At 70.3% G+C, this 82,785-nt stretch carries 58 protein-coding genes and 12 pseudogenes; 39 read left to right on the top strand and 31 right to left on the bottom strand.

All coding sequences use genetic code 11. The features are described from left to right. From ACFWBB_RS20440 to ACFWBB_RS20430, 3 genes are all read right to left on the bottom strand, one after another. Window positions 1-7,225: SDR family NAD(P)-dependent oxidoreductase (locus ACFWBB_RS20440; protein ID WP_385274049.1), on the bottom strand; the 7,225-nt coding region annotated here is incomplete at its 3' end. A gap of 31 nt (window positions 7,226-7,256) precedes the next feature. Then, window positions 7,257-17,207 carry a type I polyketide synthase gene (locus ACFWBB_RS20435; protein ID WP_385274046.1) on the bottom strand — a complete coding sequence of 3,317 codons (9,951 nt, stop codon included), beginning with the start codon at window positions 17,205-17,207 and terminating at the stop codon, window positions 7,257-7,259. Window positions 17,208-17,228: 21 nt separating this feature from the next. After that, on the bottom strand, window positions 17,229-18,059 hold the full coding sequence (locus ACFWBB_RS20430; protein ID WP_385274043.1) for a hypothetical protein: 831 nt from the start codon (window positions 18,057-18,059) through the stop codon (window positions 17,229-17,231). Window positions 18,060-18,614: 555 nt separating this feature from the next. On the opposite strand from ACFWBB_RS20430, the gene ACFWBB_RS20425 reads away from it, so the two are divergent. The 4 genes from ACFWBB_RS20425 to ACFWBB_RS20410 all read left to right on the top strand — a co-directional run bounded on the left by ACFWBB_RS20425 (window position 18,615) and on the right by ACFWBB_RS20410 (window position 28,603). Then, window positions 18,615-21,734, top strand: a complete 3,120-nt coding sequence (locus ACFWBB_RS20425) for an amino acid adenylation domain-containing protein (RefSeq protein WP_385274040.1) — start codon at window positions 18,615-18,617, stop codon at window positions 21,732-21,734. A 506-nt stretch (window positions 21,735-22,240) separates the two neighbouring features. Further along, the gene (locus ACFWBB_RS20420) at window positions 22,241-23,146 is read left to right on the top strand and encodes an FG-GAP repeat domain-containing protein (protein WP_385274037.1); all 906 of its coding nucleotides are present in this window, start codon (window positions 22,241-22,243) and stop codon (window positions 23,144-23,146) included. Window positions 23,147-23,477: 331 nt separating this feature from the next. After that, entirely contained in the window at window positions 23,478-26,363 is a 2,886-nt protein-coding gene (locus ACFWBB_RS20415; RefSeq protein ID WP_385274035.1) for an AAA family ATPase, read from the top strand. Between the two features lie 1,244 nt (window positions 26,364-27,607). Then, window positions 27,608-28,603: a ScbA/BarX family gamma-butyrolactone biosynthesis protein gene (locus ACFWBB_RS20410; RefSeq protein ID WP_385274033.1), complete on the top strand. Its 996-nt coding sequence runs from the start codon at window positions 27,608-27,610 to the stop codon at window positions 28,601-28,603. A gap of 439 nt (window positions 28,604-29,042) precedes the next feature. On the opposite strand, the gene ACFWBB_RS20405 is transcribed toward ACFWBB_RS20410, so the two are convergent. Then, window positions 29,043-29,807 (bottom strand): SDR family oxidoreductase, encoded by a 765-nt coding sequence (locus ACFWBB_RS20405; protein ID WP_385274066.1) that lies wholly within the window; start codon window positions 29,805-29,807, stop codon window positions 29,043-29,045. A gap of 211 nt (window positions 29,808-30,018) precedes the next feature. On the opposite strand from ACFWBB_RS20405, the gene ACFWBB_RS20400 reads away from it, so the two are divergent. Together ACFWBB_RS20400 and ACFWBB_RS20395 are read left to right on the top strand one after the other, a co-directional pair. After that, window positions 30,019-30,738: an HAD family phosphatase gene (locus ACFWBB_RS20400; RefSeq protein WP_385274031.1), complete on the top strand. Its 720-nt coding sequence runs from the start codon at window positions 30,019-30,021 to the stop codon at window positions 30,736-30,738. 672 nt (window positions 30,739-31,410) lie between these two features. Beyond that, on the top strand, window positions 31,411-32,061 hold the full coding sequence (locus tag ACFWBB_RS20395; protein WP_385274028.1) for a ScbR family autoregulator-binding transcription factor: 651 nt from the start codon (window positions 31,411-31,413) through the stop codon (window positions 32,059-32,061). Between the two features lie 181 nt (window positions 32,062-32,242). Here ACFWBB_RS20395 and ACFWBB_RS20390 read toward each other — a convergent pair whose 3' ends face one another. Both ACFWBB_RS20390 and ACFWBB_RS20385 read right to left on the bottom strand, forming a co-directional pair. Then, window positions 32,243-32,563 (bottom strand): hypothetical protein, encoded by a 321-nt coding sequence (locus ACFWBB_RS20390; RefSeq protein ID WP_385274025.1) that lies wholly within the window; start codon window positions 32,561-32,563, stop codon window positions 32,243-32,245. After that, window positions 32,560-32,706, bottom strand: a complete 147-nt coding sequence (locus ACFWBB_RS20385) for a hypothetical protein (protein ID WP_385274022.1) — start codon at window positions 32,704-32,706, stop codon at window positions 32,560-32,562. The genes ACFWBB_RS20390 and ACFWBB_RS20385 overlap by 4 nt, the downstream gene beginning before the upstream one ends. Window positions 32,707-33,038: 332 nt before the next feature. On the opposite strand from ACFWBB_RS20385, the pseudogene ACFWBB_RS20380 reads away from it, so the two are divergent. After that, window positions 33,039-33,185: pseudogene (locus ACFWBB_RS20380) on the top strand (peptidase); the annotation flags it as partial. A 96-nt stretch (window positions 33,186-33,281) separates the two neighbouring features. Further along, a complete protein-coding gene (locus ACFWBB_RS20375) occupies window positions 33,282-33,494 on the top strand; it encodes a hypothetical protein (RefSeq protein ID WP_385274072.1) in 213 nt (70 codons plus the stop codon). Window positions 33,495-33,630: 136 nt separating this feature from the next. Here the strand turns inward: ACFWBB_RS20375 and ACFWBB_RS20370 are convergent, their stop codons facing one another. Then, window positions 33,631-34,665: a hypothetical protein gene (locus ACFWBB_RS20370; RefSeq protein ID WP_385274019.1), complete on the bottom strand. Its 1,035-nt coding sequence runs from the start codon at window positions 34,663-34,665 to the stop codon at window positions 33,631-33,633. A 467-nt stretch (window positions 34,666-35,132) separates the two neighbouring features. Here ACFWBB_RS20370 and ACFWBB_RS20365 point away from each other — a divergent pair. Next, a pseudogene (locus ACFWBB_RS20365) lies at window positions 35,133-35,441 on the top strand (transposase); the annotation flags it as partial. A gap of 611 nt (window positions 35,442-36,052) precedes the next feature. Continuing rightward, window positions 36,053-36,652 (top strand): hypothetical protein, encoded by a 600-nt coding sequence (locus ACFWBB_RS20360; RefSeq protein WP_385274016.1) that lies wholly within the window; start codon window positions 36,053-36,055, stop codon window positions 36,650-36,652. A 163-nt stretch (window positions 36,653-36,815) separates the two neighbouring features. Here ACFWBB_RS20360 and ACFWBB_RS20355 read toward each other — a convergent pair whose 3' ends face one another. Next, window positions 36,816-37,382, bottom strand: coding sequence for a transposase (locus ACFWBB_RS20355; protein WP_385274063.1), 567 nt, complete (start codon window positions 37,380-37,382; stop codon window positions 36,816-36,818). Further along, window positions 37,298-37,885 carry a winged helix-turn-helix domain-containing protein gene (locus ACFWBB_RS20350; protein WP_385274060.1) on the bottom strand — a complete coding sequence of 196 codons (588 nt, stop codon included), beginning with the start codon at window positions 37,883-37,885 and terminating at the stop codon, window positions 37,298-37,300. The genes ACFWBB_RS20355 and ACFWBB_RS20350 overlap by 85 nt, the downstream gene beginning before the upstream one ends. 704 nt (window positions 37,886-38,589) lie before the next feature. Between ACFWBB_RS20350 and ACFWBB_RS20345 the strand changes: the two genes are divergently transcribed. The 4 genes from ACFWBB_RS20345 (at window position 38,590) to ACFWBB_RS20330 (ending at window position 42,099) form a co-directional block, all read left to right on the top strand. After that, window positions 38,590-39,210 carry an ABC transporter ATP-binding protein gene (locus ACFWBB_RS20345; protein ID WP_385274058.1) on the top strand — a complete coding sequence of 207 codons (621 nt, stop codon included), beginning with the start codon at window positions 38,590-38,592 and terminating at the stop codon, window positions 39,208-39,210. Next, complete coding sequence (locus ACFWBB_RS20340) at window positions 39,207-40,013, top strand: ABC transporter permease (RefSeq protein ID WP_385274013.1); 807 nt, start codon at window positions 39,207-39,209, stop codon at window positions 40,011-40,013. The genes ACFWBB_RS20345 and ACFWBB_RS20340 overlap by 4 nt, the downstream gene beginning before the upstream one ends. A 73-nt stretch (window positions 40,014-40,086) precedes the next feature. Then, window positions 40,087-40,752, top strand: coding sequence for a hypothetical protein (locus ACFWBB_RS20335; protein ID WP_385274010.1), 666 nt, complete (start codon window positions 40,087-40,089; stop codon window positions 40,750-40,752). Between the two features lie 6 nt (window positions 40,753-40,758). Beyond that, window positions 40,759-42,099, top strand: a complete 1,341-nt coding sequence (locus ACFWBB_RS20330) for a wax ester/triacylglycerol synthase domain-containing protein (RefSeq protein ID WP_385274007.1) — start codon at window positions 40,759-40,761, stop codon at window positions 42,097-42,099. Here ACFWBB_RS20330 and ACFWBB_RS20325 read toward each other — a convergent pair whose 3' ends face one another. Next, window positions 42,100-43,203, bottom strand: coding sequence for a polyprenyl synthetase family protein (locus ACFWBB_RS20325; RefSeq protein WP_385274004.1), 1,104 nt, complete (start codon window positions 43,201-43,203; stop codon window positions 42,100-42,102). A 101-nt stretch (window positions 43,204-43,304) separates the two neighbouring features. Then, the gene (locus tag ACFWBB_RS20320) at window positions 43,305-44,378 is read right to left on the bottom strand and encodes a polyprenyl synthetase family protein (RefSeq protein WP_385274001.1); all 1,074 of its coding nucleotides are present in this window, start codon (window positions 44,376-44,378) and stop codon (window positions 43,305-43,307) included. A gap of 260 nt (window positions 44,379-44,638) precedes the next feature. On the opposite strand from ACFWBB_RS20320, the pseudogene ACFWBB_RS20315 reads away from it, so the two are divergent. From ACFWBB_RS20315 to ACFWBB_RS20300, 4 genes and pseudogenes are all read left to right on the top strand, one after another. Continuing rightward, window positions 44,639-45,258: pseudogene (locus ACFWBB_RS20315) on the top strand (transposase); the annotation flags it as partial. A gap of 127 nt (window positions 45,259-45,385) precedes the next feature. Then, complete coding sequence (locus tag ACFWBB_RS20310; RefSeq protein WP_385273998.1) at window positions 45,386-45,649, top strand: hypothetical protein; 264 nt, start codon at window positions 45,386-45,388, stop codon at window positions 45,647-45,649. A 185-nt stretch (window positions 45,650-45,834) separates the two neighbouring features. Further along, window positions 45,835-47,181, top strand: coding sequence for a sensor domain-containing protein (locus ACFWBB_RS20305; RefSeq protein WP_385273995.1), 1,347 nt, complete (start codon window positions 45,835-45,837; stop codon window positions 47,179-47,181). A gap of 65 nt (window positions 47,182-47,246) precedes the next feature. Continuing rightward, on the top strand, window positions 47,247-47,891 hold the full coding sequence (locus tag ACFWBB_RS20300; RefSeq protein ID WP_385274055.1) for a response regulator: 645 nt from the start codon (window positions 47,247-47,249) through the stop codon (window positions 47,889-47,891). A gap of 25 nt (window positions 47,892-47,916) precedes the next feature. Here ACFWBB_RS20300 and ACFWBB_RS20295 read toward each other — a convergent pair whose 3' ends face one another. Together ACFWBB_RS20295 and ACFWBB_RS20290 are read right to left on the bottom strand one after the other, a co-directional pair. Then, window positions 47,917-48,777 (bottom strand): hypothetical protein, encoded by an 861-nt coding sequence (locus ACFWBB_RS20295; RefSeq protein WP_385273992.1) that lies wholly within the window; start codon window positions 48,775-48,777, stop codon window positions 47,917-47,919. 593 nt (window positions 48,778-49,370) lie between these two features. Beyond that, a pseudogene (locus ACFWBB_RS20290) lies at window positions 49,371-49,737 on the bottom strand (GNAT family N-acetyltransferase); the annotation flags it as partial. A gap of 231 nt (window positions 49,738-49,968) precedes the next feature. On the opposite strand from ACFWBB_RS20290, the gene ACFWBB_RS20285 reads away from it, so the two are divergent. Next, window positions 49,969-51,747: an NlpC/P60 family protein gene (locus ACFWBB_RS20285; RefSeq protein ID WP_385273989.1), complete on the top strand. Its 1,779-nt coding sequence runs from the start codon at window positions 49,969-49,971 to the stop codon at window positions 51,745-51,747. Between the two features lie 360 nt (window positions 51,748-52,107). On the opposite strand, the gene ACFWBB_RS20280 is transcribed toward ACFWBB_RS20285, so the two are convergent. Further along, on the bottom strand, window positions 52,108-52,401 hold the full coding sequence (locus ACFWBB_RS20280; protein ID WP_385273986.1) for a hypothetical protein: 294 nt from the start codon (window positions 52,399-52,401) through the stop codon (window positions 52,108-52,110). A gap of 222 nt (window positions 52,402-52,623) precedes the next feature. Between ACFWBB_RS20280 and ACFWBB_RS20275 the strand changes: the two genes are divergently transcribed. The 3 genes from ACFWBB_RS20275 (at window position 52,624) to ACFWBB_RS20265 (ending at window position 55,276) form a co-directional block, all read left to right on the top strand. Continuing rightward, window positions 52,624-53,064: a hypothetical protein gene (locus ACFWBB_RS20275; protein WP_385273983.1), complete on the top strand. Its 441-nt coding sequence runs from the start codon at window positions 52,624-52,626 to the stop codon at window positions 53,062-53,064. A gap of 744 nt (window positions 53,065-53,808) precedes the next feature. Next, complete coding sequence (locus ACFWBB_RS20270) at window positions 53,809-54,189, top strand: hypothetical protein (protein ID WP_385273980.1); 381 nt, start codon at window positions 53,809-53,811, stop codon at window positions 54,187-54,189. 658 nt (window positions 54,190-54,847) lie between these two features. Then, window positions 54,848-55,276 (top strand): hypothetical protein, encoded by a 429-nt coding sequence (locus ACFWBB_RS20265; protein WP_385273977.1) that lies wholly within the window; start codon window positions 54,848-54,850, stop codon window positions 55,274-55,276. A 145-nt stretch (window positions 55,277-55,421) separates the two neighbouring features. Here the strand turns inward: ACFWBB_RS20265 and ACFWBB_RS20260 are convergent, their stop codons facing one another. Then, window positions 55,422-55,868, bottom strand: coding sequence for an anthrone oxygenase family protein (locus tag ACFWBB_RS20260; RefSeq protein ID WP_385273974.1), 447 nt, complete (start codon window positions 55,866-55,868; stop codon window positions 55,422-55,424). 91 nt (window positions 55,869-55,959) lie between these two features. On the opposite strand from ACFWBB_RS20260, the gene ACFWBB_RS20255 reads away from it, so the two are divergent. From ACFWBB_RS20255 to ACFWBB_RS20245, 3 genes are all read left to right on the top strand, one after another. Further along, window positions 55,960-56,538, top strand: coding sequence for a TetR/AcrR family transcriptional regulator (locus ACFWBB_RS20255; RefSeq protein WP_385273971.1), 579 nt, complete (start codon window positions 55,960-55,962; stop codon window positions 56,536-56,538). Between the two features lie 388 nt (window positions 56,539-56,926). Beyond that, complete coding sequence (locus ACFWBB_RS20250) at window positions 56,927-57,112, top strand: hypothetical protein (protein WP_385273968.1); 186 nt, start codon at window positions 56,927-56,929, stop codon at window positions 57,110-57,112. Between the two features lie 474 nt (window positions 57,113-57,586). Then, window positions 57,587-57,853: a hypothetical protein gene (locus ACFWBB_RS20245; RefSeq protein WP_385273965.1), complete on the top strand. Its 267-nt coding sequence runs from the start codon at window positions 57,587-57,589 to the stop codon at window positions 57,851-57,853. A 2-nt stretch (window positions 57,854-57,855) separates the two neighbouring features. Here the strand turns inward: ACFWBB_RS20245 and ACFWBB_RS20240 are convergent, their stop codons facing one another. Next, complete coding sequence (locus ACFWBB_RS20240; RefSeq protein WP_385273962.1) at window positions 57,856-58,908, bottom strand: amidohydrolase family protein; 1,053 nt, start codon at window positions 58,906-58,908, stop codon at window positions 57,856-57,858. Between the two features lie 252 nt (window positions 58,909-59,160). On the opposite strand from ACFWBB_RS20240, the gene ACFWBB_RS20235 reads away from it, so the two are divergent. Continuing rightward, window positions 59,161-59,889 (top strand): TetR/AcrR family transcriptional regulator, encoded by a 729-nt coding sequence (locus tag ACFWBB_RS20235; protein ID WP_385273959.1) that lies wholly within the window; start codon window positions 59,161-59,163, stop codon window positions 59,887-59,889. 429 nt (window positions 59,890-60,318) lie between these two features. Here the strand turns inward: ACFWBB_RS20235 and ACFWBB_RS20230 are convergent. Both ACFWBB_RS20230 and ACFWBB_RS20225 read right to left on the bottom strand, forming a co-directional pair. Continuing rightward, window positions 60,319-60,717: pseudogene (locus tag ACFWBB_RS20230) on the bottom strand (transposase); the annotation flags it as partial. Window positions 60,718-60,802: 85 nt separating this feature from the next. Further along, window positions 60,803-61,120, bottom strand: a pseudogene (locus ACFWBB_RS20225) (transposase); the annotation flags it as partial. Window positions 61,121-61,381: 261 nt separating this feature from the next. Between ACFWBB_RS20225 and ACFWBB_RS20220 the strand changes: the two are divergent. After that, a complete protein-coding gene (locus ACFWBB_RS20220) occupies window positions 61,382-61,993 on the top strand; it encodes an RNA polymerase sigma factor (RefSeq protein ID WP_384120808.1) in 612 nt (203 codons plus the stop codon). After that, entirely contained in the window at window positions 61,990-62,646 is a 657-nt protein-coding gene (locus tag ACFWBB_RS20215; protein WP_385273955.1) for a hypothetical protein, read from the top strand. Before ACFWBB_RS20220 ends, ACFWBB_RS20215 begins: the two co-directional genes overlap by 4 nt. A gap of 84 nt (window positions 62,647-62,730) precedes the next feature. Here ACFWBB_RS20215 and ACFWBB_RS20210 read toward each other — a convergent pair. Beyond that, window positions 62,731-62,925: pseudogene (locus tag ACFWBB_RS20210) on the bottom strand (hypothetical protein); the annotation flags it as partial. A gap of 170 nt (window positions 62,926-63,095) precedes the next feature. Between ACFWBB_RS20210 and ACFWBB_RS20205 the strand changes: the two are divergent. From ACFWBB_RS20205 to ACFWBB_RS20195, 3 genes are all read left to right on the top strand, one after another. Continuing rightward, a complete protein-coding gene (locus ACFWBB_RS20205; RefSeq protein WP_385273952.1) occupies window positions 63,096-63,446 on the top strand; it encodes a hypothetical protein in 351 nt (116 codons plus the stop codon). Between the two features lie 361 nt (window positions 63,447-63,807). Beyond that, window positions 63,808-64,752, top strand: coding sequence for an SDR family oxidoreductase (locus tag ACFWBB_RS20200; RefSeq protein WP_385273949.1), 945 nt, complete (start codon window positions 63,808-63,810; stop codon window positions 64,750-64,752). Next, window positions 64,749-65,744 (top strand): 3-oxoacyl-ACP synthase III family protein, encoded by a 996-nt coding sequence (locus tag ACFWBB_RS20195; protein WP_385273946.1) that lies wholly within the window; start codon window positions 64,749-64,751, stop codon window positions 65,742-65,744. The genes ACFWBB_RS20200 and ACFWBB_RS20195 overlap by 4 nt, the downstream gene beginning before the upstream one ends. A gap of 322 nt (window positions 65,745-66,066) precedes the next feature. Here ACFWBB_RS20195 and ACFWBB_RS20190 read toward each other — a convergent pair whose 3' ends face one another. The 4 genes and pseudogenes from ACFWBB_RS20190 to ACFWBB_RS20175 all read right to left on the bottom strand — a co-directional run bounded on the left by ACFWBB_RS20190 (window position 66,067) and on the right by ACFWBB_RS20175 (window position 70,248). Further along, the gene (locus ACFWBB_RS20190; protein ID WP_385273943.1) at window positions 66,067-66,573 is read right to left on the bottom strand and encodes a hypothetical protein; all 507 of its coding nucleotides are present in this window, start codon (window positions 66,571-66,573) and stop codon (window positions 66,067-66,069) included. Between the two features lie 407 nt (window positions 66,574-66,980). Then, window positions 66,981-67,894 (bottom strand): annotated as a pseudogene (locus tag ACFWBB_RS20185) (IS982 family transposase). A gap of 85 nt (window positions 67,895-67,979) precedes the next feature. Continuing rightward, window positions 67,980-68,918, bottom strand: coding sequence for a MerR family transcriptional regulator (locus ACFWBB_RS20180; protein ID WP_385273940.1), 939 nt, complete (start codon window positions 68,916-68,918; stop codon window positions 67,980-67,982). A gap of 454 nt (window positions 68,919-69,372) precedes the next feature. Then, window positions 69,373-70,248, bottom strand: coding sequence for a helix-turn-helix transcriptional regulator (locus ACFWBB_RS20175; protein ID WP_385273937.1), 876 nt, complete (start codon window positions 70,246-70,248; stop codon window positions 69,373-69,375). 105 nt (window positions 70,249-70,353) lie between these two features. Between ACFWBB_RS20175 and ACFWBB_RS20170 the strand changes: the two genes are divergently transcribed. Both ACFWBB_RS20170 and ACFWBB_RS20165 read left to right on the top strand, forming a co-directional pair. Then, window positions 70,354-71,052: an SDR family NAD(P)-dependent oxidoreductase gene (locus tag ACFWBB_RS20170; RefSeq protein WP_385273934.1), complete on the top strand. Its 699-nt coding sequence runs from the start codon at window positions 70,354-70,356 to the stop codon at window positions 71,050-71,052. 149 nt (window positions 71,053-71,201) lie between these two features. After that, a pseudogene (locus tag ACFWBB_RS20165) lies at window positions 71,202-72,154 on the top strand (IS5 family transposase). Between the two features lie 143 nt (window positions 72,155-72,297). Here ACFWBB_RS20165 and ACFWBB_RS20160 read toward each other — a convergent pair. Further along, a complete protein-coding gene (locus tag ACFWBB_RS20160) occupies window positions 72,298-72,678 on the bottom strand; it encodes a 4-oxalocrotonate tautomerase family protein (protein ID WP_385273930.1) in 381 nt (126 codons plus the stop codon). Between the two features lie 63 nt (window positions 72,679-72,741). Here ACFWBB_RS20160 and ACFWBB_RS20155 point away from each other — a divergent pair, with 63 nt between their 5' ends. Further along, window positions 72,742-73,230, top strand: a complete 489-nt coding sequence (locus ACFWBB_RS20155) for a MarR family winged helix-turn-helix transcriptional regulator (RefSeq protein WP_385273927.1) — start codon at window positions 72,742-72,744, stop codon at window positions 73,228-73,230. A 342-nt stretch (window positions 73,231-73,572) separates the two neighbouring features. Here the strand turns inward: ACFWBB_RS20155 and ACFWBB_RS20150 are convergent. Further along, window positions 73,573-73,913 (bottom strand): annotated as a pseudogene (locus ACFWBB_RS20150) (hypothetical protein); the annotation flags it as partial. Window positions 73,914-74,052: 139 nt separating this feature from the next. Further along, window positions 74,053-74,589, bottom strand: coding sequence for a hypothetical protein (locus ACFWBB_RS20145; protein WP_385273924.1), 537 nt, complete (start codon window positions 74,587-74,589; stop codon window positions 74,053-74,055). Window positions 74,590-75,087: 498 nt separating this feature from the next. Here ACFWBB_RS20145 and ACFWBB_RS20140 point away from each other — a divergent pair, with 498 nt between their 5' ends. After that, complete coding sequence (locus tag ACFWBB_RS20140; protein WP_385273921.1) at window positions 75,088-76,338, top strand: IS256 family transposase; 1,251 nt, start codon at window positions 75,088-75,090, stop codon at window positions 76,336-76,338. A gap of 295 nt (window positions 76,339-76,633) precedes the next feature. Here ACFWBB_RS20140 and ACFWBB_RS20135 read toward each other — a convergent pair. Then, window positions 76,634-77,256: pseudogene (locus ACFWBB_RS20135) on the bottom strand (IS3 family transposase); the annotation flags it as partial. On the opposite strand from ACFWBB_RS20135, the gene ACFWBB_RS20130 reads away from it, so the two are divergent. Continuing rightward, a complete protein-coding gene (locus ACFWBB_RS20130; protein WP_385274069.1) occupies window positions 77,197-77,334 on the top strand; it encodes a hypothetical protein in 138 nt (45 codons plus the stop codon). The pseudogene ACFWBB_RS20135 and the gene ACFWBB_RS20130 overlap by 60 nt on opposite strands. Before the next feature lie 126 nt (window positions 77,335-77,460). On the opposite strand, the gene ACFWBB_RS20125 is transcribed toward ACFWBB_RS20130, so the two are convergent. Next, a complete protein-coding gene (locus ACFWBB_RS20125; protein ID WP_385273918.1) occupies window positions 77,461-78,855 on the bottom strand; it encodes a PLP-dependent aminotransferase family protein in 1,395 nt (464 codons plus the stop codon). A 93-nt stretch (window positions 78,856-78,948) separates the two neighbouring features. On the opposite strand from ACFWBB_RS20125, the gene ACFWBB_RS20120 reads away from it, so the two are divergent. Together ACFWBB_RS20120 and ACFWBB_RS20115 are read left to right on the top strand one after the other, a co-directional pair. Further along, the gene (locus ACFWBB_RS20120; RefSeq protein WP_385273915.1) at window positions 78,949-79,275 is read left to right on the top strand and encodes a putative quinol monooxygenase; all 327 of its coding nucleotides are present in this window, start codon (window positions 78,949-78,951) and stop codon (window positions 79,273-79,275) included. A gap of 486 nt (window positions 79,276-79,761) precedes the next feature. Continuing rightward, window positions 79,762-80,460 carry an IS5 family transposase gene (locus ACFWBB_RS20115; protein WP_385273912.1) on the top strand — a complete coding sequence of 233 codons (699 nt, stop codon included), beginning with the start codon at window positions 79,762-79,764 and terminating at the stop codon, window positions 80,458-80,460. A gap of 49 nt (window positions 80,461-80,509) precedes the next feature. Here ACFWBB_RS20115 and ACFWBB_RS20110 read toward each other — a convergent pair whose 3' ends face one another. Then, window positions 80,510-80,950: a hypothetical protein gene (locus ACFWBB_RS20110; RefSeq protein ID WP_385273909.1), complete on the bottom strand. Its 441-nt coding sequence runs from the start codon at window positions 80,948-80,950 to the stop codon at window positions 80,510-80,512. A 178-nt stretch (window positions 80,951-81,128) separates the two neighbouring features. Here ACFWBB_RS20110 and ACFWBB_RS20105 point away from each other — a divergent pair, with 178 nt between their 5' ends. Beyond that, window positions 81,129-81,569 carry a hypothetical protein gene (locus ACFWBB_RS20105; RefSeq protein WP_385273906.1) on the top strand — a complete coding sequence of 147 codons (441 nt, stop codon included), beginning with the start codon at window positions 81,129-81,131 and terminating at the stop codon, window positions 81,567-81,569. Between the two features lie 352 nt (window positions 81,570-81,921). On the opposite strand, the gene ACFWBB_RS20100 is transcribed toward ACFWBB_RS20105, so the two are convergent. Together ACFWBB_RS20100 and ACFWBB_RS20095 are read right to left on the bottom strand one after the other, a co-directional pair. Then, window positions 81,922-82,317, bottom strand: coding sequence for a hypothetical protein (locus tag ACFWBB_RS20100; protein ID WP_385274052.1), 396 nt, complete (start codon window positions 82,315-82,317; stop codon window positions 81,922-81,924). A 180-nt stretch (window positions 82,318-82,497) separates the two neighbouring features. Then, a pseudogene (locus ACFWBB_RS20095) lies at window positions 82,498-82,675 on the bottom strand (kinase); the annotation flags it as partial. Window positions 82,676-82,785: the final 110 nt, after the last annotated feature.

The raw sequence follows: 82,785 nt of genomic DNA, 5'->3' as shown, positions 1-82,785 counted from the left end.
CATCCGCCCGCACCCCCGCCCGCTCCAGCAGCCGGAACAGCGCCACCTCGAACACGAACAGCGCCGCCTGCGTATACACCGTCCGGTCCAGCAGACCACCCTCCGGATCACCGCCCGGATCACCGTGCGGATCACCGTGCGGGCCGCCCTCGCCGAACATCACCTCCCGCACCGGACGCTCCAGCAGGGCGTCCAGCAGCGCACAGGACTCGTCCACCGACCGCGCGAACACCGGGAAACCCTCATACAACTCCCGGCCCATACCAGGACGTTGGGCACCCTGGCCGGAGAACAGCACCGCGGTCTTGGTGGTCTGGCGGGCCTGTGCGTGGACGAGGCTGTGGTGGGTGTGTCCCTGTGCCAGGGCGGTCAGGGGCGTGAGCAGGTCCTGCGCGGTGGTGCCCCAGATGACGGCCCGGTGTTCGAGGTGGGCGCGTCCTGCGGCCAGTGTGGCGGCGACCGCGGCCGGTTCGAGGCCGGGCCGTGCCGCAACATACCCGGCCAGCCGGCCCGCCTGGGCCCGCAGCGCCGCCTCGGTCCGCCCGGACACCACCCACGGCACCGGGCCGGGCCGCTCCTGGGGCCGCTCCTGCCCCGCTTCGGCTTCCGGTACGGGTGCCTGTTCCAGGATGACGTGGGCGTTGGTGCCGCTGATCCCGAACGAGGACACCGCCGCCCGCCGCGGCCGCTCACCCCGCGGCCACGGCCGCGCCTCGGTCAGCAGCTCCACCGCACCCGAGGACCAGTCGACCTTCGACGACGGCGCGTCCACATGCAGCGTCTTCGGCAGCACCTCGTGCCGCAGCGCCTGCACCATCTTGATGATGCCGCCCACCCCCGCCGCCGCCTGCGCGTGGCCGATGTTCGACTTCAGCGACCCCAGCCACAGGGGTGCTTCGGCGCTGTGCTGCCGGCCGTAGGTGTCCAGGAGTGCCTGGGCCTCGATCGGGTCGCCGAGGGCGGTGCCGGTGCCGTGCGCCTCAACCGCGTCCACGTCGGCGCCCGACACACCCGCGTCCGCCCATGCCTGGCGGATCACCCGCTGCTGGGAGGGGCCGTTCGGGGCGGTCAGGCCGTTGCTGGCGCCGTCCTGGTTGACCGCCGTGCCGCGGACCACGGCCAGCACGCGGTGTCCGTCGCGCTGTGCGTCCGAGAGGCGCTGAAGGACGAGGACGCCTGCGCCCTCGGCCCAGCCGGTGCCGTCGGCGGCCTCGGCGAAGGCCTTGCAGCGGCCGTCGGGGGCGAGGCCGCGCTGGCGGCTGAACTCGATCAGTGTCCTGGGTGTGCTCATCACGGTCACGCCGCCGGCGAGTGCCCGGTCGCATTCGCCGCGGCGCAGGGACTGCACGGCCAGGTGCAGGGCGACCAGCGACGAGGAGCAGGCGGTGTCCACCGTCACGGCGGGGCCCTCGAGGCCGAGGGTGTAGGAGACGCGGCCGGAGATGACGCTGGCGCTGGTGCCGACTCCGAGGAAGCCCTCGATGTCGGGGGTGGCGGCGTTCAGGCCGGCCGCGTAGTCGGGGGCCATCGAGCCGACGTAGACGCCGGTGCCCTCGCCGCGCAGGGAGGAGGGGTCCAGGCCGGCCGATTCCAGGGCCTCCCAGGACGTCTCCAGGAGCAGCCGCTGCTGGGGGTCCATGGCGAGCGCCTCGCGCGGGGAGATCCCGAAGAAGGCGGCGTCGAAGTCGGCGGCCGTGTGCAGGAAGCCGCCCGCGGCGGCGTAGAAGCTGCCCGGGCGCCGGCCTTCGGGGTCGTAGCGGTGTTCCAGGTCCCAGCCGCGGTCGGCCGGCATCGGGCCCAGCGCCTCGGCGCCGGCGGCCACCAGGTCCCACAGGGCGTCGGGAGAGTCGGTGCCGCCCGGGAAGCGGCAGCTCATGCCGACGATGGCGATCGGCTCGGACAGCTCGCGCGGCGCGGGCAATACGGCAGGTGCGGGCGGGGCGGGGTCGGGGTCCGCCCGGCCCAGGAGTTCGCTTTCCAGCATGCCCGCCACCGCGTCGACCGTGGGGTGGTCGAAGAGGAGCGTCGCGGGCAGCCGCAGGCCGGTGACGGCGTTGAGGCGGTTGCGCAGATCCACCGACATCAGGGAGTCGAAGCCCATCTCCTTGAACGCGCGGGCCGCCTCGACCCGGTCGGCCGCGCCGTGGCCCAGGGTGACGGCGGTGTGCAGCCGGGTCAGTTCGACGAGTTCCTCGCGCCGCTCGCCGGGCGCGAGTGCGGCCAGCCGTTCGCGCAGTCCTGCGGGCGCCGTGCCGGCGGAGGACTGCGCGGCGCGGCGGACGGGGGTGCGCACCAGGCTGCGCAGTACCGGCGGTACGCCTGCGGTCGCGGCGCCGGCCGTGAGCGCCGGGAGGTCCAGTGCGACGGGCAGGAGCAGGGCGCGGTCGGCCGGGCAGGCGGTGTCGAACAGGTGAAGGCCTTCGTCGGTGGCGAGCGGCACGATGCCGCCGCGGCGCATCCGGCTCAGGTCGGCGTCGCCCAGGTGGGTGCTCATCGCGCTGCCTTCGGCCCACAGGCCCCAGGCCAGTGAGACGGCGGGCAGGCCGGCCGCGCGCCGGTGTTCGGCCAGCGCGTCGAGGAAGGAGTTCGCGGCCGCGTAGTTGCCCTGTCCGGCGTTGCCCAGGGTGGCGGCGGCCGACGAGAAGAGGATGAAGGCGGCCAGGTCGGTGTCGCGGGTCAGTTCGTGCAGGTTCCAGGCGGCGTCGGCCTTGGGCCGCAGCACGGTGTCGAGGCGGTCGGGGGTGAGCGAGGTGAGCAGGGCGTCGTCCACGACGCCCGCGGCGTGCACCACGGCCGTCAGGGGGTGTGCGGCGGGAATCGTCTGCAGGGCCGCGGCGAGCGCGTCGCGGTCGGCGGCGTCGCAGGCGACGGCGCGGACGTCGGCGCCCGCGTGGTGAAGGTCGCCGGCCAGGGCGCGGGCGGTGGCCGAGTCCGGTCCGCTGCGGCTGGTCAGCAGCAGGTGGCGTACGCCGTGTTCGGCGACCAGGTGGCGGGCGAGCAGGGCGCCCAGCGTTCCGGTGCCTCCGGTGATCAGTACGGTGCCCTGGGGGTCGAGTCCCAGATCCCGCTGCCCGGCCGGGGTCCGGGCCCGGGTCAGGCGGGGTACGGTGAGCCGGCCCTGGTGGAGGCGGAAGTCCGTCAGGTCACCGGCCAGGGCGGCGGCCAGGGCGGCGCGGGAGGCGTCGTGGCCGTCGTACTCGGCGAGGGTGAAACGGCCGGGGTGCTCGGACTGCGCGCTGCGCACCAGGCCGCGTACCGCGGCGTGGGACAGATCGTGCGGTGCCGTCAGGACGACGAGGCGGGATGCGGTCAGGCGTTCGTCGGCGAGCCATCCCTGCAGCAGGCCCAGGACATGGGCGGTCGCCGTCCGGGTCGCGGCGAGCGGGTCCGGGCCGGCCGCCGGGACGCCCGCCACGACGAGGCCGGGCACCTCGGTGTCCAGCGCGGCGGTGAACGCGGCGAGGCCGGCGTGGGCGGTGGCGCCGGTGAGGCCGTCCACCGGCTCGCCGAGCACCGCCCACCGGCTCGGATCCGCGGTGGTGGCGGGCAGCGCCGCCGCGTGCTGGTCGAGCTGGAACAGGGCGTGCGGGCGGCGGGCCGGCCGGGCCGCCTCGAGCGGGCGCAGCGTCAGGCGGTCGGCGCTCAGGACGGGCCGGCCCTCGCCGTCCACGGCGAGCACCGAGACGCTGTCGGCGCCCGCCGGTGCCAGGTGGACGCGCAGGGTCCGCGCGCCGGCCGAGTGCAGCGTGAGCCCGCTGAAGGTGAACGGCAGCCGGGTGCGGCTCCCGTCGAGGAGCAGGGCGTGCAGTGCGGCGTCGCTCAGGGCCGGGTGCAGGGCGTACTGCGCTTCGCCCGCGGGGGCGTCGGCGTCCTGCGGCAGGGTGACTTCGGCGAACAGTTCACCGCCGCGCCGCCAGGCGGCGGACAGTCCCCGGAACGCCGGCCCGTAGCCGTGGCCGAGCTGCTCGGCCCGCTCGTAGAAGCCGCTCAGGTCGACCGGGCGGGCGCCGGCGGGCGGCCACTGCCGCACCGCCGCCGTGGCGGGGGCGGGCGCTGTCACGGGGGTGAGGAGCCCGCTGGCGTGCCGGGTCCAGGGTGCTTCGCCGGGCCGGGAGTGCACGCTCAGTTCGCGTCGGCCGTCCTCGCCCGGCGCGCCGACCGCTATCTGCACCTGTACGGCGGCGTCGTCCGGCAGCAGCAGCGGCTCGTGCAGGGTCAGTTCGTCGATGCGGTCGCAGCCCACGGCGCGGCCCGCGCACAGCGCCAGTTCCACGAACGCGGTGCCGGGCAGCAGGGCGGTGTCTGCCACGGCGTGCTGGGCCAGCCAGCCGGTCGCGGCGAGCCGGCCGGTGAGGAGCGTGCCGCCGTCGGCTGCGAGTTCGACCACCGCGCTCAGCAGCGGGTGGCCCGCGGCGGCGATGCCCAGCTGTGCGGGGTCGGCGCCGCTGTCGCGTTCCTCGAGCCAGTAGTGCTCGCGCTGGAAGGGGTAGGTCGGCAGGTCCAGCGGCGTGCCGGTGGAGGGCCACCGCACCTGGGCGCCGTGGGTGAAGGCCTGGGCCAGCGACTGCTGGAAGCGGTCGGGTCCGCCGTGGTCGCGGCGCAGGGAGCCCACGGCCGCGGCGGTGTGCGGGGTGTCGTCGGCGGTGTCCTGGACGGCCGCCGTCAGGACGGGGTGGGGGCTGCACTCGATGAAGACGCGGTGCCCGGCGTCCAGGAGGGCGCGCACGGCCGGCTCGAAGCGGACGGTGCGGCGCAGGTTGCGGTACCAGTAGTCGGCGCCGAACCCTCCGCCGCCGCCGGTGCCGGTGCTGTCAGTGCCGGTGCTGTCAGTGCCGGTGCCGGTGTCGGTGCCGGTGCCGGTGTCGGTGCCGGTGTCGACCGTCGAGTGGAACGGCACCTGGGCCGGGCGGGGGCGGATGGGTGCCAGTACCTGGAGCAGGTCCTCGCGCAGGGTCTCCATCTGCGCGGAGTGGGAGGCGTAGTCCACCGCGACACGGCGGGCGGAGATGTGGTCGGCGGCGCAGGCGTCGAGGAGTTCCTGCAGGGCGCCGGCGGCGCCGGCCACCACCACGGACGCGGGTCCGTTGAGCGCCGCGACGGACAGCGCGCCGTCCCAGCGGGCGATCAGCTCCCGTACGCGGTCGGCGGGCAGGGAGAGGGAGGCCATGCCGCCGTCGCCGGCGATCCGGGCGATCGCCCGGCTGCGCAGCGCGGCCACGCGCGCCGCGTCCTCCAGGGAGAGGATCCCGGCCACGCAGGCGGCGGCGATCTCACCCTGGGAGTGGCCCACCACGGCCGCCGGCCGCACGCCGCAGGACTCCCACAGCCGGGCCAGCGAGACCATGACGGCGAACAGGGCGGGCTGCACCACGTCGACCCGCTCGAGTGAGGCGGCGCCCGGCGCGCCGCGCACCACCGCGTGCAGGTCGAAGTCCACATGGGGCTCCAGGGCCCGCGCGCACTGCGCCATCCGCTCGGCGAACACCGGGGAGGAGTCCAGCAGCGCGGCGGCCATGCCCACCCACTGCGAGCCCTGGCCGGGGAAGACGAACACCGGCCGCGGGTCGTCGGCGGCGACGCCGCGGACCACCTGCGCGTGCTCGCGCCCCTCGGCCAGGGCCCGCAGCGCGTCGAGGTCGCCCGCCGGGACGACGCCGCGGTGGGCGAAGGCCGTGCGTGAGCCGGTCAGGGAGAGCCCGACGTCGACCGGGTCGAGCCCGCTCACGTGCGGGAGCAGCTGTGCGGCCTGCGCCCGCAGCGCCGCCTCGGTCCGCCCGGACACCACCCACGGCACCGGGCCGGGCCGCTCCTGGGGCCGCTCCTGCCCCGCTTCGGCTTCCGGTACGGGTGCCTGTTCCAGGATGACGTGGGCGTTGGTGCCGCTGATCCCGAACGAGGACACCGCCGCCCGCCGCGGCCGCTCACCCCGCGGCCACGGCCGCGCCTCGGTCAGCAGCTCCACCGCACCCGAGGACCAGTCGACCTTCGACGACGGCGCGTCCACGTGCAGTGTCTTCGGCAGCACCTCGTGGCGCAGGGCCTGCACCATCTTGATGATGCCGCCCACCCCGGCGGCCGCCTGGGCGTGGCCGATGTTCGACTTCAGCGACCCCAGCCAGAGCGGGCGCTGGGTGTCGCGGCCCTGTCCGTAGGTGTCCAGGAGTGCCTGGGCCTCGATCGGGTCGCCGAGGGCGGTGCCGGTGCCGTGCGCCTCAACCGCGTCCACGTCGGCGCCGGAGATCCCGGCGTCGGCCCAGGCCTGGCGGATCACCCGCTGCTGGGAGGGGCCGTTCGGGGCGGTCAGGCCGTTGCTGGCGCCGTCCTGGTTGACCGCCGTGCCGCGTACCACGGCGAGGACCCGGTGCCCCGCGCGCTGTGCGTCCGAGAGGCGCTGAAGGACGAGGACGCCTGCGCCCTCGGCCCAGCCGGTGCCGTCGGCGGCCTCCGCGAAGGCCTTGCAGCGGCCGTCCGCGGCGAGGCCCCGCTGGCGGCTGAACTCCAGGAACATGCCGGGGCCGGCCATCACGGTCGCGCCGGCGGCCAGCGCCCGGTCGCATTCGCCGCGGCGCAGCGACTGCACCGCCAGGTGCAGGGCGACCAGCGACGAGGAGCAGGCGGTGTCCACCGACACGGCCGGGCCCTCGAGGCCGAGGGTGTAGGAGATGCGGCCGGAGGCGACGCTGGAGTGCTTGCCGGTGAGCAGGTGTCCTTCGAAGCCGGCGGGGGCGCGGTGCAGCGGGCCGGCGTAGTCCTGGGCGAAGGCGCCCACGAACACGCCGGTCAGGCTGCCGCGCAGGGAGTCGGGCAGGATGCCGGCGCCTTCGAGTGCCTCCCAGGACGTCTCCAGGAGCAGCCGCTGCTGGGGGTCCATGGCGAGCGCCTCGCGCGGGGAGATCCCGAAGAAGGCGGCGTCGAAGTCGGCGGCGGTGTGCAGGAACCCGCCGTGCCTGCTGTAGGTCGTGCCCTGCCGGTCGGGGTCCGGGTCGTAGAGGCCTTCCAGGTCCCAGCCGCGGTCGGCGGGGAACTCTCCGACGGCGTCGCGGCCGTGCGCCACCAGTTCCCACAGGGCGTCGGGGGTGTGCGCCCCGCCGGGGAAGCGGCAGGCCATGCCGACGATCGCGACCGGCTCGGGGTGTTCCAGCGCGTGCAGCCGCTCGCGGGTCTTTTGCAGATCGACGGTGACGCGCCGCAGGTACTCGACCAGTTGCTGCTCGTCGTTTGCCACGTGTGCCAACCCCTCGGGAAAATGTTCGGACTCAGCTGAGTTCCTGGTCGATGTAACTGAGCAGCTCGCCGACCGAGGCGCTCTGCAGGCGCTCGGTGTCGCCGCCCTCGCCGCCCTCGCGGTCCTCGCGGCCGGGTGGCGCCATCCGGGCGGCCAGGGCCTTGAGGCGCGCCTCGATCTGGGCCCGCAGTTCCTCGCCGTCGGGCAGGTCGGCCAGCGCCGTCTCCAGCCGCTCCAGTTCCGCAAGTCCCGCGGCGGGCGGCGCGGCGGGCGCGAGCCGGCCTTGCAGGAGCGCCGCGACGCGGGCGGGGGTCGGGTGGTCGAAGAGCAGCGCGGGTGAAAGCCGCAGGCCCGTCGCCGCGATCAGCCGGTTGCGCAGTTCGACGGAGGTGAGGGAGTCGTAGCCCAGGTCCCGGAAGGGCGCGTTGACGTCGATGCCAGCCGCGCCCGCGCGTCCCAGGACCGCGGCGGTGTGTTCACGCACCAGGTCCAGGACGGTCCGGTCGCGTTCGGCCCCGGACAGTGCGGCGAGTTGCCGTCGCAGGTCCGGTGCGGCGGCGCTCTGGCGCGGTGCGCTCACCGGCACCAGGGAACGCAGGACGGCGGGCGCGCGGTCCCCCTGGGCGCGGATCGCGGCCAGGTCCCAGGGGGTCGCCACCAGGCAGGGCTCGTCCAGGGCGAGGGCCGCGTCCAGGAGCGCGAGCCCGTCCGGGGTGCTCAGCGGTACCAGGCCCGAGCGTTTCATCCGGGCCCGGTCGGCCTGGCCCAGTGCCGAGCCGCCCATGCCGTCCTCGCTCTGCCACCAGCCCCAGGCCAGGGACAGCGCCGCCAGTCCGCGCTCGCGCCGGTGCTGGGCGAGCGCGTCGAGATAGGCGTTCGCGGCGGCGTAGTTGGCCTGGCCCGGGCCGCCGAGGGTGCCCATCACCGAGGAGAACAGCACGAAGGCGCTCAGGTCCTGGTCCTGGGTGAGTTCGTGCAGGTTGCGGGCGGCCACTGCCTTGGAGCGCAGGACCCGCTCCAGGCGCTCCTGGCTCAGGTCGGCGATGATCCCGTCGTCCAGGACGCCTGCCGCGTGCACGACGGCCGTCAGCGCGACGCCGTCGAGGAGGGCGGCCAGGGCGTCGCGGTCGGCGACGTCGCAGGCCACCAGGTCCACGTCGGCGCCCAGTTCGCTCAGTTCCGCGACGAACTCGGCGGCCGCGGGGGCATCGGCGCCCCGCCGGCTGGTCAGCAGCAGCCGGCGCACGCCGTGTTCGGCGACCAGGTGGCGGGCGGTGGCCCGGCCGAGCGCCCCGGTGGCACCCGTGATCAGCACCGTGCCGGCCGCACGGCCGTCCGCACGGCCGGCTGGGTCCGTGCCGGCCGTACGGCTGTCCGCACCTGTGCTGCCGGCTGCGTCCGCGCCGGCCGCGCCTGTGCCGGTCGCACCGCCGGCCGCGTCCGCACTGCCGGCCGGGTCCGTGCCGGCCGTACGGCCGTCCGCGCCTGTGCCGGTCGCGGGGCCGGCCGGGTCTGTGCCGGGGGTGTGGTGCGCGAACGGGGCCGCCGGCATCGTGAGGACCACCTTGCCGATGTGGCGGGCCTGGCTCATGTGCCGGAAGGCGTCCGCGGCGCGCCGTACGTCGAAGACGGTCACCGGCAGGGGGGTGAGCGCGCCCTGTGCGAACAGGGCCATCAGGTCGGTGAGCATCTCGGCGATGCGCTGCGGCGCCACTTCGAGCAGGTCGAACGCCTGGTAGCCGACGCCGGGATGACTCCCGGCGACGGTGTCCGCGTCACGGATGTCGGTCTTGCCCATCTCCACGAAGCGGCCGCCGGGGCCCAGCAGCCGCAGGGAGGCGTCCACGAACTCGCCGGCCAGCGAGTCCAGGACCACGTCCACGCCCGGGGCGAAGCGCTGCTCGAAGTCCAGGGTCCGTGAGGAGGCCAGCTGGTCCCGGCTGAGCCCCAGGGCGTGCAGTGCCTCCCACTTGCCCGGTGAGGCGGTGGCGCGCACCTGGGCGCCCAGGTGCCGGGCGAGCTGGACGGCGGCCATGCCCACCCCGCCCGCGGCGGCGTGGATGAGGATCTTCTCTCCCGCGCGCAGCCCGGCCAGTTCGGTCAGGGCGTGGTAGGCGGTGAGGAAGACCAGGGGGGTCGCGGCGGCCTGCGCGTCGCTCCAGCCGTCGGGGACGGGGGCCAGCATGTGCTGGTCGGCGACCGCGGTGGGGCCGAAGGCGCCGGTGAACATGCCCATCACCCGCTGCCCCGGCCGGATGCCGGTGACCTGCGCGCCGGTGGCGGTGACCACGCCCGCGCCTTCCTGGCCGAGCAGTCCGGCCGGGCCCGGGTACATGCCGAGCGTGCTGAGGACGTCGCGGAAGTTGACGCCCGCGGCGCGCACGGCGATGCGTACCTGGTGGGGGGCGAGCGGGGCGTCGGCCTGCGGACAGGGCAGCAGGGCCAGCGCGTCGAGGGTGCCCTGGCGGAGCGCCGACAGCCGCCAGGCGTGTGTGCCCGCGGGGGGCACCAGGCCGGTGGGGCGGGCCAGGCGCGGTATGCGGGCGGTGCCGTGGCGCAGGGCCAGCTGCGGCTCGCCGGTGGCGGCGGCCGCCGAGAGCACGGCATGGGACTCGGGGGTGGCGTCCGTGTCCACGAGCGTGAAGCGGCCGGGGTGTTCGGACTGCGCGGAGCGCACCAGCCCCCACACGGCGGCCGCGTCGGGGTCGGCCGGCTCGCCGGGCGCCGTGGCGACGGCGCCGCGGGTCACCACCACCAGCCGTGCCTGTTCGCCGGGGGCGGCGGCCAGCCAGTCCTTGACCAGGGCCAGCGCCGCCCGCGCGGATCCCGGGCCGGGGGCGGGCGCGCCCACGGCGATGTCGGCGGGGAAGGCGACCGGTGTGGTCCCGGCGGCTTCCAGTGCGGCCCCCAGCCAGGCGTCGTCGTCGCCGGTGGTGAGCAGGGCCGCCTGTTCCAGCGGGGTGCCGGCAAGGGGCAGCGCGGGCCAGTCGATGCGCGCGAGTGCCTCGTGTGCCGTGCCGCGTACCTGGCCGGCGGTGACGGGGCGCATCACGAGTTCGTCGATCGTGGCGATCGTGCGTCCCTCGCCGAAGAGGGTCACGGCGAGCGAGTGGGGTGCGGTGCGCCGCAGCCGTACGCGGACGGTGTCGGGGCAGGGGGCGTGCTGGGTGACGCCGGTGAAGGAGAACGGCATCAGTGCGCCGCCTGTGCCGGCCGCGAGGTGGGCCACGCCCGCGTGCAGTGCGGCGTCCAGGATCGCGGGGTGCAGGCCCGTCTGCTGGGCCGGTGCCTGCGCGGGCAGCGTCACCTCGGCCCAGACGTCGTCGCCGTGGCTCCAGGCCGCGGTCAGGCCGCGAAAGGCGGGGCCGTAGCCGTAGCCGAGCCGGCCGAGCTGTTCGTACAGGTCGTCTGCCGGTGTGGCCGGCGCGTCGGGCGGCGGCCAGGTGCCGGGCGGTGGGCCGGCAGGGGCGGCGGGGGCGGCGGGGGCGGCCTCCAGCACCGCGTCGGCGTGCCGGGTCCACGGCAGGTCGGCGCGCAGCCGGGAGCACAGGGCCAGCGCCCGGCGGCCGTCCTGCTCGGCGCCCGCCACCAGCTGCACCGTGACCGCCTGGGATGCGGGCAGGGTCAGGGGGGTGTGCACGGTCAGTTCGCCGATGCGGGGGCAGTCCAGGTGCTCGCCGGCGTGCAGGGCGAGGTCGACCATCGCGGCGCCGGGCAGGACCACCGAGCCGTGCACGGCGTGGTCCTTGAGCCAGGGCTGGGTGCGCAGGGAGAGGCTGGCGGTGAAGAGGACCTCCGCGGAGAGCGCGGACTGCACCGCGGCTCCCAGCAGGGGGTGTTCGGCGGGGGTGAGTCCGAGCCCGGTGGCGTCGGCCGCCGGGCGGGCGGGTGCGGAGGTGAGCCAGTAGCGGCTGCGGTGCAGGACGGTGGGCGGGAGGTCCACGCGCCGGGCCCCGGCCAGGTGTGCGGCCCAGTCGACGGCGACGCCGCGGGTGTGGGCGCGTCCCAGTGCCGCGGCCAGGGTCGCGTTCTCGCTGCGCCCGGCGCGCAGGGCGGGGATGAAGCCGGCACCGCCGGTGCCGGTGCCGGTGCCGGTGCCGGTGAGGCAGGCGTCGCCCAGCGCGGACAGCACGCCGTCGGGGCCGACTTCGAGGAAGGTGCGGGCGCCCTGGGCGTGCAGGGTGCGTACCGCGTCGTGGAAGCGGACCGGGGCCCGTACCTGCTCGACCCAGTAGCCGGCGGTGAAGTGTGTCATCGCCCGGCCGGTGACGGTGGAGACGAGCGGGATGCGGGCGGGGGCGTAGTGCAGGGTCTGTGCGAGGGTGCGGAAGTCCTCCAGCATGGCGTCCATGCGCGGTGAGTGGAAGGCGTGGCTGACCCGCAGCCGTTTGGTCCTGCGTCCTTGCCGGCGCAGCTGCCCGGCCAGGGCGTCCACGATGTCGGCGGTGCCGGAGATGACCGTGGCGCGGGGGCCGTTGAGGCCGGCGATGGAGACGTCCTTGTCGTGGCCGGCCAGCAGGGGCAGGACCTCTGCCTCGCTCGCCTCCAGCGCCGCCATCGCGCCGCCGGCGGGCAGGGCCTGCATCAGGGTGCCCCGGGTCGCGGTGAGGGTGCAGGCGTCGGCCAGGGACAGCACGCCCGCGGCGTGCGCGGCGGCGATCTCGCCGACCGAGTGCCCGGTGAGCAGGGCGGGGCGTATCCCCCAGTGGTCGAGGAGGCGGAAGAGGGCCACTTCGGTGGCGAACAGGGCGCTCTGGGTGTAGGCGGTGTCGTCCAGCAGGGGCCGGCCGTCGGGGCCCTGCTCGCCGTCGAAGACGACGTGGTGCAGCGGCCGCTGGAGGTGGGGGTCCAGGTGGGCCCAGGCCTCCTTGAGGGCGTGGGCGAACACGGGGTGGCTGTCGGCCAGTTCGCGTCCCATCGCCACGCGCTGGGCGCCCTGGCCGGTGAAGAGCAGGGCGAGCGGGCCGGCGTTGCGGGCGGTGTCCTGGGCCGGGCCGGGTGCGGGGGTGTCCTGGGCCAGGGTGTGCAGCTGGTCGAGGACGTGCGGGTCGAGGCGGTCGCCGGCGCCGTGCACCAGGACGGCGCGGTGGTCGTGCTGGGTGCGGGTGGTGGCAAGGGAGAGGGCCACGTCGGCGGGGTGCAGCTGCGGCCGGGCGGTGAGGTGTTCGTGCAGGCGCCGGGCCTGGGCGGCCAGTGCCTGGGGGGACTTGCCCGACAGCAGCCAGGGCACGGGCCGCTGCGGCCTGCCCGCGGCGGCGGCGGCGGTGGCGGTGGCGGTGGCGGTGGCAGATGTCTCTTCCGCGGGGGCGGGTGCCTGTTCCACGGGGGCAGATGTCTGTTCCGCGGGGGCGGGTGCCTGTTCCACGATGAGGTGGGCGTTGGTGCCGCTGATGCCGAAGGAGGACACGGCGGCCCGGCGCGGCCTGCCGGTGGCCGGCCAGGCGACCTCTTCGGTGAGCAGTGACATGCGGCCCGAGGACCAGTCGACGTGCGGGGTGGGTTCGTCGATGTGCAGGGTGCGCGGCAGGGTGCCGTGCCGCATGGCCTGCACCATCTTGATGACGCCGCCGACTCCGGCGGCGGCCTGGCTGTGGCCGATGTTCGACTTCAGTGAGCCCAGCAGCAGCGGCTGCTGGGGGGTGTGGCGGCGTCCGTAGGTGGCGAGCAGGGCGTTGGCCTCGATCGGGTCGCCCAGCGAGGTGCCGGTGCCGTGTGCCTCGACGGCGTCGATCTGGTCGGCGCTCAGGCGGGCGGCGGCCAGTGCCTGGCGGATGACGCGTTCCTGGGCGGGGCCGTTGGGTGCGCTCAGGCCGTTGCTGGCGCCGTCCTGGTTGATGGCGCTGCCCCGGATCACGGCGAGCACGGGGTGGCCCAGGCGGGTGGCGTCGGAGAGCCGTTCCAGCAGGAGCATGCCGGCGCCCTCGGCCCATGCGGTGCCGTCGGCGGTGGCGGCGAACGCCTTGCAGCGGCCGTCGGGGGCGAGGCCGCGCTGTCTGCTGAACTCGACGAACATGCCGGGGTTGGCCATCACGGTGACGCCGCCGGCCAGGGCCATCGTGCATTCGCCGTGGCGCAGTGCCTGGGCGGCCAGGTGCAGGGCGACCAGGGAGGAGGAGCAGGCCGTGTCGACGGTCAGGGCGGCGCCGCGCAGGCCGAGGGTGTAGGCCACCCGGCCGGAGGCGACGCTGGGGGTGTTGCCGGTCAGGAGGTAGCCGTCGGCGCCCTCGACCGGTTCGTGCAGACGGGGGCCGTAGTCCTGGGCCATGGCGCCGACGAACACCGCGGTGCGGCTGTCGCGCAGCGAGGCCGGGTCGATGCCGGCGCGTTCGACGGCCTCCCAGGAGGTCTCCAGGAGCAGCCGCTGCTGGGGGTCCATGGCGAGCGCCTCGCGCGGGGAGATGTTGAAGAACTCCGCGTCGAAGCGGTCGGGGTGCTCCAGGAAGCCGCCCTTGGCGAGGTAGGTGCGGGCGGGCCGGTCGGGGTCGGGGTCGTAGAGCTCCTCGAGGTTCCAGCCGCGGTCGGTGGGGAAGTCCCCGATCGCGTCCACGCCCTGGGACACCAGCTGCCACAGGTCCTCGGGGGACTGCACGCCGCCGGGGTAGCGGCAGCTCATCGCCACGATCGCGATCGGGTCGCCGTCGTCGTGCGGGCCGGGTGCGCTCGCCGGGTCCGGGTGGCCGGCGTCCTCCTGCCCGGGGCGGCCCAGGCGGTGGGTGCGGCGCAGGTGGGTGATCAGTGCCTGGGGTGAGGGGTGGTCGTAGACGAGGGAGGCGGGCAGGTCCGTGCCCGTCGCGGCGCGCATCAGGTCGCGGAACTCCACCGCGGTGTGCGAGTCGAATCCCAGGTCCTTGAAGGTGCGGGTGAGATCGACCGAGCCGGGGGCGGCGTGGCCGAGGGCGAGGGCCGCCTGGGTGGCGACCAGGTCGCTCAGGAGCAGGTCCTGTTCGCTGTGGCTCAGGCCGGCGAGCCGGGCGGGCAGCGTGGCGGAGCCGGTGCTCGGGGGCGCGCCGGTGGGCGCGGCGGGGGGCTGCGCAACCGGCGCGCCGGGGGGCCGCCCGGCCGGGGCCGGGGCCGGGGCCGGGGCCGGGGGGCTGGTCCGGGGCAGCGTGTCCAGCCAGTGGCGTTCACGCTGGAAGGCGTAGGTGGGCAGGGCGGTGCGCCGGGGTGTGTGGGCGGTGAGGGCGGGCCGCAGGTCGAGGCGGGCGCCGTGGACGTGGAGGCCGGCCAGCGCGGTGAGGAACGTACGGGCCTCGGGGCGCCCGTGGCGCAGGGCGGGCACGAGGACGGGAGGGTGCCGGGGTGTGGCGCCGGTCAGGTTGTCGCGGACCATCGGCAGCAGGACGGCGTCGGGCCCGAGTTCCAGCCAGCGGGTGACGCCCTGTGCGGTGAGGGTGCGCACTCCGTCGGCGAACCGGACGGCGCCGCGTACGTGGCGTACCCAGTACTGCGGTCGGCTCAGCTGTTCGCCGGCGAGGCCGCCGGTGAGGTTGGACACGAGCGGGATGCGCGGGGTGCGGTAGGTGAGGCTTTCGGCGACGGCGGCGAATTCGCGGAGCATGCCGTCCATGTGCGGTGAGTGGAAGGCGTGGCTGGTGCGCAGTTGTGTGGTGCGCCGGCCGTGTTCACGCCAGTGGCGGGCCACCGCGTGCACGGCGTCGCGGTCGCCGGAGACGACGACGGCGGCGGGGGCGTTGACGGCCGCGACGGCCGCCCGGGCCGCGTGGCCGCTGTCGTCGAGGAAGGCGGCGACCTCGGCCTCGGTGGCCTCGACGGCGGTCATGGCGCCGCCGGCGGGGGCGTCCTGCATGAGGCGGGCGCGGGCCGCGACCAGGGTGCAGGCGTCGGCCAGGTTCCAGACGCCGGCGGCGTACGCGGCGGCGAGTTCGCCGATGGAGTGCCCGATCAGTACGTCGGGGACGGCGCCGAACTCGTCGGCCGCCAGCCGGTACAGGGCGCTCTGCAGGGCGAACAGGGCGGGCTGTGTGTAGCGGGTCTGGTCCAGGGCCGCGGCCTGCGCTGTGCCGGGGTCGGCGAACAGGACGTCGTGCAGGGGCAGTTCGAGGTGGGGGGCGAAGTGGGAGCACACCTCTTCGAGGGTGTCGGCGAACGCCGGGTAGGTGGCGTTGAGTTCGTGTCCCATGCCGGGGCGCTGGCTGCCCTGGCCGCTGAAGAGGAACGCGGTCGTGCCGTCGGGGTGGCTGTGGCCGGTGACGGTGTGGGCGGTGGGGCGGCCCTCGGCGAGGGCGTGCAGTTCCCGGTCGAAGTCGGCGGGGGTGTCGGCCAGGATCACGGCCCGGTGCTCGAAGGCGGTCCTGGCGGTGAGCAGCGAGTACCCCACGTCCGCGGGGCGGGGCGCGGGGCCGGCCGCCACGAAGTCACGCAGCCGTGCCGCCTGCCCGCGCAGCCCCGCCAGGCTGCGCCCGGACACCAGCCACGGCACCGGCACGGCGGAGGCGGGAGCGGAGGCGGCCGGCGTGGAGGCGGACGGGGCGGAGGCGGCCGGCACGGTCGCGGACGGCACGGCGGTGGCCACCGCCGTGGCGCGGGGTGCGGTGGTGGCCGGTGTAGTGGCGCGGGGTGCGGTGGTGGCCGGTGCGGTGGTGGCCGGTGTGGTGGTGGCCGGTGTGGTGGTGTGGTGGGGGCCGGCGAGGACGAGGTGGTGGGGGTCGGCGAGGACGAGGTGGCAGTTGGTGCCGCCCATGCCGAAGGAGCTGACGCCTGCGAGCAGCGGCCGGTCGGGGTGGGGCCAGGGGCTGAGCCGGTCGTTGACGCGCAGGTTCAGTTCACCGAAGGGGATCCGGGGGTTGGGGTGGCGGAAGTTGAGGCTGGGCGGGAGCCTGCGGTGGCGGATGCTCAGCGCGGTCTTGAGGAGTCCGACGATGCCCGCCGCGCCCTCCAGGTGTCCCACGTTGGTCTTCGCCGATCCCACGAGCAGCGGGCCGGCGCCGTCCCGCCGCGCGCCGAGCACCTGGCCCAGCGCGGCCGCTTCGATCGGGTCGCCGATGGTGGTGCCGGTGCCGTGCAGTTCCACGTACTGGACGTCGGCGGGCCGCACGCCGGCGCGTTCGTAGGCGGTGCGCAGTACGAGGGCCTGGGTGTGCCGGCCGGGCATGGTGAGTGTGTCGGTGGCGCCGTCGTTGTTCACCGCGCCGCCCAGGATCACGCAGTACACGGGGTCGCCGTCGGCGAGCGCGTGCGCCAGGGGTTTGAGGACGGCCAGGGCGCCGCCCTCGCCGCGGACGTAGCCGTTGGCGCGGGCGTCGAAGGTGTAGCAGCGGCCGTCGGGTGAGAGCCCTCCGAAGTGGGCCATGCCCAGGGCGCTGTCGGGGACGAGGTTGAGGTTCACCCCGCCGGCGAGCGCGACCTGAGACTCGCCGCTGCGCAGGCTCTCGCAGGCGAGCTGGACGGCGACGAGGGAGGACGACTGGGCGGTGTCGACGCTCATGCTCGGGCCGCGCAGCCCCAGCGCGTAGGAGACCCGGTTGGCGATGATGCCGCGGTGCAGGCCGGTGACGGTGTGCGGGCCGATGCCGGCGGCGTGCTCGCGGCGCTGCAGGGTGGCGTAGTCGTCCCAGATGGCGCCGACGAAGACACCGGTGCGGCTGCCGCTGAGGGTGGCGGGCACGATGGCGCCGTCCTCCAGGGCCTCCCAGGCCAGTTCGAGCACGAGGCGCTGCTGGGGGTCCATCGCGGCGGCCTCGCGCGGTGAGATCCCGAAGAAGGCGGCGTCGAAGGTGTCGACGCTGTCGAGGAACGCGCCGAAGCGCGCGCCGGCCGCGGCGGGTGGCGTCCCGGGCAGCGCCGTGGGGTCCCAGCGGTGGGCGGGTACCTCGCTCACGGCGTCGGCGCCGCTGCGCAGCATCTGCCAGAAGGGGGCGGGCCCGGGTGCCTGGGGCAGCCTGCAGGACAGCCCGACGACCGCGACGGCGTCGCCGGCGGGCAGGGGGCGGGGTGCGGCGTCGGACTGGGGTGTTCGCGGCATGGCGGTCTGCGTCTCCCGTGGCTATGCGTGCAGCAGGTCGGACACGGTGGCCGCGATCGCCCGGTCGGCCAGCATGGTGGCGTGCTCGACGTCGAAGGTGATCTCGCGGCCGACGGACACCTGGTCGGCTCCCACGCCGGCGGCCCGGATCCCGTTGAGGCCGCTGGTGGGGCTGCAGGAGCTCAGTGCGGTCGCGGACCGCCACCGCGGGAAGGGGTCGAGGTCGGCGGCGGCGGCGAGATAGCCCATGAAGGAGGCGAAGGCGGCGAAGAGTTCCTCGCGCCGGGTGCGGTCGAGTCCGGCGCGGGTGAAGGCGGGCTCACCGACCTCGCGCACCAGGCGGGTCAGGTTCTGCTTGAGCGGGCCGACCTGCGGTGTCTGTTCGTAGGCGCGGCGTCCCGCCTCGCGGGCGGCTTCGATGTCCTGGGCGGGGAGCACCGACGACATGAATCCCACGACCTTGGAGAACTGCCACAGCAGGGTCTGGGCGACGGTGATCTCGGGGTCGAAGAGGAGCAGCAGCGGGGCGGTGCCCTGCAGGTCGGCGACGCGTTCGGCGAGGGTGGCGGCGAACACCGAACCGGCGCAGTACCCCATCACCGCGCGGACGTCGGGGCGCTCTGCGGCTATTTTCCGCGCCCAGTGGTCTATGTACTCCTTTCCCGACCATTCGGCGGCCGTCCCGGCATCCGGCGGAATGGATTCCCATACGGTCAGGCCGGTCGTGAGGTTGGCCACCAGATCCGAGAAGCGTGCCTCCGGCCGGCCTGTCGTGTCGAAATCCACGGCGAGGACGACCGCGCCCGGATCGCTGCCGTCCGCCAGTACTTTCCACTCGCCCAGCTCACCCATCGAAAACTCCTCGGTCGGAAAAACGGTCGGGAAAAATCGGTCGCGAAAAAGCACGTCACGAAGAACACGTCGGGAAGAACATGCCGGGAAAACATGTCGGGAAAAACTGGCACCGGCCTGGGAGCGTAGAGGGCGCCGCGCGGCGGGGGCGACCCCCCTGATCCCCTATCCATCCCCTATCGTGCGGGGCCCGGGCGGGAAGGGGCGGGGCCGCACGGTTTTAGGGGTATGGGCCGGCTCACGGGTTCTCTACGCTCGGGCGCAGCCGTCCTTGCGGCCGCACCGACCACGCCCTGACCGGGCCCAGACCACGCGCTGACCGGGCACCGACGGGCACAGACCGCGCACCGACCGCGGCACAGACCGCGCGGTGGTTGCGCGGTGGTTGCGCGGTGATCGCGGGTGGTTGGGCGGTGGTTTGCGCGGTGATTGAGCACCGCGGTGCGCCGGCGGCGCAAGAGGGTCCGGGAAAGAAGCTCGCATCTGGAGGATTTGGTGAACCGTACGGCGAATACCGCGCCGCGTCCGGCCTCGTGGCCGGTGCGGGAGCTCACCGTGGCCGGCCGGAAAGAGGAAGCCCTGTGGCTTTTGGAGCGGCTGGCTCCCGAGAGCGCGCCGAACAACCTGCCGCTCGCCTTCCAGGTGGAGGGCCGGCTCAGCGTTTCGGCGCTGCGTGAGGCATTCACCGCCGTGCTGCGGCGTCACGAGGTCCTGCGTACCGTCTATTTCGCCGCCGGCGCGGATCTGACGAAGACGGTGGTGGGCTGCGAGGAATTCTCCGCGGGTGTCGAGGAGGTCGACGATTTCGCCCCGGCGCCGCAGGCGCCGGCCGATGCCCTGACGCCGTTCGTCGCGCGCCGGTTCACCTTCGACGGCCGCCCGCTGGTGCGGGCCGCGCTCTTTCACCATCCGGGCGGGGACGTGGTGTGTTTCGTCTTCCACCACCTCGTCTACGACACGCTCTCGGCCCCCGTGTTCCTCGAGGAGTTCACCGCCGCTTATGGCAGCGCCGTCGCGGGGCAGGCCCCCGACGCGGCGCTGCCGGCCGCGGCGGGGGTCCTGCACGAGGCGGAACCGGGCCGCGAGAGCATCGAGTTCTGGCGGCAGCAGATGGCCGGTTTCGACCCGCAGACACTGCGGCTGCGGTGCGGGACGCCGCAGGTGAGCGAGCCGGCGCTGGCCGGCGCCCAGGTCGCCCACACCCTGTCGCCGCAGGCGGGCGCGATCGTCAAGGCGCTGCAGAAGGAACTGCGCGCGCCCGAGGCGGTCATCCTGCTGGCCGCCTACTTCCTGCTGCTCGCCGCGCACGGCGCCGGCCCCGACATCACCGTCGGCTCACCGGTGAACGTGCGTCCCCCCGGTTTCGAGCGGGCCATCGGCTACCACGTCAACGTGCTGCCGCTGCGGGTGACGGTCGACCAGGGCGCGTCCTTCAGGGCGCTGGTGCGTACCGTGCGCGACACGTTCTTCGACGCGCTCGTGCACGCCCAGGTGCCGGTGGACAGCATCTCCGGCCTGGTGCCCCGCACGGACTCCTCCTGGCGCAGCACCCTGTTCCGGCATCTGTTCAACTACGTCCCCGACTTCGGCATGCCCGACTTCGACCTCGCCGGCCTGCGCGCCCGGCCGCTGGTGGCCCGCAACGGCTTCAGCAAGTTCGACCTGGAGTTCTTCGTGATGTCGAGCCGGGGCAGCCTGCGCCTGATCGCCGTGCACGACACCGCCGTCCTGGGCCGCGAGGACGCGACGGCGCTGCTGCACCGCTACGAGGCTCTGCTGCTGTCCCTGGCCGGCAGCGGCCCCGGCGCCGAGGTGCCCGCCGCGCAGCTGCGGGTGTGGAGCGAGCACGACCACGAGGTCATCGGCGCCGCCAACGCCACCGCCCGCCCGCTTGAGCCGGCGAGTGTCCTGCAGGCCGTGCACGACCACGCGGTGAGCGCCCCGCGGCGGGTGGCGGTGCAGCACGGGCCCCGCGCCGTGACCTACCGCCAGCTGTGGGAGGCGGCCGAGACCACCTGCGAGGTCCTGACCCGTGCGGGGGTGTCGGCGGGCGACGTCGTCGCCGTCGCCGCCGCCCGCAGCCCCGAACTGGTCGCCGCGGTCCTGGGCATCTGGCTGGCCGGCGGCGCCTACCTGCCGCTGGACCCCGAACATCCCGCCCAGCGCCTGTCCTACCTGCTGTCCGACTCGGGCGCCAGGGTGGCGCTCAGCGACAGCGCGTCCGCCCTGCCGGCCGGAGCGGGCCTGAGCGTCCTGGCGCTGACCGCGGTGGACGGGCCGGAGCCCGAGGCGGCGGTGGGCGCGCTGCGCCGGCGCCCCGCCCCCGACGACGCCGCCTATCTGATCTACACCTCCGGCTCCACCGGCCGTTCCAAAGGCGCGCTGATCACCCACGCCGGACTCGCCAACACCGCCGCCCACTTCACCGGGCAGCTGCAGGCGGGCGCCGACGACGCGACGCTGTGGATGACGACCTTCGCCTTCGACATGGCCGGTGTCGAACTGCACGTCCCGCTGTACTCGGGCGGCCGTATCGTGATCGCCCCGGACCAGGCGCGCACCCGGGGCGACGTGCTGCGTGCCCTCCTCGACCGCTACGAGCCGAACATCGTGGAGGCCACTCCCACCACCTGGCGCCTGGTCCTGGACCAGGTCGCCGACCGCCTCGCCGGACGCCGCGTCATCGTCGGAGGCGAACCCGTCCCGGCGTCCCTGGTGCGCAGCCTGCTGGCCGGCGGCTGCCAGGTCCACCACGCCTACGGGCCCACCGAGACCACCATCTGGTCCACCTCCCGCATCGTGGCCGACGATCCCGGTGAGCGCCTGGACGTGGGCCGGCCCATCGCCAACACCCAGGTGCTGGTCCTGGATCCCACAGGCCGTGAACTGCCCGTCGGTGTGCGCGGCGAGGTCTGCATCGCCGGGCGCGGTGTGGCGCTGGGCTACCACGGCCGGCCCGAGCTGAGCGCCGAGCGGTTCACCGCCCATCCCGTGCACGGCCGCTGCTACCGCACCGGGGACCTGGGCCACTGGCGCAGCGACGGCACTCTGGAGCTGGCGGGCCGGGCCGACCGGCAGGTCAAGCTGCGCGGCAACCGGATCGAACTGGGCGAGGTCGAACAGGCGGTCCTGGGCCACCCGCGGGTACGCGCCGCCGCCGCGCTGGTCAGCGGCGACCTGAGCGCCGACGCCCGGCTGGTGGTGTTCGTGGAGAGCACCGACGGCGGCGCCGGTGACCTCAGCGGGGAGCTGTGGGAGCACGCGCGGTCCCACCTCGCGCACGCGGCGATCCCCCAGGACTTCGTCGTGGTGGACGCGCTGCCCACCAACGCCAACCAGAAGATCGACTACATCGCCCTGGCCCGCCTGGCCGGCCACCGCACACCCCCCGGCACCAACACCGGGGGAAACGGCGGCGGCGGGGGTGCGCCGGAAAACGCCGACGCCGACGTCAGGGAACTCCTCGCCCTGTGGCGCCGGCTCCTGGAACGCGACGACGTGGACGCGACGACGAACTTCTTCACCCACGGCGGCCACTCACTGCTCGGCGCGCAACTGCTGCAGCACATCGAGAAGTCGCTGGATGTCACCGTGAAACTGGCCGACCTCTTCGCCTCCCCGACCCCGGCCGGCCTCGCCGCCCACATCCGCACCCTGCGCACCACCGCCCCCTGACCACACCGGCCCGGCCACCAGAGCGACACCACCACGGAAAACCGGGCCGCCGCCCCCGCCACAAAGAACGCCGCCCCACACCGGCCGGCACGAAACCCGCCACCGGACCCGCCGCACAACGGCAGGCACGAAACCCGCCACCGGACCCGCCGCACAACGGCAGGCACGAAACCCGCCACCGGACCCGCCACACAACGGCAGGCACGAAACCCGGCACCGGACCCGCCACACAACGGCAGGCACGAAACCTGCCGCAAAGAAACGGGGGGGCATGGCGCCCGCCGCGAATGCCGCCACGCGAATGCCGCCACACGAAAAGCCGTCACGAACAGCCGTCATGAACAGCTGTCATGGAAGAAGCCGGGGAAGAGGACATGGAAGATGTCAGGGAAGGGGTCGCGGGACCCGTCGAAGGGGTCGCGGGACCCGTCGATAGGGTCTCGGGACCTGTCGATGGGGTCTCGGGACCTGTCGATGGGGTCTCGGGACCTGTCGTGGAAGAGGGCGTGGGAGGCGCAGTCGTGCCGGAGGCCGCCGCCGGCGCGGTAGAGGTCGTCGCTCCCCCGGTCCACCGCTCGGGTTCGTTCGCCGGCAACGGCCGGCTGGACCTGCTGGCACGTGATGCCGCCACCGCCGAGCTGTTCGTCTTTCCCCATCGGGGCGTGTGGGACGGTGCGAAGACCTTCGGGGAGCCCGTCAAGGTGGGGGAAGGCTTCGACAACGTGCTCTGGCTGGGCGCCGGCGACTTCACCGGCAACGGTTACGCCGACGTCGTCGTCATCTCCACCGACGAGCAGGCGCTGGTCTATCTCAACCAGGGCGGCCTCAACGGCATGGACACCTTCGCCGCCCCGCTGCGCTTCGGCGGGAAGCTGCCCGAGGTCACCTACGACACCATCGCCCTGGGCGACCTCACCGGCGACGGCAGGGCCGACATCATCGGGCGGCTGCAGGGCACCGGTGAGGTCCACCGCATCATCAACCGCAGCGCGGCCGGCGGCCAGGAGATGTTCGCGCCGCCCGCGCCGTTCGCCGTCCTTGACCCGTCGGACATCCCGGTGGGCCTGGCCGACGTCACCGCGAGCGGGTACGAGGACCTCCTGGTGCTGCACGCCGGCGGTGAACTGTCGGCCCTCGAGGTCTACGCCGGCGGCCGGGGCGAGGACGGCGAGCCGGCCGGCGGGGCCGTCTCCCACCGGCTGGGCGGCGGATGGGGCTTTGAGACCAACCGGGTCATCACCCTCACCGACATCGACGGCGACGGCCATCCCGACCTGCTGTGCCTGCTGCACGACGGCACCCTGGTCGTGCACCGCCACAGCGGCGCCTTCGACGCCGGCGCCCCCGCCGCCACCTTCCTTCCCCCCGTGCCGCTCGGTGACGGCTTCGGCCGCTTCGACATCATCAGCTGACCCCACCCCCACCCCACCCCGCCCCGCCCACTCCCCTTCCTCCTTCCTTCCTCCTTCCCCCTACTACTTCCCTTCCTCCTTCCCCTCCGGTGCCCGGCGGCGTCCCCCACGCCGCCGGGCACCCGCATGCCGAAAGCCGCCCGCAAGCCCCCCCGGCCCGCATCAACAAAGCCCGGGAAAAATCTGCTTGCCCATTCTTTTACCTTCGGTCGATTCCGTTCAAAAGGCGGCCTTCAGGGCAGGGGACAGCGCCGCTCGAGGACCGCTCGAGGACGCCACCGGCCAGCCTTGACAGCAATCGGGCGGTGTCGAACAGTTACGCGCATGCTCAATGCACGCCGAGGCGTCGCATCAATCCGGGCACGGCGGCGGTGTGAATTCGCCGCCGGAGCCCGCCGGATCGGTCCGGATTAGTTCACTGTTCACTCACAGGGGGATCCGCGCAGTGAAACTGGTGGAACGGGAGCTGCATCTCAGCTCACTGAAAAGCATGCTGGCGAATTCCATGGACGGGGACAGCAGAGTGGCTGTCCTGACCGGGCCGGTGGCCAGCGGGAAAAGCGCGCTCGCGCAGGCACTCGTCGAGCATGCGCACGATCTCGGCGCCCTGGTTCTGCAGGCCCGCTGTTCGCCCGCCGAGCAGCGGCTGCGGCTCGAGGCGGTACGCCAGCTCGTGGACACGGCGCCGAAGCCGGACCGTGTCATCGAAATCCCGCTCGGCCCCTCCTACCGTTCACGAAACGCGTCACCGGATTCGGCGCCGTCCGGTCCGCTGGATTCCGGGCGGCTCACCGCACGCGATTTCTGCAATGTGCTGCTCGAACTGGCCGGTGAGCTCCCGGTGCTCGTCACCGTGGACGATTTCGAATACGCCGACGAGGACTCGGTCCACTACCTGTCGTATGTGGTGCGCCGTATGCGCAACTCGAGGATCATGGTCGTGATCGGTATCGGGGGCGCGGAGCAGCCCGGCAGTGTGCGTCTCCTGGCCGACCTGCTGCGCCACCCCTACTGCTGCCCCATCCGTCTGCGGACGCTTTCCAGGGCCGCCGCGGGTGAACTGCTCACCGCACGGCTCGGCGAGCGCGCCCCGCGGGCGCTGGCCGACCAGCACTGGGCGGCCAGCGGCGGGAACCCGCTGCTGCTGCACGCCCTGATCGACGACCTCACCGCCTCGCCGCAGCGCCCCGGGGAGTGCCGGCTCGTCGCGGGCGAGCACTACGCGCAGGCCGTCATCACCTGCCTCTACCGCAGCGCACCGCACCTGGCGCGCGCCGCGGCGGTCCTGGCCGTCCTGGGCGGTGCGCGTCCCGGCGAACTCCTGGAGCACCTGCTGCACGGCGAGTCCGTGCTGCCCGCGCAGGCCCTGCGGGCCCTCACCGCGTCCGGCCTGACCACCTCCGGGGGCCGCTTCTGCCATCCCCGCGCCCGGGAGGCGGTCCTGGCCGCCACCGACAGCGCCACCCGCACCGCACTCCACGCGCGGGCGGCGGCCTGGCTCTACCAGCGGGCCGCACCCGCACCGCAGATCGCCGGCCACCTGCTCGCGGCCGGCCCGGCCGAGCAGCGCTGGCAGACCGGCGTCCTGCAGGAAGCCGCGCACGAAGCCCTGCTGGGCCAGGACGACAAACGGGCGAGTGCCTGCCTGGAACTCGCCCTGGCCGGCTGCACCGACCAGGCCCTGCGCGCCGAACTGATCATCGAGCTGGCCGAAGTCACCTGGCGCGACAGCCCCTCCGCCGCCATGCGCCGCATGCTGCCGCTCCAGGCCCAGCTGCGTGAACGCGCCCTGGACCACCGCCACTGCCTCGCCCTGGCCAAGACCCTGCTGCGCGGCGGCCGCTTCGACGCCGCCCAGGACGTCCTGGCCCGCCTGGAGGCACCGCCGGGCACCCCCGCCTCCACCGAGCTGTACATCTTCGACAAATGGCTGGAAACGTCCTACCCGCCGTTCGGGCGCCGCTACCGCGGCGCCCCCGGCAGCGCGCCCGCCCCCGCCCCCACCGCGCTGCCCGCCGGCACCGGCGCCTACCTGCACGCCATCGAAATGCTGGCCGCCGTCCTGCGCTCGGGAGCCCGCGAGGACATCGTCACCGCCGCCGAGCAGGCCCTGCGCGACTGCACCGTCAACGACCGCACCATGGAAGCCGCCAGCACCCTCATCGCCGCGCTCTTCTACGCCGACCGCACCGACAGCGCCGCCGTGGAGTGCGACCGCATCCTCGCCCAGGCCACCCAGCGCGCCGCCCCCGCCTGGGAAGCCGTCTTCGCCAGCCTCAAGGCCCAGATCGCCTACCGCCAGGGCGACATGGGCGCCACCATCGCCCTGGCCCGCCGCTCCCTGTCGGCGATGTCCGCCACCAGCTGGGGCGTGGGCATCGGCGTCCCGCTCGGCAGCCTCCTCATGGGCGCCGCCGTCGCCGCCGACCACGACACCGCCGAAGCCGCCCTCGCCCACGACGTGCCCGAAACCCTGTACGAAACACGCTTCGGCATCCACTACCGCCACGCCCGCGGCACCTACTACCTCCTCACCGGCCGCCCCCACACCGCCCTGCGTGAACTCCTGACCTGCGGCGACCTCATGACCCAGTGGGACATGGACATACCCAGCCTCGTCCCCTGGCGCCTGGAGGCCGCCCAGGCCCACCTCCACCTCGGCCAGCACGCACAGGCCGCCCACCTCATCAACGAACAGGTACACACCCACACGAGCATGAACAGCCGCACCACCGGCACGGTCTGGCGCCTGCGCGCCGCCCTGGAACCGCCCCGCCGGCGCACCCGCCTGCTCACCGACGCCATCGGCCTGCTCACCACCACCGGCGACCGCCTCGAACTCACCCGCGCCCTCGCCGACCAGACCCACGCCCACACCGCCGCCGGCGACACCACCGCCGCCCGCCGCACCCGCACCCAGGCCCTCACCCTCATCGAGGAATGCGGCGCCCACGCCCTCAAAAACCTCCTCACCCCACCCCCCGCCACCCCCTGCCCGCCCCCCACCACCCCCGCCCCCGCCCACACCCCCCTGCTGTCCACCGCCGAACGCCGCGTCGCAAGCCTGGTCGCCCGCGGATACACCAACCGCCAGGTCGCACGCCACCTCTACATCACCAACAGCACCGTCGAACAGCACATGACCCGCGTCTACCGCAAACTCAACATCACCCGCCGCACCGACCTCCCCCCCTGGCTCACCCACCACCACCCCTGACCCACCCACCCCTGACCCACCCACCCCACCCGGCAAACCCCGCCACACACCCAAACCACCACAACAGACAAGAACAAAAACAAGAACAGGAACAGGAACAGGAACGGGAACGGGGACGGGGACGGGAACAGGAACAGGAACAGGGACGGGAACAGGGACGGGAACAGGGACGGGGACGGGAACAGGGACGGGGACGGGGCAGAAGCAGGGCAGGGCAGGAGCAGGAGCAGGGCAGGGCGCAGGCAGGGCGCAGGGCAGGCCGCCGTCGCGCGCAGCTGCCCGGCCGAACCCGCCCCACACGTGCCGCAGCGAGTCCCGCGCCCGCCCCAGGAACGCAGAAGCAGCCCTGCCCGGCAGGCGCGCCCCGCCGGGCAGAACACGGACCCGCCCCGCCCCGGTGCGGGACGGGCACGCCCCGGCGGGCGCGGCACCGGCCGCCCGCACATACGCACGCCCCACGCCCATACGTATGCGCATCCCTACGCCCATACGTATGGGCGTACGGATGCACGTGCTTATGTGCATGCGTATGCGCTAGGCGGAGGCGTTCCGCGGCCGCCCCCGGACGGCTTCCAGGACCGCGCAGGAGCAGGCCGGTTTCAAGCCGCCCGGCCCCAACCCGGCGCCCGCCCGCCCGGCAGGCACCCGGCGGCCGCACCGGCAGACCCCCGCCCGCGGGCACCGCACCAGACACAGGACCCCGGGACGGAGCAAGGACACCCAGCCCGGAACGGAGCAAGGACACCCGGCCCGGAACGGAGCAAGGACACCCAGCCCGGAACGGAGCAAGGACACCCGGCCCGGAACGGAGCAAGGACACCCGGCCGGGACGGAGCAAGGACACCCCATGGACCGGCCCTTCAGGCAACCGGACCGCATCCTGCGAACGCACCGCGGACCGGATTCCGGGGGCGCCGCGGACCGGATTCCGGGGGCGCCGGACCCGATCCCGCGGACGCCCGGACCCGGTCCCGCGGACGCCCGGACCCGGTCCCGCGGACGCCCGGACCGGGTCCCGCGGACGGCGGTGCGCCGCGCCGGGATTTCTTTCACGCTGATCAGCCGCCGGAAGGCGCCCCCTATCCGGCTCCGGACAACGGCGGCTCTCCTTCGGAATAAACCACTCCATTTCCCGGGTGGCTGGAATGGCTCCTTCCGGGCTAGAAATTAAACCGGATGGTATGTATCTTCCTTTACCTGAGGGACCACCCTTACATTCAGGTCGACGCGGCTCAGGGGGAGCTATGTCTGCGAGCACGTTCCGCATCGACCGCGCGATACCCAGCGCGGTGCGCACAGAGAACGACACAACACCACCCGTACGGTCCGGAGCCTTCCGCTATCCGTTTCTGACCACCACCGTTCCCAAAGAATTCGTCCACCGCGCGAGCGTCGCGGAGGTCATGCTCACCGACTGGGAACGCACCGACGAACATCACTTCCGCCTGGCCGCCCAATGGCCGCGCCGGCACGGCTTCTTCCACCCCGTGGAAGACTGCCACGACCCGCTCATCGTCGCCGAGACAATCCGGCAGGCGGGAATCCTGATCGGACACGCGGAGTTCGGGGTCCCTCTCGATCACCACTTCCTCATGTGGGACCTCGCCATCGAAGTCAGACCGCCCCATCTCCTGGTCGGCACCGCCCCGGCCTCACTCGACATAGAGATCAGCTGCCGGGACATCAAAAAACGCCGCGGCAGTCTTGCGGGAATGCGTTTCGAGGCCGTGATCCTGCGCGCCGGACAGGTCGCCGCGACCGGAGGCGCCAGTTTCACCTGCGCCTCCCCGGCCGTCTACCAGCGCGTGCGCACCGCCCGCGCGGTCGCCGCCGCCAAGTCCCCGATCGCCCTCACCGCCCCGCTGGCACCGCAGAACGTCGGCCGCTCCTCACCCACCGACGTCGTCCTGTCCCCCACCGGGCACCCCGGCCAGTGGCAACTGCGGGTCGACACCCGCCACCCCGTCCTCTTCGACCACCCCGTCGACCACGCACCCGGCATGCTCCTCCTCGAAGCCGCCCGCCAGGCCGCCACCGCCCACCTGGAACGCCCCTGCCTGCCCCTCGCCATCACCGGCGAGTTCACCCGCTACAGCGAACTCGACGCCCCCTGCATGATCGAGGCCCGCCCCGCACCCGGAACCGGCCCCGACAGCCACCAGCGCGTCCTCATCCACGGCCACCAGGAAGAAGCACTCGTCTTCCGCTCCACCGTGACCATGGCACCACCCGCCACCTGAACCCCCCACCAGACTCCCCGCGCACCCCGGCCGGCCGCCCCGCACCGCGCCGGCCGGGCCGCACCCACACCACCCGACCCGCCCACACCGCCCGGCCCGCCCGGGAAACGGACACCGAACACACCGGCCCCGAAGCCCCGGACCACCACCGCCACCACGGGGGACCCCGACCGGACCCCACCGGACCACCGGACCCCGACCGGACCCCACCGGACCACCGGACCACCGGGCCACCGGGCCACCGGGCCACCGGGGCCACCGGGGCCACCGGGCCACCGGACCACCGGACCACCGGACCACCGGACCACCGGACCACCGGACCACCGGACCACCGGACCACCGGACCACCGGACCACCGGACCACCGGGCCACCGGGCCACCGGACCACCGGACCACCGGACCACCGGACCACCGGGCCACCGGGCCACCGGGCCACCGGCTACAGGAACGAGCCCCCGGACGCGTCGATGCACTGACCCGTGACCCAGCGCGAATCGTCCGAGGCCAGGAAGGCCACGATGTCCGCCACGTCCCCCGGCCGCCCCATCCGCCCGAACACCGAGTACGCCGCATGAGCGGCCTCACCCCCCGGCTCACTCCAGCGCCTGCGGTTCATGTCCGTCTTGACGAAACCCGGCGACACGGCATTGACCGTGACCTGACGCGGCCCCAGCTCCCGGGCCAGCGCCCGGGTCAGCGCCTCCAGCGCCGCCTTCGCCATCGAATAGGCCACCGACTCCGGGAAAGCCACCCGGGTGGCCGCCGAACTGATGTTGATGATGCGGCCCCCGCCCCGCAGCCGCTCCAGCCCCTGCTGGACGAGAAACAGCGGCGCCCTGGCATGAACAGCCATCAGCCGGTCGAAATCCTGCGGCCGCACCACCGCGATCCCGCCCGCAATATTGAAACCCGCATTGTTGACCAGCACATCCAGCACCGCAGGCTCACCCTGCTCCCGCAGACCCGCATCCAGCCCCTCATACAGCGCCGAGACATCACCGGGCTCCCCCAGCACACCACGCACCGCGAAAGCACGCCCCCCGCCGGCCGTGATCAGCTCCACCGTCTCGCGCGCCGCGTCCTCACGCCGCCCGTAATGCACCGCCACCAACGCCCCCTCCGCCGCCAGCCGGCAGGCGATACCCCGCCCGATCCCCCGCCCCCCACCCGTCACCAGAGCAACCCTGCCCGCCAGATTCCCCATCATCCCCCCCAGGACCACAACCACCGGCACGGCGCCGCAACCGCCGCCCCGCCCAGTCTCGCGCACCCCACCCCCACCCGCACAAACCCCCGGCAGAACAACCCCGCCCACCACACATAAAGAAACCACAAAAAACCGCCCACCCGGTTTACTGCCAACCGCGCCGCACCGCGCCGCACCACCCCCGCGGCCCTACCCGAAAGGCAGCCCCATGACCTTGCGCCACCTGCGCCTCATCGCGGTGAACATCGACGGAGTCCTGCTCAACGACACCTTCAGCCCCGTCATTCACCGCTACACCGTCCGCCGCGGACGCACCTACACCGCCCAGCTCGAACACGCGGTACTCTCCCGCCCCCAGCTCACCGCCGCCGCCGCACTCGGCGGCGAAGACAGCCCCCAGGAAGTGATCCGCGCCTACTTCCGCGAACGCGAGCAGTACCTCGAAGAACACCCCGTCCACCTGCTCGACGGCGCCGGCGCACTCCTGGACCGCCTGCGCACCCTCGGCACACACCTCATCTGCTACGGAGGACTCAAACGCCCCCACTTCGAACGCCACCTCGCCCCCTACACCACCCACTTCGACGAACCCCGCTACATCTGCACCGACCAAATCCGCCCCGGAATCCGCGAAATCACCGAAGACATCTTCCACCTGCGCTGCGACCAGGCCCTGTTCATCGACGACGCCGCACACGTCGCCGAAACCGCACGCTCCCTCGGCGCAGCCTTCATCGGCCACCCCACCACCTTCGAACACAGCTTCCAGGAACAACTCATGCGCCAAGCCGGCGTACGCCACCTCACCCACACACTCCACCACATCAACGAAACACTCCTCCACACCATCGACACCGAAGCCGCAAACGGCCACACCTGGCCCCCACCCCACACCACCCCACACACCACGCAGCAGACCACCCGGTAGACCACCCCACGGACAGCCCGACAGACCACCCGCCCGGCAGGCCACACCGCCGACAGCCCGGGCAGACGACACACCAGCACCCGACACACAGCCTCCCACCACACCCCCGAACCCCCCGACGAACCACGTCACCGGGCAAGGACCCCAACTCCGAGAAGCAGCCCCGCCCTTCAAACCCGCGAACCCGCCGCCGCCCCGACCCCCGACCCACGGCACACACGCCGCCCCACGCCGCGGCCCCCCGACCCCCCCCACTCCCCCGGCCCCACCACACCCCACAGAGTCCGAGACGGCAGACACCTCCACAGCGAGCCGGAGCAGGGAGAGCAGGAGCCCCGGATTTCGGAACCAGGCGCCGGAACCAGACACACAGGACGGTTTACCCCCGGCCGTACCACAAGCCACGCACACCACACCACACACCACACCACCCCCCACCCCGCCGCCGGCACACGCCGCCACCCCGGGCCCCGACCAGCCGCTGCCCCACCCGCACCACAGCCGCACCCGCCCGCGCCACAGCCAGGCCCCCGACGAAAGGCAGCACACAGCCAGAAAAGCCCCACATCGGCCCGGACCCCCACCCAGAGCCGGTAATGTACCTCCTGGACGGTTTCTTTTGGGTAAGCTTTACCGCAACCGGCGAAGGACACCCGCCCGAAGGAGGCCCCGGTGGCACAACAAGAACGTGCAGTCCGCACCCGCCAAGCGGTCCTCAACGCAGCCGCACAGGTCTTCGCAGAACACGGCTACGTCGCCGCCACCGTCGCCGACATCCTCCACACCGCAGGAGTCACCAAAGGCGCTCTCTACTTCCACTTCGACTCCAAAGAAGCACTCGCCAAAGGAGTCCTCGAACTGCAGACCAACCTTCACCTCACCCCCCAGGACATCAAACTCCAAGAACTCATCGACCTCACCATGACCGTCGCCCACCAACTCCCCACCGACCCCGTCCTGCGCGCCGGCGCCCGCCTCTCCGCCGACCCCGTCGGCCGCGAACACTACGAAAGCGCCTGGACCAACTGGGTCACCCTCATCACCAACATCCTCACCCAAGCCCACCAGCACCACGAAACCCTCCCCCACATCCAACCCCTCGAAACCGCCGAACTCGTCGTCAGCGCCTTCAACGGCGTCCAGCTCTACTCCCACCTCGAAACCAACCACACCGACATCGAACACCGCGTCAGCACCCTCATGAAACACCTCATGCCCTCCATCGCCACCCCCACCACCCTCATGCGCCTCGACATGAACCCCGACCGCGGCGCCCGCCTCCTCACCCCCACACCACCAACACCTAAGACGTCATCTCATTGAGCGTGTCTGAAAGATCGTGTAAGTCCGTGATGTGGAGGCCTGGCCCGGGACTCGGCCTCGGGTCCTTGGGCCGGGTGGATCGGACGAGTCATGGCAGGCAAAGACGAAGCGGCTGCGTCGGTGGCCGACGACGAGATGGTTGGGCGAGGTCGTCGAGCGACTGCTCGACAAGGCCGATGCCTCAGGGGTGGCCCTGCTCGGTGAGGGCGGGCTGCTGACGGAGATCCCCCGGGCTGTGCTGGAGAGGGCCCTGGAAGCCGAGATGAGCGAACACCTCGGCTACGACGGCGATCCTGGGGACTCCGTAGGTGCCGTTCGAGTCCTGGCGAACCGTGCGTATCCGGGCGGCGAGCTTCGCGTCGGCGGCCTGGCGGGCCGCTCGGTCGTCTGCGGTCCTGCGCCAGTAGTAGAAACTCGAGCGGGCGACGACGTTGAAGATGGCGCACAGCCGCTTCACGCCGAAACGGCGCTGATGGTCGGCAACGAACTGGAAGCGGTTCACCAGCGCGTCTCCCCGGCGAAATGCTTCGCCGCCTTGCGCAGGATCTCGCGTTCCTCCTCCAGTTCGCGGACCTTCTTGCGCAGAGCCGCGTTCTCCTCTTCCAACGGCGTGGACGGATCCGCCGGCACCTCCGCCCGTCGCATGCTGACTTTGGATCAAGTACCAGGTTTCTATCAGGGTTTACTCAGGGCCGTCCCTGATGAGCTGGGGTGCCGGTGCGGAAGAGACTCGCGGTCGGGCCAGTCGATTACCGGTCCGACCACCACGATTATGGAGAGCGCTATCGTGAACAGCTCTGCCCGTCGATCCGTTGGACCATCCTGGCTGCCTGCGGAAGCCTGCTGATAACCCTGGCCACGGCGGTGGCCGCTCCCGCCTCTGCCGCCACTTCAGGGGCAACACGCGCTGCCGCCACCGCGCGGTTGCCTGGGCTGGATCCGGTCGCGCTTAGGGGCGGCCATCGGCGGCTTGCCGAATGCGGACGTCACCGGCGCTGTTACGGATCACTGGTCGTGCGGGCCACTGGTCGGGCACATCGGGTGCGGGGAACCTGGAGAGCGGTCAGGGCGTGCCGCCCAATGCGCACATTTGGATCGGCAGTATCTCCAAAGTCTTCACCGCCACGATCGTTCTGCAGCTCGCCGCCGAGCATCGGATCGACCTGGACGAGCTCGTCCAACGGTCTTGCCGGACGTCCCGTCCGGGTTACACCAGTGGCGTGTTCTCCACTCGCGACCCCTCTCGCAAGATCGTCTACTCCGTCAACCCCGCCGACTTGAACGGCACCGAGATCCGCTATGTCCAGCAGATCGCCGCCGCCTCCTTCGGTACCGTGGTCCCGGCCAAGAGCTGCCCCTCGACGCGTCGGCTGCCCTCCTCACAAGCCCCAGGGTGCTGCCCCGGGGCTTCACGGATGTCAGCGTTCGCCTGAACGCGCCCAGTTGCGTCCACGGGAAACGTCCCCAGCAGACTGGGCGTCGGAGCGCGCGGTCCATCCGATGGCCGACTGACCCCGGGACAGCGGCTTTTGTCCCACATCCTGAAGGTGACGGCTCACGTCCAAGCGGTCACTTGTCCTGATCGCACGCGTTGTTGATAGTTGCTTGAAGTCGCAGCCAGGTCGGATCTGTCACGGTTGCGGTGGTCACTGCTGTCAGATCATCCGCCTCCCAGGTGCGGGTTCCATCGGTAACGACGAGGTGTGCCTCCAGGTCGCCGTCGTCAGGAACCTCGGAGGTTGCGTCCAAGAACGCCGTGACTGCCGACCTCGACGTATCGCCGTCCTTGCTATGGGTCTTGGCGGAGTCTCCGCGCACGGACATGAGCACAAGATCGCCTCCACCGCCGGCGATGACGAGCTCGCCTGCCGTTGTGGCGCCCAGCGCGGACACCGAGGAGCCGGCCAGCACGTCGTGCTCGACCGCTTGCCGGGTGTCGAGGTTGACTTCGACGAGAGTCCCGGTGGGCGTTCCGACCCAGAGCACGTCAGGTTGGGCGCCGAACGCAATGTTGTGTTGCGACCAGGCGCGCGACTGTTCAAGCCATTCTTGAGGGTAGGGGTAGCCCGGGCTGGGTTCGCCGAGAGTTGTGGCCAGAACGCGGTCCAGCGAAGGAAAGCCGAATACGTCCAGTGAGTTCACGTACGCGTTTCCTCGAATCGCGAGGTGGCGTCCGTCCGCACTGAAGATCGGCGCCTCGTAGCCGTCGGCATCCAAGATCAGCGCCCGGCGAAGCACTCGCAACGCAGCAGGCGCAATCTCGTGACCGACCCGCGCGAAGATTCCGAGCGTCGCGCCTTGATCGCTGCAGAGCGTGGCCACCAACCCGCCGTCGGGATGCTCCGCAACCCCGGTGTCCCAACGTGGGCCGGTACCCACGGAGCCGGAAACGAGGTCGATGACGTCAGAGCGCTCCCATGCGTTGTCTTCATCGTCCGACGACGGCGATGCCCACAACGTCTGACCGTTCGGACTGAATGCCAGACTGCGGTAGCAGGCAGTGGGTGGAAGATTTTCCAGTTCGGCAAGCCCGGCAGGAGTCCACTGGACCACTTTGCCCTCGCCCGCCACCACGAGCAGCGGCAGCTCTGGATGCCATGTCACAGCGGGTGTCCGCTTCGTACGGTCCCAACCGACGGCATCGCCGTAGACACTCGACTCCGTGCCAACAGAACCAAGTTCGCGCAGCTGCGCTGCCTCGCAACCCCCAGACGTGGACCGCCGGACGTTCCGAGTCCAAGCCAGCTACCAGGGGAAGCCGCGGATGGCATGCCAACTGCCCAACAGTACGCCCGCTACTGACTCGCACTCGGGCCACGGCCTCAACAACACTCACTCCAACAGCGTAGTTCAGCGGCGCGCGCGGCGAGGTCGGGTTACGACGTCGGCGAACGCTTCGAACTCAACTTCCTGCTCCCTCTTGTCGTGCGAGCCGAAGGACAGCTGTGCCAGCTACCTCGTGGCTATCAGAGGGCGGTTCGTGACTCTTTGACTTGTTCTGTGGTCGCCTGTTGGTGTGAGCGAGGACGGAATCTGCTGGTCCGCCGCCCATGGTCTGCTGGGGTGGCGGGGTGAGTGAACGCAAGCCGTACCCGAGCGACCTATCGCACGCGCAGTGGTCGTTGATCGAGCCTGTGATCACCGCGTGGAAGGACCGGCACCGCTCGGTCAGCGGCCATCAGGGCGCCTACGCGATACGGGAGATCGTGAACACGATCCTTTATCAGGGGCGGACCGGCTGTCAGTGGGCCTATCTCCCGCACGACCTTCCGCAGAAGAGCGCGACGTACTACTACTTCGCGGCCTGGCGGGATGACGGGACCGACCAGGTCATCCACGAACTCTTGCGCTGCCAGGTCCGGGAACGCACCCGCCGATTAGTCATGGCCCGCCGACTCACCGGCGCGAACGCTCCCACCTGGCGCGGCCCGCGGGCGGTGACCGCCTGAACATCCAGCCTCTGTTCGACGCGCTCAGCATCCAGGAGGACGCCGCTCGGGCCCTGACCGACGACCTCCGCACGCAGATCACCGAACTGCAGACCCGGTTGGGGGAGGCCGAGACCCACCTCGAACATTTGGCGATCACCCGGAAGACCGTCACCGCCCTCGCCGACCGAATCCCTGCCCAGGCCAACCCGTCCGACCTGCCCGAGCACCCGGACTGCCCCCGTATCCTTGCCGTCTTCAACGAGACGACCGGTCCGCTCCGGGCCCGCGACGTCTGCGAAGCCCTTGACCACGACCTCCTGCCGAAGAACATTGAGGGCGCCCGCGCCACTGAAACGCCTGGTCAAGCTCGGCATCCTCACTGAGGCTGGCTCTGGGAGCTTCGCTAGGCAGCACCAGCCATCCGGGTCGTGACCAACGGCGATGTCCTAGCTTCACCGGGAAACGGGCAGCACCACACGAACAACCGCCCACTCACAAACCGGAAGGCACCCCGGGGGCGGGTCGTGAGAGGGTGCGGTTCGAACCAGCAGAGGGGGAAAATGGGGCTGACCTACGGCTACGACATTTACCTGCGTCCCCGAAACGTCGCCAGGGCGCTGGCCAATCTGGCCGAGCTGGCGCCACCGTCCTCTCGCGTGCCACCGCTCGAGGTCACCCTGCCCGGCGGTGACCGGCTCGTCCTCCCGTTCACGTCCCACTTCGAGAGCGAGCCGGTCGACTGCTCCACGAGCAGCACGCTCGAACTCGATACGTCCATCATGTTCGACCTCGATGACGCACTGCGCGAATACGCGGGGACGGGCGGCCATCAACCCGGGGCGGACGGGCGTCTCCAGATCGGGTACATCTACGCGACGATCCGGTTCGCGTCCTTCCTGCACCCTCATTACGCGTCGATGGAGTTCTGGGCGGCAACGTCGGGGATGAGCCGCATGTTCGCGCGGTCGGCGCGCGTCAGAGAGGCGTTCACCGACCTCACACACGCCAGCGACGGAGTGTGCTGCCTGTTCGACACCGGCGACGGCGGCCCCGAGCAAGTGTGCTGGCTCAACGGTGAAACCACCCAGGAGACGACCCCCGGCGCCCGCTTTCCAGATCGACGAGCACTTGTGGCGACTTGGCCGGAGCCCGACCAGTGAGCACCGGCGCCCCTTGAGGCGGCACAACCCCGGACGGGCCATCCAGAAACAGTCTTCAGGTGAAGCCCGTGCGCTCTTGGTCGCCGTCAACAGCGAGCCCTCGGGAAACGACTGCAGACGGCAGGGTTCCGCCCACGCTCACACCATTACTGACTTCGGCTCGTCAGGGTGAGGTCGGGTTGCCGAGGGCGAGGCCGGTGCCGGCTATGAAGCCGTCGAGGGTTTCGGGCCGGTACTGAAGTCGTTTGAGCCGGTTGCGGACGAGGGCCTCCAAGCGGTCCAGGGCGACTACGGCGAGGTTGGCCAGGCTGCGCTTGACGTGGGCCCACACGCCCTCGACTGGGTTCAGGTCGGGCGAGTAGGCGGGCAGCAGGAACACCGTCAGCCATTCCCGTGCGTCAATCAACTCTCGCATCGTTCGGGAGACATGGGTGTTGAGCCGGTCCCAGACCAACACGATCGGTGCCTTGATGAGCTGGTGGGTGCCGTCGAGCAACGCGATGAAGTCGCGCTCGCTCATACTGCGGCGCTTGCCCTTGCCTGCGGGGCGGGCGATCAGCCGATGGCACAGCCGGGTCCGTGAGCCGGGCCGCGTCGCAATCAGCCCGGCCACCGACAGCCGCCCCGAGCGGCGTCCACTCACCGTCACGACCGGGGTGTGTCCGCGTCGCCCCCAGGTGCGGCCTCGGGGCGGTCGGCGGGTGAAGCCTGCTTCGTCCTCGAAGCAGATGTAGCCCCCGCAGGCCGCCCGAGCCCTTTTACCTCCGCCCCGGTCGCCTCCTTCCACATCTTCACCGCCTCCTCGTCGCGCTCGGCGACCCGCCGCACGGGGACCCGCCGCACGGGGACCTGCGGGGAGAACCCGAGCCGGTGCATCAGCCGGGTGGCGCCTGAGACGCTGTAGGAGACGTGGAACTTCCGGCCGAGCAGCGTGGCCACCCGCGCAGCGGTCCATACCTGGTCCTCCACCCAGCCGTGCGCGGCCGGCCCCTCCTCCAGATGCGCGGCAAGCTTCTCCAGGCAGCGCGGCGACAGACGGCACCGTGATCCGCTCGGCCCGCGCGATACCAGGGCCTCGATCCCGCCGTCCCGCCACAGCTGGTGCCACTGGTAGGCCGACTTCCGGCTCACTCGGAGGCGCTGGGCGACCTCCAGCGGCTTGATCTTCTGCTCGAACAGCTCAGCCGCCTGCCGCCGTACGGCCTCCCGACGCTGCCGCCCCGCAGCGGTCAGCCCGCCCCCATCTGCATATCTCACACAGCACGAAATACAGCCCGCACCCCTGGCCCATCAGGCACATCGACAAAGATCACCCTGACGAGCCGAAGTCAGTAACGTTCCAGGTGACCAACAGAAAGGATCACCCCGACCTGGGACTTGACCCGGAATCCTGGACACCCACCCCGAAGCCACCCTCTCCCCCCCATGGCATCCCGTCACCAAACCGGACGAACGTGACTCTCCCCGGGGCCCTGGGTTGACTGTGATGACGCAGTGCAGTTGGCAAATCAGCACGCTGGTTGGCAAACGGCACGGACGTTGCTCTGCGGCTGCTCTGCGGATTTGCTGGCTGACGTCAGAGAGACCGTGCACGCCACTGCTGTGCGCTTTGTCGGCGCCCTGCCCTGCAGCAACGTCAGCGAGCACCTGCTCCCGAGAGCCTCTGGTGCCCCTTGGGAGCCCGACCGTGTTGTCCGGGCGCCCCGGGCGCGGAGGCCGACCTCACGGCGTCATCGGTCGTGTCCTTGGACGGTCGTCGTCGTTGCACGACTGGGCCGGGGCCCTTGCGGGGCACTACCGGTGTCCGGCCGTTGCTGGGGCGGTGCGGCTGAGGAGATCGTGACCGCATTCGGTGGGGCGCGGCCTCGCGACAGGCTGGCTCTGAAGAAGGCGGTGGTGCCTTGGAGGGTGGAGTGGTGAGTGCGGTTGGTCCGGTGCTGGATGTGCGGGATGTACGCAAGGGCTACCGGCAGCGTCCGGTCTTGCGCGGGGTGTCGCTGGATCTCCGTCCGGGGCAGCTGGTGGGCATCGTCGGCGAGAACGGGGCCGGCAAGACTACGCTGCTGCGGATCCTGGCCGGGGATCTCGCTGCCGACAGCGGCATCGTGGAGCGTGCGGGCCGGCTGGGCTGCTGCCCGCAGGAGACCGTGCTCCACCAGGCGTTCACCGTCGACCAGCACCTGCGGTTCTTCCAGGCCGCCTATGGCATCAGCCGTCTGACCCGGGCCTATGAGCTGCTGGAGGAGCTGAACTTCAGCGGCTACCGGCACGAGCGGGTGGAGACACTCAGTGGCGGCACCCGGCAGAAGCTCAACCTGGTCCTGGCCTTGATGCACGATCCGCAGGTGCTGCTCCTGGACGAGCCGTATCAGGGCTTCGACTGGGAGACCTACCTGCGGTTCTGGGACCTGGCCGCGGCCTTGCGGGACGGGGGCTGCGCGGTGCTGGTGGTCTCCCATCTCGCCTACGACGCTTCCCGTCTGGACATCCTGTACCGCTTGGACGGCGGGGTGCTGCGGGAGACCGAGCGGACCGGCACGGTCGGGGTGGCCTCGTGAAGCGATGGCGGACCTGCTTCGGGACGGCTATGCGGTTCGCGCTGGTCGAACAGGCCCGTAACCGGTTGGCGTTGCTCATCGTGCTCCTGTTCGTGCCGCTGTGGACCACGTTGGCCTACGCAGTCGTGGCGCAGACACCGCTGCGGTTCTACGTCCGTCCGGTCGGCCGTTTCGTGGTCATGGACGGCAATGTTCTGACGCAGGTTGTCGGGGCGCTGCAGGCTCTCGCGCTGGTCGTCGCCTTCATGATGTTCGTCGCCACGGTCCGCTCCGCCGTCTTCGACAGGCGTCTGGTGCAGGCCGGCTTTCCGCCATCGTGTCTGGCCTTGGCGAAGTGCGCCTCGCTCGTCCTGGTGGCGGCTGCGGTCGCCGTCTATGCCACCGCCTGGATGCATCTGTTCTGGCGGCCGGTACAGCCGGTGGTGTTCGCCGCCGGAATGTTCACCGGGGCGCTGGTCTACGGCAGCATCGGCATCGTGCTCGCGGCCGTGGTGCGCAGTGAGCTGGCCGGCATGTTCCTGGCCATCATGATCAGTTCCATCGATCTGCTGCTGCAGAACCCGCTGATCAACCCGCAGTCGGACAGTGCCCTGGTGCGGTACCTGCCGGCTCACGGCGCGGTACAGACCGCGGTGACGGCCGCCGGCCTGCACGTGATGCCCTGGAGCTGCCTGCTGCTGGGCTTCGGGTGGGCGCTGGGCATGGCGGGACTCGGTATGGCTGCCTTCGCCCTGCGTACCCGCACCCACCGGCCGGCCCGAGCATCCGCGCCGGGTGTGGTGGAGACCGCTTCGGCGCCGTGACCAGGGCTGTCCGGGGTCGTTGTGCCGGGGGACGTAACCGCTCGACCATGTGTCGCGAGGGCAGGGGGCTGGAGTGTCCGAGCAGGAGACCGTGGTGGCGACAGAGTGGGAAGCGGACCCGGCCCCTCCTGCCCACTGCCGGGAAGCGTCCGGTGTGCTGGCCCGGGGCGACGCGCGCTGTGCGTGGTTCGTCAGCGACGGGTTCGAGCCGAGAAACTGGATGCTGGCCCTGGCGCCGCTGCTCGGATGGCACGCCGACGGCACCAAGGGATTGGGGTGGGGCCTGCTCGCGGCCGTGTTCACCAGCGTGCTGCCCTCGGTGATCCTGCGCCTGGGCGAACGCCGCAGCTACTGGAGCGACCGGCACGTACGGCAACGCCAGGAACGTCTGGTGGCCGGACCCGTCGTCCTGGCCTCGGTCATCACCGGTACAGGGCTGCTGTACGGGCTGGAGGCCACACGTGACGTCCGTGCGCTGGTGGCCGCGATGCTGGCCGTACTGCTCGTACTGATGGCGATCACCTTCCTCTGGAAGGTGTCGGTGCATTCCGCGGTCGCGGCCGCCGCCCTGGCTGTCCTCGCCTCGCTCTACGGGCCGTGGTGGGCACTGTCCGCCCCGCTGGTGGCGTTGATCGGCTGGTCACGAGTCCGGCTCCGGTGCCACACCATCGCCCAGGTGGCCGTCGGAGCATGCGTGGGCGCGGTCGTCAGCAGCGCGGCTTTTGACCTCCTGCGATGACAGGGAATGACCCAGATGCGAACCTTCCTCCCTCCCAGCGCCGCCGATCTCTTCCTGCGCGACCTGGAACAACGCGCGGAGCACCCGGACGCCGCCTCGACCATCGGTGCGGTACTGCATCTGTCCGGCGCCGTTCCCGCGCTGCCTGACCTTCAGGAGTACGTGGCCGCGCGCCTTTCCCACCTTCCGTGCATGGCGCACCTCCTGCACGGTGACGGCCGGCAGGCTCAGTGGGTACACGCCCTTCCCGACCCCGCGCATCATGTCAGCGCACGTCGCGTGGCCAGGGGCCCCGAAGCTCTCGAGGCCGCGGTACAAGACCTGATGCGCGCCCCCTGGCCCGAGGACGCCCCGGCCTGGCGCCTGGTCCTGCTGCACGGACAAGCCGCCGACGGGTTCGCGCTGCTGTACCTGACCCATCACGCCGTCCAGGACGGCGGCACCATCGTCGCGATCCTGGAGGCCCTCTTCAGCCCGGACGCGCCCACCGAGCAGCCTGCGACGGTACTGCGGACACCGCCCGCCGAGCCGCGGCCCCGGCTGCGGCAGGTACTGCGCAGCGCCGCCGTCCTGCTGCGGCATGCCAGGAAGCACCATGTGTGGACCTCGCCCTCGCAGCCGCTTTCCAGCCGCCGTCACACTTCATGGGTCCAGGTGCCTGTGGTGTGCCTCAAGGCGGTGGCCCGTGCAAGTGGCGCCAGCATCAACGACGTCTATCTCGCCGCCCTGGGCCACGCCTTGGCGGAGTGGGCGAGCACCTCTTGGCCGCGCGCCGCCGAGACCCCCCTTCCGGTCATGGTTCCCGTCAGCCTGCGCACGGCCGACGAGTGGGCGGTCCCCGGCAATCGTCTCTTCCTGACCCGCGTCGACCTTCCGGGCGGCCTTCCTCCCCTCGCGCAGCGGCTCGCCCGCACCAGCACGGTCACCGCGGCTCTCAAGCTGCCCGGACACCGTGCCGTACTGCGCGCGGCCCTCACCCGCCTGCCCGCCGGGCTTCTTCAGCGCCTCGTGACCGTGAGCACCGCCCCGGGCCGGCTCACCCTCGCCGCTTCCTGCCTGGTGATGCGCAAGCGTCTGCGCTACGGCGACGCGGTGGTGAACCGGATCGATCCCGTCATGTGCTGCCCGTCGGGCGCGCCCCTGGCGGTTGTCATGCTCGTCTACGCCGGTGAGGCGAGTGTGTGCTTCCGCATCGATGAAGCTCTTCCCGGTGCCGAGAGTCTCCCCGCACGGTGGCGGCAGGCCCTGGAAGACCTGTCGGCAGCCGGTGAGCGGCCGACGACCGGCCGCCCTGGAGCCGCCGCGGCTGCGGCAGCCGCCCCAGGGCCGGGGCCGTCTACGGAGTGATCACAGCGCCCGTTCGACGCTCCACAGCGGCAGGCGCTCGAAGAGGGTGACGGCCTCCTCACGCCAGCGCGGGCGCCAGCCGGCGGCCTCGGCCGAGGCCAGTTCCGCGAAACGGCGCATGTCAGCCCGCAGCTTCTGCTCGACACCGCAGCTCGTGGCGATCTCCCGGACGGCGGCCACCGTCTCCGGCGTGCAGGAGGAGTCACCGAGGGCGGATTCCACCACTGCCCGCTCCGGGCCGCTCACGGCTGCGAGCAGAGAAGCGATGGTGTAGCTGCGCTTGCCGCTGCGCAGGTCGCTGCCGGTGGACTTACCCATGGTCCGCGCGTCGCCGAACAGGTCCAGGTAGTCGTCGCGCATCTGCTCGTAGATGCCGACCAGCCGCACATAGCGATGCAGTTCCGCATCGAAGCGAGCCGGCTCCTCGCCCGCGGCCAGCAGACCCAGTTGCAGGGGGGCGAGAATCGAGTAGCGGGCGCTCTTGTAGTCGGAAACGGCGTGCAGGAGTTCCTCGGACGGAAGGTCGGTGAAATCCCGTTCGATGTCGGTGATCTGGCCCACGATCATGGCGGAGGCCGCCGCGGTCTGCACACCGACCATCGCATGACGCACCGCGAGCGCGGCCGGGCAGTCGAGGAGAACCTGCAAGGACAGGGCCAGGGCGAGGTCGCCGGCGAGGAGGGCGAGTCCGAGGGCGTCCTGGGGGTGCCGGGGGAACTTGTGGCGGTAGGCGTAGTAGGTGGAGGGACCGCCCCGGCGGACGGGGTCGTCATCGATGATGTCGTCGTGGACCAGCGCGTGCGTCTGCAGCAGTTCGACGCTCAGTGCGGCATCTTCGAGGCCGGGGACGGGGTCGGGTGTCACCAGCCGGGCCGCCTCGTAGATCAATGCCACCCGCAACCTCTTGCCGCCCCGCACCGACAGGTCCCGCAAGAGGTCGAGGCACTCGGGAGTGAACCGGCTGGACGTGGGAGCGTCGAAGGTGTCCGCCAGGTCGTGGAAGTACTGCTCGAACCGTGTGTTGAAGCGGCGTGCGTAGGCGGCGAAGCGCTCTTCGACCTGTTCGGTGGGGACCTGGTCGGTGGGAAGGGCGGGATCGGTCACGAGAAAGGTTCCGTTCGTAGTGCCAGGCGCTCACAATTCCGCGGCGCCAGGAGTCGGACAGCGCTGTGTCCGGCCAGGTGTCCCGGAAGCTGCTGGTGGGTTCAGGAGGTGTACTGGGTGGCGGTGACGGCCAGTCCGCGCAGCGCCCGGGACGCGGCCAGCGGCAGCGCGGCCTCGTCCAGCACCCGCAGGACCTGGTCATAGCGGGAAGTGATCATATGCTCGGTGTGCTGCCGCGCGCCGGTCTCCTCCAGGATGGCCCGCACTTCGGCCGCCCCATGCTCATCGAGATCGGCCCGGCCGACCAGGTCGCGCAGACGACGCCGCTGCGCCGGGATGGCCGCACGCAGACCCAGAGCAAGGAGAACAGTGCGCTTCCCCTCCCGCAGGTCCCCCAGCCCAGGCGCGCACGCACCATCCGCGCTGCCGAAGACGTCCAGCAGGTCGTCCCTGATCTGAAACGCCTCCCCCAGAGGCAGCCCCAGCGCTGTGCACACGCCCAGGGTGGTGTCGTCGGCGCCGGCGACGGCGGCTCCCAGCTGCAAGGGACGCTCGACCGTCGCGGTGGCGGTCTTGTAGCGGACGATCTGCAAAGCCGCGTCGACATCGTCATCGGGGCCGGCGCCCATCACATCCAGGTACTGGCCGTACATCACCTCCTCCAGCATCGCGTCGTACAGGGCGTGCACCGCGCGGCGCCGCTGGACGGACAGTTCGGCGGTGTGCAGCAACTCCTGTGCCCAGATCAAGGCGAGATTGCCCACCAGGAGGGCACCGCCGGCACCGAGCCTCTCCGCCCGCGGGGACGGACCAAGGCGCGTACGCAGGGCACGGTGGACCGCAGGGCGGCCCCGGCGCGTGTCCGAGTCATCCATGATGTCGTCGTGGATGAGCGCGAACGCCACGAACAGCTCCAGCGACGCCGCCACTCTCAGCACGGCCGCCCTGTCCTCGCTCCCGCCCGCGGCATGCCAACCCACGACGCACAACAGGGCCCGGATGCGCTTGCCGCCAGCAGCCAAGAAGTCCCGCAAAATGCCCGCTGCCTCGAGCGGATGACTCCTGCCGGCAGCCACGCGCACCTTGTCCTGAAGGAAGTCCTCCAGCACCGCGTCGACCTCCTCCCGCACAGCACTCAGATCGATCTCCCGAACGTCGATCACACCCGAGGTCACCGGCCGGCCCTCCCGACAAGACGCACGGGCGAACGGCCGTGACTCGCGGGCGACGGGAATCGACGGCCGCGGCGGGCCGAGAGGGGCCGACTGTCTTCGGGTCCAGTCCGTCCATCCGACCGAACCACCCACTTGATCTTCATGCCTGATCAACGACCAAGACAGCCCCAGAACACGTCCCGCCTGAGCACTGGCCACGAGGCGTATCGCCTGTACTGGGTGTATTGCCCTGAGTCTTTTGTTCAACCCCGCCTGCGTTCCTGCTGGTTGCCTCGAAGATCGATCCCTTCCTGGTGTTGTCCCGCTTTCGGGTCGCTTTCTACGACTGCCTGTACACGCGTGCGGACGCGCTCTTCGAGCTGACGGATGCGGTGTTGTGCGCGGACGGCCCGGTCACCTCACTGCCGGAGCTGACCCTGACAGCCGAGATGCAGCGCGGTCACGGCGCGATGTACGCCGTGCTGAACACCGGCTGGCTGGAGCCGGCCCGCTTCCGCAACCTGCTCGCCTCAATTCCACTGCCCGCGCGGCCGACGGGCGGATCGTGCTCGCGGTCGACGTCTCCCCGTGGCTGCGGCCCGACGCCCCCACCAGTCCCGACCGGCTGTTCTGCCACGTCTACGGCCGATCCGGCCGCAGCAGCGACCAACTCGTGCCCGGCTGGCCCTACTCCTTCGTCGCCGCCCTGGAAACGGGCCGGACCTCCTGGACGGCCCTGCTGGACGCCGTCCGGCTCGGCCCCGCAGACGACGCCGCCGAAATCACCGCCACCCAACTGCGCGAGGTTGTCACCCGGATCACGCGTGCCGGACACTGGAAGAGTGGCGATCCGGACATCCTGATCGTGACGGACGCCGGCTACGACGCGCCCCGCCTCGCGATGAGCGACCACAGTTCATCCGGCACGATCCATGGCCGCGACTGTCGTTTCCCCACGACCAGACCAACGACCGTCCAGGCCGAAAGTCACATGATCAACAACTTCTGTCAGGGCCTCTTACAGCACGATGGCTAGCGCGGTCGAGCGCGACGGCGGGGCGCGGGTGATGGCTGGCTTCGGCATCGCGTTGACCTTGACCTGGCTCTATGTGGGTCACCGCCATCTTCGCTACGACCGGGCTGTACAGCTCAGAGCGGCGAGCCGTCTTCCTGACTTCGCCGAGACGGATCGGACCTGTCGTCAGCCAGGCCCGAACGCGCTCCCGCTCATCGTCTACGGGCTGCCCCTGCTTGCCGCCGTGATGTGGGTTGTGCTGCTCTTCCTCACCTGAGCGGAACGATGCTGTACGTCGTCACCGGCCCCCGGCCTCCGGCAAGTCCAGCTGGATCCAGTGGCACGCCACAGCGCGTGACATCGTGATCGACCTGGACCGATCATGGGCTGTTATTCGCCCTTCACGTACTGGAACACCTGGAATTCTGCCTTGCCCCTTTCGCTCGCGATTACGCTGGACGCATGGCTGAATCGTTGTCTCCCGTGGTCACGGGCGTGGCTGCGGGCCGGTGGCGGTCGGGTGGCTGGTTCGCGGTGCGCTTGGGACGCCGCACGTTTGTGGACTCGGTGTACCTGCTGACCGCGCCGGTGAGTGCCACGTTCGGCCTGCTGCTGGTGCTCGGCGCCTTGTGTCTTGGCACGGTCGGTCTGCTGTTGCCGAGCGGGTCGCCGGTCAGGACCGGTGCGGCGGAACTGGCGCGGTGGCCCGCCGACGTGGAGCGGTGGCGGATCGCCCTGGTGCCCTCCCAGGTCGGCGGGGTGCGGGGCGCGCGTCGGCGACCGGGGCAGGCAGCCGCCGCGTCCGACCCGGGGCTGTGGCTGGACGTGGCCCACACGGTGATGGTGCTCCCCGTCGTTGTGGTCACGTCGGTGGTGACGGCGCTGTGGTGGTTCGTCGGCATGGCTGCCGTCACCTGTCCCCTGCGCAGCCCGTACGCGACACCCGGGCCGCTGCAGCCGATGAACCTGTACGTGGGCGGTCCCCGATCCCACATCGCCTTGAGCCTGGGGCTGACGTCACCGGACGAGCGGGTCACCTTCGCGGTCACGTTCGGCCTCCTCGTGCTGGCCACCCTGCCGCTGGTGACCCGCGCGTGCGTCGCCGCTCAGGCCGGGCTGGGGGAGGCACTGTTGTCCGACGTGTCGGCACTGCACCGCAGGATCAGCGGGCTGGAGCAGGAGCGGGACACCGCCCGCGCACAGACCCTCGCCGCGGTGACGGCCGAGGCTGCGGCCCTGCGCCGACTCGAACGCGACATTCACGACGGCCCCCAGCAGCGTCTGGTCCGTCTGGCGATGGAACTGGGCCGCGTCCAGCACCATTTCGACAGCAGGCCGGAAACCGCCCGGGAGGCACTCGCCGACGCGATCGTCCAGGCTCAAGAGACGCTGGAGGAGCTGCGGGCCCTGTCGCGCGGCATCGCCCCGCCGATCCTCGCCGACCGAGGCCTGCGAGCGGCGCTCTCCGCGCTGGCCGCACGCTGTGTCGTACCCACCGACCTCGACCTCGGCACTCTGAACCGCCGGCCGGAACCCGCAGTCGAGACGGCCGCGTATTTCGTGGTCGCCGAGGCCCTGACCAACGTGGCCAAACACAGTCACGCCCACCGGTGCGCCATCGGCATGCGCCACGGCAAGGGAATCCTACGGGTCTGGGTGACGGACGACGGCCTGGGCGGCGCGGCTGTGGCCAAAGGACACGGCCTGCGGGGCCTGGACGACAGACTGCAGGCACTCGGCGGCCGGCTGCGGATAGCTAGCCCCCGCGGCGGCCCGACGACGATCACCGGAGAACTGCCATGCCACTGACCTCGGCCGGAACAGCCCCGGGCACAGCCGCCGAAGCACCGCAGGATCACGCGCCCCGCATTTCGCTGCGGATCGTCGTGGCCGATGACGCGGTGCTGCTGCGTGAAGGCCTGGTCCGCCTGCTCACCGACGACGGCCACCAGGTGGTGGCTGCCGTCGGTGACGGTCCTGCCCTCGTCCAAGCAGTGCTCACCCACCGCCCGGACGTGTCGGTCGTCGACGTACGGATGCCGCCGACCCATACGGACGAGGGCCTGCGCGCGGCGATCAGCGCCCGCGCACAGCTGCCCGGCACCCCCGTACTGGTGCTCAGCCAGTACGTGGAGGTGTCCTACGCCGCCGAGCTGCTCGCGGACGGCTCCGGCGCGGTCGGTTACCTGCTGAAGGACCGGGTCGCCAGAGTCGAGGAGTTCCTGGACGCCCTGGACCGGGTCGCCCGTCGCGCGACGGTACTTGACCCTCAGGTCGTCTCCGAGCTGCTGGCCGGGCAGCGCCGCAATGCCCCGCTGGAGGCACTGACCGCACGTGAGCGGCAGCTCTTGGCCCTGATGGCCGAGGGCCATTCCAACACCGCCATCGCCCGGCAGCTGGCACTCTCCAACAGCGCGGTGGAGAAGCACATCGGCAACGTCTTCGCCAAGCTCGGCCTGCCGCCCGACGGCACCCAGCACCGCCGGGTCCTCGCCGTCCTCGCCTACCTTCGCTCCTGATCCGGCCGATCCGCCAAGGGGCGCGTCACAAGCCGCCCTTGTAGAAGCCCAGGAGGGCCGGCGCCGGGTCTGCCGCAGTACCCTTGTTGGCCAGCGCGATGACGATCACTATCAGCGCCAGCAGGGCCGAGAGCACACCGAACGACCTCATCGTGCGCCGCGTTCGCCCGTCGGACCTGTCTGCTGCAGCGAACCTCCTCCACGACAGCACGCTCAGGCCGACCAGGACGACCGCCACGATGGACGCCATCACGGCAAGCACCGCGTGGTACAGGCCGAAGTCGTCGACCATCACCTTGAGGGCGACCGCGTTCTGGCCGCTCGTGCTCGGGTAGTGGGCCAGGCCCTGTTTGATCTGATCGATCGCATCGGCGAGTTGACCATTGGATGCGCCGAGCGGGAGCAGCGCGGTCGCCGAGGAGAAGGGGGCCATCGCACCTTGGACATTCGCCATTAGTGCCGCCAGCGACACCAGCGCAAGCACGCTGACGAGGATGGCAGCCGAGGCGAGGCCCCTGCCCCCGGCTCCGGGACCGCTGGACCTCAGGAACGCCTTCCAGAGCAGGACGCCGAGTGCGACGACCACGATCAGCAGGGCCGCGGCCAGGACGGCCTTGACCGCGTGGAAGCGGAACCAGTAGTCGACAACCCGCTGGAGGTCCGGGGGGAATCCCTGGTCGCCGGACCTCCAGTACTTGACGAACGCCGGGCTCAGGACGTCGATGAGGTTGCGCTGTTCGGAGAGGCCTCCGTCCGTTCCGATCGCCGCCAGCTTGCTCGGGGCGAGGACGAAGGCGGCGCCGAGTGCCACGGCGAGGGCGACGAGCACAGCCAGTGCCCGACCGGGCACCTCCGCTGATCGCAACTGGGCCTTATGAGTGCGCATGGAGGGTCCTTCGGCTCGATCGGGCATGGGGGGCAGCACCCGAACCACGTGGTGGGCGGGCCCCTCCTCATGCCGATCACGATGTCGCGCCGTCGATCACCCAGTCACTGAGGTACGCCATCCATCTGGGGTGTGGCCTGCCACACCCCAGCCGAGCAGAACAGACTGGCCTCGGACCGTTGCCCCCGGTCCCGCCTTCATCCGGTCGTGCAGCGCACGAGGCTGGGCGGGGGTCACCTTGCGGCTCATGTCGCGCTCGACGGATTTCAGGGCGTCCCGGGATTCCTTGTTCTCCGCCTGGTTGCCGCGCGGGGCATGGTAGCCGTCGTCGTCCTGGTCGCCCGTGTCCCAGGTTTGCTTGCGTTTCTCGAACTCCTTCTCCCAGTCCAGGCCGCCATGTCACCCGGCACCGCGACCCCAGAGTCGCCGACCTCTCCCACCACGCCCACCAGGCCATCGCCCTCAGCACAACCGGGACGCCCTGAGCGCCGAATGCACGAGCGCCGGCAGCCGTAAGCTCGCGCTACGGACGACGAAAACCTCCTAACCGCGTCTCACCGGACGCGTGCGTGGCAGGTCACCGATACACCGTCACGCATCACCGCTTGGGAACGAGGGTTGTTGACGGTCGTCGACGCAACCACCTCCGGCAGCCCGAGGACCTCGAAGCCGAAGGCAAGGCTTGCCCGGGCGGCATCGGTGGCGTAACCGTGACCCCACGCCGAACGCATCAACCGCCATCCGATATCCAACCCCGCGAAGGGCAGGCCCTCGTCCTCGATCGTCGAACTCGGCCTGCATGACCGCCATCGCGGCATCGCTTTGCTCCCGCGTCAGCAGTTCTCCCAGGTGTTCTCGGACTTCGGGATCGGCGTTCATCGCCGCCCACGGCTCAAGGTCGGACTCCCGCCACTGGCGGAGCAGGAGACGATCGGTGCGCAGTTCAGGCGTGCCCCACAGCTAACGCGATCAGGATCCGGGTGGCGATCGCTTATATCGAGCCATGCGGTCCTCGCCAATGCCAGACCCGCTGCGTAGATTCTCACGGCCTACACCACCCGGCGGGACACCATTCGTCGTACTGCAGTGACCTGCACAGGTTCATGAGCACCAGGGACTTCGAAACCGCCCTGCGATATGGGGCGCCGATAGGGGGTGACGGTTGTGGAGGCCCGCCCCGATCATGGCTGCATGTCACACACATCCAGGCGCAACGTCCTCGCCGTCTTCGCCACCGCCGCGGCCTCCGTCCCACTCGGCACCCTGAGCGCCGCGGCCTCGCCCAGATCCACGGTCCCGGCACGCGTACCGTCCCTCCCGGCCGCGCCGACGACGGCGGTAGCGGCAGCGCCCGCGTCCCTCACCTCGCCCCGGTCCTCCGTCACGCTCGGCCCGCTGGACCCCGCGTACTTCACCCAGATCGCCCTCGGTTCCTTCACCACGAACGTCCTGCCCGGCACCCCGGAGCGCCTGGAGGTCACCTCCGGATCCCAGCGCGTGGCCGTCCTCACCAAGGGCGCGCGCAGCGTCGTCCTCACCGGCCCCCAGCGCACCTTCACCGAGAACAAGCAGTCCTTCGTCGACGACTTCCAGCGCACCCTCCCCGACCTGGCACTCCCCGTCGCGGACCGGAAGTACTGGGGCACCTCCCCCGCCGGTGGCAGTTGGTCCACCATGGGGCCGGCCGACACCGACTACTCGGTGGTGCCGGGCAGCGCCGTCATCGCGCTCACCACCGACTACGCGAGCAGACACGCCACCCTCCGGGACGACGAGATCACCGACGTCGACGTCCGCTCGGTCGCGAAGTTCGACAAGGTGCCCACCGGACAGGCCTGTTCGTACGCCCTGTCCTTCGGCTACCAGGACACGCACAACAGCTACCGGGCCCGGCTGTCCTTCCTGACCTCGGGCGCGGTCGAACTGCGCGTGGAGAAGGAAGTCGCCGACACCGTGACCCAGTTGACGTCGGCCACCACCCTCTCCACCGGCGTCCCGGCCGGCACGAACTGGACGATCCGCGTACGCCGCGAGGGGTCGCGCATCCAGGTGAAGGCCTGGCGCACGGACACCGCCGAGCCCACGGGCTGGACCGTGGACGTCATGGACGGCACCTTCACCAAGGGCCGGGTGGGCCTGCGGGCGCTGGCCAACCAGGGCTGCACGAACCTGCCCGTCCAGCTGGTGGTGAGCCGCCTCCAGGTGGACGCCGCGACCTGGCAGCAGCCGCCGACGGTCACCCACAGCACCTGGGTGCGCGTCCTGCCCGCCCCCTTCGACGGGACCTGGACCCCGGCCCTGGAGCAGACCGTCCGCGGCTGGGCCGGTTCCCCGAGCCCCGACGTCCTGGCCCACGCGGCCGCGTTCCTCGCGGGAGCGCCCGCCGTGACGACCGCCGCCACCCCGGCGACGGGCAAGCAGGTCATGGGCAAGGCCGGGTACGGCTACCTGGACCCGCAGGGCTACCGGTACGAGGGGGCGGACTTCCACGAGTACATGAACCTGGGCTGGACCTTCCCGGACGGCACCTCCACGGGCCCGTCCTCCAAGCAGGTCGGCAACCTCGACTGCTCGGGCTACACGCGCATGGTCTACGGCTACCACATGGGCATCCCCCTCGCCGCGGGCGAGGACACCACCGGGACCCGGATCCCGCGCAAGTCCCGCCACATGGTCGACCACACCCCCGGGGTACGGATCGACCAGACGGACGGCACGAACCCGCCCGCCGCACAGCAGCTCCAGCCCGGTGACCTGCTCCTGTTCAACGCCGACTCGGGCGACGACACGGCAACCGTCACAGTCGACCACGTGGGGATCTACCTCGGCGTGGACACCGCCGGCAAGCGCCGCTTCCTCTCCAGCCGCAAGACCGGCCACGGCCCCACCATGTCCGACCTCGGCGGCGCCTCCCTGCTGGACGGGACGGGCACGTACGCGAACAAGCTCCACACGGTCCACCGCATCTGATGCCCGCATTGTTCGCCGGCGCCGGACAAACCGGGCAGACCACCGAGGGCCGGCCCGTACGAGCGGGCGGGCAGCAACGAAGACGTTGTGTGCGGCCCGGCGGGCACTTGGCCACACCATTGCCGTCCAGCTCGGCCGCCACCCGCTTCCGCAGTCGGCGGACCCGACGCCACTGCCTGGCACGACACACCGCCGAACAGAACACCGCATCGGGCCGCGCTTCCAGCCTGAGCCGTTCACCACAGCCCCCGCACACCCGCTCCCCGGTCCGCCCGGCGCCCTCGGACACCCGGCCAGCCTAGGCGCCAAGGCTACTCAGAAGCGGAGATATGGAACAGGCACTCACCTTGTCGTTCAACTTCAGGCGCTCGGTGGGGTCGTGGCAACGGTGACCTGAGCTGCCCAGGACCCGGGTTCCTGGGGCGGATCCCAGGTCACATCGACGTCAGCTTGGTGGAAGTCGTGTGCGAGTCCCACCACCATGGCAGCCACGGCGGCCTGTGCCTCGGCTGGGTCGGTGTTGGCCGCCACGTCGGCAAGGCGTCCGCAGAGCATCCCGCCTTCCTCGGTGAGAACACTGTGGCGCCAGCCTTCCGGTGTCGCCAGCAGGACGATGCTTCTCGGTATGCCGAAGGGAGGCCGTCTCTTCGTCACGCGCTCTCGTCGCACGATTGAGCTATCAAACCTCGTGGGCTTCCTGGAGGCAAGTGTCCTGTCTCAGCGGAGATTCACCGGTCTCACCGAAGATTGACGACCGGCCCGTTCGTCTCAGCGAAGGTTGACCGGGGGCGGTCGGTGGCTACGTCGGATGCAGCCGCTCGGTTCCACGTTCGAAATTGGTTGCCGTTGTCGTGCGGCGTGCGGTGATACTCCTGCATGAGCAGGATTGCGCAGGTCATCGTGTTGGCGAAGTATGCGGACGAGGTCATGGAGCCGCTCACCCGGCATGACGAGTCGCGCAGCTGGAAGGGCGTGTTCAAGCCGCTCGGCTTGTTCGTCGGTGGATGGGTCATCGAGTTCCATAGGGAGCGGCCGCGCTCCGGCCTGCTGAAGCATCTGGAATCCCTTCCGTGGCCCAACCCCGAGCAGGTGCAGGTGCTGATCCACGACGAGGAGGACGACTGCTTCGGCTTGTGGATGCTGTACGACGGCGCATTGGTCGAGGTGTCACTCCCCCGGGTCCAGCGATTCCACCCTCCGGCACCACTGACCTATGAGTACTCGCCGAGCCCAGGATTCCTTTGGCGGACGGACGGGGAAGCTGTTGTGCCGACAGGCTTCTCGACTGAACGACAAGATCCGCGACCGGCCTGGTAGCGCAGCATCGCGCAAGTCGCCCTGCCCTCAGCGCAAGCCACCACCTTGCAGAGCAGGTGAGTCGTGACGCACGCCTCCTGGTCTGCTCGTCCCGGCCATCGACGGCCCGGCCGGTCAAACTTCAGTGAGAATGGTCAACCTTCGCTGAGACGGGTCAGCGAGCAGGCGGAAAGGGCTCCGGTGGTGTGCTGTCCTGTCTCACTCAATCGAGTCGTTTTCTCAGCGAACCGAGTCGTTCGGGCTTCTGTCTCAGCGAACCTAGTCGCGCGCTTGAGGTCGCTGGGGTACTGGATGGCTGTACCGGCTGGGGTGGATCAGGCGCGGCCGTGCGTCGAGTTGTCGTACGTGGACGTAGCGCACGGACGCCGTCGGCGTCCGCTGCGGGACTGTGTGACGGGCCGGTTCGAGGATGTCGATCCGGTACGTACCTTCCGGTGGTCGCGCGGTGAGCGCCATTTCCCGGGGTGGTACTGGTCGGCGACGACCGGGCGGCATGTCGGCGTGTCCTGTCTCAACGAAGTTAGTCGTCCACCCCTGAACTGACCTGCGTGGACTGGATTGGGTGAGACGCGAGGACTTGATTCCTTGAGACAGATCTCGGGGCTGGGACCGGAAAGATCGAGTGCTGTCCGGTCCCAGGTCGGGCTGCCGCTGTACTGGTCGGGCCGTCACGCCCTGGCGCCGGCGACTCCTGAGCCGTCCATGTAGTCGCGGACTCGCGTGATCAGTCCGTTGGGTGGAGAAATGCTGCTCAACCCATTGGATCAGGGGGTCCTTGCGGTCCTTGGGGACGTAGCCGAGAAGGATGTTGCGGACGGTGATCTGCTCGACGAGCCAGGTGACGTGGCCGGTGGCGACGGCGCGGCATTCCCACTCCCGGCCGGCGAGAAGTCCGGCGAGCGTCACGACTTGAGGGTGGAAGACCATGGTGAGCGTCAGGTCGGGAGAGGGGAGTTTCCCGGGGCCGTCGGTGAGGATGCGGCGTGCAGTGTCGAGCAGATCGAACGGGTCAGCGGACTGCTGCAGCCAGGCGAAGTACATCTTTCGCGCATCCGGATAGGCGTTGCGAACCCAGCGGCGGCCGTGGCGGGCCACCAGGTTTCGGTGGTGTCTCTGGGCTCGTAGCGTGTCGGGGAGCCTGCTGATGTCGACTTGCTCGTCGGCGTTGGCGATGCCGTTGCCGATTCAGAGGCGGTGGCGGAGACAGACGTTGCGGTCATGAGTGGTCCGTGCGCCCTGCGGTTGCGCGCGACCAACGACACCAGAGACGACCTCGCCCCGGCTCCTGCCCACTCCCGCTCGCTGCGTTCGCGGCGACGCGCAGTACACGCCGAGCCGACCGCTTGGACCACTCCGGCACACCGGCGGCAGCAGCCCCGACATAGGCGCCGCCTCCGAGCAGGGGAGCACCGCACCGGAGTGATTATCGTAATCATTACGTCGTCATCACTACCGAGACTCGCACCACGCTGCCGCGAACGGTCGCGGCGCAGGACTGGCAGCCGCCCCTGAAGCCCACGCGGCCATCAGTCCAAGCGGCGGGCCATGTGCGACCACTCATGTCAGACCGGCCTGCCGCTGACGATGCCGAGCCGGGAGTGGTTCATCCGGCGGGATGCGGCATTCCTCACGCAGCAGGGCCGCACCATCTGACGCCGAAATCAATCAAAGCTCACGTAACATCCAGGCCGACCTGAACAACTGTCGCAGTTGCCCGCTCAGTTGGAGATTCTCCACACCTTGACCAAGGGCACCTGTGCAAAGGGGGAAGGAACAAACCCAGATGACGTCATCCACTTTCCGGCGACGCCTCGCCGGAACCGCAGCAACCGCTCTTCTGATCGGAGCCGGGGCCCTGGCGACCGCGCCTTCAGCAGCGGCCAAGGCGAACCTGCTGACCATCGATACGGTGTCGCAGCACACTCCAGGCCTGCAGGTGAAGGTCACCTACTCCTGTGACGTCGGCATGGACCACGAACTCGTGGCCAACGCGGCGACGCTCAACCACAGCTCCCACGACCAGTCCATCGCTGCGGGCACCGTCAAGAAGGACAAGCTGGTCTGCGACTACAACGACCATGTCGCGCTGGTGACCCTGCGCCCGGCCGCGGGCTCACATTTCGACAAGGGAGACAAAGTAAAGGTCACCGTCTTCTACTTCGACAATGACGGGTTCCGGTACGGCGACGCGGACACGGTGGCCGTCCTCTAGGGCGGGTTCGTCCCGGCCGGCGACACACAGGGGATCCCAACGGCTGCGGCCTTGCCGGATGCCGGGAGCTCAGTGGCCCGCTCCCCCGCCCTCGGAGCAGGGGGCGGGGGAGCGTACCTGCCGGAGCGTGGCCGGTCCGCGGGGCTCAGACAGGGGCGGTGACGAGCAGGGTGAAAGCAGCGACGATGACGGCCACGCGGACGTAGTGGAAGCGTTCCCAGCGCTGCAGCTGCTCCTGCCAGTCCTCGGGGCGGTTCTCGGGGGTCCACGTCTTGTTCCGGTTGTTGATCGGGACGAGCAGCAGGACCGACATGACCACGCTGAGGAGCAGCAGCGCGCCGGCGGTGACGACGAGGCCGACGCCGTGGTGGTGCCGTCCGGCGATGGCCCAGACTGCGACGAGGGCGAGCGAGCCGATGTACCAGACCGGCATCACAGCGCCGAGCATCCGGCCCCCGTGGGCGTGACCGCGTTGCCTGCTGTCCTCCGGGAGTGCGTTGAGGATCCGGTTCATGACGAAGGCCACGGCGAACTCGACCCCCACCATCACGCCGACGACCACGGTGGTGACGACCTCAAGTGCGTGGAACATGACGGCCTCTCCTGAAATCTAGCGTCGCTATCGGATGAGGCAACGCTAGTACTATTGCCGCTTGATTGTCTAGCGGTGCTAGGATCGAGCTATGTCGGTTCAGGAACGCAAGGAGCGCGAACGGGCGGTACGCGAGCGCCTCATCGTGGCGACGGCCCGCGAACTCGCCGAGCAGAAGGGCTGGGACGCGGTCACCACCCGCCGGCTCGCCGAGCGCATCGAGTACAGCCAGCCCGTCCTCTACAGCCACTTCCGTGGCAAACGGGAGATCATCGGCGCAGTCGCCCTGGAGGGCGCCGCCGAGCTGGCCGTGGCGGTGCGCGCCGCGACCGCCGCCGCAGACGGCCCGCGCGCCCGGGTCACCGCTCTGGCCCGCGCCTACCTCGACTTCGCCGTACGCAACCCGGCGGTCTACGACGCCATCTTCCAGCTCGACGGCGGTCTGCCGTACGCACAGGAGGACACCCCGGAACCTCTGAAGGACGCCTTCGCCGCCCTGCTGGAGTGCCTCGGCGAGGTCGCCGGGGACGGTGTCCGCCCGGGACTGTTCACCGAGGTGTTCTGGGCTGCTCTGCACGGACTGGCCACCCTGACCCGGGCGCGACGGCTCCCGCCGGAGGACACCGAACGCAGGGTGCAACTGGTGGTGGACCGGCTCGCCATGGTCTGACCACCGCCTCAGTGAGCACGCAGCCGGAGTCGCCGGACCCCGCCGCCGGCCTCCTTCCGTATGGAGCCGAGGCCACATCGACGAGGGGGACCCCACGGATGACCACCGATCCGCAACAGACGCTGCATCACGCCGTGGACGTCACGGTGGACGACGCGTGGGCGATTCTGGTTTCTGGCGCCGCGTCTGGAATCACTGGAGCACGCTCACGATGGCGACACCGAGGAGCACCGTGCGGCCGCTGCTCTTACCGAGGCGGTCTCTGCCCTCGTGTTGGCGCTCGAAATCAGCGATCCGCGGCCCCGACAGGGGGCGTCTCCGCAAACGCGCGACACCGCCGCCGGCTCCCAGCGCTCCACCGACCGAGGACGAGCGGGTCTCTGGGGAAATGCGGCGACTCACCATGATCGCGGAGTACTGGAACCAACTCTGCGGCATCGTCTGTGTCTGGCGTGAGAGCGACGGCTACGACCGGGCCCGATGGCACCGGGTGACCTTCCTGGACACGGCTGCCGAGGCCAGGTACCACCGGCTCGCCGCCGAAGCCGGCCTCCGAACGATCGAGCAACCGTGATTACGGCGTAATCACCTGGTCCCGCTCACTGCTCAAGGGGATCCTCGGCAAGGGCAGGGCAACACCGACGCTGGTCGACCCCGTTCGAGTCCCAGCCAGCCCTCAAGGGAAATTGACCCCAAAAGCGAACGGCAGAAAGGGGCCTCCACGGGCCGATCTCTGCAGGGCTGGTGTGGGATCCCGATCTCGGGGACCATGAAAGGCCGTCAGGCGGGCGGAGGGGTCGTTTCGTCTGTCTGTGACGTCTCCGCCGGCGTCCGATTGGGTGAAGCCGGGATCGTAGCGCTCGCGGGCAACCCCACCCGCGCGCCGGGTGGGCGGAAGCTCATGTACGTGAGGCCAATGAGCGCCGACGCTGGGATCGGACGCATGCACCTCACGTACATGCGTTTTCACCTGATTCACATGCCCTTCGACGACCCTTGATTCCGTACCGCCTTCGAGTGGCTGAACGACGGCAACGCGCAGGAACCTGTGCCTGGCCTGCACGTCTACGAGCGGCCGGAGGAACTGCGCGCTACGGGCGACGACACCACGCACCCGTGGCGGCTGGGCCACCACCCGGGTCTCACGCTGGCCGCCTTCCCCTCGCAGGACGACGCGCGGCGCGCCGCGTACGAGGTCGCCGCCTTCGCCGACCGGACCCGAAGCGCCGAGGACCTGCGCACGGACCCGTCCTTCGACCTGAGCGGCTACTTCGACCGGCTGATGGAGTGCGGCCCGCAGGGCCGAACTTGCTGAGGTCAGCGGTTGGCCGTGACGTGCCCGGTCAGCTTCTCCCAGTTGCCGGATCCGATGGCGGCCTTTTCCTCGTGGCTGAACGGCGCCTGCTCGAGGAACGAGCGGGCGACCCCGTTGGCGGTGTCGAGGAACGGGAATCCGCCGGGCCGGGTCCCGAATGTGTACGGGTAGTCGGTGGAGTACATCATCCGTTCGGTCCCGACGACCTCCGAGGTCCACCGCATGTAGCGCTCGCTGACCGTGCCGCTGCCGCACACCCAGAAGTTCTGCGTGAAGTAGTCGGCCAGCGGGCGTTCCAGCTTCGCGTTGTGCGCCAGGATCCCGGTGTGGTCCAAATAGAACAGGACGACCTCGCCCCAGTGTCCGGTGATCACCTGCAGCTCGGGGTGCCGGTCGAACACCCCGGAGAAGATCATCCGCAGGTACTGGACGCCCAGGTCGAAGTACCAGCCCAGCCCCGCCGTCGCGAGCCCCATGCCCGTACTGCGCGCCTTCCCGACTCCGTCGTCGAAGCCTGAGTAATACGCGTCGAGGACCGGCTTCACAGGGGTCTGCGGGTGGAAGTGCAGGGGAACTCCCAGTCGCGCGGCGGCCGCGTAGAGCTCGTCGAACTCCGGGGCGTCGGCGAGCTTGTCGCCGGTGCGCCCATAGAGCATCGCGCCGGGGAACCCGAGCTGGGTGACCGCACGCTCCAGTTCGGCCGCGGCGGCCTCGGGCGCCGCGGTGGGGATGGCGGCGAAGGCTTGGAAGCGGTCGGGCCGCCCGGCGACGATGTCGGCCAGCGTGTCGTTGGCCTCGCGGGCCTCGACGACGGCGTCTGCGGCGCTGAGGTTCTGCACGCCCGGCGAGGCCAGGGACAGGACCGCGACGTCGATGCCCTGGTCGTCCATATCGGCCAGGCGCTGCTCGCCGAAGTCCCGCAACCGCCGGGCGAACGGCTCGTCGCCGAACCCGAGCTGCGGAATCTGCGGCATCCCCGCCTTGGCCCACGCCTCGAGCAGCCCGGGCAGGGCGATGTGTTCCTCCAGAGCCATGATCTTGATCTTGTCTGGCATTGCGTACTCCTGTTGTCAGTGGTGTCCAAGCGCGTTCGGGCACGGATGGCCGATGACCTCCGGGCCTGACCCCTTGCCGAGGCGACTCGCGGTACGTGCTGCCGCGTACGCCGGTGCTCGCCGAATCCGCGGCCCGGACTGCTTGCCGGCTTGGGGCGCCAAGCGGCGCCCATCCGATGATGATTCCATCGGCAACACCAAGACGGTATCACTGATACTGGCACCGATCTGTCGCCGCGATATCATCGATTCATGCCTCGACGAACAAAGGACGACGTCACCCCCGGCCCCGGCGGGCGCGAGCTCACCCGCCGACGCGTGATCGAGGCCGCCGCGGACCTGCTCGGGCGCGAGGGTCGCGAGGCGGTCACCACCCGTGCGGTCGCGGCGGCGGCCGGTTTGCAGCCCCCGGCGATCTATCGCCACTTCGCCGACATGGACGAACTGCTCGATGCGGTCGCCGAGCATGGCTACGCCACGTTCCTGGCGGCCAAGCGCGCCGAGCCCAACCCCGGCGACCCGCTTGAGGACCTTCGCGCCGGCTGGGACCTTGCCGTCGAGTTCGGGCTCGCGAACCCCGCGCTGTACGCGATGATGTACGGCGAGCCCAGGCGCGGCACGACCTCTGCCGCTTTCCAGGCAGGCATGGAGATTCTGCTGGGCCGCATTCGCCGTCTCGCCGCGGCGGGCTGGCTACGCGTCGAGGAGCACCTCGCGGCCGCGATCATCCACGCGACCGCGCGCGGGGCCGTCCTCACCTGGCTGTCGATGTCCGACGATCAACGCGACCCGGCCCTGCTCACGTCCCTGCGGGAGGCCATGGTCACCGCCGTCACCAACCAGAAGCCCGACGTGCAGGACCCGGGCGCGGCCGGTGCGGCCCGGGCCCTGCGCGCCGCACTGCCCGAACAGACAGCCCTGAGCAGTGCAGAGCAGCACCTGCTCGACGAATGGCTCGGCCGTATCGCGGCCGACGGGTAACGGGTAGGCCACCGCAAGCCTGCGCGCCTTCTGGGAACATGAGTGTGATGTCGCTTCGCGGCAGGACATCGAGGGCTTTGAGAACTCGTTCGCGGCGGCGGGCCGAGTCGGTCCGCCGTCCGTCGGTCATGCTGGTCATCCGGTCTCTCCCGGTGAAGGTCGGGTGGGGACTGGCGGACGCGCGGCATGCCCAGGGAGACGCCGCGGCTGCGGCGGACCGGTGCGACTGCCTCGTGAATCTGGGCCCGGTCCTCGTCGGTGACCTCATCGAGGTCCTGGCGCACCCGCTGAACCAGGCGGCGGATACGGGCAATCTCGTCGTCCGAGGGTGTGGCCTCGGCCTTGGCCCAGGGGTCGGCGTTGGCGACGGCTTCCATCCCTGATCTTGCGTGGGTATCCCCGGTTTCAGCCGGGGAGGGAAACGCATCCCTGGGCAGCGGTGACCTCGGCGACGTCGCCCTCGGGGCCGAGACGGACGGCGTCCAGGAGCCGGCACCAGGACGTCCGGCCCGATTCGAGGGCGGCGACGAACGAGTACGGCCAACCGGGAATGAACTGGTCCGAGGACCGTCCGCTGCGGCCGTAGACATGGCAGAACAGGCGGTCCGCGCTGGTCGGCGCGTCGGGGCGGAGCCAGTTGCTGACGTCGACCGCCAGGACCAGGCGCCCGTCGGCGGCCTGCGGCATCGGCAGACCGGCCAACACCTGCCGCAGCCGGGGCACGTCCACGTTCCCGTGGTTCAACGCCTCGTACATCGCGCCGTGCCCGCGCCGGTGCTCGGCCACCAGCGTCAGGTCCACCGGCGACGTCAGTCGTACTGGACCGTTCCCCGGGCCAAGAGTGGCGGTGCCTGGTTCGCGAGACCGATCGGATGATCGCTGCGGCAGAATCAGATCCATGGCCACGTCAACTGTAGCGAGTGGCGATGCCTCGCCATGCTTTCAGCTTGTTGACCAGTCGCTCGACGGCGTTCCGCTCCTGGTAGAGGTCTGCGTCGTGGCCGACGGGCCGGCCGCCTCTGGAGCCCTTCTTCTTCCGGTTGGCGGCCTGGTCCTTCTTCTCCGGGATGACTGCCTTGATGCGGCGTTTCCGCAGGTGGGACCGGTTGCCGCGGGACGAGTAGGCCTTGTCCCCGGTGACGCGTCCGGCCGGGTGCGGGGGCGGCCTTACAGGCCCGCGGACCCGTATCTTCTTGAGTGCGGGGATGAACTGCGGGCTGTCTGCGGCCTGTCTGCGGCCTGTCCCGGGGTCAGGACGAACGCCAGCGGGAGCCGACGCCCCGGTCACGGACACCTGGGTAACGGTCACCGGGACGTGGGTGCCGAATGGGAACCTGGGGTCGGACGCGGCCTGGCCGCCCGTACTGGCCGCGGAGTCGGTGAAGAAGGCCGCGGAGCCGTCGAACCCGTACGAGAAACGGTGACCGTCGGCCGTAGCTGAACGATGGTGAAAGGATTCCACGGGTGCCGGACAAGGCAGGTCGTGGAATCCATGACGGAGACGGAACAGAGGGCCGCCGGGGATCAGCGGGCCCGCTTCGAGGCGCTGGCGCACGTCGTGGCCGAGCCGCTGCACCGCTATCTGCTGCGGCGCGCGGACCCCGACCAGGTCGACGACGTCCTCTCGGAGACGCTGCTCGTGCTGTGGCGCCGGATCGGGGACGTGCCGGGTCTGGGACCCGATCCCGTACCCCGTGAACGGCCGGACCCCGACGCCGTACTGCCCTGGTGCTACGGCGTGGCCCGCGGCTGCCTGGCCAACGCCCGCCGCTCGGACCGGCGTAGACGCTCACTCCTGGAACGCCTGACGTGGACGGCCCGCACACCTGCGGGGGACACGACCGACCCCGACCACACCGCCCTGCACGCGGCGCTCGCCCAACTCCGGGCGCTGGACCGGGAGGTGGTCCTGCTCTGGGCGTACGAGGAACTGCCCCCGAGCCGGATCGCCGAGGTGACCGGCCTCAGCGCGAACGCCGTGAGCATCCGGCTGCACCGCGCGAAAAAGAAACTGGCGGCCCAACTGGAACGAAAGACCGGCCCACACCCCGGACATGAGACGGACGAAGGACAAGAAACCGGAAACGGAAGGAGCAGTCGGTGAAAGACGACGAGTTGCTGGCCCAGTTGAAGGCCACGGACCCGGCACTGACCTCGAAGGCTCCGCGACCCGACGTCACCCGTCTTGTGGAGGCCACGATGAGTACGAGTACAAAGACAACCGCGACCACTAGCCCGGTACGAGGAGTGCCGCGCCGACGCCTCGTACTGGCCCTGGCGTTCACGGTCCTGCTGCTGGTGGGGGGCGGTGTCACCTGGGGCGTCGCGCGGGGCGGAGAGGGTGTGGCGGACAAGGCGGGGGCACGTTCGGCGGGAGTCGGCCGGGTGCCCCAGCTTCAGCCCCTGACCCTGACCCTCGCGGACGACGGCTCGGTGGCCGTGAAGTGCGTGGCGCCCACGCCCGACCACCTGCGCCGCCACGAACTCGCCTTCGAGGGCACGGTGACGGCCGAGGAGGGCGACCGCGTGGTTCTCCGGGTCGACCACTGGTACCGCCTCGACCCCAACCTGGCCAACCCTTCCGACGAGGTCCGCCTCAGCAGTGACAAGGGCAACTCGGAGGCTCCGGACTTCCCGCTCGGTGCCCATTACCTCGTCACCGCGGATGGCAACAGCGGCATCGTCCCGATCTGCGGCGGCACGACCGAGGCCACGGACGAGGCGAGGGCCATGTTCCGGGAGGCTTTCGAGAAGTAGCAGGAGAAGCAGCGAAGAGTGGTCGCTTCCTGTCAATTGGGGTCATTGGTCGCGGTACGGCATTGGGAGCGTATTGAGTCGTGATCAAGGAGTGGTTCGAGTGAGGTCCTTGATCCAGATCATTGAGGCTCGAAGGTGGAGGCCGGCGAGGTAGCTGGCAGGGGTCTTGTCGTAGCGAGTGGCGATGCCTCGCCATGCTTTCAGCTTGTTGATCAGTCGCTCGACGGTGTTCCGCTCCTTGTAAAGGTCTGCGTCGTGGCCGACGGGCCGGCCGCCTCTGAACCTCAGCCACTTGATACATACCGAGATCAAGACCCCGCAGGTGAGAGCGGTGCGGATCGCGCGATATGCACCGGCTGACGGGACATCCACATCGCCCGGCGGTGATCGCTGATGGCACATGCGAGGGAGGTGACGGCCTCCGGACGGTCACGGCGGATCGCCTCGCAATGGCTGGCGCGGACGCCGCGTTCGGCGGCGCGCTCCTGGAAGCGGCCGCTGACGATCGCGCCCAGCAGTGGCCGCTGAGCTGGCTGCGCGGCACGTACTTTCCGCTGGCCGTGGTCGACGCCGTCGCCCGGACCGCGCAGGGCCTGGTGATGGGCGGGAGCACCCGGGTCGCGGTGGAGCTCACCGAGGACCAGGCGGAGGCGGCCGGCCTTCCGCCCGGCCACGGCTACCAGGTCTCCGGGATGCTCCCCCGGGTCACCACACTCACCGTGCCGATCCGGCGGCTGCGCTCGGTGGAGACGCCTGTCTCCACCAGCCACCACGACGCGGCGTTCCGGGGCTTTCACTGATGTCCCGTCTCAAATGATCTGGTCTGTGAGTAGGGCTGTGAACTGCGGCGACCAGATCAATTGAGACGCCGGACCGCCGAAATTCTCAGGCGATCTGGTCTTGGATGTCTGGACGTCGGTTGTTGTCTCAGCTGATCTGGTTCGTCCGTGAACAGGGCACACAGCTCGATGTTGAGTCGGATGGGGCGTGTCGAGGGGCAGACGATCTCCGATGGCACGGAAGGCCGCCTTCGGGCCCTCACCGGCTCGCCGGGCAGGCGACTCTTGTTGGTGCCCTCGGCGCAACCTGGCCGGACCGCAGTCGTTGATGAGTGGAGCAAGCGCCGTCGGTGCTGGCCATCGGGGAGTGCTGGGAGGGTCCGTGTTCGATCCGGCAGGCAAGGGGTCCGGTCGTCCTGTGGTGCGCAGCGTGGTGGTGACGGGGGCGAACGGTGGTATCGGGACGGTCACCGCGCTGCGGCTGGCCCGGCGTGGTTTCGATGTGATCGGTACAGCGCGCAGCCAGGTGAAGGCGGATGTGCTGGTGGCTGCTGCGGCCGAGTTGGGGCTGGGCCTGCGGACGGTGGTGCTGGACGTGGCCGATCCGGTCTCGTGCGAGCGGGCGATGGCTCTGGTGGAGGAGATGACGGGGGGTGGCGCGTGGGCAGTGGTGAACAACGCCGGTGTGCCGCAGGCGGGTTCCCTGGAGGACGTGAGCGATGAGCAGGCCCGTCATCTGCTGGAGGTGAACGTCCTGGGTGTGATGCGGATCTGCCGGCTGGCGATGCCGGCGATGCGCCGCCGGGGTGCGGGGCGGATCGTAAACGTCTCCTCGGGCCTGGGGAGGGTGCCGTGGCCGCTGGGCGGCTGGTACAGCGCGAGCAAGCACGCGCTCAGCGCGCTCACCCACTGCCTGCGGGTGGAGAGCGCCCATGCCGGGGTGCGGGTGTGTCTGGTGGAACCGGGCGCGTTCGCGACCGCGATGCTGGACCGGGCGGTCGCCGACCTGTCCGCGGCCGGTGGTGGCGGCGCGGGCTATGAGCGCACACGGACCCTGTTCACCACAGTCAACGGGCGTGTTCCGGGTCCGGAACCGGTCGCCCGGGTGATCGAGCGATCCCTGTCCGCCCGCCGCCCCCGGGCCCGCTACACCGTCGGCCTCGACGCCCGCCTCCTGGTCCCGCTGCACACCGTGTCGCCCCTGTGGCTCACCGACTGGGTCAAGCACACCGCCAGTGGCCTGCCCCGCACCCGCAGCGGCCATGAAGCACACCTCCGCGACCCGGAACCCCAGCCCCGGGCCAGCGCGGGACGGGAGACGGCATGAACCTGCACAGCCGCATCACCCAGGTCGCCGTCCACCTGCCCCCTGGCCGTCAGACCTCACACGCCATCGAGGACCGGCTACGCCGCGACAGCCCCGCCTTGCGGATCCCCGACGGGCTGCTACGGCGGCTCTACGGACTTCAGGAACGCGTTGTCGCCGCCGCCGACGCCTTGCCCTCCGACCTGGCCGCACACGCCCTCACCCAGGCTCTGACACAAGCACGACTGGAGCCGGGCGACATAGACCTGCTGCTGTTCGCCGCCGTCAGCGCCGACGTCCAGGAGCCCGCCAACGCCCATATCGTGGCCGCCAAGACCGGCCTGATTTGCCCGGTCCTCGATGTCTCCAACGCCTGCAACAGCGTCCTGAACGCGCTGGAGGTCGCTGACGCCCTGATCCGCACCGGCGCCTACCGCCGCGTCGCCATCGCCTGCGGCGAGACCCTGAGCCGCCTCAGCCGCTGGTCGCTGACCTGCCCCGCCGAGCTGCGCACCGCGCTCGCCTCCCTGACCGGCGGGGACATGGGCGCGGCCCTGGTCGTGGAGGCCAGCGCGGAACCGGGGATCATCGCTTCCACGTTCCTGGCGAACTCGGCCGGCTGGCCCGCCGCAACCCTTTTCAACCCCTATCAGGTTCCGGGTGCGACATCAGGGCTGAACATCGATTCCGAACGGTTGCTGGCCTCCTTCCTCGGCCTGGACACCCGGGCCAAGCAGTGGCTCAAGCAGCGGGACGTCGACGCCGGCGGCCTGGACCTGGTCTGCGTCCACCAGCCCTCCGTCCCCTTCGTCCACACCTTCCGCGACCGCCTCGGCATCCACGCCGACAGCGTGCTGCCCACCTTCCACCGCACTGGCAACATGGCCGCCGCCACCATCCCCCTCCAACTGACCCTCGCCACGGAGCAGGGACGACTGCGCCCAGGCACGGACATCGCACTCTTCGGCCTGGCCAGCGGCGCAAGCGCCGGAGTCATGCTGATCAAGTGGTAACCCGGCCGGGTGCGCCGGTGAGTATGCGGATCGCCATGAATCGCCCGGAACGACCATCAGCGGGAAGGCCCAGCCAGGTCAAGTGAGAACGGACAGTTGAACCAGATCAATGGAGACGACGAGCAAATCGGACCAGGTCACCTGAGACAGAGACCAGATCGTTCGAGACGGGACAACTGACTCGGTGTTTGGTCTCACCGAAGATTGGCCGTTCTCATCGAACTTTGACCGCATCCTCGCCTGCGCCCTGTTGGCCCAGGAGGTACTTCTTGACCACAGCGGAAGTACGCAGACCGATCTCCGTCAGCCTGCAAGCAGGCTCTCAAGGGGCACCACAAATGGGTGAGTCCTCCGGGGTCTTGTTCCAGCTCTCTCGAAGATCGACCATGTGCACTCCGAGCGATACAGGTTTCCATGTAGAGGGGGCCAGCGCTCCCCCGCCGGTACGGGCCCAGCTCCTGCCGCCAGGGTCCTGGAACTCCAACCAGAGTGAAGACAGCTCTTCATCGGTGACCTGCACGAATGGCAACTGGTCGCGCAAGCTGGCGCGCAGGGAGCCCGTGGGGATCTTGATCTGCTTGCAAGGCTCGAGTGAACGCAAATCCCACCAAAGACGCCTACCCGGCAGGAAGAGGCGCATGTCCGCTGGGTGCGGGTTCCCGTTCATCACGACTACCGCGGACGGAGTTCGGTAGAAGTCAACCTGTTCAGCGAAAGCCTTCTGGCTCAGCTCGGCCGCTCGTTTCTCCTCCCTATCGGCGCGCTGCTCCGCTCTGACTCCCAGAATCAGCCCCGCGAGTGCGGCAATGACAGTGATCGCCGCACCCACTCCCCTGCCGATCTCCGCCCATGTGGGCGCAGGCGCTGTGGGGGCAGCAGGGACGTCGTCGGACTCTGCCGGATTTTGAGGTGCCGGGTCCGCAGGAGCATCACTGTCGGAACCAGTCGCGGGACCGGGATCACCGTCGTCGGGCACAGGCTGCCCCCCGCTATTCGCTTCAGCCATGCAACTGAGATTACAAGCGCAGTGTCCGTCCAGGGCCTCCTTCTCAACACGGGAGATTGGCGGTCCAACTTGAGTGGCAAACGGTCAAAGTTCGCTGTCACAGGACAGAGACACTAGGTCGGCGTGAGCGGAGCGTGTGTCCTGTCTCAGTCGTTTTCTCAAAGAACCGAGTCGTTCGGGCTTCTGTCTCAGCGAACCTAGCTGAATGAGTCCAATGGGTGTCGTTGCGGTCAGTGATCGTAGGCCGTGAGTGATCGCTTGATGGGCTGTCCAGTTTGGTCGTTGTGCCAGATCGCCGCTGTGAGTGCGAGGATCCGGCACAAGACCCGGACTGACACCCCTGCAGGGCTCTTGCCGCCGTGTCGTTCCAGATTGAGCTGCCCCTTGAAGGTCTGATTGATCGACTCGATGACCTGCCGCAGCGGTTTGAACAGGTGCGCCCGGCCGGCTCGGCTTCCCCCTTGCGGGCCGGCCGCAGCAACTTCAGGTGACGCTCGGCAAGGCCGTGCTCGAACTCGCGGCCGAAGTAGTTCTTGTCCCCGATGATCGTCTGCCCGGGGTGAACGGCGAGGACGTCTGGCGCGGTCTCGAGCATGTCGCGCAGCGTTTCGCGCTCGTCCGCCTTGGCCCCGGTGAGTGCGAACAGGACCGGCAGTCCGCCGAGTGTGCACACCAGGTGCAGACGCATCCCCCAGAAGTATCGCGAGTGTGATGCGCAGTAGCCGTACTGGGCCCAGCCTGCCAGGTCCGAGCCTTTGGCCGTCTCACGGGAGCAACCGCAACCGACCGGTGTGGAGTCGACCAGCCACACATCGTCGCTCCACACTGAGGTATCGCGGGCCACGATCCGGATCACCTTGGTGAGCAGTGAGGACGCGGCGCGCAGCCGCTTGTTGTAGCCGGACTGCTGGGGCACGTAGGGAAACAAGTGGCCGAAGTCCCGCCCGACGCGGCGAAGCCAGCGCCGCTCAGAGGTGTATCCGAGCAGCGCCGACATGACCGCGAGCGTGATCAGCTCGGCGTCACTGAGCGTGGGCGTGATTCCGACGGCAGGCCGCCACGGCGCCAGCCACGGCGAAGCCTTCAACTCGTCGTCAATCCGGGCGTAGAGTGCCGTTGCGAGGGTGTCCAGGTCGTTAGTCACACATCGACGTTGGACGCCCTCGTCTCATGTCCGCAGGCGATCCCCTGGACTCATTCAGGGATCCGGGGCGTGCCCACTGCGGTGACTATGCGTCACGGTCATTTCGCAGGGCCTGGATGAGCCAGGGGTACACCGGGATCAGGTTCGGTACTACCTGCCAGCCGTTGACGATCCACACCAGCCGCCAGTATCGGTCTACCCGGGGATCGTGCGCCTCGTCGAACTGCTGGGCCATCCAGTCCCGGAATTCCGTGTCAGGGGTGCGCGCGAGCACCTCGGCGAAGCGGTGCACGAGGTCGTCGATGACGGGTGCGCCCCTGTCGCTGAGCGGGTCGATGCCCGACTCCATGGCTTCGGCCACCTTCTGACGGGTGAATTCCATCAGTTCCTCGCCGGCATCGCATTCGATGTCGAGCGGGCGCCCGGCGGCCTGACGTACGGCCGTCCGGTGCATCCGAGCGCGGAAATCCTCGTCGCCGACCAGCTCGGCGAGCTCCACCCACGCGGCGACCTGCTCGCTGGTCGGATCATCGGGGAGGTCGGGAGTGGCGGCGCGAACCATGGCCACCGCGGTCGGGTCGGCATCCACTGTGCCGAAGGTGCCATCCATGAAATCGTCGATCAAACGTCGGCGTTCCTCGCCGGACAACTGCGTGAGCCTGTGCATGAGTGTGGTCTCCTCGGGACTGGACCCGCGTCTGGCCACGACTCGCAGAACGCTCCGACGCAGTTGCAGCATCCGGATCTGGACGTCCATGGCGTCGGCGTGCGCCGCGGCGACTTCCGCCACCGAGAGCTCGCGGTCCAGTACCCGTTGAATCGTGGCCAGGTCCATGCCCAGCTCGCGCAGTGTGCGCAGGAGTTCCAGACGAAACAGTGCGTCGAGGTCGTAGAGCCGATAGCCGGCGGGACTACGGGTGGTCGGCGCTACCACCCCCGAATCGGAGTAGAACCGGATGGTCCTCACAGACAAGCCGGTCCGCCGGGAAAGCTCCCCGATCGAGTAGAGGGTCGTAACGTCCATGTCCCCCACTCTGCTGTCTCCAGTCACTGGAGACTCAACACCATTGCCCAGCGGGCCCCGACCGAGACGTCCTCCGAGTTGCTGAAGCATGCCTCGCGTTCGCCAGGATGAAACAGGCACGCCTTGCACGCGCTGGGCGAGCGATGGCAGCGACATGCGACACCGCTCGCTGGCGGCCTACGGCTACGAGCCCTTGGACTCAATCATCTAGGGCACGTATCGAGTCGTGATCAATGGGTGGCCCGGGTGAGGTCTTTTATCCAGATCATCGAGGCGCGCAGGTGGAGGCCGGCGAGGTAGCTGTCTGGGATCTTGTCGTACCGGGTGGCGATGCCTCGCCAATCCTTGAGCTTGTTGATCAGGCGCTCGACCGTGTTCCTCTCCTTGAGAGGTCGGCATCGTGGTGTGGCACTCGCCGCGCACATGCAGCCGGTCGATCGATGCGTAGGTCGGATCAGTTGTGGGTGGTGGCCGGTGGGCCGGCGATGGCGGTGAGCCGGAGCTTGGTCTCGTCCTCGCTGCCGGGCACGGCGGTCATGATGACGATTTTGAGCTCGGAGTCGCCGTCGGCCAGGATGTCGCAGTCCACCGTGACCGGGCCCACTGACGGGTGGTCGATCGTCTTGTGGTCCTCGCGGTGTGCGGCCACCTCTCCGGTCGCCCATAGCTCGGCGAACCTCCTGTTGCCCGCGTTCAGGTCGCGGATCAGCGCGGCCAAGCGATTGTCCTGGGGGAAGCGGCCGGTGGCGCGGCGCAGGTCGGAGACGACGGCGGCGTCGGTGGCGTCGCGGTCCGCCTCGGTCACCGGCCACCGTGCGAGGTGGGCGGGGCCGGCGTTCACCGGGAACCTGTCGCGGGCGAAGTTGCGCAGGCGCTGCGGCGAGGCGGAGGGGTCGCCCAGCAGGGCGGCCCACCCACGGTTCCACCACACCAGTTGCCAGTCCGCCGCGAACACGGCAACCGCCACGTCCCCGAGGCGGGCGAGCACCCGCTGCACGCCGGGCGGAAGATGGTCAGAGATCGCGCCGCCCACCGGCGGTACGAGCTGGGCCAGCCGGTACAGGTGGTCCCGCTCGGCGGTGGACAGCTGCAGGGCGCGCGCCAGGGACGCCACCACCGACGCGGAGGGTGTCGTGGCCCGCCCCTGTTCCAGGCGCACGACGTAGTCGACCGATACCCCGGCCAGGTCAGCCAGTTCTTCGCGCCGCAGCCCGGCCGCCCGGCGCCCGCGGGCCGCCGGCAGCCCGGCGGCCGATGGGGGCAGCCGGTCCCGCCACGTGCGGATCATCGCGCCCAGTCCGGTTCCGGGTGTCGTCGACATGATCTCCATCCTCCGGCATCCCCGATCGTGTGTGCGGGCGCGAGGGTGGTACTGGTCTTCCTACCGTCGAAGCGTCCCTGGCCCGCCTCCGTCGTCGGGGCCAGTATCGAACGCATGACGATCACCTTCATCACCGGAGCCAACAAGGGTCTCGGCCGCGAGACCGCCCGCCGCCTGATCGAGAGTGGGCACACCGTGCTCGTCGGAGCCCGCAACCGCGAGCAGGGCGAAGAGACGGCCGCCGCGCTCGGTGCGCGCTACGTCCCCATCGACGTGACCGACGATGCGTCCGTGGCCGCCGCGGCCGCGAACGTCGCCGAACACGAGGGCGTGATCGACGTCCTGATCAACAACGCCGGTGTGCACGGCCCCGTCGGCGACCCCGGCGACCTCACCGCCGCCGACGCCCTCGCCGTCCTCGACGTCAACGTCATCGGCGTCGTCCGCACCACCACCGCGTTCTTGCCGCTGCTGCGCCGCTCGGACGACCCTGTGATCGTCAATGTCAGCAGCGGCATGGGCTCCCTCGCCCTCACCCACGACCCCGGCCGACCCGAGTCGCGCGTGATCGCGCCGCTGTACACCTCCTCGAAGGCGGCCCTGACGATGTTGACCACGCAGTATGCCAAGGGGCTCAAGGGCATCCGCGTCAACGCCGCCGACCCCGGCTACACCGCGACCGACCTCAACGGTCACAGCGGCCCCCAAACCGTCACCGAGGGCACGGACGCGATCGTCGCCCTTGCCACCGAGGAGCCCGGCGCCGGCACCGGACGCTTCGCCTCCCGCCATGGCGAGATCGCCTGGTCCTGAAACCGGCCGTGCCGGATCAGCCGTTTCAGGTGACGAGGAACCCACGAAGTCGTTGCAGCATTCGGGGTGGCTCCAGGGCACAGATCGCATCATGATCAATCTGCGGGAGTCGCCCTCGCGACGGGGCCCGGACCGGTAGATGTTCTTGCGTGACACGCGTGCAACTGACGGATGAGGAGTGGGAGTTCATCGGGCCGTACCTGCCGATCGGCGCGTATGGCCCGTACCCCGAGCGGCTACGGCAGCAGTTCGAAGGCGTGATCTGGCGGTTCAAGACCGGCGGGCAGTGGCGGGAGATGCCCCAGGAGTTCGGCGCCTGGTCGACCGTCCACAACCGCTTCGCGGAAGCCGCGAAGCGCGGCGAGGTGGACCTGTCCCTGGTCAGCATCGACTCCACCACCGCACGCGCTCACCACGACGCCGCCGGGATGCACCTGGACGAAGGCGTCATTACCGCCCTGGAGAAGGCCGCCGCCGAGGAGGGGAAGACCAGGTCAAAAGGGGCAGCTTCGAAGAACAAAACAGGCAGGACGCCGAGCCCAGTCCCGAACGGGAGGAGCGACGACGTATCCGGCGTCGGCGTGCCCTCCGGTTGAAGGCCGCTCTCCTCGGACGCTCCCGAGGCGGGCAGACAAGCGAGGTCCACCTCGCCGCCGACCGCAAGTGCCGCCCGCTGGCGTTCGTCCTGACCGCGGGCCAGGCCGCGGACAGCCCACAGTTCATCCCCGTGCTGGGAAAGATACGGGTCCGCGGCCCGGTCGGCCGCCCTCGCACCCGGCCGGCCGCCATTGCCGGGGACAAAGCCTACTCGTCCCGCTGCAACCGGGCCCACCTGCGCGGACGCGGCATCAAGGCAGTCATCCCCGAGAAGAGGGACCAGGCCGCCAACCGGAAGAAGAAGGGCTCCCGGGGCGGTCGGCCCGTCAGTCACGATGCCGATCTCTACGAGGAGAGGAACACGGTCGAGCGCCTGATCAACAAGCTCAAGGATTGGCGAGGCATCGCCACCCGGTACGACAAGATCCCAGACAGCTACCTCGCCGGCCTCCACCTGCGCGCCTCGATGATCTGGAAAAAAGACCTCACCCGGGCCACCCATTGATCACGACTCAATACGTGCCCTAGTCGCGCGGTTGAGCGTGCTGGGGGCGCTGGATGGCCGTAGCGGCTGGGGTGGATCAGGCGGGGCCCTACCCCGCTGCTGAGCCTGAGTACAGCCGGGTCGTGAGAGGCCCAGATGGGGGATCACACGGCGAGGGTGCCGCCGACGAAGCTACGTTCTGGCGGTGACGCCACGAGTTCGACCATGGTGCCGGCGCGGAGGTCATCGCCGACGACGCGCGTGATCGCGTCGGTGAGCCCGGTGCCGAGGCGCGCGGTGATCTGGGCGGCGTCGGGGCGGTCGAAGACGCCAGCACGGACGCCCAGGATCACCGAGGCATTTGTGTCCACGGCCTTGCCACCCTGCGCGAAACCGCCTGCGGCGACTCCGGCCAGGCGGACGCTTACGAGGTCGCGGGACCATTCGCCATAGACGTCGACGATAGCGTCGGTCAGTGCGGCGACGAGCATGGGTTCGTTCCCGGTCAGCCTGTTTTCTGGAAGGTGGACGGTCAGATGCGGCATAGTGGACCCTTTCCCTTTGAATACAAAGCCTTTGTTTTTAAAGGTATCTGGAGGAGGTCGCTGATGTCCACGGAATCGGACGGTCCAGCCGTCGATGAGGCCGTCCGCACCCTGCTGTTGCTCATGCCACGGCTCGTGGGCCGCGCCAAGCGCCTGCCCATACCTCCGGCGCTCCAGGGTCTGGACCTGGCACCTCGACACCTCGCACTGCTGGCCCACCTGGAGTACGACGGCCCCACCAGCATCAACGAGCTAGCCGCTCGACTGGAGGTGGCCCCGACGACTGTCAGCCTCATGGTCAGCGAGCTGTCACGGCCGGGCGTCCTGCAGCGCACTGCCGATCCCGCCGACCGCCGCCGCCGCATCATCGCCATCGCCCCCGCCTACGCCGCACCGATCGGCGAATGGCTTTCTGGCAGCGCCTCTGCCTGGGAATGCGTCATGCGCGGTCTCGACCCCGCGGAACGCGCCACAGTCATCACCGCCCTGCACGCCTACGAGGCCGCCTTGGAGCAGGCGGGCGACCAGCATCGGAACGCGCAGCTGCGTTGATACTCCATGTCCGCAACGGACTGACCATGCGAGTCCGTGACTACATGGACGGCTCAGGAGTCGCCAGCGCCAGGGCGTGACGGCCCGACCGGCACAGCGCCAGCCCGAACTGAGACCGGACAGCACTTAAGCCTGTTCGGTCCCAGTCCCCGAGATTTGTCTCAACGAACCAAGTCCCCGCGTCTCACCCAATCCAGTCCACGCAGGTCAGCTCAGGGATGGACGACTAACTTCATTGAGACAGGACATGTGCGAGCCGCCCTAGATCTTCGCGCACCACCGGGGCCCGGGGAGGTCGCGCTCACCAGGTGGGAGCAGCGGCGGGCCTGGGAACCGGGCAGGTCAGATGTCGCTCGCGAGTTTCGCCAGGAAGTCCGTGTTGGCCGCGACGTCGTGGCCGAGGATGACATGGCGGTGTGGGAGGACGGCGAGCCGGTCGGCGACCGCCACACGGGCCAGGCCGCTTCCGCCGCCGTCGATGCCGTGGGCCAGGCCGAAGTGGTCCGGGTAGCGGTCCTCCGTCGCACCGCTCATGAAGTCGTCCTCGCCGAGCGTCCGGTCGCCGTCGACCAGGGCCGGAACGGCGTCAGGGCGATCCGGGGGAACAGTAGCCCGGCCGCACAGCCGCCGGTCGCCAGCTCCATGCCGAACCAGTTGCTGAACTGGTCGGGGAAGACCTGCACCTACCTGACTCCCCGTTCCCTCCGCCGGACGATGCGCTGACAGGAAGCGGCAGGAAATCGGCGGGCGGTCAACCTCCTCCGGGCGCCGGAGGGTCCCGGACTTGCGGACAGGGAGGACCGCGCCGGGGCGAGAAAATGCTCAGGCGTCCGGGCGGCAGCGGCGGCGGTAGTAGCCGTAGGTCAAAGCCAGCACCAGGGGGCCCCACAGGGTCAGCAGGCCGCTGACCGTCATCGCCAGCATGTCCCAACCCGGGGCGTACGGGAAACCGGGCGAACCGTCGATGCGGAAGGCCGTGAAGACCCAGTTGACCATCAGCCCCAGGAGGAGGAGCCCGCCGACTGTGGCGGGAACGATCGCCGCGAAGGGCGGGATGCGGCGGCCACCCAGTTTCGGGACCCAATTGGGCACCACCTCTCCCCATCGGCGCACCAGCCCGAACCCGAGCAGCGCGAACGCCTCCGTCAGGAGACTGAGTCCGAAGACGTACGGGATGTGCCACCACGCCGACGGAGTGTTGTCCCCGCCCATCGCGTAGCCGAAGCCGATGGGCAGCCGCCAGAGACACACCGGCAGCCCCACCAGCGGAATGAGGCGGGCGACTCTCTCCGCCCACAGCGGGACGGGGCGCTCCGTCCCCCTACTCCCAACTGCCGTATAGCTTATGTTGGTTGACATACTCTCAGTGTTCCTGGTCTTCCCCTGCCGGGGATCAACCTGCAGGTTGACGTCACTACCCCGCTCGGTTGACGACATTTGCAGTCAGCTGAACGCAGGTGTTCCGGCCGGAACACCTGGACTGGTTCAACCAACTTGCCTGATGTGTCTCAGACGCCATCCGCTTATCGATCACGGGGCGGGCCTGGTCGAACCGGGTTCCTGATCGGGTGATCGCGCGAGTGAGGTTGATCCCGGGGAGTGGACACCGTGCTTCATGCGACGAGTGACAGCGTAGGTGTCGTGATCAGTTGTTGTTCAAACTCGGCTGGTGTGCGGCAGCCGAGCGCGGAGTGGCGGCGGCGCCGGTTGTAATAGGAAAGCCAGCGGAAACAGCGAGCAATGCTCATGACCTGTGGATCGGCCTCGGATTGGACGCGAAGGGCGTACCTTCCCGAGTGATCGACTTCTGGTCATCGAGTAGGCCGACGTTGCACCGTCGGTCGGGAAGGCACGCCCGTGCTGAGCGTAGTGAATGCCGATGGAACGACCGAGACCGGCTCCCTGATCGACGACATCGTCCGGGAGGGCGCAAGGCGGATGCTGGCCGCCGCACTGGAAGCTGAAGTCAACGCCTATATAGCCGAGTTGACCGATCAGCGGGATGAGCACGGGCGCCGTCTGGTGGTCCGCAACGGCTACCACCAGGCGAGGATGGTCACGAACGCGGCCGGGGCGGTCGAGGTGAAGGCCCCGCGGGTCAACGACAAGCGCGTCGATGAGTCCACCGGCGAACGCAAGAGATTCTCCTCGGCGAACCTGCCGCCGTGGTGCCGCAAGTCCTTGAAGATCAGCGAGGTGCTGCCCCTGCTCTATCTGCACGGCCTGTCCTCTGGCGACTTCGTGCCCGCCCTGGAGCAGTTCCTCGGTTCGACGGCCGGCCTCTCACCGGCGACGGTCACCCGCCTCACCCAGCAATGGCAGGCCGATCACGCCGCGTTCGGCGAGCGCGATCTGTCCGCCTGCGACTACGTTTATGTCTGGGCCGACGGCATCCACCTGCGCATACGCCTGCGCAGGGCGAAGTCTTGCGTGCTCGTGCTGATGGGCGTGCGCGCGGACGGCACCAAAGAGCTGATCGCCATGAACGACGGCTACCGCGAATCCGCCGACTCGTGGGCCGACCTGCTGCGGGACTGCGCACGCCGAGGCATGCGCGCTCCCGCCCTCGCCGTCGGAGACGGCGCACTCGGGTCCTGGAAAGCCCTGGCCGAGGTATTCCCCGAAACCCGGCATCAAAGGTGCTGGGTTCGCAATATCGCCAACGTCGCGAACGCCCTGCCGAAGTCCGCCCAGCCCGGCGCGAAGAAGGCCCTGCAGGAGATCTACAACGCCGAGGACCGCGATCACGCGCTCAAGGCCGTCGCCGGGTTCGCCAAGACCTACGGCGCGAAGTTCCCCAAGGCAGTCAAGAAGATCACCGACGACGCCGACGAGCTCCTGGCGTTCTACGACTTTCCCGCCGAGCGCTGGGTCCACCTGCGGACAACCAACCCGATCGAGTCGACTTTCGCCACTGTCCGTCTGCGGACCAAGATCACCCGGGGCGCCGGCAGTCCGGCCGCCGCCCTGGCCATGGATTTCAAGCTCGTCGAGTCCGCACAGCAGCGGTGGCGAGCCGTGAACGCTCCCCACCTCGTCGCCCTCGTCCGCGCCGGAGCCCGCTTCGAACGCGGCCTCCTGGTCGAGCGACCGACGGCCGCAGCGTGATGCAGGAAAGACGCCAGCAGGGGCGGTCTTGGTCGCGAAACAACCGCGGCTACGTTCTGCTCAAGGTGGACACTGTCGAGGACGACGCCTGGATGTCCCAGCCAGAAGCCGCCCGCCGCCTGAACGTCACACTCATCCGGGTTGGGATGCTCATCGCCAACCGCCGTCTGATACCGGCGGAGAACCCGGCCGGCCAAGCTGGAGTCACAACCGCCAGCGTTCAAGCCGAGGAAACATGGCGAGCGAACGCGAGCGGGCGGGCGAAGTTCGCCCGCCTCCTGAAGGACACGATCAACTGGTTCTGATCACTGATCCACAAGTCTTGACGATAGCTCCGGAACAGCTCGAGTCGGGTCTGTGCCTTTGAGGTCCAGCGGCGTCCGTGGAGCAATTCGCGCTTGAGGCCCTGGACGTAAGACTCGGCGAGGGCGTTGTCGTAGCTCGAGCCCACTCGGCCCATGCTGCGGCGGATGCCGTGGCGGCGGCAGACGTCGGCGAAGGCGGCCGCGCTGTATCGGGCGCCTCTGACGGTGTGGAAGACGACGCCGTGGGCCCGGCCGCCGCGGGCGGCCACGGCCATCTCGATCGCGTCGGTGACCAGCGAGGTGCGCATGTGGTCGGCGATCGACCAGATGTCGATCACCGTGGCGAGGTAGAGCCACGTCGAACCGACGGCTATGTAAGTGATGTCGCCGCACCACCTGGTGTTCAGAGCGTCCGCGGTGAAGTGGCGCATCACCAGGTCCGGCGCGGGCGCCGCGGTCCTGTCCGCGATCGTCGTCCGCTTCTTCTTCCGCAGGTGGCGGCCGACGATGTGATTGGTCCGCATCAGCCGGTGACGCGCTTGCGGTTGATCCTGTGCCCTCTCGCCCGCAGCTCGGTATGGACGCGCGGGGCGCCGTAGGCGCCACGGTGCTCGGCAAGGCCCTCAAACGCCAGTGCTACGGGCGGGCCAACTTCGACCTGCTCAGACTCCGGATACTGCTCACGCCTTGACCACGTCACGTGATCGCCGCCAGAGCCGAATTACGCGAACGTCCACACCTTCATCGAGGCGTCGGCATGAGAGACGCTCGCGCCGGCCCACATCGCCGAACTGTGCACTCACGCGCTCGGCCTCGGCTACCAGCACTCACGAACGGCCTCGGCGATCCGGTCGGCCGCCCACACCGCCCGGGACGGGGCGAGCCGGCCGTACCCGACGACGAGGGCAGGCGCCTGACGGCTGATCGTGTACCGGGCGAGCGGCACCACCGCGACGCCCAGCTCGCTCAGCCGTGCGACGACGGCATGCTCGTCGGTGCCCTGCGGCAACGGCACCGTCAGATGCAGACCGGCGGCGATGCCGTTGGCGCTGATCGCGACGTGCCTGGTCAGTGCGGCGACCAGAGCGTCCCGGCGGGCGCGGTACGCCTTACGGGCCCGCCGTAGATGCCGGTCGTAGCCGCCGGTCTCGACGAAATGCGCGAAGGTGAGCTGTTCCAGCGTGCTGGGGCCGCCGCCGGTCGCCTCCAGGGCCGAGAGCAGCGGCTTGCGCAGGCCGGCGGGCGGCACGAGCCAGCCGAGCCGCAAGCCGGGGTGCAACGTCTTGCTGACCGAACCCAGATAGGCGACATGTTCGCGCCCGAGACCGGCCAACGCGCCGACCGGCCTGCCGTCGTAACGGAACTCGGCGTCGTAGTCGTCCTCCACGATCAGACCAGAACTCTGCGCAGCCCAGGCCAGCAGGGCCCGACGACGGTCCGGCGACAGCACCGCGCCGGTAGGGAACTGGTGGGCCGGCGCGCAGACCAGCGCGCCGACATCCGCCCGGCGCACCGCCTCGACGTCGACACCCGACGAGTCCACGGCGACCGGCTCGATGCGCAAGCCCGCGGCGGCGGCCACCTCCCGCAGGCGGAACCAGCCGGGATCCTCAACCGCCACCCCGGAGTTCGCCCTGGTGCTCAGCACGCGCGCGACGGCGGCCATGCCATGCGAGGTGCCGCAGGTGATCAATACCTCCTCGCTCTCCACCGGGATGCCCCGAGCCCGCCTCAGGTAGGCGGCTACCACCTCGCGGAGGCGGGGTACTCCCTCTGCGGGCGGGAAGACCGGCGGCGACCAGTCGGCGACGGTGAGCACGTGCTGAAGGGACCGCATCCAGGCAGCGGCGGGGAATCCGTTGATGTCCGGGGCGCCGGGCCGAAGATCTGCCACACACGGCGGCGCTTCCGGAGCCGCGCTCCGCTTCGGTGCCGGCTCGCTCCGGGTGGCGGCGACCCGGGTGCCCGAACCCCGCCTGGTCTGCAGGTGTCCCTCGGCCGCGAGTTGGACGTACGCCTCGTTGACGACCCACCGGGAACAGCCGAGCTCCGCGGCGAGCGTACGACTGGACGGAAGGAGATGCCCGGGCCCGAGCCGGCCCTGCCCGATGGCGATCCTGATCGCGCCGGTGAGGCGCTCGTGCATCGGGCGACCGTCGTCGGGGAGCTCGACGAGCAGGCCGGTGGCGCGATTGGTCCGGTCAGCAGACACGCGAGTGGACTGTACACCCGGACCGGTTCTTTCTAGCGTCAGTGTTCGCAAGCCCGGCGTTCATGCCAGGCCAGGAACCAGGAGCAACAACTGATGTCATCCGTGAATCACGAGAGCCTCACCGTCGTCGCCCGGCTGCGGGCGAGAGCCGGACGGGAACAGGAACTTCGGGAAGCGTTGACTGCGCTCGTGCCGCACACGTTGAGCGAACCCGGCTGCATCAGCTACGACCTGCACGTCGACGTGAACGACCCGGCCTCGTTCCACTTCCACGAGGTGTGGCGCAGTCGGCAGGACCACGCTGCCAACCTGGAAAAGCCGCACCTCCAGGAGTTCCTCGCCCGCTCGGACGACCTCCTCGACGGCGGCGTCCAAGCGGTTTTCATGCGACGTCTGGCACCCGTACCCACGGCTGCCTGATCATCGACAACGCGGCTCGTTTCGGCGCGGCCCGGCTGTCGGCACGGCAAAGACGCCGACCCGCTTAGCTGACTCTGTCGGGGATCTTGGAGCTTTCCGGTGCGCATGCATGATCAGCTGGCATGCTCGGGGCTGTTTCGAAGACCGATGCGCCATAAGGCCCCCAGCGGCAGAAGCACAATCCGCCGTCCCAACCCAAGCCCCGCAGTGAGAAGCTGTTGCTCTATCGATCTTGGTGGGCGTGAGTTCGAGGTCGTCGACTCGGTCGGGTGATCTCGTGGCCGACCGGGCATGAAAGCGGGGCCTCCCGCACAGCTCGAGGGTGTCGAATCCAAACGAGCAGCAGGAGGCCCCTGGTGCTGCAGTCTTCCGTGCCGGCGTCGATGGCGTTCAACTCGGCGTCCCCGTCGTGTGATTGTCTCGCTCACTCACCGGTTCGGGAACGCTGCGGACCGGCCGTACAGGCGACCGAAGCATCTGTCCGACATGAGCGACGCGGAGTGGGCCGTCGTACGTGACGCGATGCCGGTTCCCGGCTGGCTCGAGGGCCGCGGCGGGCAGCCGGAGAGCTATTGCCACCGGCAGATGGTCGATGCGGTGCGCTATCTGGTCGCGGGCGGTATCACCTGGCGGGCGATGCCTGCGGACTTCCCCGCGTGGGACCGCGTCTACGCCTTCTTCCGGCGCTGGCGGGAAAAGGGCCTGACCGCCGAGTTCCACGACCGGCTGCGCGACCGGGTCCGCCGGGCCGCGGGCCGGGACCCGGAGCCGACGGCCGGCATCATCGATGCGCAGTCGGTGAAGGCAGCCGCGTCGGTGCCGGGCTCGACCAGGGGCTTCGACGCCGGGAAGAAGGTCAACGGCCGCAAGCGGCACATCGTGGTGGACACCCTCGGACTGCTGCTGGCCGTGATGGTGACCGCGGCCTCGGTCACTGCCCGGGACGCAGGGCAGACACTCCTGGCCCGGCTGCGTGAACGGCACTGGCGCGTCACGCGGGTGTGGGCCGACGGCGGCTACACCGGGCGCCTGGGCGACCTCGCCCGCGACGCCTGGCGGATCGCGCTGACCGTGGTCAGACGCAGCGACGACACCAGCGGTTTCACCGTGCTGCCGAAGAGGTGGCTGGTGGAGCGCACGTTCGCGTGGCTGATGCACCCACGCCGACTGGCCCGCGACTACTAGACGCACACCGACACCTCGGAGGCAGTGATCAAGTGGGCGATGAGCACGGTCATGAGCCGCCGCCTCGCCCGACGGGCACGCTGAACAGCCCCGGACGTTCCTCCGCCAGCCAGCCCCGCGCGGCCGGCCGCTTGGCCTTCGACCGCACCCCTTCCACCTTCGCCGGGACCGGCTCCAGCCCGAGGCCGGCCGCGAGTTGACGACAGTCCGTCGCCTCCCCGCGCATCCCGTTCCCGCCGGCCAGCACGTCCATGATCCGCTGGTAGTCCGGCGCAAGAACCGCCGGGGCGAGCCCTTCCTCCCAGTGAGGCACCACTGAGCCGGGCACCGCCTGCCTGACCTGCACCGGCCGTTCGCCGGCCACCACGACCGGCACCACGTCCTCACCGCCGCGAGGCTCCGCCAGAACCTCACCCACCGTCTCACGGGCAATCACGAACCGCTCCCGCACCGCCTCCGCTTCCCGCAGCTCGGCCTGGAGAGCATCCACCCGCTGCCGAGCGACGCGTTCACGGCACCTCCACCGAAGAGACGACACAACAACCCGTCCCTCCCGCCGAAACACCACCCCTACACCTGACCAGCGGAAAAACAACGGAGTCCACGGCGCACCTGATTGCCGGGGCCCTGGTGCGCGGGGTGGCGGCTGGGCAGGCTAGTTTGCTCGGATGAGTCTCCTTGATGATGTAGCTGAGCGCGACGGCTGGCGCTGCTGGGTGTGCGACGAACCGGTCGACCCCGACAAGTCGGTGAACGACCCGCAGGGACCCAGCGTTGACAGCCGGACCGCCGACCGAAAGGCCAAGGTCGCCGAGCGGCTCGCGCACCGCGGGTGCAACACCCGCAAGGGCGCGGTCAAGGTGGTCATCGCCTGGCCGGACCGCCTGTACGTGGCCGAACCCGCGCCGCTGATCACCGTTGCCGCGAGACTGGAGCGCAAGGGGGGCCGCGAGATGGTGGGCCGTTGTCCGACCAGGCAGGACGCCCAAGAAGCGGCGGATTGGCTGGTGGACCGGTTCTCCCGACTGGTACCGGGGCTGCCGGTGACCGCCAGCATCGAGGCGGGCGGCGGCCAGTTCCTCGTCATCCTGGCAACCAGCCGCCGCTGACCGGGGATCACCGTACAACCCGGTCGAAGGTCGAGTTGTACGCCGCGATCCGCCGCGATCACCTGCTGGGGATGTCGATGCGGTCGCTTCAGCGTGTGCACAACGTGACGCGGCGGACGATGCGGCGGGCGCTGGGTGGGCAGTGGCCGGAGTCGCGGAAGCCGCCCCGAAGTCGAGACTCGATCCATAGGACCCGACCAGAACGAATGCCACCACAAGTGCCCTGGAAGACCGCGCTGAACGCCTTCGACATCACCTTCAACGGCCGCCTCTCAGCAGCCCATCACCGGCCCTAACTACCCCAGATACACGCTCGTTTGACAGACCCGCGCGCGGAAGGCGAGACGACTGATCAGGCAGAGGCGAAAGCCTCCTCGGGGGCGTCGTCGAGGACGAATCCGTTGTCGAGCCGGACGCGGACCGTGACGCGGAGCATCCGTCGCTGGTAGGCGGCCCACTGCTCTTCCAAGGCCCCCACCTGCTCCTCCAGTTGCTTTCTGCTCTCCGGCGGCATCTGGTGGCCGAAGTCGTCGAGGAGCGACTTGAGGCGCAGATACTCACGGACCTCGTGGCTCTGCTGCCGGTGATGCTCGTCCACACGCTCGACAGTGCCCTCGATACCTGCTGCCAGGGCTACAGAGGCGGCGAAGGCACCCGTCTCCTCCGGGGGCTCCTCGGCTGGGGTCACCGACCCGGCCAACCGGAGGTCCGCCGCCAGCCGCACCCGTTGGCCCACGTTCAGCATCATCGATCCTTCGTCTTCCTCGTCGGTGCGATCCGGTAGACGTGGCGCCGCCAGGCGTACCGGAGAGGACAGGATCATCCCACCCTCGCTTCCGGTCCCGACACGATCGAAGCTCCTCGTCGACCAACGCCCGCACACCGCGCGACGGGCAAACAGGAGCCGAGACGGTCTGCCGAACCTGGCGAGGTTCGCGGCACCGGGCCGGTCGCACTCCCGGAGCACGATGCGGCGGAGGTTGTCCCGGCCCGACCAGGGCCAGGCCGCGGCCGAACCGCTCGCGCAGGCCGGCTGCGAGGGACGACTTCCCTGAGGCGCTGTTGGCGCGGACCACGACCAGCCGGGTTTCTTGGGTGCCCACCATCACGGCCCTCACGTCTACTTCTTCTTTGGCGCCCCGGACACGCGCAGCACCTACGCCCTGGACAGAACGGCACCCACGCCGGCCGCGGCCGCTCCGGAGCGAGCGGAGCG

This window comes from Streptomyces sp. NPDC060000 (genome assembly GCF_042737375.1).
Lineage (GTDB): Bacteria > Actinomycetota > Actinomycetes > Streptomycetales > Streptomycetaceae > Streptomyces.
This window is presented reverse-complemented; position numbering and strand designations above follow the sequence as displayed.

What these genes read in the sequence shown, in the direction of transcription:
- ACFWBB_RS20250 (WP_385273968.1), top strand. Translation starts at nt 56,927, where the DNA reads ATGCGGCGACTCACCATGATCGCGGAGTACTGGAACCAACTCTGCGGC.
- ACFWBB_RS20295 (WP_385273992.1), bottom strand. Translation starts at nt 48,777, where the DNA reads ATGCGCACTCATAAGGCCCAGTTGCGATCAGCGGAGGTGCCCGGTCGG.
- ACFWBB_RS20180 (WP_385273940.1), bottom strand. Translation starts at nt 68,918, where the DNA reads ATGGACGTTACGACCCTCTACTCGATCGGGGAGCTTTCCCGGCGGACC.
- ACFWBB_RS20115 (WP_385273912.1), top strand. Translation starts at nt 79,762, where the DNA reads ATGAGCGACGCGGAGTGGGCCGTCGTACGTGACGCGATGCCGGTTCCC.
- ACFWBB_RS20330 (WP_385274007.1), top strand. Translation starts at nt 40,759, where the DNA reads ATGACCCAGATGCGAACCTTCCTCCCTCCCAGCGCCGCCGATCTCTTC.
- ACFWBB_RS20220 (WP_384120808.1), top strand. Translation starts at nt 61,382, where the DNA reads ATGACGGAGACGGAACAGAGGGCCGCCGGGGATCAGCGGGCCCGCTTC.
- ACFWBB_RS20260 (WP_385273974.1), bottom strand. Translation starts at nt 55,868, where the DNA reads ATGTTCCACGCACTTGAGGTCGTCACCACCGTGGTCGTCGGCGTGATG.
- ACFWBB_RS20120 (WP_385273915.1), top strand. Translation starts at nt 78,949, where the DNA reads ATGTCATCCGTGAATCACGAGAGCCTCACCGTCGTCGCCCGGCTGCGG.
- ACFWBB_RS20105 (WP_385273906.1), top strand. Translation starts at nt 81,129, where the DNA reads ATGAGTCTCCTTGATGATGTAGCTGAGCGCGACGGCTGGCGCTGCTGG.
- ACFWBB_RS20305 (WP_385273995.1), top strand. Translation starts at nt 45,835, where the DNA reads ATGGCTGAATCGTTGTCTCCCGTGGTCACGGGCGTGGCTGCGGGCCGG.
- ACFWBB_RS20360 (WP_385274016.1), top strand. Translation starts at nt 36,053, where the DNA reads ATGGGGCTGACCTACGGCTACGACATTTACCTGCGTCCCCGAAACGTC.
- ACFWBB_RS20285 (WP_385273989.1), top strand. Translation starts at nt 49,969, where the DNA reads ATGTCACACACATCCAGGCGCAACGTCCTCGCCGTCTTCGCCACCGCC.
- ACFWBB_RS20435 (WP_385274046.1), bottom strand. Translation starts at nt 17,207, where the DNA reads ATGCCGCGAACACCCCAGTCCGACGCCGCACCCCGCCCCCTGCCCGCC.
- ACFWBB_RS20430 (WP_385274043.1), bottom strand. Translation starts at nt 18,059, where the DNA reads ATGGGTGAGCTGGGCGAGTGGAAAGTACTGGCGGACGGCAGCGATCCG.
- ACFWBB_RS20255 (WP_385273971.1), top strand. Translation starts at nt 55,960, where the DNA reads ATGTCGGTTCAGGAACGCAAGGAGCGCGAACGGGCGGTACGCGAGCGC.
- ACFWBB_RS20400 (WP_385274031.1), top strand. Translation starts at nt 30,019, where the DNA reads ATGACCTTGCGCCACCTGCGCCTCATCGCGGTGAACATCGACGGAGTC.
- ACFWBB_RS20310 (WP_385273998.1), top strand. Translation starts at nt 45,386, where the DNA reads ATGGCTAGCGCGGTCGAGCGCGACGGCGGGGCGCGGGTGATGGCTGGC.
- ACFWBB_RS20175 (WP_385273937.1), bottom strand. Translation starts at nt 70,248, where the DNA reads ATGGAGATCATGTCGACGACACCCGGAACCGGACTGGGCGCGATGATC.
- ACFWBB_RS20385 (WP_385274022.1), bottom strand. Translation starts at nt 32,706, where the DNA reads ATGCGACGGGCGGAGGTGCCGGCGGATCCGTCCACGCCGTTGGAAGAG.
- ACFWBB_RS20205 (WP_385273952.1), top strand. Translation starts at nt 63,096, where the DNA reads ATGGCTGGCGCGGACGCCGCGTTCGGCGGCGCGCTCCTGGAAGCGGCC.
- ACFWBB_RS20265 (WP_385273977.1), top strand. Translation starts at nt 54,848, where the DNA reads ATGACGTCATCCACTTTCCGGCGACGCCTCGCCGGAACCGCAGCAACC.
- ACFWBB_RS20405 (WP_385274066.1), bottom strand. Translation starts at nt 29,807, where the DNA reads ATGGGGAATCTGGCGGGCAGGGTTGCTCTGGTGACGGGTGGGGGGCGG.
- ACFWBB_RS20160 (WP_385273930.1), bottom strand. Translation starts at nt 72,678, where the DNA reads ATGCCGCATCTGACCGTCCACCTTCCAGAAAACAGGCTGACCGGGAAC.
- ACFWBB_RS20235 (WP_385273959.1), top strand. Translation starts at nt 59,161, where the DNA reads ATGCCTCGACGAACAAAGGACGACGTCACCCCCGGCCCCGGCGGGCGC.
- ACFWBB_RS20410 (WP_385274033.1), top strand. Translation starts at nt 27,608, where the DNA reads ATGTCTGCGAGCACGTTCCGCATCGACCGCGCGATACCCAGCGCGGTG.
- ACFWBB_RS20195 (WP_385273946.1), top strand. Translation starts at nt 64,749, where the DNA reads ATGAACCTGCACAGCCGCATCACCCAGGTCGCCGTCCACCTGCCCCCT.
- ACFWBB_RS20100 (WP_385274052.1), bottom strand. Translation starts at nt 82,317, where the DNA reads ATGATGCTGAACGTGGGCCAACGGGTGCGGCTGGCGGCGGACCTCCGG.
- ACFWBB_RS20145 (WP_385273924.1), bottom strand. Translation starts at nt 74,589, where the DNA reads ATGTCAACCAACATAAGCTATACGGCAGTTGGGAGTAGGGGGACGGAG.
- ACFWBB_RS20275 (WP_385273983.1), top strand. Translation starts at nt 52,624, where the DNA reads ATGAGCAGGATTGCGCAGGTCATCGTGTTGGCGAAGTATGCGGACGAG.
- ACFWBB_RS20240 (WP_385273962.1), bottom strand. Translation starts at nt 58,908, where the DNA reads ATGCCAGACAAGATCAAGATCATGGCTCTGGAGGAACACATCGCCCTG.
- ACFWBB_RS20415 (WP_385274035.1), top strand. Translation starts at nt 23,478, where the DNA reads ATGCACGCCGAGGCGTCGCATCAATCCGGGCACGGCGGCGGTGTGAAT.
- ACFWBB_RS20170 (WP_385273934.1), top strand. Translation starts at nt 70,354, where the DNA reads ATGACGATCACCTTCATCACCGGAGCCAACAAGGGTCTCGGCCGCGAG.
- ACFWBB_RS20270 (WP_385273980.1), top strand. Translation starts at nt 53,809, where the DNA reads ATGCTGCTCAACCCATTGGATCAGGGGGTCCTTGCGGTCCTTGGGGAC.
- ACFWBB_RS20155 (WP_385273927.1), top strand. Translation starts at nt 72,742, where the DNA reads ATGTCCACGGAATCGGACGGTCCAGCCGTCGATGAGGCCGTCCGCACC.